The sequence below is a fragment of the Microbacterium sp. PRF11 genome, assembly GCF_031844085.1.
In the GTDB taxonomy this organism is placed as follows: Bacteria; Actinomycetota; Actinomycetes; order Actinomycetales; family Microbacteriaceae; genus Microbacterium.
Genome location: NZ_JAUZUP010000004.1, coordinates 1 through 114,094 on the forward strand (window position 1 = coordinate 1; position 114,094 = coordinate 114,094).

Sequence of the window (114,094 nt, forward strand, 5' to 3'; positions counted from 1 at the left end):
GCGGGGGAGCGCGTGTACCGGCGCTTCGCCATACCCGGGGCCGGGTATCCCGGGCGCAAGCACATGGCGGAAGTGGCGAACGCCGTCACACGCGCGGGGTCCGCGTCCCGTCCTGCCATCGCGGCCGCGAACGTCGTCCCGGCCGCCGGTAGGACACCTACGAAAACGCGCCGACCCCCACGTGGGGAGCCGGCGCGTTGCTGACGAGATTCTTCGCTCAGCCGGTGTTCTGCAGACCCGCGGCGACGCCGCTCACCGAGAGGAGCAGCAGGCGCTGGTGCTCGGCATCCGGAGTCGGGTTTTCGGCATCCGCGTCGCGGAGCGCGCGCAGGGCCCGCAGCTGCAGCAGCGAGAGAGCGTCCACGTAGGGGCTGCGCATCTTCACGGCGCGCTGCAAGATCGGCTTGTTGCCGAGCAGGTCCCCGCCGGTGATGCGCTCCACCCAGGTGCGAGTGAGGAGCATCTCGTCCATGACGAGCTGGGCGAGATCGTCGCGGTCGCCGAGCGCGAGGTACCGTCGGGCGATACGCTCGTCGGCCTTGGCCAGGCTCATCGCGACGTTGTCGATCATCGTGCGGAACAGCGGCCACTGCTCGTACGCGTCGCGCAGACGCTGCTCGTCGCCGACGGCATCCAGTGCGGTGCCGAGACCGAACCAGCCCGCGAGGTTGATGCGGGCCTGGGTCCAGGAGAAGACCCACGGGATCGCCCGGAGGTCTTCGAGCGACTCCACTGACAGACCGCGGCGCGCGGGACGCGAACCGAGGGCGAGGTGCCCGAGTTCCTCCATCGGGGTGACGGTGGCGAACCACGGTGCGAAGCCCGGCGCCTTCACGAGGGCGAAGAACCGCTCGCGCGAGGCGACGTCCATCGTCTCGGCGACGTCGGCGAACGCCTCGGCGGCACCGCGGTTGCGGCGCTCGATCGAGGGGGAGGATGCCGTGAGTACGGCGGCCGCAACCTGATCGATGTGTCGCATGGCGATGTCGGCGTCGCCGTAGCGGGCGAAGATGACCTCACCCTGCTCGGTCAGCTTGAACCGGCCGTCGACCGAGTGCGGGGGCTGCGCGAGGATCGCCGAGTTGGCCGGACCGCCGCCGCGGCCGAGCGCCCCGCCACGACCGTGGAAGAGCGTCAGCTCGATGCCCTCGGTCTCGGCCCACGTCGAGATCTTCGCCTGCGCCTCGTAGAGCGCGAGGTTCGCGGCGACGGGTCCGACGTCCTTCGAGGAATCGGAGTAGCCGAGCATCACCTCGAGACGGCGGCCCGTGGCATCCAATCGATCGACGAAGGACGGATGCGTCACGATCTCGGCGAGGATGCCGGGGGCGGCCTGCAGGTCGGCGAAAGTCTCGAACAGCGGGATGACGTCGAGCACGGGGAGCGCTTCGCCGGGGCCCATCGCGTAGGAGGCGAGCTCGTGCACGTTCGCGAGGTCTTCGGCCGACTGCGTGAACGACACGATGTAGCGTCCGGCCGCGCGGGGGCCGAAACGCTCCTGGACGTAGGCGATCGAGCGGAAGACCTCGAGCACCTCGTCGGTCTGCTCGCTGCGCTCGCCTCCGGCCCGCAGCTCGTCGAGCACCTTGCGGTGCACGGCCGAGTGCTGACGTACCTCGAGTTCGGTGAGATGGAAGCCGTAGGTCTCGACCTGCCACACGAGGCGCTGGAGGGCGCCGTACGCCTGGCGCGCGGCGCCCGCGGCGACCAGCGAATCCTGCACCGTGCGCAGGTCGGTCAGCAGGTGTTCGGGGTCGCGATACGCGAGATCGGCGTTGCGTGTGCGGGTCGCGGCGATCTTGCGCGCGAGCAGCAGCAGGATGCGACGGTGCGGCTCATCGGGCGAGCGCTCGGCGATCTCGGCCGCGGCGTCTTCGTCAGCGGCTCGCAGGCGGTGCCACAGGGCGACGAGTGCGTCGCTCGGCGGGGTGGTCTCGGCATCGAGGGTCAGGCCGCGCCCGACGCGCTGGGCCGTGCGCTCGAGGCCCAGCAGTACGTGCTCGCTCGCGATCGCGGCGGCCTTTCGAGTGACGGATGCCGTGACGAAGGGGTTCCCGTCCCGGTCGCCGCCGACCCAGGAGCCGACGCGCACGAACGGCCGGACGATCGGGGCGCGGGATCCTGCGTGCTCGCCCTGGAGGATGTCGTCGATACGGCGGTAGACGCGGGGGACGGCGGTGTACAGCGTCTCGTCGAAGACCGACATGACCGAGCGGACCTCGTCGACGGGAGAGGGCTTCTCCCGGCGCAGGGGCGCGGTGCGCCACAGCGTGTCGATCTCCTCGAGCATGCGGCGCTCGGCGCGGCGGCTCTCGGCGCCGCCCTCGGTCGCGTCGTCGTGCTCCGACAGCAGCTCCGACAGGCGCCGGATGCTCGTCGAGATGGCGCGGCGGCGGGCCTCGGTGGGGTGGGCGGTGAAGACCGGGTGGAAGCGGAGCGCCTGCAGGCGCGCGAGCGCCGTTTCCTCGCCGACCTCGCTCGCCAGGCGTTCGAACGCGCTGGCGATCGTGTCGGGGATGCCGTTGCGCGACGGCTGGTCGCCGCGCTCGCGCAGCACGCGCACGCGCTGGTGCTCCTCGACGAGGTTGACGAGATGGAAGTAGGCCGTGAAGGCCCGCGCCACCTCGTCGGCGCGCTCGATCGAGAAACCGTCGGCGATGGCCGCGGCCCGCTCGAACGCCTCGGGCGTCTCGTCGGTGTAGGCCTGGATCGTCGCCGAGCGCAGCCGCTCGACGTCGTCGTACAGTCCGGGGGAGCCGCTCTCCTGAAGCACACGTCCCAGGAGGGAGCCGAGCAGGCGCACGTCGGCACGCATCTGTTCGGGGAGCTCCTGGCCGGCTTCGAAGCGGCCCACGAGGTCGATGGCCTCGGTCGGGGTCAGTTCACGCACACGCCCCAGATTATCGGCGTCGCGGGCGGGCTGATTCACGTGTAACGCCGTGCGACGGCAGCCCCGGCGCGAACTCCGGAGTTTCTCCGGTCCCGGGGCGTGGTCGCCGCAGCAAATCGGGGCGGTGGGGGCGTGGCATCCGGAAATCTCCGGAGTTCGGCGGCAGTGCGGAGTTCGGGGGGGGGCAGTGGGGTCCGGGGCTTGACAGCAGGGAGTCCGGGGCTCGGCGGAGTTCGTGGGCTCGACGACGTCGAGCAGTCCGAGATTCTCCGGAGCTCGGCGACGGCGAGCACGCCGCCTCAGCGCGGAGCGCCGGCGACGGGCTCGCAGCCCGGCCGTTCCGGCAGACGACACGGAGCGTAAGACCCGGGCTTCGGCGCGGGCCGTCGCCGGGGACCCGGCCGGGGGATACTCGTCACGAGCGGTGCCGCCCGGCACGCGGAGGGAGAGACCGTGAGCGACGACGCCCTGCGGGAGGCAGCCGAGACCATGCGGGCGGTGCGCGAACGCTGCGCCTGGACGAAGACGATCGACCACCGCGACCTCGTGCCCTACCTGATGGAGGAGAGCGCCGAGGTCATCGACGCCGTCGAGACCGGCACGCGCGCCGACCTGCGGGAGGAGCTCGGCGACCTGCTGTGGCAGGTGCTGTTCCACGCCGAGATCGCCGCGGGCGATGCCGACGATCCCTTCGACATCGACGACGTCGCACGGGGGCTCACCGAGAAGATGGTGCGGCGTCATCCGCACGTGTTCGGTGACGCGGTGGCATCCACTCCCGAAGAGGTGCTCGTGCACTGGAACGCGGCGAAGGCCGCCGAGAAGAACACGCGCACGAGCGTGCTCGACGGGGTCAGCGACCACATGCCCGCTCTCGCGCTCGCGCAGAAGATCGTGGGCAAGGCCGCCCAGGTGGGGGTGCCGGCCCCCGCGCACCGGCTGGCCGATCCGGAGACCGAGGCCGAGCTCGGCGACGCGCTGCTGGCGCTCGTGCAGCTCGCGCGCGCACGGGGATGGGACGCCGAGCGGGCGCTCCGCGAGCGTCTGCGCGCCCTCCGCACTGAGGTCCGGGTGGTGGAGGAGCGCGCCCGCTCCGAGCGCGCCTGAGCTCGCGACCGACCGCCGTCGCGAGATCACCCGATCGGTGCGACCTCACACGCGCAGACGCCGCTCTTCCGCGTGATCTCGCGAGGAATGGGCGATTCCGCGCGGCCTGTGTGCACGGCTGCCCCGCCCGAGGCTGGAACAATGGACGGGTGGCATCCGTGAACCCGCCGCGCGGCATGCGCGACTTCCTCCCCGCCGACAAGGCCCGTCGCGAGCGCGTGCTCGCCGTCATCCGTCAGCGCTACCGCGCGCACGGCTTCGACGAGATCGAGACCCCGGTGATGGAGGAGTACTCGCGCCTGCACGCCGGTCTCGGCGGCGACAACGAGAAGCTGTCGTTCAGCATCCTGAAGCGGGGGATGGATGCCGAGGCCATCCGCGCCGCGGCCGACGACCCCGCCGCTCTGGCCGACCTCGGCCTCCGCTACGACCTCACGGTCCCGCTGGCGCGGTTCTACGCGACCAACCGGGCGCAGCTGCCCACGGTCTTCCGCGCGATCCAGATCGCCCCGGTCTGGCGGGCCGAGCGCCCTCAGAAGGGCCGGTACCGCCAGTTCGTGCAGTGCGACATCGACATCATCGGTGACGCCTCGGCGCGCGCCGAGGCCGAGCTCATGACCGCGAGTCTCGACGTGCTCGACGCACTCGGGCTCGAGGGCGGCTCGATCCGCGTCAACGACCGCCGCGTGCTCGACGCGATGCTCGACGTGTTCGGGTTCACCCCCGACGAGCGCCCGGGCGTGCTCATCACCATCGACAAGCTCGACAAGATCGGCCCGTCCGGTGTCGTCGTGGAGCTGCGAGAGCGCGGGGCGACCCCCGCCGCGGCCGATGCGTTCGCCGCGTACCTCGACCGCCCCGCGACGACGCCGGCGTTCGATGAGGAAGGGATCCGCGCGGCGCTGCCCACCGGCATCCCCGACGAGGTCATCGTGCACCTCGTCGCTCTCGGCGAGACGGTCGCCGCCGCGCGCGGTGCCGACGCACCGCTCGTCTTCGACCCGTTCCTCGTGCGCGGCATGGGGTACTACACCGGCACGATCTTCGAGCTGGCCCACCCGAGCGTCGACTACTCTCTCGGCGGGGGCGGGCGCTACGACGGCATGATCGGACGCTTCCTCGGCCAGCAGGTGCCTGCCGTGGGCTTCTCGATCGGCTTCGAGCGCATCGTCGACCTGCTGCAGGATGCCGCCGATTCGACCGACCGTGCGATCGTGCTCGTCCACGACCGCGACGTTCCGCTGGCGCAACTGCTCGGGCTCAAGGCGTCGCTCGTCGCCGACGGCGCTCGGGTACGCCTCGAGCAGCGCCCGAAGAACCTCAAGGCCCTGCTCGAGCGGGCGAGTGCCGACGGCTACACGGCGTTCGCGGCGGTCGGTGCCGACACCACCGCGGAGACGCTCGAGATCAAGCCGCTCGGCTGAGCGGAGGTCGCCTCACGCGACCGCGCTGATCAACGCCTCGCTCGGGCTCTCGGCGGCGAGGCGTTCCAGACGCGCCGCGGTCGCGGCATCGCGGGGAGAGAACCACACCACGCGCGAGCCCAGACCCTCGTCGATCCACAGGCTCGACATCTCGAGGTTCAGTTCGCCGACGCGGGCGTGCACGAGGTGCTTGCTCGCGTTGCGCTCGCCGCCGACGTCGCCCAGACGCCACAGTTCTGAGAAGCGCGGCGACATCGCCTCGAGCTCGCCGATGAAGCGCTGCCACGACGGCTCCTCGTGGTGGCGGCCGTACGCGGAGCGCAGACGCGCGGCGATCCGACGCTGGGCGTGGTCGAGGTCGACGTGCGCGCGCTGCCAGGCCGTGTCGGTGAAGAGCAGCACCGCGCAGTTCCGCCGGTCGGCGGGGAGGTCGTCGAGATCGTCGAAGAGGTAGCGGTAGGCCCGGTTGTACGCGCGGATGTCGAAGCGCGAGGTCTGCACCGCGGCGGGGTAGGGGAGGAGCTTCTCGAGCAGGTCGAGGTGAGTCTGGCCCACGCACATGCGCGCCTCGCGGTCGGGCACGGGCAGGTCGGCCAGGGCGAACAGGTGGTCGCGCTCGTCGTCGCTCAGGCGCAGGGCGCGGGCGATGGCCGCGATCACCTGAGCGGAGGCGGCGATCGGCCGACCCTGCTCGAGCCACGTGTACCAGGTGAGCCCGACGCCGGCGAGCTGCGCGACCTCCTCCCGGCGCAGACCGGCGACCCGCCGACGGGCGCCCTCCGGGAGGCCGACGTCGGCCGGGCGAAGACGGGCGCGGCGGCTGCGCAGAAAACCCGCGAACTCGGCGCGGACGTCGTCGGATCGAGTCATGGCATCCCTCCCTCGGGCGATCCTAGGACGCGCCCCGGACATCGACCCGGTCGGTGGCAGGTGCTCCCCGTACCAGGATGAAGGTACTCCTGGTACCAGGATGCCGTGCTCTCCATGCTGGGCACCATGACCACTTCCGCAGAGCCCGCGACCGGCAGCGCGCCCGTGCCGATCCGACCCGACGCCGTCGCCGACGTCCCCACCTGGCGATACCTCGGGTTCCTCCTCGGACCGGGTGTCGGCACCTTCGCCTTCAACGCGGTGACCGTGATCCTCCCGACGCTGCGCGAGCGCTTCGGCGCGAGCGACGTCGCCCTCGAGCTCGTGATCGCCGGCTACGGCATCCCCTTCGCCGTGCTGCTCATCCTGGGCGGCCGCCTCGGCGACCGGTTCGGACGCCATCGGCTCTACATGCTCGGCATGGGGCTGTTCCTCGTCTCGGCCATCGCGTGCGCCCTCGCCCCGTCGATCGAGATGCTCATCGCCGCCCGCATCGTTCAGGGAGTCGGCGCGGCGCTGTGCACCCCGCAGGTGCTCGGGACCATCCAGGCCACCTCGCGCGGCGCCGCCCGCACGCGGGCCATCGCCGCATTCGGCGCGAGCGGCGGCATCGGCGCGGCGGTCGGGCAGGTCGCCGGTGGGGCACTCGCCGCGCTGTCGTTCGGGCCCATCGACGGCTGGCGCGCGGTCTTCGTCGTCGTCGCGCTCGTCGCCCTCGCCGCGATCGTCCTCGCCCCTCTCGCACCGCGCTCGCGGGCGCACGAGGTGGTCGCGATCGACCTGGTGGGCACGGCGGCGCTGGCCGTCGGCATCCTGGCCGCCTCCGTCGCCCTGACCTTCGGGCCGGCGTGGAACTGGTCGTGGCCGGTGCTGATCGCGCTGGTGGTGGCGGCGATCGCCTTCGTGGGCATGTGGCGGCACCAGGACGCCATCGAGCGTTTCGGCCGCGTTCCGCTCCTTCCCCCGAGCGTGCTGCGGTTGCGTCCGCTGCAGCTCGGACTGCTCGCGGCGGGACTGTTCTTCGCCGGGTACTCCGCGCTGCTGTACGTGTTTCCGCGAGCCGTCGAGGCCGGCGGGCTGACGTCGCTGCAGGCGGGGCTGGCCCTGCTTCCGTTCGCGGTGGTGTTCGCCGGCATGTCGCTGGCGGTCGCCCGCATCCAGGCGCGGCTGGGAGACGCGACGCTCGTCCTCGGCGTCGCCGTGCAGATCGTCGCCCTCCTCGGCATGGTCGTCACTCTCGCGATCGGCTGGGGCAGCGATGTGGGACTCTGGCTGCAGCCCGCGCTCGTGCTGCTGGGCGCCGGACAGGCGCTGATCTTCTCACCGCTCACGCAGCTCGTCGTCCGCGAGGTGCCGGTCGAGGCCGCGGGACTGTCCGGCGGCATGTTCAGCACCGCGCAGCAGCTCGCCCTCTCGTTCGGCGTCATCGTCATCGGTGGTGCGGTGGGCGTCACGGGGGCGGCGGGCCGTGACGAGCTCCTCCTGGGGCTCGTGCTCGACATCGCCCTCGCCGTCGCGGTACTCGCCGTGGCACTCGTCCTGCGGGCGCGGGGAAGCCGGGTGCAGCGCTGAGCCCCCGGCATCCCGAACAGATGCGGGATGCCGAGAGGCCACCGTCGCCGCACCGTCAGGACACGGCCACCCGGCGTTCACCGCGGCCCGGTGTCATCAGAGGATGCGCACGCGTCGACCGGTGACCCTGACCGCGGCATCCCTGGTCGCCGTCGCCGGGGCCGGGGCGGTGGGGCTGCGCACTCTCATCGCCCGTCAGGCCGCTATCGCGCGTCGGCGCATCGGCAAGCCGCTCGGCGAGCAGGCGCTCGACGCCGACCGGGTGTGGCGGCGGAAGAAGCATCCGGGGGAGCCGGTCGAGCTGCTCGTGCTCGGCGACTCGATCGCCGCGGGGCTCGGGGCGGGCCATCGCCGCGACACGCTCGGCGCCCGTCTCGCCAAGGGCATCGCGCGGGAGGCGGGGCGGCCCGTGCGGCTGCGCACCGCCGCGGTCGTGGGGTCGGAGACCTCCGCCCTCGCGGGCCAGATCGCGGCGCTCCCGGCGGGGTACCGGCCGGATGCCGCGGTCATCGTCGTCGGCGGCAACGACGTGACGCACCGTATCCCGGCATCCCGCTCCGCGGAGCAGTTGGGGGAGGTCGTGCGCGACCTGCGGAGTCGCGGCGTGCCGGTCGTGGTCGGCACATGCCCCGACCTCGGCACCCTGCGCGCGATCCCGCAGCCGCTGCGCGCGCTCGCTGCGCGGTCGTCGCGGCAGCTCGCGTCGGCTCAGGCCGCGGCCGTGCATCGGGCGGGAGGACGGGTGGTGGCGCTCGCGCGGGCCGTGGGTCCGGTGTTCGCGAAGCGTCCCGATGAGATGTTCAGCGTCGACCGCTTCCACCCCAGCGCGCTCGGCTACCGGCGTACGGCCGAGGCGCTGCTGCCGGCCGTGCTGGCGGCGCTGGAGACGTCCGGCCGGCGCGGGGGAGACCCGGTACCCGGGTGACCTGCCTGTCGACACCCGACGCGTGCGGCCGGCGACGGTTCACGGGGTACGGCTCGCCGAACTCCTGAACGACCGTGCCGCCGACGCGCGCAGTCGGCGGCGCCCGGCTCGCGGAACTCCTGAACGACCGTGCCGCCGACGCGCGCACAGACGCCCTTCGGCCCGCCGATGCGCCGAAGGGCGGGCACCCCCGCGCGAGGATTCAGGAGTTGCGCGAGCACTCACCTGGCGCATAGCCGCCGGATCTACGTTTCTCGCACGCCTCTCGTCGATGTCTTCCTCAGCACCTGGCGCGCCGATCCGCTCACCCTCGGCGCGCTCTTCGCGGCATCCGTCGCCTACCTGCTCGGCGTGCGTCGGCTGCGACGCGGGGGCGGGACCTGGCCGCTGCGACGCACGATCGGATTCTTCGCGCTCGGCCTGGCGCCCTACGCGGTCATCGAGCTCGGCTTCCTCGGCGCCTCCTCGTCGCAGCTGCGCTGGGCCTTCTCGACCCGTGTCGCGCTGCTGCTCTTCGCGGTGCCGGCGGGGATCGCCGCGGGTCGCCCGCTCGACCTGATCCCGCAGGGGATTCGCGAACGGATCCTCGGGTCGCGCGTCACCCGCGTCTTCGGCAACGCCATGGTCGCCACCGTGGTGGTCGCCGCGGTCTTCTGCCTGTTCCTCACGCCGGTCGCCGGCATCCTGCGGGTGAATCCCGTCGCCGAGGCGTCGCTGGGGATCCTCGTGCCCCTCGTCGGGCTCGCGATGGTGCTGCCCATGATGGCGCTGGGCGCCGTGCACACGGGCACCTTCATCGCGATCGAGTTCCTGCTCGCGTTCGTCGAGCTGCTCATCGACTCCGTGCCGGGCCTCCTGCTGCGGCTCAACGACTCCGTACTGGACCTGATCCCGGATGCCGCGCAGGCGGTGTCGTGGTGGCCGTCGACGCTGCACGACCAGCACCTCGCGGGCGACATGACCTGGTTCATCGCCGAGTTCGCCGACGTGCCGATCCTGGTCATCCTGATGATCCGGTGGATGCGCAGCGACCGCGTCGAGGCGCGGGGATTCGACGATCTCTCGGACGAGGAGTACGACGAAATGACCCGCGCTCACCTGCGCGGAGAGCGTTGACCCGCCCGCCCCGCACCGACAGGCTGGGGGAGTGCCCACTCCCGAAGACGTCGACGCCTTCCTGACCGAGACCCTGGTCGGGTCCGACCCCGCGGGAGCGGCCGCGCTCGCGGCCCAGCACGACGCCGGTCTGCCGGCGATCGAGGTCGCCCCCGTGAACGCGAAGTTCCTGCACCTGCTCACGCGCATCGCCGGCGCTCGCCGGGTGCTCGAGATCGGCACCCTGGGCGGGTACTCCACCATCTGGTTCGCTCGCGCGGTGGGACCGGAGGGGACGGTCGTGACCGTCGAGGCCGAACCCGGGAACGCCGCGCTCGCCCGTCGCAACCTCGAGCACGCGGATCTCGCCGATCGGGTCGAGGTGCGCGTGGGACGCGGCGCCGAGGTTCTGCCGACGCTCGAGGGGCAGGAGCCGTTCGATCTGGTCTTCATCGACGCCGACAAGGAGTCGAACGAGCTGTACCTCGACTGGGCCGCACGCCTCGGCCGCCCCGGCACCGTGGTCGTGCTCGACAACGTGGTGCGGGGCGGAGAGGTCGCCGACGCTGAAACATCCGACAGCAAGGTCCTCGGCGCCCGTCGCGGCATCCTGATGCTCGGCGCCGATCCTCGGTTCGACGCCACCGCGTTGCAGACCCTCGACCGGAAGGGGTGGGACGGGGTGGCCGTGGCGATCGTGGTGGATGCCGGGGCGGGCCCCAAGGCCTGAAGGGGGCCTGAGCCTGGCGAGGTCCCTGAGCCTGTCGAAGAAACCGGAACCCGCGCGGGCCGGTGGCTGGGACGAGCTCGGCGACCTCTGGGGTCGCGCTCCGGCGTAACCCCGGCCCACGGCCGTCGACCGGGATCACTAGACTCGTCCACGGACCGACGACGCTCCGCCCTTCTTCACTCAGAACCAACGAGGAGTCCTTCGTGGCACTTATCGAGGCTGTCAACGCGCGCGAGATCCTGGATTCGCGCGGTAACCCGACCGTCGAGGTGGAGGTGCTCCTCGACGACGGCATCGTCCAGCGGGCGGCCGTCCCCTCCGGCGCGTCCACCGGCGCCTTCGAGGCCTACGAGCTGCGCGACGGCGACAAGAGCCGTTACAGCGGCAAGGGCGTGCTCAAGGCCGTCGCCGCGGTCGTCGACGAGCTCGGCCCCGCCATCGAGGGCGTCGAGGCGAGCGAGCAGCGCATCATCGACGAGATCCTCATCGAGACCGACGGCACCGAGAACAAGTCGCGCACCGGCGCCAACGCCATCCTCGGTGTCTCGCTCGCCGTGGCCAAGGCCGCCGCCGACAGCGCCGACCTGCCGCTGTTCCGCTACCTCGGCGGCCCGAACGCGCACCTGCTGCCCGTTCCGCTGTTCAACGTCATCAACGGCGGCGAGCACGCCGACAACGGCATCGACTTCCAGGAGTTCTTCCTCGCGCCCATCGGCGCCGAGACCTACGGCGAGTCGCTGCGCTGGGGCACCGAGGTCTACCACGTCCTCAAGGGCGAGCTGAAGTCCGCGGGCTACAACACCGGTCTCGGCGACGAGGGCGGCTTCGCCCCCGACCTGCCCAGCAACCGCGAGGGCCTCGACTTCCTCATCCGCGCGATCGAGAAGGCCGGCTTCACCCCCGGCAAGGAGATCGCCGTCGGCCTCGACGTCGCCGCCACCGAGTTCTACAAGGACGGCGTCTACACGGTCGAGGGCAAGGAGTGGAGCGTCGACACGCTCGTCGACTACTTCGCCGACCTCGTCGCGAACTTCCCGATCGTCACGATCGAGGACGCGCTCGCCGAAGACGACTGGGACGGCTGGAAGAAGCTGACGGATGCCATCGGCTCCAAGGTGCAGCTCGTCGGCGACGACCTGTTCGTCACCAACCCGAAGCGCCTGCAGCAGGGCATCGACCTCGGCGTCGCGAACTCGCTGCTCGTCAAGGTCAACCAGATCGGCACGCTGTCCGAGACCCTGGATGCCATCGCGCTGGCCACCCGCTCGGGCTACACCTCGATGCTGTCGCACCGCTCGGGCGAGACCGAGGACACCACGATCGCCGACCTCGCCGTCGCCGTGAACGCCGGCCAGATCAAGACCGGTGCTCCCGCGCGCAGCGAGCGCGTCGCGAAGTACAACCAGCTGCTCCGCATCGAGGAGGACCTCGGCGACGCCGCGGTCTTCGCCGGCCGCTCGGCGTTCCCCCGTTTCAAGGGCTGATCGTCCGACACGTGAGGAGGGGGAAGCCGTCGGGCTTCCCCCTCCTTCGTCGTTCCCACTCGTTTCGCTGAGCGGTCGCCGAGCGCCCGGCGCGTCCCCGGAGCCCCCTCACGTCGAGACGTAGACTCGCTCGCGGCCCGACAACCGGGTGGACGACGACGGAAGGGATGCCGTGGAGAGACCTACACTGCCTCCCCGCCGGCCGCTGGCATCCGAGGCTCCGAAGGCGGGCAGGAAGACGCCGAAGGCTCCGGCGCGGCCCGCTCGACCGACGCGTCGGCCGAACGCCTCCGAGCGTCGTGTCGATGTGCGGGAGTGGCTCGGTCGCGTGCGGATCTCGGGCTTCGTCGTCATCATGCTGGGTCTCGTCGTGCTGGGCGCGTTCGTCCTGGTGCCGACGGTGGGGACCTACATGGACCAGCGCCAGCAGATCCAGGCGCTGCGCAGCGCCGTCGAGCTGAGCCAGTCGCAGGTCGCCGATCTTCAGGCGCAGCGCGAGCGGTGGTCCGACCCCGCCTACATCCGCACGCAGGCGCGCGAACGCCTCGGGTACACCTTCCCGGGAGAGGTCGTGTACCTGATCGACAACGACCTGCCCGCGTCTGCGACGCCGCAGGAGCAGGATGCCGTCAGCGGAGACGTCGGCCAGACCCGCACCGACTGGATGGCCCAGCTCGTCCGGTCGGTCGCCGCCTCCGGCGCCGCCCAGGTCGCGGTGCCCGAGGTGACCGTCGGCGTTCCCGACCCGGCGCCGCCGACCGAGACCCCCGCGGGCTGAGGCTCCCCGCACGGACGGTCGTGAGCCCACGGCGGCTCGCTGTCCCGCCCGCGGGCCGGGGGAGACGGCGGGTACCCTGGAGGCGATGACTACCGCAGAGCTTCCTCCCGCCTCCGATGCCGACCTGGCCGTCCTGCAGGCCCAGCTCGGCCGTGTGCCGCGCGGGGTCGTGGGGATCGCGGCGCGCTGCGTGTGCGGCAACCCCACCGTGGTGGCCACCTCCCCGCGCCTCGACGACGGGAGCCCCTTCCCGACGTTCTACTACCTCACGCACCCGGGTGCCACGGCCGCGATGTCGCAGCTCGAGGCCGGACACGTCATGAAGGAATTCGCCGACGAGCTCGCGGAGGACGTCGACCTGCAGGCGCGATATCGGGCCGCGCACGAGGCGTACCTGCGCGACCGCGCGGTCTATGGGGAGCCCGAGGAGATCGCCGGCATCTCCGCCGGGGGCATGCCCACCCGTGTGAAGTGCCTCCACGCCCTGGCCGGCCACGCCCTGGCGGCGGGCCCCGGCGTGAACCCGATCGGTGACCGCGCCCTCGAGCGCGGCACCTGGTCGCCCGAGCGATGCGTGTGCGAGAGCCCCGGGGCCGGCGGATGAAGCGCGTCGTCGCCGCCGTGGCATCCGTCATCCTCGTGACGGTGTTGACCGGCGCGACGGCGGCCCCCACTGTGGCGCTTTCGAGCGCCGCACCTCAGACGGGCGCACCGCAGGCGCCCGCGAACCCGGTACCGGAAGATCCCACCGACTCGATCCGGGCGGCCGAGTATTGGCTCGGGCAGTACGGCGTGCGGGAGGCCTGGAAGACCACGCGCGGCGCCGGCCAGAAGATCGCGATCATCGACACCGGCATCGGACGCGGCCCGACCGAGTTCACCGGCGCCGTCGCCGGCGGCATCGATGTGTCGGGGGTCGGTTCGTCCGACGGGCGGAGCCCGGTCGGAGCGGTGGATGCCAATCACGGCAGCTGGGTCGCCTCGCTCGCGGCCGCCCGCGGCACCGGCAACGGTCGCGGGATGATCGGTGTCGCCCCCGAGGCGGAGCTGCTGTCCATCTCGGTGGGATTCGGGGCGACGACCTCCAAGCCCTTCACCGAGCAGATCGCCGAGGCGATGACGTGGGCGGTCGACAACGGCGCGACGGTCATCAATCTCTCGCTCACGACCAACACCCTCGACTGGGACACGAGCTGGGACACCGCCTTCGAGTACGCCTTCGACCACGACGTGGTCGTCGTCGTCGCTGCCGGTAACCGCGGCAGCGGCACCGACCGCGTCGGCGCGCCCGCCACGATTCCGGGCGTCCTGGCCGTCGGCGGAGTCAACCCCGCCGGCACGGCGAGCAACGACGCCTCGACGCAGGGCATCACGATCGGGATATCCGCGCCCAGTGAGCGCCTCATCGGCGTCTCGGCGGACGGCTCGCTCGTGCAGTGGAACGGCACGAGCGGCGCCGCGCCGATCGTCGCCGGGATCGCCGCGCTCGTGCGCGCCGCGCACCCCGATCTCGACGCGAACAACGTCCTCAACCGGCTGATCCGCACGGCGAAGCCCGCCGCGGGCGCCGCCTCAACCCCCGACAAGCTGTACGGGTACGGACTGGTGGATGCCGCCGGCGCGGTGTCGGCGCAGGTGCCGACCGTGACGGAGAATCCGCTCGGCAGCCTGAAGGAATGGATCCGCCTGTACCGCCGCGCGAATGCCGAGCCGACGCCCGAGCCCACCTCGACCCCGGTCGCGATCCCGCCGCTGCCGCCCGTCCCGCGCGCGCCGGAAGCCGGTTCGCCTCTGCTGCCGTCGCGCGATAGCGTGCTCTACGGGTCGCTGCCGCTCGGTGGGGCGACGCTGGCCGCTATAATGATTGCGCTCGGCGTCAGTGCAGCTGCCCGGCGAATCCGACAGGCACGCACCTTCCGCGAGCCGAGCCGCACCACAAACGAGGAGTCCCTCCCATCGTGAGCAACACCGTGCCTAGAATCCTCATCGTCGGTGGGGGTTACGCAGGCTTCTACACCGCTTGGAAGCTCGAGAAGCTCCTCGGCCGCAACGAGGCCGAGGTCACGCTCGTCGACCCGCTGCCGTACATGACGTACCAGCCGTTCCTCCCCGAGGTCGCGGCCGGTGAGATCGAGCCCCGCCACGTCGTCGTCGGGCTGCGTCGCCACCTCAAGCGCACCACCGTCATCGCCGGCAAGGTCACGGGCATCTCGCACGCCACCAAGACCGCCACGATCACCCCGATCGCGGGCGACGAGACCTTCGAGCAGGGCTACGACCAGATCGTCGTGACCGCCGGCGCCGTCTCGCGCACGTTCCCCATCCCGGGGATCGCCGACAACGCGATCGGCCTCAAGACCATCGAAGAAGCCGTCGCCATCCGCGACCGTCTGACGTCGAACTTCGACAAGGCGTCGGTGCTGCCCGCCGGTCCCGAGCGCGACCGCCTGCTCACCGTGGTGGTCGTCGGCGGTGGCTTCGCCGGTATCGAGGTCTTCGCCGAGCTGCGCGCCTACGCGTCGTCGCTGCTGAAGTTCTACCCGTCGCTGGCCTTCGAGGACACCCACTTCCACCTCATCGAGGCGATGGGTCGCATCATGCCCGAGGTCTCGCAGAAGACCAGCGAGTGGGTTCTGGCCGACCTCGCCAAGAAGGGTGCGTTCGTGCACCTCGACACGCAGGTCAAGGGCGCCGTTGACGGCGTCGTCGAGCTGTCGACCGGCGAGAACCTCCCGACCGACCTCATCATCTGGACCGCAGGCGTCATGGCCAACCCCACGGTGGTCCGCGGCAGCGACCTGCCCGTCGAAGAGCGCGGCCGTATCCGCACCCGCCCCGACTTGCGCGTCGGCACCGACGAGGAGATCGTCGAGGGCGCCTGGGCCGCCGGTGACGTCTCGGCGGTTCCCGACCTGTCGGGCGGCGGCGTGGGCGGCTTCTGCGTCCCCAACGCTCAGCACGCGGTGCGCCAGGGCAAGCTCATGGCCAAGAACCTCGTGGCCGTGCTCCGGGGCGAGAAGCCCAAGGAGTACAACCACAAGAACCTCGGTGCCGTCGCCGGTCTCGGTTTGTACAACGGTGCGTTCCAGTCGGGCAACATCGCCCTGACCGGTCTGATCGCCTGGTTCGCGCACCGCGGCTACCACGGTCTCGCCATGCCGACGTGGGAGCGCAAGTTCCGCGTCATCGGCGACTGGATGCAGAACTTCGTCCACGGTCGCGAGGTCGTCAACCTCGAGGCCGTCCAGAAGCCCCGCGCCGCATTCGAGGAGTTCGCCGCTCGCCCGCGTCCGGCCGCTCCGGCCGCCGACGCCCCGGCTCCGGCCGAGAAGAAGGCCGAGCCCGTCGCCGCCAAGTAGCGCTTCGCGATTCGAGACCCCCGCCCCCGTCAGGGTGCGGGGGTCTTCGCATGCACCCGCACCGAGCCTCGTGAGGGGACGGGACGCGCCCCGCGATACGGTGGAGGCACGGGCCCCCGTAGCCCAATGGCAGAGGCAGGCGACTTAAAATCGCTTCAGTGTGGGTTCGAGTCCCACCGGGGGTACCACCGCCGCACCGCATGCGCATCGCCTGGGAGTCGGTCCCGCCGCCCATGACGAGGATCGAGCCGCCGTTACACTGAAGGGCAACCTCTCGAACGGAGTGTGGGGACTTATGTGGGAGTGGCTCGTACCGGTCATCGTGATCGTCGGCATCCTGGTGATCGCGGGCATCTACCTGTGGGCCACCTACAACGCGCTGGTGGCGCTGAACGTGCGCGTCGACGAGGCATGGAGCGACATCACCGTGCAGCTCAAGCGACGTGCCGACCTGCTGCCCAACCTCATCGAGACGGTGAAGGGCTACGCGGCGCACGAGAAGGCCGTGTTCGAGAACGTCACGCGTGCGCGCGCCGAGACCCTCTCCGCGCAGAGCCCCGCGGAGGCGGGCGTCGCCGAGGGGCACATGCAGCAGGCGTTGAAGTCGCTGTTCGCGGTCGCCGAGGCGTACCCGCAGCTGCAGGCCAGCCAGAACTTCCTGCAGCTGCAGCACTCGATCGTCGACACCGAAGACAAGATCCAGGCGTCGCGCCGCTTCTACAACGGCGGTGTGCGCGAACTGAACACCAAGATCAAGGTGTTCCCCAACAACCTGTTCGCCCGCCAGCTCGGCTTCCACGAACGCGAGTTCTTCGAGGTCATCGACGGCGCCGCGATCTCCGAACCGCCTCGCGTGCAGTTCTGACCTCCCGCGCCCCCTCCGCTCCTGCGGAGGGGGCGCGCTTCAGTTGGCGCGACCATCGGGGTGGTCGTGGCGTTCGGCGCGCAGCGCGCCGGCGAGGTCTTCCGCCGCGTCGCCCCACCGCGACACCGTGACGCGGTCGAGACCCTGCCAGCGCGCTGCCGCGAGCACCTCCGCGGCGACGCGTTCAGCGGCATCCGTCGGCGCGCCCGGCTCCCACCACGCCGACTGCACGCGCAGGGCGCTGGAGGTGCGGTCGGCCTTCAGGTCGACCCGGCCCACCACATCGTCTCCGACGAGGAGGGGGAGCGAGTAGTAGCCGAAACGTCGCTGCGGTGCGGGCGTGTAGATCTCGATGCGGTAATCGAAGTCGAACAGGCGTTCCGCGCGGTCGCGGAACCACACGACCGGGTCGAACGGGGTGAGGAGGGCTGTGGCATCCACTTTTCGCGGGCGAGCCGCGTCGCGGTGCAGCCAGGCCTTCGCGGGGCGACCGGCCACGTGCCAGCCCTCGACCTCGACGGGAAGGAGCTCGCCGGTATCGATCAGACGATGGATGCCGGCCATCACCGCCGGGCGGTCGCGGATGCGCCAGTAGTCGGCGAGGTCGGCTGCCGTGGCGACGCCGTAGGCGACGGCGGCGCGACGGACGAGCTCGGCGATGGCCTCGGCGCGCGGGACCGTCGTCTCGAGCGCCGACGCGGGAAGCACCTGGGAAGCCAGCGCGTACCGCCGCTCGAAGCCGCGACGCCCCGCGATGGCGACCTCGCCGAACAGCCAGAGTCGCTCCAGGCCGTTCTTGACGTCGTCCCACCCCCACCACGGTCCCCGCGACCCCCTCCGGGCATCGTGGTCGATCTCGGCGGGGCGCAACGGGCCCCGGTCGGCCAGTTCGTCCCGAAGCCACTGCAGGAGGGGCTGGTTCGCCCGGGCCCACGCGTCGTCGCCGTACTTGGCGCGCAGGTCGTCGCGGCGGAACTGCAGCAGGGGCCAATCGTCGACGGAGACGAGGGATGCCACGTGCGCCCAGGACTCGACCCACGTGGGGCGTCGCGAGAAGGCGAGCCGGTCGAGGAGATCGGGGTCGTAGGCGCCGAGACGCGCGAAGAGCGGCATGTAGTGCGAGCGGGAGAAGACGTTGACCGAGTCGATCTGGAGGAGGCGCATGCGATTCAGCGCCGCCGTGATCTGCCGTGTGCCGACCGTCTCAGGACGCGGACGAGCGAAGCCCTGGGCGGCCAGCGCGACACGGCGAGCGTCGGCCCGGCGGAGCGTCGTGGTCATGCGTTTCACCGTACCGACCCCCTCCGACATCCGGCCGACGACGGGGAAGCGCGGCGGTAGGCTGGCGGGATGAGTGGAACCGATCCCGAACCCCGCGGATCGTTCCTCGACGCCCTCCGTCGACGCACGGTCTCGAGCGATCTCGAGCCGCCCGTCCCACCGGCGTTGCGTCAGGCCACGGCGTACGCGTGGCGGCTGCTCGTCATCGCCGCGGCGCTCGGGGTGGTCGTCTTCGTCGTCATCCAGCTGAAGCTGCTGGTCGTCCCGCTGCTGGTCGCGGTGCTGATCACGGCGCTGGTGTGGCCGGCGTTCTCGTTCCTGCTGAGGCACCGCTGGCCGCGCTGGCTGGCGATCGTCGTCACGGTGCTCGGCACCATCGCGATCATCTCCGGCCTGGTGTGGTTGGCGGTGTGGCAGATCTCCCGCGAATTCGGGTCGGTGCGCTCGCGCACGGTCGAGGCCGTCACGCAGTTCCGCGACTACCTGATCAGCGGACCCCTCCACCTCAGCGCCCAGCAGATCGACGACGGGCTGCGGCAGGCCGGTACCTTCCTCCAGCAGCAGGCCGAGGTGCTCTACACCGGGGCGTTGGCCATCGGCACGACGCTCGGCCACGTGGCCACCGGCGTCCTGCTCACGCTTTTCATCCTGCTGTGCCTCCTGGCCGACGGCGGCGGGATCTGGCGCTGGACGACCCGGCTGTTCCCGCGCGTCGCCCGGCCCGCGGTCGACGGTGCCGGCCGCGCCGGCTGGCGCACGGTCAAGAGCTACGCGCGTACCCAGCTGCTCGTCGCCACGATCGACGCGATCGGCATCGGGCTCGGCGCATTCCTGCTCGGGGTGCCGTTGTCGATCCCCATCGGCGTGCTGGTGTTCCTCGGTGCGTTCATCCCGTTCGTCGGCGCCGTCGCGACCGGAGCCCTCGCCGTCTTCATCGCCCTGGTGTACAACGGCCCCCTCATCGCGCTGTTCATGCTCATCGTGGTCCTCGGCGTGCAGCAGTTCGAGAGCCACGTGCTGCAGCCCATCCTCATGGGATCCGCGGTCAAGGTGCACCCGCTCGCCGTCGTCCTCGTGGTCGCCGGCGGCGCGATGATCGGCGGCATCGCCGGCGCGCTGTTCGCCGTGCCGCTCGCCGCCTTCGTCAACGTGGTCGCCGTCTACCTCAGCACGAAGGCGTGGAAGCACGATGGCGAGGCCTTGGCATCCCCGGATCTGATCTGGCGGACCGTCCCGCGCGAGCGCGGAAGGAGATCATGAACGACACTCCCACCCTGGCCGAGTTCGAGGATGCCGCGCAGAACCTGCGCGGCATCATCACGCGGACACCCCTCGACGAGTCGCTCCACCTCACCGAGCTGCTCGGCGTGCCGGTGAGCCTCAAGCTCGAGAACCTGCAGCGCACCGGGTCGTTCAAGATCCGCGGGGCGACGTACCGCCTCTCGCGCCTGACCGAGGAGGAGCGCGCGCGCGGAGTCGTCGCCGCCTCCGCCGGCAACCACGCGCAGGGCGTGGCCCTCGCCGCGCAGCAGCTCGGCATCGCGGCGACCATCTTCATGCCGCTCGGTGTCCCGGTGCCCAAGCTCCTCGCCACGCGCGGGTACGGCGCCGAGGTGATCCTCGAGGGCGCGACCGTCGAGACGCCGCTGCGCCTCGCGGCGGAGTTCGCCGAACGCACGGGGGCGGTTCTCATCCACCCGTTCGACCACCGCGACATCGTCGTGGGGCAAGGCACGCTCGGGCTCGAGCTCGTCGAGGACATGCCCGATCTCGAGACCGTGATCGTCGGCATCGGCGGGGGCGGGCTCGCCGCCGGCGTCGCCGCGGCCGTGAAGGCCCGTGCGGCCGCGGAGGGGCGCCGGGTGCGCGTCATCGGCGTGCAGGCGCACAACTCCGCGGCCTACCCCTCGTCGCTGGCCGCCGGCTACCCGATGCAGGTCGAGACCACCCCGACCATCGCCGACGGCATCGCCGTGGCCCGCCCCGGCGACCTGCCGTTCGAACTGATCCGCCAGTACGTCGACGAGGTCGTCACCGTCACCGAAGACGACATCGCGCGCGCGCTGCTCGTGCTCCTCGAGCGCGCCAAGCAGGTCGTCGAGCCGGCCGGCGCCGTGGGCGTCGCGGCCATCCTCGCCGGGAAGATCGAGGCGCACGGCCCGACGGTGACCATCCTCTCGGGCGGCAACATCGACCCGCTCCTGCTGCAGCGCGTCGTGGCGCACGGGCTGTCGGCATCCGGTCGCTACATGTCCCTACGGATCCCGTTGCCGGATCGCCCGGGGCAGCTCGCCCGGGTGTCCGAACTCCTCGCCGGGGTGGGCGCGAACGTCATCGAGGTGCTGCACACCCGCCACGGACAGGGGCTGCAGATCAGCGAGGTCATCCTCCAGCTCAGCGTCGAGACCCGCGGCGAGGAGCACCGAGCCCTGGTCATCCAGACCCTCGAGAGCGCGGGGTTCATCGCGACCGTCGTCCCGAACTGATGCCGGGTGCCTGGGCCCGCTCGGCGATTCGCAGAACGTCGGTCGACACGGCACCGTCCGGGCTGAGATCGCCGCGATCGCGATGGACGCCCGCGTGCCCGAACGCGACGACCGAGCCCCCGCGAAACGACGCGAGCCGCCCACCCCGGCGACGGGGGAGCGGCTCGCGGACGGAACGTGGGTCTACTGACCCGAGTAGGTCTCGACCTTGACGATCTCGACGGCGATCTCCTTGCCGTTCGGGGCCGTGTACGAGCCCTTGTCGCCCTCTTTCAGACCCAGGATGGCGGCACCGAGGGGAGAGGCCTCGCTGTAGACGTCGAGCTCGGAGTTGGCCGCGATCTCGCGGTTGCCGAGAAGGAACTTCTCTTCACCGCCCGCGACGACGGCGGTCACGACGGTGCCGGACTCGACGACGCCGTGGCTCTCGGGAGCTTCTCCGACCTTGGCGTCCTTCAGCAGCTGCTGGAGCGTGCGGATGCGGGCCTCCTGCTTGCCCTGCTCGTCTTTGGCCGCGTGGTAACCGCCGTTCTCTTTGAGGTCGCCCTCTTCGCGAGCGGCCTCGATGCGCTTCGCGATCTCTTCGCGGCCGGTGGTCGAGAGGTGCTCGAGCTCGGTGGCCAGGCGGTCGTAGGCGTCTTGCGTGAGGAACGTCACCTGAGCGTCGTTGGACACGGTTTCTCCTTCGTCGAGGCGCAGACGGCGTGGATCAGCGAGGCCGTCGGCGGGATATGTCGAACGCCCCGGCATTCGAGCCGGGGCGCGTCGTGACCTGCGAGTCTACGGGACCCAGCAAGCGTTGACAAAACCGGTCGTCGCCAGCGACAGCGTGGGGATCTGCTCCGTGAAGGCCCGCGTGTGGTCCTCGGATGCCGGGTACTCCACGACCCGCCACCCCACCGTGCCGTGCTCCTCGTCGCGGGCCTCGAGGGCGCACGCCACGGGTTCGCCGGTGGGGGCGGTGATCTGGAACGTCGTCGAGACCGACTTGTCGTCGATGACGGTGAAGCCGGTGTCGGTCGCCGTGACGGACCCGAGGCTGTTCGACACCGTCGTCCATGCGAGGAAGCCGATCGCACCGAGCGCCAACACCGCCACGACGGCCCATCCCGCGAAACGGCGCCGCGGGGAGCGCGTACGCCCGTAGCGGTCGTCGAGCTGGGCCTGCGTCGTCATGGTCTCCCCGGGGCTTTAGGCTGGACTTCCAGGCTACGCGCTTCCGCCCGGACCGAAGGACTCCATGCTCCCCGTGATCGTCGCCCTCGCGACCACACCCTCCCCGGCCGTCACCCCCGACGAGTCGATCGTCACGCCGGGCCCCCTCGGTTTCGCCGCGATCGCTTTCATCGGACTCGCCGTGTTCCTCCTCGTGTGGGACATGCTGCGCCGCATCCGCCGCGGACGCTACCGCGAAGAGGTCAATGCGCAGCTCGATGCCGAGGAGCAGGCGCGCGCGGCCGGCTCCGCCAGCGAGACCGACGACGAGGACATCGACCCCGGCGCTCCCCGCGGCTGATCGCCCGTTCGCGCGAGTCGCCAGAAATCGTCGCTTCGCGCGGGCCGGAAGCGACAATTCCTGGCGACTCGCGCGATGGCGGCGATCAGCCGCCGTGGTACGCGGGAGCGAGGGCGATCAGCAGGCACGCCGTCCAGTGGCACAGGAACGCCAGCACGGTGCACACGTGGAAGATCTCGTGGAAGCCGAAGTGTCCAGGCCACGGGTTCGGCTTCTTCAGGGCGTAGACGATCGCACCGCCGGTGTAGAGCAGGCCTCCGACGACCACCAGCACCATCATCGCCACGTTGGCCGCGAGCAGGTCGCCGAGGTACATCACCGCGGCCCAGCCGAGCGCGAGGTAGAGAGCGACGTACAGCCAGCGCGGCGCGTTGATCCAGAAGACGCGGAACAGGATGCCGAGGATCGCCCCGCCCCACACGATCGACAGCAGGAGCGTCGTCTTCGGCGTCGGCAGGGCGAGCACCGCGAGAGGCGTGTAGGTGCCCGCGATGAGAAGCAGGATGTTGGCGTGGTCGATGCGCTTGAGCACGGCGAGCGTCTTCGGCTTCCAATGGAAGCGGTGATACAGCGCGGAGTTGCCGAACAAGAGCATCGAGGTGGCCATGAACACCGCGGCCGCCCACTTGCCCGGGGCGCCCTGGGCGAGGGCGATCAGCACGATCCCCGCCGCGATGGCCACGGGGAACGTCCCGGCGTGGATCCACCCTCGCCACGTGGGCTTCAGATCGGCCTGCGCGCCCACGGCCCCCGCTTCGAGCAGAGGGAGCTGGGGCATCTCGGGGCCGTCGGCCGGGGTCGGGGGTGTCACGCTCTCGACCATACGTCCGCCCTCATGCCCGGGCGGGAACATGCCGCGATGCTCACCGATCCCTCAGCTGGGAACGGTCGGCCGGCGTGGTCGACACGCCCGGACGCGGTAGCGTAGGCGGGTGGCGCGCGTATGGAAGAACGAGGGGCGGGGTCCGCTCTATCGTCTGTACATCTCCCGCCTGAGGCGCCGGATGCCGGCGACGGTCCCGCACCACGTCGCGATGATGATCGACGGCAACCGCCGGTGGGCGCGGCAACTCGGTTACGACAGCGCTGCGCACGGCCACCGTGCCGGGGCGGCGAAGATGCACGAGTTCCTGCGCTGGTGCGACGACCTCGGCATCGAGGTGGTCTCGCTGTACCTGCTCTCGAACGACAACCTCGTCAAGCGCGACAGCCAGGAGCTGCAGGACCTGCTCGAGATCATCGCCGAGCTGGCCGCAGAGTTGTCCCATGAGCCGAACTGGCGGGTGAAGCATGTGGGGCGGGCCGAGGGGCTGCCCACCGAGCTCGCCGAGGTGCTGCACGAGGCGACCGAGCGCACGCGCGGCCACGACGGGCTGCACGTGAACCTCGCGGTCGGCTACGGCGGTCGCAGCGAGATCGTGGATGCCGTGCGCTCGATCATCGCGAAGCACGATCAGTCGGGCGGTTCTCTGGAGGAGCTCGCCGCGAGCCTCACGCCCGAGCAGATCGGCGAGCACCTGTACACCGGGGGACAGGCCGATCCCGACCTGGTGATCCGCACCTCGGGGGAGCAGCGCCTGAGCGACTTCCTGCTCTGGCAGTCGGCGCACTCCGAGTTCTACTTCGTGGAGGCCCTCGGCCCCGACCTGCGCGAGGTCGACTTCCTGCGGGCGATCCGCGATTTTGCGGCGCGAGACCGGCGGTTCGGTCAGTAAACGACCTCGACCGCGGGATCGGCGTGATGACCCTGTTCACGAACTCGTCATGTTCGCGGCGTGTTAACGACCCTCGGGGGTGCCGGCGGGCCGTACGGTGATCACATCGGACATGGAGTCCGGTCGAGTCGACCTTCGGATCGCGACTCGTGACCCACAGGTCGACTCGTGACAACCGGGTGTTCCACCCGGGTCGGGAGTGGGTTGTGACTGCAAGAGCACCGTACGACCAGCGTCACGTCGTCGAGAGCACCGAGTCCGAAGCGGGAGCCGATCAGGCCCTGCGCACATACGTCCTGGACACCTCCGTTCTGCTGAGCGATCCGCGAGCGTTCTTCCGCTTCGCGGAGAACTCCGTGGTGATCCCCGTCGTGGTGATCACCGAGTTGGAGGGCAAACGTCACGACCCCGAAATCGGGTACTTCGCCCGTCAGGCCCTGCGCCACCTCGATGAGCTGCGCATCGAGCACGGCCGCTTGGACTTCCCCGTCCCGGTCGGCGCCGACGGCACCCTCCGCGTCGAACTGAACAACACCGATCAGCAGGTGCTGCCGTCCGGCATGCGCACGGGCGGCAACGACAGCCGCATCCTGGCCGTCGCCATGAACCTCGCCCAGGATGGCGCCGAGGTGACGGTGGTGTCGAAGGATCTCCCGATGCGTGTGAAAGCGGCATCCCTGGGTCTGAGTACTGAGGAGTACCTCGCCGAGCAGGCCATGGATTCGGGCTGGACGGGCATCGCCACGATCGATCTCTCGGGCGACGAGATCTCCGACCTCTACGAGACCGAGGTGGGCGTCAGCGAAGCGGTGCAGGGCCTTCCGGTCAACACCGGGCTGGTCATCCACTCCGAGCGCGGATCGGCGCTGGGACGGGTGACCGGTAAGGGGGAATACCGCCTGGTGCGCGGCGACCGCGACGCCTTCGGCCTGCACGGCCGTTCCGCCGAGCAGCGCATCGCGCTCGACATGCTCCTCGACCCCGAGGTCGGCATCGTCTCTCTCGGCGGTCGAGCCGGTACCGGGAAGTCGGCTCTCGCGCTGTGCGCCGCTCTCGAGGCGGTGCTGGAGCGGCAGCAGCAGAAGAAGATCATCGTGTTCCGTCCGCTGTTCGCCGTCGGCGGGCAGGAGTTGGGGTATCTCCCCGGAGACCAGGCCGAGAAGATGGGCCCCTGGGGGCAGGCGGTCTTCGACACCCTGGGTTCGGTCGTGTCGAGCAACGTGCTCGAGGAGGTGCTGGCCCGCGGTCTGCTCGAGGTCCTCCCGCTCACGCACATCCGCGGACGGTCCCTGCACGACGCGTTCGTGATCGTCGACGAGGCCCAGTCGCTGGAACGCAACGTGCTGCTGACGGTGCTCAGCCGCATCGGTCAGAACTCGCGCGTCGTCCTCACGCACGACGTGGGTCAGCGCGACAACCTGCGCGTGGGCCGCCACGACGGCGTCGCGAGCGTCATCGAGACCTTGAAGGGCCATGCCCTCTTCGGTCACGTCACGCTCACCCGTTCCGAGCGTTCGGCGATCGCCGCCCTCGTCACTGAACTGCTGGAGGCCGGCGAGCTGTCCTGATCGTCGGCGAGGAGGGCCGGGATGCCGTGGCGTCCCGGCCCTTTTCGTGTCCCGTGTTCCGCGTGCTTCCGCCCGCGTCCGAACATGAGAGGTTTCTCATCTAAACCTCCGTCGCCTCTCACGAACAGCCGTCAGAGTTAGTGATGTCGACGAGGGAAACCTCGTCACCGCCTCGGCGGTTCCCCCTAGGAAACACACGAGAACGTCACGCGCAGGTCACCGCTCTTCGGGTGAGTCGGAAGACCACCGGGCGCCTCTCCCCAAACCCCCGGTCCCCCCACCGGGGGTTTTCGGGTGGTGCGGACGAAGGTGACGCGTGACAGCGGCGCGGTCAGCTCCGACGACGGTCTCACTCCCAGCGATAGCCCGCGCCGCGGACGGTGACGATGTGGGCGGGTCCGAGCTTCGCCCGCAAGTAGCGCACGTACACGTCGACGACGTTGGACGTGGGGTCGAAGTCCATGCCCCACACGCGACTGAGCAGCTGTTCGCGGCTCAGCACCTGTCCGGCGTGGCGGAGGAACTCCTCGGCGAGGGCGAACTCCCGGGCGCTCAGATCGACCTCGCGGCCGCCGACCGTCGCGCGGCGGGCGAGGACGTCGAGCGAGACGTCGCCGTGGCCGACGGTCATCGTCCCGACCGTCACCGGGTCGCGCAGTCGGGACCGGACCCGGGCGAGGAGTTCGTCGAACTTGAAGGGCTTCGCGACGTAGTCGTTGGCGCCGGCGTCGAGCCCGTCGACCGTGTCGCGCGTGCTGGTTCGCGCCGTGAGCATGATGACGGGGATCGACGAGCCTTGCCCGCGCAGACTGCGCAGGACCTCGAAGCCGTCGAGCGAGGGGAGGCCGACATCGAGCAGGACGAGGTCGATCTCGCCCGAAAGGGCGGTCTCGAGCGCCTCGGCCCCGTCGTCGACAACGAGGGTCTGATAGCCCGCGGACTCCAGTCCCTTCGCCACGAACGCCGAGATGCGCTCCTCGTCTTCCGCGATGAGGATGCGGGTCATCCGGTGGCCTCTCTCTGCATGACGACGTCGCCCGCTCGCACGGGCGTCGGAAGCTCGGCGGGTGACTGCGCCCCCGTGAGCGGGATGTGCAGCGTCACCGTGGCGCCGCCCCCCGGGGTGTCGCCGACGGAGCAGTGGCCGTCGTGCGCTTTCGCGATGGCATCGACGATCGACAGGCCGAGACCCGACCCTTCGACCCCGCGCCGGGTGGAGAGCCGGTCGAAGCGGCGGAAGACGCGGTGACGCGCGGCGGGCGGGATGCCGGGTCCGTGATCGCGCACCCAGAGGTGCGCCGAGGTGTCATCGGAGGTGCTGCCGATCTCGATCGGGCTTCCTTCGGGGGTGTATTTGGCCGCGTTGTCGGCCAGCTGCAGCCAAGCCTGCACGAGCCGGTCGCCGTCGCCGCGGATGCGCACGCGCGCCCGCTGCGACACGCTCCACGCATGACCGGGGATGGCTGCCGCCAGCTCGGCCACGCGGTCGGTGAGCGATCCCACGTCGATCACGGCGGCCTCGAGGGCGTTGGCTTCGACGTCGGCGAGGGTGTCGATGTCGTCGACGAGGCGCGACAAGCGGTCGAGCTCGGCGATGCCGAGCGCGCGCGTCTCGACGACGTCGTGCGGATCGGCGGGGTTCATCATCTCGAGGTGGCCCCGCACGATGGTGATGGGCGTCTTCAACTCGTGCCGCACGTCGTCGAGGAGCTGCCGCTGCGCGTCGACCGACATCGCGAGCCGGTCGAGCATGGAGTTCACCGACGTGGTGAGGTCCGAGATCTCGTCGTTGCCGTGTGCGCGCAGACGGGTTCCGAGATCGTCGATCGTGATCGCGTCCGTCGTGTCGCGCAGCAGGCGCAGGGGCGAGAACAGACGCCCCGTGACGAACCAGCCCGCCACACCGATCAGCACCAGCACGACGAGGGCGGTCACGCCGTAGGTGATCGTCGACAGGGTGACCAGCTCCATGCGCTGATCGATCGAGATGACCTGCACGACCGCCCCGCCGCGCAGCTCGACGGCCGCGAACAGGACGGGTCCGTGGGCGCTTGTGAGGCGGCCGGACAGTCGTCCGTCGGCGACGGCCTCGGACAGGGATGCCATGAGGCCGGCGTCGTCGACCAACGACAGGCCGGGGGGCGACGGGGTGGCGGCGAGCACGGTCGAGCCGTCGAGGGCGATCGTGCCGTCGGTGCGGCCCGGTATGGCGGACTCCACCAGTTCGGTGGCATCCGCCTCGCTGGCGGAGACGGTCGCGACGAAGCCGTCGAGCTGACGCTCGGCGTTGGCCGTAACGCGCTCGGTCTGCACGAGGAACGTGACGCCCCCGGCGAGGATCATGCCGAGAAGCACGACGCCGAGGATCGCGCCGAGGAGACGGGCACGCGTCGAGACGGGTCTCGTCGCGCGGCTCATCCTCCGATTATGGCGCGCCTCGGCGTCGTGTTCTGACGGGTGTGGACGGATCAGCCCGGGTGGGTCATCGACAGCAGGTCGAGCTTGGCGTCGAGCACGTCTTCGGTGATCTCGCCGCGCTCGACGTAGCCGAGGTCGATGACCGCCTCGCGCACCGTGATGCCCTTGGCGACGGAGTGCTTGGCGATCTTCGCCGCCGCCTCGTAGCCGATGACCTTGTTCAGCGGGGTCACGATCGAGGGCGACATGCCGGCGAACGCCTCGGCACGCGCGACGTTGGCCTCGAGACCGTCGATCGTCTTGTCGGCGAGCACGCGCATGGCGTTCGAGAGCAGGCGGATCGACTCCAGCAGAGCCGTTCCCATCACCGGGATGGCGACGTTGAGCTCGAAGGAGCCCGAGGCGCCGGCCCAGGCGACGGTCGCGTCGTTGCCGATCACGCGGGCGCACACCATGAGCGTGGCCTCGGGGACGACCGGATTGACCTTGCCCGGCATGATCGAGGACCCCGGCTGCAGGTCGGGGATGTGGAGTTCGCCGAGACCGGTGTTCGGGCCGGAGCCCATCCAGCGGATGTCGTTGTTGATCTTCGTCAGCGAGACGGCGATCGTGCGAAGGGCGCCGGATGCCTCGACGAGCCCGTCGCGGTTGGCCTGCGCCTCGAAGTGGTCCTTCGCCTCGGTGATCGGCAGCTCGGTCTCGGCCGCGAGGAGCTCGATGACCTTCTGGGGGAAGCCGAGGGGGGTGTTGATGCCGGTACCCACGGCGGTGCCGCCGAGGGGGACCTCGCCGACGCGGGGGAGCACGGCTTCGACGCGCTCGATGCCGAGGCGCATCTGACGGGCGTATCCGCCGAACTCCTGGCCGAGCGTGACGGGGGTGGCGTCCATGAGGTGCGTACGACCCGACTTGACGATGCCCTTCCATGCCTCGGCCTTCGTCTCGAGCGCCGTCGACAGGTGCTGGAGCGCCGGGATGAGGTCGGTGATGAGGGCCTGCGTGACGGCGATGTGCACCGAGGTCGGGAACACGTCGTTCGACGACTGCGAGGCGTTCACGTGATCGTTCGGGTGCACGGTCGAACCCAGGATGCCGGTCGCGAGCGTCGCCAGCACCTCGTTCATGTTCATGTTGGAGGAGGTGCCGCTACCGGTCTGGTACGTGTCGACCGGGAAGTGCGCGTCGTGCTGACCGGTGATCACCTGATCGGCCGCCTGGGCGATGGCATCCGCGATCTGGCCGTCGAGGGTGCCGAGCTCCTTGTTGGCGAGCGCGGCGGCCTTCTTGATGCGGGCGAGGGCGGCGATCTGGGTGGACTCCAGACCGGAGCCGGAGATCGGGAAGTTCTCGACGGCGCGCTGGGTCTGCGCGGCGTACAGGGCGTCCTTGGGTACCCGCACCTCACCCATGGTGTCGTGTTCGATGCGGTACTCGGTGTCGGTCACGTCGTCGTTCCTCCGGTTGTGGCGTGCGGTTGTCAGATGCGGGCGTCTTCGACGTCGCCCACGATGACGACGGGGAAGGCTTCTCCCTCGTCGAGTCGGTAGTTGGCGCCCACGACGGCCGTGCGCCCCTCGGCGACGGCCTCGCTGATGAGCTCGGACGCGCGTAGCAGCTCGGTCACGGTGTGACGCAGGTGCTCGCGACCGACCAGCTCGGGGTCGACGCGGGGGTTCGGGTGCCCGTCGACGGCGGTCTCGCGCTGGACGCGGCGCACGGCCGGCACGATCGGGGCGATCTGCCGCCAGATGTAGGCCGGGAGCGTCGGTGCGTCTGCGCCGGTGCTGTCGATCGCCGCGCCGACGGCGCCGCAGGCGTCGTGGGCCAGCACGACGATGAGCGGGACCTCGAGCACGCCCACGGCGTACTCCAGGCTGCCGATGACCGAGTCGGAGATGACCTGGCCGGCGTTGCGCACGACGAACAGGTCGCCGAGCCCCTCGTCGAAGATGATCTCGGCCGCCAGGCGGGAGTCCGAGCATCCGAACAGCGCCGCGCTCGGGTGCTGCGAGCTGGCCAGTTCGGTTCGGCGCTCGACGTCCTGACGGGGATGGGCGGGCTCACCCGCGATGAAGCGCTGATTGCCCTCCACCATCTGCTGCCACACCTGACGGGGGGTCATGCGCTCGCTCACGGGACCTCTCTCAATTGTTCGACCTGGGTGGTGACGGACGCGGCCGCGAGGGCCGCCGTTTCGGGTGCCGCGTCGCCGTAGACGAGCACGTAGTCGGGTCCCGCCGGGGTGGCCAGGGCGTAGTCGATGTTGCCCGTGCCGGACGGGTTGGAGGGGCGGTACACGTCCCAGGTGATGCCGTCGATCTCGATCGTCTCGGTGCTGCGGGTGCCGTCGAGGACCTGACCGACCCACGCCTCGCCGGTGTCGAAGCCCTGGGCGACGCGCAGGAAGCCCGATTCGCCGGAGCGCACGTAGACCATGGTCCACGCCTCGGTGCCGCCGACGCCCTCGGTACTGGCCTGGTTCACGCGCCATCCGTCTCCCAGGGAGGGCGACAGCACGGGTCGTCCGCGCTCGGCCGCGAGCTCGGATGCCAGCGCCGGAACGTCGGGAGCGGGGCGGGGCACCGGCTCGCCGCGCGGGACGGCGGCCACGACGACGAGCACCACCGCGACCGTGACGAGCATGGCCGCGATGAGGTTGCGGAACGTCTTGCTGGAGCGGTAGCGACGCGACGACTCGGCCTTGCGGTCGGCCGTCTCCTGCGGGGTCTCGGGGCGACCGAGGTGGGCGACGACGCGGGCCATCAGCTCTCTCCGTCTTCGCCGCGCGCGGCGTCGAGGCGACGCTTGGCCCCGAGGAGCCACTCCTCGCACCGGGCGTAGAGCTTTTCGCCGCGCTCCCAGAGGGCGAGCGATTCCTCGAGCGTCGGCGCACCCTGCTCGAGCTCGGCCACGACGCGCACGAGCTCGTCGCGAGCCTGCTCGAACGAGAGGGAGGCGACGTCGGCGGCGGAGCCGGGGGTCGTCGCGGTCATGGCATCCATTCTAGGCGGGCCCCGCCGACGCGCCGTCGCCGGTTGGCTCGTCGTCGAGAGGGTCGGACGTCGTGGCCGGCGGATCGATCTCGAGCGCCGTGCCGTGGGGAACGGCGTCGGGCGCCGCACCCTCGGAGAGCGCGGCGAGGGTCCCCTGCTCGACCGTGAGGGTGAGGGCCGTCCCGGCCGGCGCCTGGATCGCGTCGCGCACGATGGCCCCGTCCGGAAGCTGGGCGATCGCGTACCCGCGTGCGAGCGTCGCCATCGGCGAGAGCGCACGCAGCGCGGCACTCAGCTCGCGCGTGCGGCGCCGTTCGCTCTCGAGCCGCCGGTCGACGATGTCGCGGCCGCGGTTCGACAGCATCCACAGCTCCTGCGCCCGGGAGGTGAGCATGGCGTGCGGGGTGCGCAGCGCGGGCCGGGAGCGGATCTGCTCGAGCTGCGCGATGTCGTGCACGACCCGTTGGGTCAGCCGCCCCGTGAGGCGGGCGCGGAGCTGCCCGACGAGCGCGCGCTGCTCGCTGACGTCGGGCACGACGCGCTTGGCCGCATCCGTCGGCGTCGACGCGCGCACGTCGGCGACGTCGTCGAGCAGGGGGCGATCGTTCTCGTGACCGATCGCGCTCACGATCGGAGTGGATGCCGCCGCCACGGCGCGCAGCAGACGTTCGTCGCTGAAACCCAACAGCGTCTGCGGATCCCCACCGCCGCGGGCGATGACGATCACGTCGACCTCGGGGTCGGCATCCAGGATCTTGAGGGCGGCGAGGGTCTCGGGCACGCAGCGATCGCCCTGAACGGCGGCGTGCTGGGTTCGGAAGCGCACGCGCGGCCAACGCAGCTCGGCGTTGCGGTGCACGTCTTTCTCGGCGTCGGAGTTCTCGCCCGTGATGAGCCCGATGCAGTGGGGGAGGAACGGCAGCTTCTTCTTGCGGACGGGGTCGAACAGGCCCTCCGACCGCAACTGGACACGCAGGCGCTCGAGGCGCTCGAGTTGCTCGCCGAGGCCGACGTGGCGCATCGCCGAGACGGCGAAGGAGAAGTCGCCGGTGCGCGGGAAGTAGTCGGCCTTCACGCAGGCGACGACGTGGTCGCCGACTTTGAGATCTTTCGGGAGGCGGTTGAGCGTGCTCGACCAGATGCGGAAGGCCACGGTCGACTCGGAGCCGAGGTCCTTCAGGCGGCCGAACACGTTGCCGCCGCGGCGGTTGAACGAGGTGATCTCGCCCTCGACCCAGACCGAGCCCCACCGTTCGATGAACCCGCGGATGGTGTCGTTCAGACGCGAGACGGAGGTCGGGGCGTCGGTCCGCGACTCGCGCGGATGCACGGAGTCGGCGGGCGGGGCCTGCCCCGGGACGGTCTCGGGCTGAAAAGAGGTCATGGTATCCCTGCGGGTCGCGGTCGGGAGGTTCGGCCGGCGTCCAGGGGCGCCCCGGTAGAATCGAGGGGTGAGCTCACCTGCCGTCCACCTGCCCGTTCCCCGTATCCCGGGTCGACGCGGGCGGCTCCAGGATATCCCCGTCCAGGGCCGCAAGAAGGTGCTGTTGGCGGCTCCGCGCGGTTACTGCGCGGGCGTCGACCGTGCCGTGATCGCCGTCGAGAAGGCCCTCGAGCGCTACGGAGCGCCCGTGTACGTGCGCAAGCAGATCGTGCACAACATCCACGTGGTGACCGAGCTCGAGAAGAAGGGCGCGATCTTCGTCGAGGAGGTCGACGAGGTCCCCGCGGGAGCCCACGTCGTCTTCAGCGCGCACGGTGTGTCGCCGGCCGTGGTGTCCGCGGCATCCGATCGGGGTCTGCAGGCGATCGATGCGACCTGCCCGCTCGTGACGAAGGTGCACCGCGAGGCCGTGCGGTTCGCCCGCGACGACTTCGAGATCCTGCTGATCGGCCATGAAGGGCACGAAGAGGTCGAGGGCACTGCCGGTGAGGCTCCTGAGCACGTCACCGTGGTCAATTCGCCCGATCACGCCGACACCATCGAGGTTCGCGATCCCTCGAAGGTCGTCTGGCTGTCGCAGACCACGCTGTCGGTCGACGAGACCATGGAGACCGTGCGTCGCCTCCGCGAGCGTTTCCCCCAGCTACAGGATCCGCCCTCCGACGACATCTGCTACGCCACCCAGAACCGCCAGGTCGCGATCAAGAAGGTCGCCGTCGGTGCGGACCTCGTCATCGTCGTGGGCTCCGCCAACAGCTCCAACAGCGTCCGCCTGGTCGAGGTCGCCCTCGAGCATGGCGCGAAGGCCGCCTACCGCGTCGACTACGTCGACGAGGTCAAGCAGGAATGGCTCGAGGGCGTCGAGACGGTCGGCGTCACCAGCGGCGCGTCCGTTCCCGAGGTGCTCGTCACCGAGGTGCTCGAGGAGCTCGCCGGCGCCGGCTACCGCGACGTCGAAGAGGTGCGCACGGCCGAGGAAGACCTGATCTTCTCGCTCCCCAAGGAACTGCGGCAGGACGCCTCGGGCAAGCGCGACCAGCGCGCCCTGGGCGGCCGGGGTCGCGCGTGAGCGACGCGTCCGAGCGCCCCCGCCCGCAGTACGGCGAGTACGCCACGCCCGAGGAGCAGCGCGCCCGCATCCAGCGCCCCGAGGTGACGGAATCGCTCGACGCGGGCGTTGCGCCGCAACCCGTCGCCGAGCCGGCTCCGACTCCGGCGGCCCCTGCGAGCGGTCCGCGCGGACCCCTGTGGGACCGCGTCCTCACCTTCGGACTGCTCGTCTACGGTCTCGTCTCGACGATCTCGACGATCGTCCAATTGCTCGATTTCCCCGCCTACGCCGAGACGGCCGCGGGCATCCTGGGCGTCCCCGACGCGAGCTACACCAACCTCACCGCCGGTTACGTCTGGGGCGCCGCAGCGGCCCTGGTCTACGGCATCGGCTGGCTCGCCACGGCGCTGCTGACCTGGCGGCGGCTGCGCCGCGGGCGCATCGCGTTCTGGATCCCGCTCGTCGGTTTCGTCGTCACCGCGCTGATCGCGGGCATCTGCGTCACGATCGCCCTCGTGGGTGACCCGCAGTTCATGTCGTCGCTGATGAGCAGCGTCCCCAACTGAACCGAACCGCGCGGCATCCCGTGTCCCCAGTGAACGAGGGAGAGGGGATGCCGCGGTGCGAGACGAACATGCGCAGCTGACCGCGTTGTACGACGCGCACGCGACACCCGTCTGGCGGTACGTGGTGAGTCTCACCGGCGATCACGCCGGAGCGGACGACGTCGTGCAGGAGACCCTGTTGCGCGCCTGGCGCACGCCGCGCGTAATGAAGGACGACCCGGCGTCGCTGCGGTCGTGGATGTACACGGTCGCGCGCAACATCGTCATCGACGAGGCGCGCAGCGCCCGCCGGCGGCACGAGCAGCCCGTCGATGTGCTCCCCGAGACCGTCCGCGACGACGACACGGATGCCATGTTCGACGCGCTTCTCGTGGAGGAGGCGCTCGCGACCCTGACCCCTGATCACCGTGCCGTCATCGTCAGCGCCTACTACGGCGGCCGCAGCGTCGCCCAGACCGCCGAGGAGCTCGGCATCCCGTCCGGCACGGTCAAGTCTCGACTCCACTACGCGGTGCGGGCCCTGCGGCTCGCCCTGCAGGAAAGGGGGGTGACCCGGTGAGCACCGACCACGAGCGTCTGGCGACCTGGGACGGCGCCTACGTCCTCGGAGCCCTGTCGGCCACGGATCGGGCTGAGTTCGAAGCGCACCTCGCCGAGTGCGCGGCGTGCCGGGAGGCCGTCGCGGAGCTCGCACCGACCGCGGGACTTCTGTCGCGCCTGTCCGCAGAGCGGGCGCGGGCGATCAGCCCGGGCACCGGTCCCGTGCCGATCGCGGCGCCGGACCCGGCCCTGCGTGACCGGGTCGTGCATGCCGCCCGCCGTCGCCGCGCGCGACGGACCACGGCGTGGGTGCTGGCGGCATCCATAGCCCTGGTCGGGGTCGCCGTGCCGAGCGTGGTCGCCCTGACCGGTCTCGCGCAGCAATCCGCGGGAACGGTGTACGCGCTCGACGACGTCGCGGACGCACCCCTGGAGGCGTCGGTCAAGCTGACGTCGGCTCCGTGGGGGACGCGCATCGACCTCGTGTGCCAGTACACCGGCGAAGTGCTCGACGCTCCGCCGGGCGGATGGCCCTACGCGCTGGCGATCACCGACGACTCCGGGGCGACGAGCGTGCTGTCGACGTGGCGAGCCGGACCCGGATCGACGACGGAGCTGAGCGCAGGGACCGATCTGTCGGCCGCCGACATCGGCGCGGTCGAGATCCGCACCCTCGACGGCGACCGCGTCGTGATGCGACGGGACTTCGCGACGCCCTAGCATCGTCGCATGCCCCGTCTCGTCGCCGTCTGCGCCGTCCACAGCCTGCACCCGGATGCCGGATCTGTCGGTGTGACCGCGATCGACAAGCGTGCGGTCGAGGGCGCCGTCAGACTCGGTCCCCTCGGCGTCCGCGCCGACGTGCAGGCCAGCCGCAAGCACCACGGCGGTCCCGACAAGGCCGTCTACGCCTACGCGCAGGACGACGCCGCCTACTGGGAGCAGGAGCTCGGCCGCGAGCTGCACCCCGGGTGGTTCGGCGAGAACCTGCGGGTCGAGGGTCTCGACGTCAACGGTGCGCGCATCGGGGAGATCTGGCGCATCGGCGACACTGTCGAGGTCGAGGTGACCATGCCCCGCACGCCGTGCGCGACCTTCGCGCGGTGGGCGGGCGGCTCGGCTGCGCGCGGGTGGGTCAAGCGTTTTTCCGACGAGGGACGTCTCGGCGCGTACCTCCGTGTCCGCCGGGCGGGGGAGATACGCGCGGGGGATGCCATCGAGGTGCTGTCGTCGCCCGCGGGGGCGCAGACCGTGCTCGAGATGTATCGGAGCTGAGGTGCGCCGTCCGGGCGACGGGCGCCCGTACGGCCGTGAGCGATCCGCTCAGGCCTCGGCATCCGGAGACGACGAACGCCCCGGCCGGGGCCGGGGCGTTCGCGGAAGCGGAGTCGGTCAGCTCTTCGACTGGCCGTAGGAACCCAGCTGCTTGGTGGCGTCGACCACGCGCACGGCCATCGCCGACTCGGCGACCTTGCCCCAGGCGCGGGGGTCGTACTGCTTCTTGTTGCCGACCTCGCCGTCGAGCTTCAGCACGCCCTCGTAGTTCGAGAACATGTAGCCCGCGATCGACCGGGTGAACGCGTACTGCGTGTCGGTGTCGATGTTCATCTTCACGACGCCGTTGGCGACCGCGAGGGCGATCTCTTCATCGGTCGAGCCGCTTCCGCCGTGGAAGACCAGGTCGAGGGGCTTGGGGCCGGTGCCGAACTTCGCGGCGATGCCCTCCTGGATCTCACCGAGCAGCTCGGGGCGGAGCTTCACGCCGCCGGGCTTGTACACGCCGTGCACGTTGCCGAAGGTGAGGGCCGAGATGTAACGGCCGTTCTCGCCGAGACCGAGGCGCTCGACGGCCTTGGTCACGTCGGCGACGGTCGTGTAGAGGGCGTCGTTCGAGCCCTCGTGCTGCACGCCGTCTTCTTCGCCGCCGACCACGCCGACCTCGATCTCGAGGATCGCGTTGATGTTCTTCATGCGGGGGAGCAGCTCCGCCGCGATGTCGATGTTCTCGTCGAGGGGAACCGCCGAGCCGTCCCACATGTGCGACTGGAAGATGGGGTTGCGCCCCGCCTTGACCTCTTCTTCCGAGGCTTCGAGCAGCGGCAGGACGAAGCCGGGGAGGGCGTCCTTCGGGCAGTGGTCGGTGTGGAGGGCGACCGTGATGGGGTAGTTCTTCGCGACCTCGGTGACGTACTTGGCGAAGGCGAGGGCGCCGGTGGCGCGGGCCTTGACCGTGTGGCCGGCGAAGTAGTCGGCGCCACCGGTGGTGACCTGGAGGATGCCGTCGGAGCCGGCCTCGGTCAGGCCCTGGAGCACCGAGTTGATGGTCTGCGAGCTCGAGACGTTGATCGCGGGGTACGCGAAGCCGCCGGCCTTCGCGCGGTCCAGCATGTCGGCGTACTGCTCAGGGGAAGCGACGGGCATGGAGGTGCTCCTTGGTGTTGTCGGGACACCGTCACTCTAGCGAAGCCACCGGATCGTGACGGCGCGGGCGCGGCAGGAACCGGGCGGTTCTGCTGAACGGTTAAGAACGGCGATTCCTTCGTTGCACGTCCGGTCAAATCCGGCGATTGTCTCCGGATCGCTGGATACAGTGGCCCCATGGTGAGCCTGACTGCCGACATGAGCCCTCTGCACCCCGACCGCAACCTGGCGCTCGAGCTGGTGAGGGCGACCGAGGCGGCATCGATCCGTGCCGTGCCGTTCATCGGCCGCGGCGACAAGGAGGCCGCCGACGGAGCGGCCGTCGATGCGATGCGCGCCTTCTTCAGCACCGTCAACTTCGACGGCACGATCGTCATCGGCGAGGGCGAGAAGGACAACGCTCCCATGCTCTACAACGGCGAGCGTGTCGGCAGCGGCCGCGGACCGCAGTGCGACGTGGCCGTCGATCCGATCGACGGCACCTCGTTGACCGCCGCAGGTCGTCAGAACGCGCTCTCGGTGATCGCCGTGTCGGACCAGGGCACGATGCTCGACGCCTCCAGCGTCTTCTACATGGACAAGCTCGTCACGGGCCCCGCCGGCGTCGGCGTGGTCGACATCCGCCTGCCCATCGGCGAGAACATCCGCCTGTTGGCGAAAGCCCTGGGCAAGCCCGTCGACGAGATCGTCGTGTCGGTGCTGAACCGGCCCCGCCACGAGAAGCTGATCGCCGACATCCGCGAGGCCGGCGCCGGCACCCGTCTGATGAGCGACGGCGACGTCGCCGGCGGCATCAACGCCGCCCGTCACAACGCCCGCACCGACATGTGCGTCGGCATCGGCGGAAGCCCGGAGGGCATCGTGACCGCGTGCGCGATCAAGGCGCTCGGCGGCCACATCCAGGGTGTCCTGGCTCCGCGCACCGACGACGAGAAGAACAAGGGCCAGGATGCCGGTCTGAAGGTCGACGGCACGGTGTACGAGGCGGACGACCTCGTGAAGGGCAAGAACACGATCTTCGTCGCCACGGGCGTGACCGATGGTCAGCTCGTGCAGGGCGTGCGCCGCGAGGGCGACTTCCTCTACACCGAGAGCGTGGTGCTGCGCGGCGCGTCGGGGACGCTCCGCCGTATTTCGTCGGAGCACCTGACGTCGAAATGGCTGTGACCGTCCGGCGCTGAGGTGTGGCGGCGCCGGGTGGTTCTCCGGCGCGGGTGACGCGGTTTCGGGGCGCGGAAGATGGCCCCGGGGCGGCGGATGTGGCCCCGGGGCCACCGCGCGGCGGTTGCGCGATCGACCGACGCCCGGTCCCGCGCCGCGCAGGTACAGCCGGGCGTGTCGTGACGCAAGCGTGACCGGTCACCCGGAGGCTGTCTGGCAGAATCGTCAGCAGTGTCAACGGCGACGCTGTGTTCTTCCGAGACCCGAAGGGGGATCGTCCATGGCAGCTACGACGAATCACACGGCACCTCAGACAGGTGCCCACGCGGTGATCGCCGACGCCGTTGACCCCGCGCGCCGCCCTGATGTCCTGCTGCGTAAGCGCCGCGACGAAGGCCACGAGGTGAGCGCCTGGTGGATGGTCGCCGCCTTCGTCGGCGTCTCCGCCGCCGTCGTCAGCCTGTTGAGCTGGGTGCCCGGCGGGGCGTGAGCCCTCGCACCTCCCCGAGCTGAGTGGTCGGGCAGCCGGCGGTCTACGACGGCTCGTCGAAGAGACCCGCTCGTTGCCGGACGTCTCCGAGATCGGCGTTCGTCAGCCCTGCTGTGGGTTCCGGCCGGGCGGGCGGAGCGTCGCCAACCCCGTCGAGTGCCGCGATCATCTCCGGCGCCGTCCATCGACGCGTCGTCGCGTCGAGAGCGGCAGGGATCGCGACCGCGTCGAGCTTCGTTTCGTCGATGCCGGGGAACTTGCGAGCCGTGACGAGAACGCGCGTCTCGAGCGAACCGGCGAACTTGTTGTAGCTGTCGACGGTCTTCTCGATGGAGCGACGCAGCTCGCTCGCGTGGCCCGCGAGCACCCCGACGCGCTCGTAGAGCTCGGTGCCGAGCGCGAAGAGGGTGCGCGCCTCGTCGGAGACGTCTTGCTGCGTCCAGGTGAAGGCGACGGTCTTGAGCACCGCCCAGAGGTTGACGGGCGAGGCGAGGGCGACGCGCCGAGTGAAGGCGTAGTCGAGAAGCGCGGGGTCTTCGTCGAGAGCGGAGGCGAGGAGCGACTCGCTCGGGAGGAAGCAGACGACGAACTCGGGGCTCGTGGTGAGCCCCGCCCAGTAGGCCTTCTTCGCGAGGGCGTCGACGTGGGCGCGCACGGCGCGTGCGTGCTTCGTGAGCAGCGCGGAGCGCCGGGTTCCGTCGTCGCCCTGCGCGGTGACGGGGATGGCGCTCGCCTGCAGGTACGCATCGAGGGGGACCTTGGCATCCACCGCCAGAGACTTGCCACCGGGGAGCCGGACGACCATGTCGGGGCGACCGGCTCCGGCGTCGCTCGTGATCGCCGTCTGCAGGTCGAAGTCGACGTAGCGCGTGAGACCCGCGGCCTCGACGACCCGACGCAGCTGGGTCTCGCCCCAGACGCCGCGCGTCGCGCCGGACCGCATCGCGGACGCCAGGGATTCGGTGGTGGCACGCAGTGCTTCGTCGGCCTCGCGTGAAAGGCGAAGCTGCTCACCGAGAGCGGTGTACTGCTCGACGCGATCGCGCTCGAGCCCGTCGACCTTCCGCTGCATGGCGTCGAGCGTCTCGCGGACCGGGTCGAGGGCCCGGAGCACGGTCTGATCGCGACGATCTCGCTCCTCGCGAGCGGCCTGATCGGCGCGGGATTGCCCGACGAGTTCGCGGTACAACGCCACCTGATGGTCGAGCTGGGCCTGCAGTCCGGCGCGCGCGGCCTCGGCCGTTGCCGCCCGCGCGCCGAGGGCCTGCTGCTCGACGGCGGTGCGGGTCGCGAAGCGCGACGAGGCGGCGAACCACCCGCCCGCGACGCCGATGGCGAGGGCGAGGATCACGAGGAGGAGGGCGATGGCGTCCATGGGGTCAGTGTGCACCGAACCTCCGACATCGCCGGAAGGACGGGCCGGAACGACTCAGGCGACCGCGCGCTCGACGGGCTCTGCGGCGATCTGCGACACCCGGACGCCGAGGTGGGCGGCGAGGGCGTGCACGTCGTCGACACCGGCGCGGCGGGCGCAGTCGATCGTGATCTCCGCGCAGGCCACGGCATCGGCCAGGGCGTCGTGGTGCGCGAAGGGGGAGCACCCCGCCTCGGCCGCGACGAGCGGCAGGCGGTAGGAGTCGAGGGTGTACGTCTTGCGCGACATCTGCACACTGCACATGTAGCGGTAGGGCGGGCACTCGTCGCCGGTCGCGGCGCACGCGCGGCGCAGCACCGACATGTCGAAGCCCGCGTTGTGAGCGACGAGCACGTCGGCCCCCGCGAAGGCGGTCAGTCTCTCGAGCTGCGCCGACCACCCGAGCGCGTTCGCGACGTCGGACGGTTGGATGCCATGGATCCCGACGTTGATCGGAGCGAAGTGGTCGTGACCGGCCGGCGGTTTGATCAGCCACGCCGCGGTGGCGACCACTCGACCGTTGCGCACACGGGCCAGACCCACCGCGCATGCGGACGCACCGCTGGAATTCGCCGTTTCGAAGTCGATTGCGGTGAAGTCCAGAGCCACGATCCCACCCTCACCCGCGTCGGCACGGGGGAGGCGAGGCGCGCCGAGGTCGGCGGCATCCGGTGTGCGAAAGGGCGCGAGCGGCCCCGGAGGGTGACGACGGGTCGGCGTAGGGTCGGGGGCATGACCGATCGCGAGAAGTCGACCTCGTTCGGGCAGGCGGCTTCCGCCTACGAGTCCGGTCGTCCCGGGTATCCGGCCGAGGCCGTGGCGTGGATGCTCGAGCCCGTCCGGGAACCGGGGCGCGCCCTCCGCGTCGCCGATGTCGGTGCCGGAACGGGAAAGCTCACGCGCGCCATCGTCGAGCTCGGTGCCGACGTGGTGGCCGTCGACCCGGATGCCGACATGCTCGCCACCCTGCGGCAGAACACGCGGGGCGTGCCGACGTTCGTGGGCAGGGCCGAGAAGCTGCCCCTGCCCGACTCCGGCCTCGACGCCGTCGTCATGGGGCAGGCCTGGCACTGGGTCGACGTCGAGGCGGCATCCCTCGAGACGGCCCGTGTGCTGCGCAGCGGGGGAGTGCTCGGTCTGATCTGGAACATCCGCGACGATCGCGTCGACTGGGTGCGCCGACTCACCGCGGCGATGGGCGGATCGAATGCCGAGGTGCTCCTCGCCACGACCGGCCCACGGGTCGTGGAGCCGTTCGGCGAGCTGGAACATCGCGAGTGGCACGGGGAACGGCGCATCACCCTTCCGCAGCTGCGCGACCTCGTCGTCTCGCGCAGCGACATCATCACGGCGAGCCGCGAGAAGCGCGCGCGCATCGATGCCGCGGTCGACGGGGTCGTGGCATCCCTTCCCGACCTCGCCGACGGTGGGTCGACCGCGCTGCCCTACGTGACCCACGCGTTCCGCGTCCGCCGGCCCTGACGCGGTGACGGGCCGCTGGGCCGGGTAACCTGGACTCCCGTGGCTCTTACCATCGGAATCGTCGGCCTTCCCAACGTCGGAAAGTCGACCCTCTTCAACGCCCTGACCAAGAACTCGGTGCTCGCGGCGAACTACCCGTTCGCCACCATCGAGCCCAACGTCGGGGTCGTGAACCTTCCCGATGCGCGCCTCGACAAGCTCGCCGAGGTCTTCGGTTCGGAGCGCATCGTGCCGGCCGCGGTGTCGTTCGTCGACATCGCCGGCATCGTTCGCGGCGCCAGCGAGGGCGAGGGCCTCGGCAACCAGTTCCTCGCCAACATCCGTGAGGCGGATGCCATCGCGCAGGTCGTCCGCGGATTCGCCGACGACGACGTCGTGCACGTCGACGGCGCGGTGAACCCCGCGAGCGACATGGAGACGATCAACGCCGAGCTGCAGCTCGCCGACCTCCAGACGCTCGACAAGGCGATCACGCGCTACGAGAAGGAGGTCAAGGGCAAGAAGCTCGACCCCTCGGTGCTCGACGCCGCAAAGGCCGCGCAGGATGCTCTTCAGCGCGGCGTGCTGCTCTCGGCATCCGGAATCGACCTCTCGCCCATCCGCGAGCTGGGGCTGCTGACCGCGAAGCCCTTCATCTTCGTCTTCAACGTCGACGAGGCCGTGCTGACCGACCAGGCCAAGAAGGATGAACTCGCGGCGCTCGTCGCTCCCGCGAAGGCCGTCTTCCTGGATGCCAAGATCGAGTCGGAGCTCATTGACCTCGACCCCGAGGATGCCGCCGAACTCCTCGCTTCCACCGGTCAGGACGAGTCGGGTCTCGACCAGCTCGCCCGCATCGGTTTCGCCACGCTCGGGCTCCAGACCTACCTCACCGCGGGTCCCAAGGAAGCGCGCGCCTGGACCATCCCGCAGGGCGCGAAGGCGCCGCAGGCCGCCGGCGTCATCCACACCGACTTCGAGAAGGGCTTCATCAAAGCCGAGGTGATCTCGTTCGAGGACCTCGTCGAGCTCGGCTCCGTCGCCGAGGCCCGCTCGAAGGGCAAGGCCCGCCTCGAGGGCAAGGAGTACGTCATGCAGGACGGCGACGTGGTGGAGTTCCGTTTCAACAACTAGGTATTTGGCGAGCAATGATCGATCACGACCGAGCAACGCTGGCGATTTACAGCGAGTCGCGCACTGTCGCGGAGATTACCGCCTCGCTCCGGCTCGAACCCACTGAAGCTGCGAACATCGGTGAACAGACCCGATCCGGCCGAGCAGGACGAGCGTACAAGGCCGAGCATCTGACTTATCAACGGACGACCTGGCTTCTTGACGCGACCGCAAGTGCAACGGGCGGCGATGAAGGCGTCAACGCTCTGCGACGGCTTGTTCGTCTCGCACTACCTGCTGCTGCCGCACTCGAATCGCTGAGGGGCGACTGCGAGACGGTGATCTGGTGGTCAGGCGATTCGACTAACACCCAGGGGACGTTTGTCTTTCCCTCGAACTTGATCGTCGACCTTGCCGCCCTGGGATGTGAGGTTCGCGGGACCGTCTTTCTCAATGATCATGATGCAGGATGTGACGGAGCGGAGTTCCGCTTCAAGAACTAGCGATGACGGTTCTCACTATTACCTGCCGAGCGTGACTGCTGAGCAGCGTCTTGCGGTTAGCCGACGACAAGTTCTGAGACGCAAAGCCCGCGTTGGGCCCCGTCGCGCGCTCGTCTGACGCGCCCGTCGAGCAGCCGTTCGGCAATGGCGTTGGGGTGAGCTTCCGTCGCAGTCAGGCGAGCCAGCGGGTGATGTGAGAGGCGGATGCGAATTGCCCAGCTGAAACCGCGTACGCGCATCCGCACCTGCAAGGGCGCGGCCCAACGCCTCGACGGAGGGCCGACCGGGCCGATCACAGTTTCCCCCGGCGAGCCGAATCGCCGAGGTGTTCCATAGTGGCCGTGTAGACGTGGACGAACCCGACTGGGAGGAGGGGGACGATGAGTTCTGGCGCGACGATCATCGCCCGTTACGACGCGGCGAAACGCACGGCTGCCCAGCAGACCCTCCGTCGTCTCGTACGCACCCAGGGCGTCGCGCTTTTTCTCCTCGCTGCGCTGTTCTCCCTGATGGTGCTCCTTCCCCTCGGCTTTCTGGCAGCCGACATCGGACTGGATACGGCATTGCTGGCGGCTATGACGGCGGCGTTGATCCTTCCTGTGGCTGTCGGTGCGCTCGGCATTCGACAACTTCGACGACGAGTGATCTTGCCCGAGATCGACGTGATGATCACCCCAGAAGCGGTGAACTTTCCCGCCATCGACCGGCCTTCGGCGCTTGCAGCACGAATTCGTGCCGAGTCATGGCCGCGCGAGGCGACCAGCGCGCATCTCCTCCCCGCGTCCGGGCTGAGCGTCGCTCGGGTCGAGTTCACGCGGCACGACGGTGGCAGACGGCGGCGACGGTCGGTGGCTGCGAACAATCTCGACATCGACCCGGGCGTGATCGTCGACGCATTGAAAGCGCCCAGCATCTGAGGGCGACGGGCGGGCTCAGCTCCCCGCGAAGTCCGTCAGGAACTCCGGCCGCACCTCGGCGACCCCGTCGAGCTCGATCCGCAGTCGCGCGACGAGGGCGAGGCCCTCGTCCTCCCACCCGTCATCGACGGCGTCCTTCGTGCGCATCGACCAACGGGCGTTCCAGTCCCGCAGGTCCGCGCTCAGCTCAGGAGAGAGACCCAGAGCCGCGCCGCTCAGGTGATAGTCATCGCTGAAGTTCTCCCAGAGGGGCTCGCCGTCGATCCATTCGGGGAAGACGCGGATGACGCGCAACCCGTTCGGCAACACCAGCGGAACACCCCGCGTCGACCTCGACCTGAGGTAGCGGTCCTGCATCTGACGGCGCCGGCGCCACTCACGTGCCGAGCCGGGGGCGTCGTTGTAGTCCATGCCCGAGAGCCACAACAGGCCGGGGAGCCCCCGTTCGTCGCGCTCCACCAGCGCCAGCGACCACAGGAGCTCGTCGCCGCGCGACATCGCGTGCGCCGCCTCCAGGGCGTCCTCGACGGTGGCATCGGTCAGATCGAACGTCGTCACGGCGTTGTCGGGACCAGCGAAGATCCAGACCCGATAGCGCGCGTCGTCGCGCTCCCAGGTCGAATCGCGGTGGTCGGAGGGGGCGCCGTGCACGTCAGGCGCCGATCGCCGCCCGCGCCCGCCGCGCGAGGTCGTCGCCCCCGATGCCCGGCCAACCGTGCAGCCGCGTCGTATGGGAAGCGGGCAGAGCGTCCGCGCCCCACACCGCTCCGGCGAGCGAGCCCGCGATCGCCGCGACCGTGTCGGTGTCGTTGCCGCCGCGGACGGCGCGCTCGATCGCGTCGAGCGGGGTCGATGCTCCGGCGACGGCGGCGAGGGCACCCTGGAACGCCCGCACGATCCAGCCGTTCGCCTGCTCGAAGTCGCGGGGATGCCTGCCCTCGGTCGCCTCGATGAGATCCGCCCAGCGGTCACGCCGCTCGGCGGGCACGAGGTCGAGCTGCGCGCGCACGTCCAGCTCTCCGGTCAGGATGCCGTGTCGGATCGCCCCGCACCACAATGCGCACGCGTCGATGTTGTCGTCCTCCCAGTGGGTCAGCCGGGCGACGGCGCCTGCTGCCTCGGCCAGCTCCTCCCGCGGACGATCCAGGTAGCCGAGGGCCACGGGTCCCGTACGCATGAGGGAGCCGTTCCCGCCACTGCGACCCGTGGTGTCATGCACGGCACGGGATGCCGCTGTGATGGCATCCAGTCGTCCGTCGGCGGGGATGCGCGAGAGGACCTGGCGCGTCTGCGCCCCCACGTCGAGGGCGTCGCGCGCCCACTCCTTCCATCGGCGGACGATCGTCTCGAGCGAGGTGGCGTCTTCGAGCCGGTGACCGGCGGCGAGCTCGTCGAGGATCGGGACGGCCATGCTCGTGTCGTCGGTCCACTCGCGCTCGCCATGGCCGAAGCGCCCGCGGCCGAAGGCGGGTACGACGTCGTCGGCGAGGGCCGGGCCGAATTCGTACGCCGATCCGAGGGCGTCTCCCGCGGCGGACACGAGGACGGCGCCGACCGCGCGGTCGACCTGGACGGGGGAGAGGGCGGTCATGGAGCCCAGCCTAGGAGGGTCTCAGGATGCACGCCTCGACGGCTCGCGTCATCCGAGCAGCGCGGGATGGGTCAAACGCCACCACAACGACGGCTCCTCGATGGCGCCGGCGATCTTCACGCTGGACGTCGCCGTCTCGGGTCCGGCGGTCCAGGTCACCGTGCCGACCACCTCGCCGTCGGCGAAGCTCTGCGGGGTGGTGGTGTCGAGCGCCACGGCGACGGGTGTGTCGGACCAGGTGCGCAGCGACGCGTTCTTGGCGAGGACGAGCGTCGCGTCGGCCCCCCACGGTGTCGAGATGGTGCCGATCTCGTCACCCGCGGTGCCGAGAGGGAGGACGTGGAAGCCGTCTTTCACGCTCTGCAGGAACGAGAGCACGTCCTGGTCGGTGCTGTCATGGGTCTCGCCGCCCAGACGTGCGCCGGTGACCCGCAGCGGGGCGCCGATGCCGACGTCCAGCGACGCCGTGAAGAGCAGGTTGAAGGTGCCCTCGCCGAGGTTGCCGGTCTTCAGGCCCGAGATCCCGAGCGTGCCGATCAGATCGTTCGTGTTGGTGATGACCCCCGGACCTTCGATCACCGCGGACGGGGTGGCGACGATCGCGGCGATCACCGGGTTGGCGGCGGCGAGACGCCCGAGGGCGAGAAGATCGCTCGGCGTGCTGGTGTTGCGGGCGTCGATGCCGGTGGCATCCACGATCCGGGTGTCGTTCAGACCGTTCTCGCTCAGCCACGACCGGGCCGCCTGCACGTACGCGCTCTCGGAGCCGAAGCCCCAGCGGGCGATGGCGACCGCGTAGTTCGCGGCGGAGGGAAGCAGCATCGTCTCGAGGGAGTCGTGCAGCGACAAGCGGAGCCCGTCGGGCATTCGCGCGATGACGGCGCCCTGTACGTAGAACTGGTCGTACAGGTCGGTGTCGGCTTCCGTGTACGCGATGGTGGGTCCGGGATCGCCCGGGCCGTCCAGCGGGTGCGCGTCGAGGACGACCAGCGCGGTGATGAGCTTGGAGATGCTCGCGAGCGGCCTCGGATCGTCTCCTCCCGCGGAGGCGAAAGTGCCCGCGGCATCCGGGCCGAGGTAGTCCTGCCCGCCCTCGACGCTCACGAGCATCGACCCGCCCGACGGCAGGACGAGGGATGCCGCACCCCCGGCGTTCGCGGCCGGCGCCTGCGAGGTCACGGTGGGTGCGGGCAGCGGTGCGGCAGAGGCCCACCAGACGTATCCGCCCCCTCCGCCGAGGGTGAGCAGCATCAGGACCAGGAAGACGACGAGGGCGACACGACCGGCCCGGCCGCCTCGCGGGAGCTCGTCCGGGGCGTGCTCGAGGAGGTCGCCGAAATCAGCGAGCGTGCTCACGACAGTTCTTCCGGGGTGCCCACCTCTCGAACCTATTCGTATAACTGCCTCACCACGACCTGGATTTCAAGCCCCCCTTTCCCCTCAGGGTCGGCGACTTACCGTGTACGCACATCGGGAATTACCCGAAGACCACACGGGAGGAGCCGACTATGGGACTCGACGACAAGATCAAGAACGCCGCGGAGAACATCGCTGGCAAGGCGAAGGAAGCCGCAGGCAAGGCGACGAACAACGAGCGCCTCGAGGCCGAGGGTCAGGCCGACCAGACCAAGGCCCACACCAAGCAGGCCGGCGAGAACGTCAAGGACGCGTTCAAGTAAGTCGCCCTCCCCGAATTGCCCCGACCCGCACGGGTCGGGGCATTTCGTCTGTTCGGATGAAACCGCGATGTCGCGATAACCGGGTGCCGGTCCGGCGGCCGGGATAATGGCGACATGACCGCTGCCGTTCCCACCGAGACGCCCACGCTCGTCTCGGGCACCCCCGTCCTCCTCCGCGCCCACGGCTATAAAGCCGCGATCGCGAGCGTCGGCGCCTCCCTCCGCTCCCTCACCTTCGAGGGCCGCGACCTCGTCGTCCCCTTCGCGGCCGATGAACTGCGTCCCGCCTATCGCGGGACCACGCTCGCCCCGTGGCCGAACCGCGTCGTCGACGGCATCCATCGCTTCGACGGCGTCGAGCACCAGCTCCCGCTGACCGAGCCGAACCGCGGCCATGCGCTGCACGGGCTGCTGTCGTGGGCGGACTGGAACGTGTCCGACGCCTCCGACGACGCGGTCACGCTCAGCGCGACCGTGCCCGCGCAGGCGGGGTACCCCTGGTGGCTCGTCGTGTCGACGACGTACCGACTCGGCGCCGACGGCCTCACCCAGACCGTCCGCGCGACGAACCTGTCGGACACGCCCGCGCCCTGGGGGACCGGCCCGCACCCGTATCTGGTCGCCGGCCCCGCGACCCTCGACGAGTGGAGCCTGCACCTTCCGGCGGACACCGTGCTCGAGGTCACGCCCGACCGCCTGTCGCCGGTGGCATTGGCATCCGTCACCGCCGACGCCGACCGCTTCGACTACCGGGACCAGCGCGTCCTCGGCGCCGTCGAGATCGATCACGCCTACACCGGTCTGATCCGGGATGCCGACGGCCGCGCCACCGTGACCGTCGCCGATCCGACGGGGACGGGCGTCGCCATGAGCTGGGGGGTGGAGTGCTCCTGGGTGCAGATCCACACCGCCGACCTCCCCGCGGGCCCGGGGACGCCCGGGCACCGCGCCGGGCTCGCGGTCGAGCCGATGACCTGCGCCCCCGACGCGTTCAACGACGACCGGTACGACTTCGCCACCGGAGTGGTCTCGCTGGATCCCGGTGCCTCGCACGAGGCCGGCTGGACGATCTCGGCCCGCTGAGTCCCACACACGACAGAACCGCCCCGGATCGCTCCGGGGCGGTTCTGTCGTTCAGGGGCTCAGACGACCTGCGCGCCGCACATACCGCAGTCGCCACCGGCGGAGACCTCGACGAAGCAGTCGGGGCACATCGCGCGCGTGGGGCGGTCGGTCAGGGGCGTGACCTTGGGGCCGGTCGTGCGACGCTCCCTGGGAGCCGAGGCCGCACGGGCCTTGCGCGCCTCGAAGGTCGGGGCGGGCGGCGGGGGAGCGGCGGCCGGCTTGTGGGCCTCGCAGTAGAAGCGCACGAATCCGCCGTGGTGCTTGGGGTGGCGGTGCTTCACCGCCCATAGCTCGGTGCGGTCGTAGAGCGGTCCGTCGGTGCCGCAGGCGACGCAACGGGTGGGCTCGCCGGGAACGACGTCGGCGACGAGGACGGGGGCGTCGAAGCGGATGGCATCGCGCCAGTCCTGCGACGAAACGATCTTCATGGGGGACCCTTCTTCGGCGGTTCGGGCCGCCTCACCCTCAACGGTACGCTCCTCCCCACCCCCGCGGGGGCCGATCGTGCGTGCAGAGGGTGGACAGCGCCGCGGGGCCCCCCGTTAGGTTGGAGGAAGATCCGTACCGCCCCGGCGGTACCCGTCGAAGGAGAAGCATGGAACTCGCCGCCTTAGGAGCCGTCGGAGTCATCGTCGCGATCGTGGCGGTGGTCGCGATCGTCGTGATCGCCGTGCTCGCCCTGGTCATCCGCGGGTGGTACCGCGTCGCGAAGGCCGACGAAGCCCTGGTCATCGTCGGTAAGCGACAGAAGGGGGCCGACGGCGAGTCGTCGCGCATCACGGTCATCACCGGCGGCGGCGCGATCGTCAACCCGCTGACGCAGCGCGGCGAGATGATCTCGCTGCGGGCGCGCCAGATCAAGATGGAGCCGACGGCGCAGTCCTCCAACGGCGTCACTGTGAACGTCAGCGGCGTCGCCCTCGTCAAGATCGGTTCCGACCCCGAGTCGGTGCGTCGCGCGGCTGAGCGCTTCGCCTCGCAGGACAAGGCCATCGAACAGTTCACCACCGAGCAGCTCGAGGGTGCGCTGCGCGGCGTGGTCGCGACCCTGACGGTCGAAGAGCTCATGCGTGACCGCCAGCGCCTGTCCGATCAGATCGCCGAGGGCATCAAAGCGGATCTCTCCTCGCAGGGGCTCATCCTCGACTCCTTCCAGATCCAGGGCGTCACCGACACGAACGGCTACATCTCGGCGCTTGGCGCCACCGAGGTCGAGCGCGTCAAGCGCGAGGCCGAGGTCGCCCGCATCAACGCCGTTCGTGAGATCCGGGCACGTCAGATCGCGACGGACGAGGCCAACCTGATCGAGCAGACCAAGCTCGACAAGAACAGCGCCGCGGCCAAGGCCGAGGTCGGCCGCGCCAACGCCGAGGCCGAGCAGGCCGAGGCCCTCACGCGCGCCGAGCGCCGCCAGGCCGTTCTGCAGCAGGAAGCGCAGAACACGCAGGCGCGCCTGGAGTCCGAGGTCAACCGCGTCGCCGACGCCGACCTGTACCAGCGCCAGAAAGACGCCGACGCCGAGGCGTACGCGCAGATCAAGGCGGCCCAGGCGCGCGCCCAGATCGCCGAGCAGGAGGCGGCCGCCGTGCGCGTACGCGCCGAAGCCGACGCGCAGTCCGTGCGTCTCGCCGGTGAGGCCCGCGCCGAAGCAATCCGGGCGGAGGCCGAGGCCCTGTCGCAGAACCAGGAGGCACTCCTCGCCCAGCGCGCGCTCGAGGCTCTGGTGCCGATGATGGCCGAGTTCGCCAAGGGCTACGACCGCGTCGGCAACGTCACCGTGCTCGGCGGCGAGGGGGCGAGCGGTCACCTCGCCACCGAGTCGGCGACGGGCCTGCGCTCCTCGTTCGAAGCGGTGCGCGCAGCCACTGGGATCGACCTCACGCAGATCATCCAGGGTCGCGCCGTCGCCGACGCGTTCGCCGCGTCGGCGCGTCGCCCCTCGTCCACCGCGCCGACCGACGCGCCGACGTACCCGGCGCCCGCCACCGCGCCGACGACGACCGAGGACTGAGACCCACTCGCCGTGCCCGAAGTTCCGGAGGTCGAGGCGCTCGCGCTGTTCCTGCGCGAGCGCCTGACCGGTCACGTCGTGACCGGGACCGAGCTGGTGGAGGGACGGGCGCTGAAAACGCGGGGCCGCCCGCTCGATGAGCTCGTCTCGCGCGCGATCACCGCCGTGACCCGGTACGGCAAGCACATCGACCTCGACCTCGGTGGCGTGCACCTCTCGCTCGGTTTCGGGCGGGCGGGCTGGGCGACGTGGCGGGAGGCGGGCGCGCCAGAGGTCGCCGACGCCGCACCCCCGGCCCCGGTGATCGCGCAGATCGCTTTCGACGACGGCATCCTGGGCATCACCGATGCGGGCGACTGGCTGTCGGTGCAGCTGCACGTCGTCGACGCCGCGGACGAGGTGCCCGCGGTCGCCAAGCTGGGTCCGGATGCCGCGGACCCGGCGTTCTCGCGCGAGATGCTCGTGAGAGCGCTCGGCGGTCGCCGTAAGCAGCTCAAGGCGCTGCTCCAGGAGCAGGAGACCATCGCGGGGATCGGCAACGCCTACTCCGACGAGATCCTCTTCGCAGCGCGGCTCGACCCGACGGCGCACGCGGCGAGCCTCTCCGACGACGCGGTCACGCGCCTCTGGCGGGCGTTGCGCGACACCCTCGACGGGGCCGTGCGCGACCGCCGTGGAGTGCCGATCGCCGAGCAGAAGGCTGCGAAGGTGGCCGCGATGCGCGTGCACGGGCGCACGGGCGAACCGTGCCCCGGGTGCGAGGGCGTGATCGAGGACATCCCGGGGACGAAGAGCGGCGCTCAGTGGTGCCCCGCCTGCCAGGGCAGTTGAGGAGAGTCGGAGGTTGCTGCGTATAGCGGCGTACGTGACGCGGCGGACGCACGGGAAAGGCCCCGGACCGGAGTCCGGGGCCCTTCGTCGAGACGTGCTCAGGCGGTCTGGCCGGAGTGCTTGCCCTCGGCGACCTCCTCGACGAGCTTCGCGTTGAACGCGGGCAGGTCGTCGGGGTTGCGGCTCGAGACGAGTCCCTGGTCGACGTGGACTTCCTCGTCGACCCAGGTCGCGCCGGCGTTGCGCAGGTCGGTCTGCAGCGTCGGGTAGCTCGTGAGCGTGCGGCCCTCGAGGACATCGGCCTCGGTGAGGATCCACCCGCCGTGGCAGATGACGGCGACCGGCTTGTGCTGGTCGAAGAACGCACGCGTGAACGACACGGCATCCTTCACGATGCGGATGTCGTCGGCGTTCTGCACGCCGCCGGGGAGGACGAGGGCGTCGAAGTCACCGGCGGAGGCGCCCGAGACGGCCAGGTCCACGCTCTGCTCGTGCCCCTTCTCGCCGGTGATGCTGCCCTCGCTCGGCGAGACGAGAACCGCCTCCGCACCGGCCGAGGTGACGGCCTCCCACGGGCTGGTCAGCTCGCTGTCTTCGTATCCGTCGGTGGCCAGGAACGCGATGCGCTTGCCGGTGAGGTCGGTCATGGGAAGCCCTTCTTTCTCGATCGGGGATGCCTCCCACGCTAAGAACCCCTCGAGGACCCGCAACGGGGGTTGCGGATGCCGCGCCCCGGCGTTAGCGGGACGCCCCGGCCCGCGCACCCACGCGCGGGGGTAGCATGGAGCGCATGTCCGGTGACACCACGTCCGACACGATCTCCGCGTCGAAGCCGCTGATCACGCTGCTGAACGCCCCCGCCGTCGAGAACGAGACCGACGAGAAGCCCTCCGCGTCGCAGTGCTGCGGCGGCGGTTCCTGCTCGCTCTGACCTCGCCTCTGCGCGCGTCTCGTCGTGACGCCGCCGTCTCGTGACGCTCGGCGCCGATCGCGGTGACGCGCTCGGACCTCCGGTTCTGCGTGCGCGTCGACCGCGGTGACGCGCTCCGGGCTTCAGCCCGGCGTGCGCGCCACCCGCGGTCACGAGTTCCGGCCGCTCGCGGCCGCGTCCACGCCTACCGGGATCAGTGCGCGCCGACCGGCGCCTCGGCGTCGTCGACCTCGGCGGGCTTACGCACGAAGCACGCGAGGACCACGGCGGCGGTGGCGATCACCGCTCCGACGAGGAAGGACGCGTGGACGCCCGACGCGACGGAGGCGGCCTGGTCGGCGCCGCCGGCGAGCGCCATGCTCGAGAACACCGTCATGATCGCCACGAAACCGGCCGTGCCCGCCGCTCCCGCGACCTGCTGCGCGGTGCCGACCACGGCGCTGCCGTGGGAATACAGGCGGCGGGGAAGTGAGCCGAGCGCCGAGGTCATCAGTGGCGTGAAGACCAGGCCGAGCCCGAGGTTCAGGGCGAGGTACACCGTGACGATCCACCAGACGGGGGTGCCCTGTCCGAAGCTCAGCGCCATCGTCCACAGGACGGCGGCCGCGATCAACATGCCGGGGATGACGAGGGGCGTCGGACCGAAACGGTCGAAGAGGCGTCCGACGATGGGAGCCATGACGCCCATGAGCACGCCGCCCGGGAGCAGCATGAGGCCGACGGTGAGGCTGCTCAGGCCTAGCGCCTGCTGGAGGAAGATCGGCAGCAGGATGAGCGAGCCGAACAGCGCCGCCATCACGATCGCGACCAGCGGCACGGCGAGGCGGAACGACGAGCTCTGGAACACGCGGAGGTCGAGCAGCGCGGAATCGGAGCGCTGCAGGCGGAGCTGACGGACGACGAAGATGGTGACGAAGACCGCGCCGACGGCGAGGGGGATCCACACCGGCACAGAGGAGTGGCCGGATGCCGACTCCCCGATGGCGCTGAGACCGTAGACGAGTCCACCGAAGCCGATCGCCGACAGGACGACCGAGAGCACATCGAACCGTGCGTCGGGCCGGGTCTCGGTGACGTTGCGGACCCAGCGTGCGCCGAGAGCGATCGACACCAGGGCGATAGGCAGGATCAGCCAGAAGATCGCGTGCCAGGTGAGGGCCGACAGGATGAGTCCGGAGACCGTCGGGCCGACCGCAGGGGCGACGGCGATGACGATGGTGACGACGCCCATGACGCGCCCGCGCTTGTTCGCCGGGACGAGGTTGAGCACCGTGGTGAAGAGCAGGGGCATCATCACGCCCGTGCCCATCGCCTGGATGATGCGGCCCGCGAGGAGCACCCCGAACGCCGGAGCGAGCGCCGCGACGAGGGTGCCCAGGGCGAAGACGCCCATCGCGCTGAAGAACACGACGCGGATGGGGAAGCGCTCGAGGAGGAAGCCGGTCAGCGGGATGACGACGGCCATCGTCAGCAGGAACGCCGAGGTGAGCCACTGGCCGGTCGCGGCGCTGACGTCGAAGTCGGCCATGATCGCGGGCAGCGCGACCGACATGGTCGTCTCGTTGAGAATGACGACGAACGCGGCGACGACGAGCAGGGCGATCACCGGCCCGGGGCGGTGGACCGACGGGGACGGAGCGGACGCGACGGTTTCTCGGGAGACGGGGATGGTGCCGGTGGCGGCCATGACGAGGTCCTTTACGTGCGGGGGGCTTCGTGGCGCCACGGAGGGCGACTGCATCGGACCCAACCGGCGCGCGGCCCAGGGTATTCCGACATCGAGAGAACGGATGGAAGGTCATCCGCTAGCGACCCTACCGAGGGTCTCCGACATCGTCGCCCCGGGACTCGATGTCGGTGGACGGACGTAGGCTGACGAACATGAGCATGGGCGGTGTCGGCGGGAGCATGTTCCGCGGGGTGGATGCCGACTCGCAGCGCCGCCGCAACGCCGAGGCTCCGCGGGTGGCCGATCTCGGCCGTCGGGTGGTCGAGCTCTTCCGGCCGTACCGGTGGCGCATCGCTCTCACCGCGCTCCTGGTCGTCGTCGGCGCGGCCGTTGCGGTCATCCCGCCCCTTCTCGTGCAGCGCATCTTCGACGACGCCCTCTTCCCGGTAGACGGGTCGAGCCCCGATCTGCAACTGCTGGCGATGCTCGTGAGCGTGATGATCGGGCTGTTCCTGCTCTCGGCCGGACTCAACGTCGCGCAGACGTGGCTCACGGCGACCGTCGGCAACCGGGTCACGGGCGATCTCCGCACGCGACTGTTCGAGCACCTGCAGGCCATGGAGCTCGGCTTCTTCACGCGCACGAAGACCGGCGTCATCCAGTCGCGCCTGCAGAACGACGTCGGCGGCGTCTCGGGCGTCCTGACCAACACGGTCACCAGCATCCTCGGCAATGCCGTCACCGTCCTCGCCTCGCTCGTGGCGATGGTCCTCATCGACTGGCGGCTCACACTGATCGCCGTGGCGCTCATGCCGTTCCTCATCTTCGTGCAGCGACGCGTCGGGCAGGTCCGCGCGCGCATCGCCGGCGAGACGCAGGAATCGCTGTCGGAGCTGTCGGCGATCACGCAGGAGACCCTGAGCGTGTCCGGCATCCTGTTGTCGAAGTCCTTCAACCGTCAGCGCACCGAGTCGGCGCGCTTCGACGCCGAGAACGACAACCAGGTGCGCCTGCAGGTGCGCCGGGCCATGAGCGGCCAGGGCTTCTTCGCCGTGGTGCAGGTCATCATGTCGAGCGTTCCCGCGGTCATCTACCTCGTCGCCGGCTACTTGATCGGCGGCGGGGTCGGAGCGATCACGGCCGGGACGATCGTGGCGTTCACGACGGTGCAGGCCCGCCTGCTCATGCCGCTCATGGGGCTCATGCGCGTCGCCCTCGACCTGCAGACCTCGTCGGCCCTGTTCGCGCGAATTTTCGAGTACCTCGACCTCCGCCCGGCCATCGCCGACGCCCCCGACGCCCTCCCGGTCTCGGCCGCGCCCGGACCGCTGGGACGCATCGAGTTCCGCGACGTCGAATTCCGCTACCCCGACGCCCCGGCAGACGCCCGCCCGACCCTCGACGGCGTCTCGTTCACCGTCGAACCGGGCCAGCACGTCGCGTTCGTGGGGCCTTCGGGCGCGGGGAAGACCACGATCCTGTACCTCACGCCGCGCATGTACGAGGCGAGCGGGGGAGCGGTGATGTTCTCCGGCGCCGACGTGCGCGCCCTCGACCGGGCCTCGATCATCGACGAGATCGGCATCGTGTCGCAGGAGACGTACCTGTTCCATGCCACGGTGCGCGAGAACCTCCGTTATGCGCGTCCCGACGCCTCCGACGACGAGATCGAGGCCGCCTGCCGCGCGGCCAACATCCACCACGTCATCGCCGGCTTCGAGGCGGGGTACGACACGGTGGTGGGGGAGCGCGGGTACCGGCTCTCAGGGGGCGAGAAGCAGCGCATCGCGATCGCGCGCGTCCTGCTCAAAGACCCGCCGGTCCTCCTCCTCGACGAGGCGACGAGTGCGCTCGACACCGTGTCGGAGCGCATCGTGCAGGAAGCGCTCGAGACCGCCGCGCACGGCCGCACGACGCTGTCCATCGCGCATCGCCTGTCGACGGTGATCGGCGCCGACCGCATCCACGTGGTGGATGCCGGGCGCATCGTCGAATCGGGTACCCACACCGAGCTGTTGGCCGCGGGCGGGCTGTACGCGAGCCTCGCGGCGGAGCAACTGGCGGCCTCCTTCGTCCTCGCGGAGGAGCAGCACGACGCCGCGGGCCTCGCCCGCGCCGCGCTCCCCGGTCGTCGCGCCGACGAGGCGCCGGCCTGAGTCGCCTCGCCGCCGAAACGTCGCCGTCCCGCGACGGCCGAGCGATCGCTCAGGCCGGCAGCGACTCCAGGAACGCCTCCAGCGCGATGCGGTACGCCGCATCGGGGTGCGTCTCGGCGATGCGCAGCAACGGCGGCAGGTCGAGCGTGCGGATGAGGGCCGCGCGTTCGCGCACGGCCGCGTCCGCTCCCGCCGCCCGGAGAACGGCGATGCCCTCGCCGAGCGCCTCGAGGTAGTCGCGGAGCACCTCGGTCTCGGCGAGGCGCTGCGTGATCGAGCCTCCGTCACGGCGCTGGCGCCACTCGACGATCACGTCGGGGATGACGTCGAAGGTCTCCGCCCGCGTGTACATACGCTGCGCGAGCACCTGGTCCTCGTAGTAGCGCCCCTCGGGGAAGCGCAGGTCGTGGTCGTCCCAGAAAGAAGTGCGGCTCATCTTCGACCACGCGACGATGTTCCCGGATGCCGCGGGGTGCTGGGCGAGAGTCGTGCGCTCCCGTGGCGGGTCGGTGGCGGCGGCGACCCAGGGCTGCACCTCGCCCGCCGTGTAGCCGGGGGTGTCGGCATCCGGTCGCAGACGCACGTAGGCCCCGACGACGAAGCTGCTCCCGGTGCGGTCGAGCGTCTCGGCCAGGCGCGAGAGGGCGTCGGGTCGGAAGCGGTCGTCGGCGTCGAGGAACGCGGTGTAGGGGGTCCGGACGAGGCCGAGGCCGGTGTTGCGCGCGGCGCCGAGGCCGCGCTGCGTCTCGTGCCGGACGACGCGGAACCGCGGGTCCGCGGCCGCCGCGTCGGCGAAGAGGCGTCCCGTGTCGTCGGTGGAGGCGTCGTCCACGAGCACGGCCGACCAGTGCTCATGCGTCTGTGCGCGCAGGGAGTCCAGCGCTTCGTCGACGAACTCGGCGACGTCGAATCCCGGGACGATGACGGTGACCGCGGTGGAGCTCACCCGCGAGATCCTACGGCGGTCACGGCGGCAGCGACCGCATCCGCGACCGGATCGAGGGAGGCGGAGAGTCCGTGCGGCAGGGTGAAGCGCACGGCGGTGCGCGCCTCGTCGTGCGACACCCCGAGGGCGAGCAGGACGTGGGATGCCTCGTCGCTGCCTGCGGCGCACGCCGATCCGCTCGACGAGACGACCCCGCGGCGTTCGAGTTCGAGCAGGACGGTCTCGCCGTTCGTGCCGGGGAACACGAAGCTGGCCGTCGCCGGGAGGCGGCGTTCGGGGTGACCGGTGACTCGTGCCCCGGGGACGAGCGCCAGGACGCGAGCGATGAAGGCCGCGCACAGTGCCCCCACCCGGGTGCGCTCCGTCTCGCGCTCTGCCTCGGCGAGGGTGAGAGCCGTGGCGATGGCCACCGCACCGGCGACATCGGGCGTCCCCGAGCGGCGACCGCGTTCCTGACCGCCCCCGTGCAGGAGCGGTTCGAAGGGCAGGCGCCCGCGCACAGCCAGGATGCCGGTGCCCTTGGGCGCGCCGATCTTGTGTCCGGCGACGGTGATGGCATCCGCCCCGAGGCCGGCCAGCGGCAGCCACCCGGAGGCCTGCACGGCGTCCAGGTGCAGGGGGATGCCGCGATCGTGCGCGACGGCGGCGAGGGCGGGGGCATCCTGGACGGTGCCGACCTCGTTGTTGGCGTAGCCGATGCTGACGAGGGCCGTGTCGTGGCGCACCGTCTCGGACAGGGCCGCGGGCGTGAGCGTGCCGGTCTCGTCGACGGGCGCAAGGGTGACCTCAGCGTCGTGCAGGCGGGACAGGTAGTCGGCGGAGGCGAGCACCGACTCGTGCTCCATGGCCGTGGTGACCAGGTGGCGTTTTTTTGAACCGAGGACGATGCCCTTGATCGCCGCGTTGTTGGCCTCGGTGCCCCCGGAGGTGAACACCACGTCGCCCGTGCGCATCCCGAGCACCGCGGCGACGCGCGCGCGGGCGTCGTCGAGGGCGGATGCCGCGGCCGCGCCCACCTCGTGCTGACTCGAGGGGTTGCCGAACACACGCGTCAGGTACGGCGCCATCGCCTCGAGCACCTCGGGGCGCACGGGCGTGGTCGCGGCGTTGTCGAGATACAGGCTCACGCCGAGATCCGGATGTCGAGCCCCAGGTCGAGAGCGGATGCCGAATGGGTGAGGGCCCCGACCGAGATGACGTCGACGCCGGTCTCGGCGATCGCCCGCACCGTGTCGAGGTTCACTCCTCCCGACGCCTCGACCTGGGCCGCCCCGGCGATACGGGCGACACCGGCGCTCAGGTCGTCGAGCGAGAAGTTGTCGAGCATGATGGTGCCGACGCCGGCGCCGAGCACCGCGTCGATCTGGTCGAGCCGGTCGACCTCGACCTCGACGTGGGTGGTGTGCGGGAGCCGGGCGATCGCGCTTTCGAGCGCCTGCGTGATCGACAGCCCGCTCGCGGTCAGCACGGCGAGGTGGTTGTCCTTGGCCATGACCGCGTCGGACAGCGAGAAGCGGTGGTTGTGGCCGCCGCCGTCGCGGACGGCCTGCCGTTCCAGGGCGCGCAGGCCCGGGGTGGTCTTGCGCGTGTCGACGATACGCGCCCCGGTGTGGGCGACCTCGGCGACGTAGCGGGAGGTGAGGGTGGCAATCCCCGACATGCGCTGCACGAAGTTCAGACCGATGCGCTCGGCGGTGAGCACCGCCCGCGCGGGGCCCGAGACGACGGCGAGGGTGTCGCCGGGAGCGAACCGCTCGCCGTCGGCGACGCGCTGCTCCACCACGATCGACGCGTCGGTGAGGGTGAACGCTGCGGCGAACACGGCCGCACCGCTGAAGACGCCGTCGACGCGTGCGACGAGCTCGGCGCGCGCGGTCGCCGACGCGGGAATGAGCGCCTCGCTCGTGAGATCGCCCCAGGGGGCGTCCTCCTCGAGGGCGGCCGAGACGACGCGGTCGATCGTGGAGCGGTTCAGCATGCGAGGGCCTCTCGGGCGGGGGGAGCGGATGCCGCGACGGCGGCGAGCGGTGCCGACGTCGCCGTGCCGGTATCGGCGCGGAAGTGTGCGCCGACGGATGCCGTGCGGGAGCGCGCCGCGTCGACCACGTGCGCGGCGACGAGGAGCAGGTTGTCGTCCTCGATGCCGCGCGGTGCAGAGTCGGCACGCCACCCGGCGAGGATCCCGGCCGCGCGGTCGAGGCCCGCGGCATCCCGGACGAGACCCGCGTCGTCCCACATGAGCTGCTGGAGTCGCGCCCTCGAGAAGGCCGGGGCGTCGCCGACCGGCGCGGTGAGGACCGCGGGGGCCGCGGGGGCCAGCGGCCACTCGCGGTCGCGGGCGACGGCGTCGCCGGCCCGGGCGCCGAACACCGCACCTTCGAGGAGCGAATTGGATGCCAACCTGTTCGCGCCGTGCACACCCGTGCGCGCCGTCTCGCCCACCGCGTACAGTCCGGGCACCGTCGTGCGCCCGTCGAGGTCGGTGACGACGCCGCCCATGAGGTAGTGCGCCGCGGGGGTCACGGGGATCGGCTCGCGACCCCAGTCGAGGCCGCGCTCGCGCACCGCGGCGTCGATCGTCGGGAAGCGCTGGGCGAGCCGCTCGGGGCCGAGGGCGGTGGCGTCCAGGCGGACGGGTCGTCCCCCCTGCGCGGCCATCGCCCGGGCGTTCGCGCGGGCGACGACATCGCGAGGGGCGAGCTCGCCGTCGGGGTGGGAGTCGAAGGCGAAACGGCGACCGGTGTCGTCGATCAGCACGGCGCCCTCTCCGCGCACCGCCTCCGAAACAAGGAACGGCGCGCCCACGGCGAGCGCCGTCGGGTGGAACTGCACGAACTCGAGATCGGCGACGGCCGCGCCCGCTCGGATGGCGGCGGCGATACCGTCGGCCGTCGCCCCGAGGGGGTTGGTGGTGTGGGCGTAGAGCTGACCCGCGCCTCCGGTGGCGAGGATCACCGCGTCGGCGTCGAGGCGCTCGCCGTCCTCGAGCTCGATTCCCGTGACACGGCCCTCGGTGAGAGATAGGTCGCGCAGCAGCGCGTGCTCGCGCACCTCGATGCCCGCGGCCCGTACGGCGTCACCGAGCGCGGTCTGGATCGCCGCTCCGGTGGCGTCGCCGCCGGCGTGCAGCACGCGGGGGAGGGCGTGGGCGGCCTCGAGACCGCGGGCGAAGTCGCCGTCGGCGGCTCGGTCGAACGCGACCCCGCGGGCGACGAGCTCGGCGATGCGCTGCGGCCCCTCACCGACGAGCACGTCGACCGCGGCGGGGTCGTTGAGCCCCGCTCCGGCCGTGAACGTGTCGGCCGCGTGCGAGGCGACGGTGTCGGACGCCGAGGTCGCCGCGGCGATCCCGCCCTGCGCCCACCGGGTGTTGGTGTCGGGCAGAGCGCCCTTCGTGACGACCGTGACGCGGCATCCGTTCTCGGAAGCGTGCAGCGCCGCCGTGAGACCGGCGATGCCGCTGCCCACTACGACGACGGTGGTCATTTCACGGCGCCGTTCGGCTTGGCGGCGAGCATGCGCTCGAGCGCCGCGGTGGCGGGCTGGGCGACGTCGGCCGGAACCGTGATGCGGTTGACGACCTCGCCCGCGACGAGCGACTCCAGCACCCACGCGAGGTAGCCGGGGTGGATGCGGTACATCGTCGAGCAGGGGCACACGACCGGGTCGAGGCAGAAGATCTCGTGCTGCGGGTAGTGGGCGGCCAGGCGCTGCACGAGGTTGATCTCGGTGCCGATCGCGAAGGTCGTGGGCTCGGTCGCAGCGGCGATGGCCTTGCGGATGATGTCGGTCGACCCGGCCTCGTCCGCGGCATCCACGACCTCCATCGGGCACTCGGGGTGCACGATCACACGGACGCCGGGGTGCTCGGCGCGCGCCTTCTCGATCTGGTCGACGGTGAAACGGCGGTGCACCGAGCAGAAGCCGTGCCACAGGATGACGCGGCTGTCCTCGATGACCTCGGCCGTGGAACCGCCGAGCGGTCTGCGGGGGTTCCACATCGGCATCTGCTCCAGTGGGACGCCCATCGCCTTCGCGGTGTTGCGGCCCAGGTGCTGGTCGGGGAAGAACAACACCCGGCGGCCGCGCGCGAACGCCCACTCGAGCACCGTCCGTGCGTTCGACGAGGTGCAGACGATCCCGCCGTGTCGGCCGACGAAGCCCTTGATGGCGGCGCTGGAGTTCATGTACGTCACCGGGATCACGGGCACCAGGCCCTCGGCATCCGGAGTCTCGAGGTCGCCGAGCACGTCCTCGAGCTGCTCCCAGCACTCCTCGACCTGGTCGATGTCGGCCATGTCGGCCATCGAGCAGCCGGCGGCGAGGTTCGGGAGGATCACCGCCTGCTCGGGACGGGAGAGCAGGTCGGCGGTCTCGGCCATGAAGTGCACGCCGCAGAACACGATCGCCTCGGCCTGCGGGTGCTCGAGAGCGGCGTTCGCGAGCTGGAACGAGTCGCCGACGTAGTCGGCGTGACGAACGACCTCTTCGCGCTGGTAGAAGTGGCCGAGCACGACGACCCGATCGCCGAGCGTCTCCTTCGCGGCACGGATGCGCGCGTCGAGCTCGTCGTCGGAGGCGTCGCGGTACTGCTGCGGCAGCTCGCCCTGGCGCGGAGCCCCCGTGGGGATGACGTCGCCCATCGACGACCCGGGTCCGTACCCGGGGCGGGTGTCGAAGTCCCAGGGGCCGACCGCGAGGTCGGTGGTGCAGGTCGCGTCGGTGGAGGCGCCGGCGACGATGGCCTGGATCGCGTGGTCGACGCTCGGGTCGATCGCGGGACGGGGCTGCAGGGTGAGGGGTGTGGCGGACATGGGCGTTCCGATCAGTGACGGGAGGGGAGCGGGCCGCGATCGGCGAGCTCCACATCGCGGTTGTAGCGGTACAGGCGAGCGGGGCGGTGGCTTCCGGTGCGGAAGCGGTCGGTCGGGATGAGTGTGTCGGAGGTGTCGACCTGGCGGCGGAAGTTCGCCGGATCGAGGCGCTTGCCGAGGATCGACTCGGTCACCTCGCGCAGGTCGGCGAGGGTGAACTCGTCGGGCAGGAGCCCGTGCGCGATGCGGCTGTAGCCGACCTTGTTGCGCAGTCGCCACAGCGTGTACTCGACGATGTCGTTGTGGTCGAAGGCCAGAGCCGGCAGCTCGGTCGCGTCGAACCACTCGACGTTCTCGGGGGCGTCGCCCTCGCGGGCGTGGGCGGCGACCTGCGCGTCGACCTCATCGGAGCGCAGCAGCGCCCAGTACACGATCGACACGACGCGCGTGGGGGAGCGATCGACGGCGCCGAACGCGTAGAGCTGCTCGAGGTAGCTCGGGGTGAGGCCGGTCGTCTCGGCGAGGGTTCGGGATGCCGCGGTGTCGAGCCCCTCGCTCGCGTCGAGCCAGCCGCCGGGGAGCGCCCACCGTCCGTCGAAGGGGTCGCGGGTGCGACGCACCAGGGGCAGGGACAGCACGGGTTCGTCGTGCTCGTCGCGGCGGACGCTGAAGATGACGGTCGACACCGCGACGCGCACGTCGGCGTCGCGGGTTTCGGGCTCGGGGGTTCTTGTCATGGTGACCATATCTCCGCTGACGATCTTAGTGTCATGTGGACTCGAAGGGGCAACTTCGCGGGCGTCGCGGTGCGCGGGTGGCCCCGGGGCCACTTCCGACGCCCCGGGGCCACCGGCGGCCGGGGTTTGCGACGCTGAGGCGAGGTTCGAGCTGGGCGTATGACGAGGCCGCGTGCGCGGGGTGGCCCCGGGGCCACTTCCGACGCCCCGGGGCCACGGCGGCCGGGGTTTGCGACGCTGAGGCGGGGTTCGAGCTGGGCGTATGACGAGGCCGCGTGCGCGGGGTGGCCCCGGGGCCACTTGTGACGCCCCGGGGCCACCGACGGCCGACCGCGCCGCCGGCCCAGCGCGTCGAAAGGGTTCTCCCAGACGTGCGCCATAGCCTCGATGAGGACTCAGGAGGTTCGATTGCCGATCGTCGACATCGTTCTGATCGCCCTTCTGGCGATCGCGCTCATCGTGGGCCTCTCGCGCGGGTTCCTGGCCACGATCGGCTTCTTCGCCGGGCTCGCGGTCGGCGCCGTCGCGGCGTACTGGGTCGTCCCCTTCATCGGGCAGTGGGTCACGGCGCCCTCGTGGCGCGGGCCGGCGATGATCCTCGCCGGTGCCCTCCTTCTCCTCTTCGGCTCGGGCGTGGGCAGCGCCCTGGGCGGGTTCTTCCGGCGCGGCGCCGACCGCATTCGACTGCGCGTGCCCGAGCGACTGCTCGGCGGCGTGGTCAACGTCGCCGCCGCAGCCCTGGCGATCTCGTTCGCGGCCGGGTCGATCACCCCCGTCGGCGTCCCCGTCGTCTCCGCCGCGCTCGGTTCGTCCGGGGTCGTCCGCACCATCGACGACCTCACGCCGCCTCCGGTGCGCGGCGCCCTCGCCGACCTTCGAGGTACCGTGTTCGCCGACGGCATCCCGCGCTTGGGCGAGCTCATCCAGATCGGCCCGGTGCCCAGTGCTCCCGAGATCGCTCTGGACGACCCCGCGTTGACGCAGGCCGCCCAGTCGGTCGCCCGTATCTCCGGCACCGCCTACGCGTGCGGTGTGACCTCGAGCGGGTCCGGGTTCGTCGCCGCTCCCGGCCGGGTCGTGACGAATGCGCACGTCGTGGCCGGCGTCGACACCCCGCTCGTCGAACTGCCCGGACGCCCCGCTCGAGAGGGTCGTGTGGTGTACTTCGACCCGATCGACGACATCGCGGTGGTCTCCGTCGACGACATGGATGCCGCGGCCCTGCCCGTCGTGTCGACCCTGGGCGTCGGATCCGCCGCCGTCGTGCAGGGGTACCCCGGCGGGGGACCCTTCACCTCCGGCAGCGCGCAGGTGCTGCAGGAGGGTACCGTTCCGGTCCCCGACATCTACGACCAGTCCTCTACTCCGCGCGACATCTACGCGCTCGCCGCGGTCGTGCGCCCGGGCAACTCGGGCGGTCCGCTGCTCACCACCTCGGGCGAGGTCGCCGGCATCGTGTTCGCCCGCTCCGACACCGACGACAACGTCGGCTACGCCATGACCCCGGCCGAGCTCGACCCGGTGCTCGCCCAGATGGACCAGCTGTCGGCGCCCGTGGCATCCGGGAGCTGCACGCGGGGCTGATGCTCCGGGGGTGCGCTTCAACCGATGACCCGCGGGTGGCAGGGGATCACGCGATAGCGGCGGTGCGCTTCCTCGGCGGCGGCCAAGGAAACCGCAGCCGCTCGTTCGATGATTGTCAGTGGAAGGCCCTTGCTCAGCGTGAGGTGATGTACCGCTCGTTCACATTCACCCGGGTGAAGTTGTCCGCAGAACTGCTCGGGTAAGTGCGCACGACGGCTACTCTGCTGCGCATGGGGGACATTTCGATAACTGTGGACGAGGTGCGTCGCATGGCCGCGAAGATGGCCACCGTCGTGCCGGATCAGCCCCACCTCCTGGGGTTCTCTGTGACGGACCAGCCCGACCTGAATCTTGCCGTGGCCGAATTCACAGGGTGCATGAACGACTGCACCGCCGAGCGTCGCCGCGGAGTCGAGGCGCTCGTGACGGGGTTGCGCGAGGTGGCCGACATGTTCGACAGCATGGATGCCGGCGCACAGGCCGATCTGAGAGCACTGGGCGCCGTAGGAGGCTGGGTTCTCGAGTGACCGCCGAACTCGGCTCCACCCGAGATCCATCCGTTCTCATTCCCGGCGACGTCGGCGAGCTGCACCGCACCGCGGCCGTGTGGCGGGCGCACGCTCAGAGCGCGGAAGATGTGGGTTCCGCGCTGCGCTCGATGCGTACGGTTCCGGATTGGACCGGCGAAGCGGCCGATGCATACGAGACCCGCGCGGGCACGGTGGCATTACACCTACGGCTACGGCGCGCCTGCTCCCGATAGCGATCGAGGTGCGGACGCCCAGATCATCGCGGACTACTGGAAGTCTCTCGGCATGCAAGTACGCGTCGTCGATACCCCGGTCTATGTCGTTTACGCGTCCGGCGGCCCCCTGGCGGGCTTGTCCTTCTCGACCGCCCCCGGTGACTACTACATCGCCGGCACCTCCCTCTGCGTCCCCGGCGACGCGGCCGATCTCCGCGAACAGGACAACGGCTGAACATCTCACGCCACGCGCCGGTGCTCCGCTAGGCTGACCCCACAAGTCCACACCGGCCCCATGATCGATGCGGGAGAGCTCCGGCGCACGCAGCCGGGCACCGAAGGAGCAAGCCTCCCCGCCAATCTCTCAGGTACGCGTACCGCGTCGATCGGGCCACTCTGGAAAGAGACCCGGATGCACCGCCCCGGGTCCGCCGACGGTGAAAGCCCCGCGACCGCGGGGTGAAACTCTCAGGCCCATGACAGAGGGGGAGTTCTCAGGCGCCGACCGGCGTCTGTCCGTCATCGCGAACGGCAGAACTCATGACCGAAACCCCCGCTCCACCGCGCACGTCGCCGCTGCACGATCGGCACGAGGCCCTCGGCGCCTCCTTCACCGACTTCGGCGGCTGGAACATGCCCGTGCGCTACACCTCCGATCTCGCCGAGCACCGCGCCGTGCGCGAGGCCGCCGGCCTGTTCGACATCTCGCACATGGCCGAGTTCGAGGTCGATGGTCAGGACGCGGCCGAGTTCCTCGACTACGTGCTCGCCGGGCGCCTATCGACCATGAAGATCGGCAAGGCGAAGTACTCGCTCGTGCTCGCCGAAAGCGGCGGCATCGTCGACGACGTGATCGTCTACCGCCGGGGGGAGCAGAGCTTCCTCGTCATCTCGAATGCCGGCAACCGGGATGCCGTGGCCGCGGCGTTCGATCTGGCGCAGCGCACGTGGGCCCCCGTGTCGGACGCGGTCCCTGACGGCGCAACCGAGGTCCCTGAGCTCGTCGAAGGGACCGGAACCCCCGCGTCGGACGCTTCGACAGGCTCAGCGACCGACGCTCGCGGGACCCTCACCGTCGACGACGTCACCGACTCCTACGCCCTCATCGCCCTGCAGGGTCCCGAGGCGCGCGGCATCCTGAGCTCCACCCCGGGCGTCGCGATCACCGGCACCGCTCTCGACGACCTCGGCTACTACGCCTGGACCGAGGGCACCTTCGATGGGGCGCCGCTGTTCGTCGCCCGCACCGGGTACACCGGCGAAGACGGCTACGAGCTCATGATCCCCGTCGCGCACGCCGCTGCCCTGTGGGATGCCGCGCTCGCCGCGGGTGCCGACCGCAACCTCGTGCCGTGCGGTCTCGCCGCGCGCGACACCCTGCGCCTCGAGGCCGGCATGCCGCTGTACGGCCACGAACTGTCGCGCGACATCGTGCCCGCTCAAGCCGGACTCGGCCGGGTCGTGGCCGCCGACAAAGAGGCGTTCGTGGGCAAGGACGGATTGTCGTCCGGACCTGCCGACGCCCCCGTGCTCGTCGGGCTCGTCTCGGAGGGCCGCCGCGCAGGCCGTGCCGGCTACACCGTGCTGCACGGCGACGACGTCGTCGGCGAGATCACGAGCGGAGCGCTGAGCCCCACGCTCGGCCACCCCGTCGCGATGGCGTTCGTCGCCCCCGCGGCATCCGAACCCGGAACGGACCTGACCATCGACGTGCGCGGAACCCGCATCCCCGCGACCGTAACCGCCCTTCCCTTCTACCGGAGAAACGCATGACCGACCTCACCGCCCTCAGCTACACCTCCGAGCACGAGTGGATCGCCCTGGACGGCGACATCGCCACCGTGGGGATCACCGACTTCGCCGCCGACAAGCTCGGCGACGTCGTCTTCGTCGAGCTGCCCGGCGCCGACTCCGCGGTGACCGCGGGCGACGTCTGCGGCGAGATCGAGTCGACCAAGTCGGTCGGCGAGCTCTACGCCCCGCTCACCGGCACGGTCGTCGAGGTCAACGACGCCGTCGTCGACGATCCCTCCCTGGTCAACGCCGAGCCCTTCGCCGGCGGCTGGCTCATCAAGATCCGCGTCGAGGGCGACCTGCCCGGCGACCTGCTCGACCGCGCCGCCTACGAGGACCTCACCGCATGAGCACTCTCCTTCCTCCCCGCACGGATGCCGCGACCCCGGCCGTCTTCACGGACCGCCACATCGGCATCGGTCCCGACGCTCAGGCGCACATGCTCGAAGTCGTCGGGTACGACAGCGTCGAGGCGCTCGTCGAGACCGCCGTCCCGGCATCCATCCATGTCCAGCCCCGCGCGACCAGCTCGATCCCGCCGGCCGCGACGGAGGCCGAGGCGCTCGCGGAGCTTCGCGAGCTCGCCGCCGCCAACCGCACTGCCCGCCCGCTCATCGGACTCGGCTACTACGACACCTTCACGCCGTCGGTGATCGCGCGCAACGTCCTCGAGAACCCGTCCTGGTACACGGCCTACACGCCGTACCAGCCCGAGATCTCGCAGGGCCGGCTCGAGGCGCTCATCAACTTCCAGACGATGGTCACCGACCTGACGGGCCTCGCCACGGCGAACGCCTCGATGCTCGACGAGTCCACCGCCGTCGTCGAGGGCATGCTCGTCGCCCGTCGCGCGTCGAAGGCGAAGACCGACGTCTTCCTCGTCGACGTCGACGCCCTGCCCCAGACCAAGGCGCTGCTGCACCACCGCGCCGCGGCCGTCGGCATCCGGATCGAGGAGACCGCGTTCGACGGCGACCTGCCCGAGGCTTTCGGAGCATTCGTGCAGTACCCCGGAGCGACCGGCCGGGTGTGGGACTTCTCCGCCGTCGCCGAGGCGGTCCACGCCGCGGGCGGTCTCGTCGTCGCCGCGGCCGACCTGCTGGCGCTGACCCTGCTGCGCTCCCCGGGCGCGCTCGGCGCCGACATCGCGGTGGGCACCACCCAGCGCTTCGGCGTCCCGCTCGGCTTCGGCGGTCCCCACGCCGGCTACATGGCCGTGCGCGCGGGCCTCGAGCGCCAGCTTCCGGGTCGTCTCGTCGGTGTGTCCCAGGATGCCGTCGGCCACCCCGCCTACCGTCTGTCGCTGCAGACGCGCGAGCAGCACATCCGTCGTGAGAAGGCCACGTCGAACATCTGCACCGCCCAGGTGCTCCTGGCCGTCATGGCCGCGATGTACGCCGTGTACCACGGGCCCGACGGGCTCCGCGCGATCGCGACGCGGGTCGCGCAGAAGGCCGATGCCCTGGCATCCGCTCTGCGCTCGTACGACCTGATTCTCGCGAGCGACGCGTTCTTCGACACCGTGCGGGTGCACGTGCCGGGGCGCGCGCAAGACGTGGTCGACCGTGCCCGTGAGCGCGGCTACCAGCTGTTGTGGGTGGATGACGCGACGGTGGGCGTCTCGGTCGACGAAACCACGACGAATGCCGACATCGCCGCCGTGCTCGCGGCCTTCGGGCTGTCCGCTGAGGATCTGCCCGTCGGCGAAGCCCTGCGCGGCGTCGACGAGACGTTGGACCGCGACGACGAGTACCTCACCCACCCCGTCTTCCACGCGCACCGCAGCGAGACGGCGATGATGCGCTACCTCAAGACGCTCGCCGACCGGGACTACGCGCTCGATCGCGGCATGATCCCGTTGGGCTCGTGCACGATGAAGCTCAACGCGGCCACCGAGATGGCGGCGGTGTCGTGGCCGGAGTTCTCGCGCGTGCACCCGTTCGCGCCCGAGGCCGACGTGCACGGCTACCTCGAGATGATCGACCAGCTCGAGCGCTGGCTCGCCGAGGTGACCGGCTACGACGCGGTGTCGCTGCAGCCGAACGCCGGGTCCCAGGGCGAGCTCGCGGGACTCCTCGCGATCCGCGGCTACCACCTGGCGAACGGCGACACCGAGCGCACGGTGTGCCTCATCCCGTCGTCGGCGCACGGCACCAACGCCGCCTCCGCGATCCTCGCGGGTATGAAGGTCGTGGTCGTCGCGTGCGACGAGGCCGGCAACGTCGATCTCGACGATCTGCGCGCGAAGATCGCGCAGCACGCCGACGCTCTGTCGGCGCTGATGATCACGTACCCCTCGACCCACGGGGTGTACGAGCACGACGTGCTCGAGATCACGCAGGCCGTGCACGACGCCGGCGGGCAGGTCTACGTCGACGGCGCGAACCTCAATGCCCTGCTCGGCTTCGCCCGCTTCGGCGACCTGGGCGGCGACGTCTCGCACCTGAACCTGCACAAGACGTTCGCGATCCCGCACGGCGGCGGCGGCCCCGGTGTCGGTCCCGTCGCGGCCAAGGCGCATCTCGCGCCGTACCTGCCGTCGCACCCGTTCTCGCAGCGTGCCGACCACGCGGGAGGGACGTTCGATGGCGGACCGGTCTCGGCCGCCCCGCACGGCTCCGCCGGCATCCTGCCGATCTCGTGGGCGTACGTGCGCATGATGGGCGCCGAGGGCCTCCGGCAGGCGACGGCCGCGGCGGTGCTCTCGGCCAACTACATCGCCACGCGCCTGCGCGAGCACTACCCGGTGCTGTACGCCGGTGAGGGAGGCCTGGTGGCGCACGAGTGCATCCTCGACCTGCGTCCCCTCAAGGAGCAGACGGGCGTCACCGTGGACGACGTGGCCAAGCGCCTCATCGACTACGGGTTCCACGCGCCGACGATGTCGTTCCCGGTCGCCGGCACCCTGATGGTCGAGCCGACCGAGAGCGAGGACCTCGCCGAGCTCGATCGGTTCGTGGATGCCATGATCGCGATCAAGCACGAAGCGCTCGCCGTCGCGGCGGGGGAGTGGCCCGTCGACGACAACCCGCTCGTGAACGCCCCGCACACCGCCGAGACGGTCGTCGTGGGGGAGTGGGAGCACCCGTACTCGCGTGAGACCGCGGTGTACCCCGTGCGCTCGCTCATCCGCGGTAAGTACTGGCCCCCGGTGCGCCGCATCGATCAGGCCTACGGCGACCGCAACCTCGTCTGCTCGTGCCCGCCGCCGGAGGCTTTCGCCTAGACCGCGCTCGCTCCCGGGCGCACGTCCGTCGCGTCGCTGTGCGCCGTCCGTGCCGCGATGAACGCCCTCCCGAGTGAGACACGCCGCGACAGCGCGTGTCCCACTCGCGGGGGCGTTTATCGCGTCAGCGCGCACGCCGCGACAGCGCGTGTCCCGTCGCGGGGGCCTCAGCGCGCGCGGCGGGGACGCGCGCGCGACGCCCCGGGATCGCACAGGCGGCGTTTAGTACAGTTCCCCTGTGCACCACGGCCTGACGGATGATCCTCGACCGACTCGACGACGCGGTCGCCGCGCGCGTCTTCTCGCCCTCCTCGCGGCTGCGGGCGTCGTTCTCGCTGGCTGCTCCGCGCCCGAACCCGCGCCCGCCCCCCAGCAGGAAGCGCGCACGAGCCTGACCGTCGGCGTGGTGGGGTCGCTCACGAGCTTCAACGCGGCCAGCGCCACCGGCAGCACCCCCGCGAATCGTGCCGTCTCGGCGCTGCTCGACGAGAACCTCGGTTCGCTCGACGGCGACCTGCAGGTCGTCCCGAACAACGGTCTCGGCCGCATCACGCGTGTGCAGGGCGATCCCCTGAAGGTCAGCTACGAACTCTTCTCCGACCGCGTCTGGTCGGACGGTACGCCCGTCACCCTCGACGACCTGCTGTTCGGGTGGGCTGTCACCTCCCACTTCTTCGACGACGCCACGTACGACGCCGAGGGCAACGTCGTCTCGGGAACGCGCTACTTCGACACGGCTGCTCCCGCCGACCCCAACGCGCGCACGTCGCGCCCGATCCTCGACCGGGCCGACGACACCCTCACCCTGACCTACGACTCGCCGTTCGCCGACTGGAACCGGCAGTGGCTGCTCGACCGTCCCGTCCACGTGGTCGCGCAACGCGCCGGCGTCAGCGTCGAGGATCTGCTGACGGCTATCCTCACCGCGCCGGAGGGCGACCCGACGGCGCCCGTCGAACCGAATCCCGTGCTGGCCGCGGCCGCCACCGCGTGGAACACGGGGTTCGACATCGCGGCCGGATCGACGCCAGACCCCGCGAGCGTCGTCTCGGCCGGTCCGTGGACCGTCGCCGAGGCGACGGCCGACACGCTGCAGCTCGCCCGACGCGACAGCTATCAGGGCGCGCACTTCCCGGGCCTCGAAGGACTCACCGTGCGCTTCTTCCCCGACCGCGCCGCGCAGCTCTCGGCCCTCGAAGCCGGACAGGTCGACATCGCCAACGTCGGCGACGTCGACGTCGCCGAGCAGAAGACGCTCACCGACGCGGGACTGACCGTGCAGGTCGGCCCCACCACGCAGACGCTGCACCTCCGCTTCGGTGCGGGCACGGCATCCGATCTGCGTCAGGCGATGACGCTGGCGACCGACCGCGCGTCCCTGGTGAGCGAGGTGCTCGGCGCCGTGCGGCCCGACGCGCAACCCCTGCAGTCCTTCCTCTCCTCGCCCGCGACGGGTGAGCTCTATTCCTCGCTGATCTCGGGCAACGGTGCGCCGGGCACCGGTGCCGACGTCGACGGCGCCCGGAGAGCCCTCGGCGATCGCGCCGCGGTGCTGCGCGTCGCCTACGACGGCACCGACGACGTGTCCGCGATGGTCTTCTCCCGGCTGGTGTCGATGGGCGCTCGCGCGGGCATCGCCGTTCGCGCGGCGACTCCGGAGGACACACCGGATGCCACTCTGTCGTGGGTCGGGGAAGACGAGAGCCTCTACCGCTCGGCGCGGGACCGCCTGGCCGAGGGCATCGACGGCCCCAACACCGACGAGCTGTTCGACGAGCTCACCGTGCACACCGATCCGGTCGACGTGCTCGGCGAGGCGAGGGAGATCGATCGATCCCTGTTCTCGGTGTACGCGGGCGTCCCCCTGCTCGAGCGCACGGGTGCGGTCGCCACCGCCGCGGGCGTCGGGGGAGTGGGCTACACCTCCGAGCCCGACGGCATCCCGCCGGCGTTCTGGACCTGGTCGCCTCAGCCCTGATCTCCCGCCGGCGTCAGGAGGCCGGGGGCGCGAAGATGGCCGGCCACCAGGCGGCGGCGAGCGGATATCCCACGAAGGCGACGATGTCGATGATCGTGTGCGCGACGACGAGGGGCATCACGCGCCCCCACCGCTTGTAGCACCACCCGAAGACGAGCCCCATCACGACGTTGCCCAATGCCGACGGCCATCCCTGATACAGGTGGTAGCTGCCGCGCAGCAGCGCCGTCGAGGCGATGATGCCCGTCCACGACCAGCCGAGGCGCCGCAGGCGGTCGAAGAGGAACCCGAGGAAGATGACCTCCTCGGTGAGTCCGGCCCGGAGGGCCGCCAGGATCAGCAGCGCGATGACCCACCACGACGAGTCCAGGGGAGCGGGGACGACGGTGATGCTCTGTCCGATCGCGCGTCCGATCGCGTAGACCCCGATGCCGGGAGCGCCGATGAGGACGACCAGGGCGACGCCCTTCGCGACGTCCGAACCGAAGCGACGGAAATCCAGCCCGATGCGTCGTAGCGCATTGTTCGCGGGCTCCCACAGCAGATAGACCGCGAGGGCCACGAGAGCGAGCGAGAAGAAGATGTCGAGGAATTGGTAGATCGCATCCCACAACGGCTCGGCGCTGCGTGAGGGATTGAGCTGCGTCTGCTGCTGCGAGATGGGCGCCCGCGTCGTCGCGCGCACGAACGAGACGACGGAGTAGATGGCCGACTGACCCACGCTGACGAGCAGGACGAGGGCGATCTCCCACCACGGGCGGGTGCGGGAGAACCGGTCCGAGCGGTCGAGGATCGGAGGATATGTCCAGTCCGCGAGGCGGGTTGCGCGCAGCGACTTGTCAGATTGCCACATCCGGAGCCTTTCGAGTAAATCCTCTGTAACGTTTTTGCGAGAAGTTTGGGGCACCTGGGTAAACGTGCCTAGTGTGTTCTCATCCTGCCCGAACGGATTGTCACGAGCCTCGTGCTGCGTGGAAACTCGGCACGGGCGACGATCATCCCTTCCCTGGAGGAACTGTGAAGCGCAACAAGATTGCCCTCTCCGGTCTCGCCCTGCTGGGAGCTGTCGGGCTCATGCTCGCCGGCTGCTCGGGCGGCGGAGACAACGGCAGCGGCTCGTCATCGGGCGGCGACGCCTCGGCGATCATCCGGACGAACGGCTCCGAGCCGCAGAACCCGCTGATCCCCACCAACACCAACGAGGTCGGTGGCGGCAAGATCCTCGACTCGATCTTCGCGGGTCTGGTCTACTACGACGCCGATGGCGCCCCCGTGAACGACATGGCCGAGTCCATCGTCACCAACGACCCGCAGAACCTCACGGTCACCCTCAAGCAGGGCCAGAAGTTCACCGACGGCACCGAGGTCAAGGCCGACAACTTCATCAAGGCGTGGAACTACGGCGCCCAGCTGTCGAACAACCAGCTCAACAGCTACTTCTTCGAGGACATCGTCGGCTTCAGCTACGAAGCCGACTCCGAGCTGACCGGTCTGAAGAAGGTCGACGACTACACCTTCACGATCGAGCTCTCCAAGCCCGCTGCCGACTTCGCGCTGCGCCTGGGCTACTCGGCGTTCTTCCCGCTGCCCGACTCGGCCTTCGACGACATGGCCGCCTTCGGCGAGAACCCCGTCGGCAACGGCCCGTACAAGCTCGCCAGCGACGGCGCGTGGCAGCACAACGTGCAGATCGACCTCGTCAAGAACGACGACTACCAGGGCGGTCGCACCGTCGCCAACGGTGGTCTGACGGTCGTCTTCTACGCCACGCAGGACGCCGCGTACGCCGACCTCCTGGGCGGCAACGTCGACGTGATCGACGCGATCCCCTCGGCCTCGCAGGCCACCTTCGAGTCGGACCTGGGTGACCGCGCGGTCAACCAGCCCGCCGCCGTGTTCCAGTCGTTCACGATCCCGGGCCGTCTCGCTCACTTCGGTGGCGAAGAGGGTCAGCTGCGCCGCCAGGCGCTGTCGATGGCCATCAACCGCGACGAGATCACGCAGACGATCTTCCAGAACACCCGCACCCCGGCCAGCGACTTCACCTCGCCGGTCATCGACGGCTGGTCCGACTCGCTCGCCGGCGCCGACGTGCTCAAGTACGACGCCGACAAGGCGAAGGAGCTGTGGGCTCAGGCCGACGCCATCTCGCCCTGGAGCGGCACGTTCCAGATCGCGTACAACGCCGACGGCGGACACCAGGTCTGGGTCGACGCGGTGACCAACTCGATCAAGAACGTCCTGGGCATCGACGCGTCCGGCGCGCCGTACCCGACCTTCAAGGAAGCGCGCACGGCCATCACCGACCGCAGCATCCAGACGGCGTTCCGCACCGGTTGGCAGGCCGACTACCCCGGTCTGTACAACTTCCTCGGCCCGCTCTACGCGACCGACGCCTCCTCGAACGACGGCGACTACTCGAGCCCCGAGTTCGACCAGCTGCTGGCCGCCGGTATCGCCGAGACCGAGGTCGACGCGCAGAACGCCGACTTCCAGAAGGCTCAGGAGGTCCTGCTCAAGGACCTGCCGGCCATCCCGCTCTGGTACTCCAACGTCACCGGCGGCTACGCCGAGGGCGTGAACAACGTCCAGTTCGGCTGGAACTCGGTTCCGCTGTACTACGAGATCACGAAGTAACCCTTCCGATCTCAAGCCGCGAGGCGGTGACGGACTCGTCACCGCCTCGCGGTCTGCCAGCCAGGCCTCATCACGACGTGTGATAGAACGGCACGGGCCCTTTCGGGGTCCGGCCCCCAGAAACGTCGGATGAGGCGTTTCCCACGTTCGAAAAGAGAGCGGATGCTCGGCTACATCCTCAGACGTCTGCTGCAAGTGCTCCCCGTGTTCTTCGGAGCCACGCTGCTGATCTACTTCATGGTCTTCGCCATGCCGGGAGACCCGATCCTCGGGCTCTTCGGCGACAAGACCCCCGCCCCGCAGGTCGTCGAAGCCCTGCGTGCGCAGTACCACCTGGACCAGCCCTTCATCGTCCAGTACTTCCTCTACATCGCGGGCATCTTCCAGGGCGACCTCGGCACCACGTTCTCGGGCCAGTCCGTGAACGAGGTGCTCGCCCGCACGCTGCCCGTGACCGGTCGCCTGGCCGTGATGGCCCTCGCGATCGAGCTCGTGCTCGCCGTCGTCATCGGCACCATCTCGGCGATCCGCAAGGGCAAGCTGTTCGACAACGTCGCGCTCATCGTCGCGCTGCTGTTCGTCGCACTGCCGATCTTCGTGGCCTGCTTCCTGGCGCAGTACTTCCTCGCGATCCAACTCGGCTGGTTCCGGCCGACGGTGGGCGCGCAGAACGACTGGGGCGACCTGTGGCTCCCGGCCATCGTTCTCGGCTTCAGTCTCTTCGCCACGAGCATGCGCTTGATGCGCGGTTCGGTCATCGACACGCTGAACCAGGACTGGGTCCGCACCGCCTACAGCAAGGGCCTGTCGCGTCGTCGTGTCATCCCCGTGCACGTGCTGCGCAACTCGCTCATCCCGGTCATCACCAACTCCGCGACGAACTTCGGCGTGCTGCTGGTCGGTGCGACCGTCACCGAGGGCATCTTCAACATCCCCGGTGTCGGCAACACTCTGTACCAGGCCACCATTCGCGGCGAGGGCCCCACGGTCGTCTCGTTCGTGACCGTCTTCGTCATCATCTACGTGCTGGTCAACCTCGTCGTCGACCTCCTGTACGGCCTCCTGGACCCGAGGATCCGCTATGTCAAGTAGTCACTTCCCGGCGCCGCACTACGTCGCCCCCATCAAGACCGAGACCATCTCGGTCGACGCCGTGCGCGTCGCCGCCCGCAAGAGCAACCTGTGGCTCGACGCCTGGCGCGACCTGCGTCGCCGCCCGACCTTCTGGATCGCGCTGGCGGTCATGGCCGTCGTCATCCTCATGGCGGTGTGGCCCACGCTGTTCACGCAGGTGCCTCCGAACAACGACTGCCAGCTGTCGAACAGCAACGGCGGCCCGCAGCCCGGGCACATCCTCGGCTTCACGTTCCAGGGGTGCGACACGTTCTCGCGCATCGTGTGGGGTGCCCGCACGTCGCTGTCGGTGGGTCTGCTCGCCACGGCGATCGGCACGATCATCGGTCTCGTGATGGGCTCGCTGTCGGGCTTCTACGGGGGATGGATCGACGCCGTCATCTCGCGCGTCGGCGACATCTTCTTCTCGATCCCCTACATCCTCGCGGCGATCGTCGTGATGAGCGTGTTCTCGCAGTACCGCAACGTCCTCACGCTGGCGTTCGCGATCGGCGGTTTCGCGTGGGCCTCCACCGCCCGCGTGGTGCGCGCCGAGGTCCTGCGCGTGCGACAGGCCGACTACGTCTCGGCGTCGCAGGCGCTGGGACAGTCGCGCTTCAAGACGCTGCTGACGCACGTCATCCCGAACGCCATCGCGCCGCTGCTCGTGGTCACCACGATCAGCCTGGCGGCGGCCATCGTCGCGGAGGCGACGCTGTCGTTCCTCGGCGTCGGTCTGGGCGGTGACACGATGTCGTGGGGCAATGACATCAGCCAGGCGCAGCAGTCGCTGCGCGTCTCGCCCGCGGCCCTGATCTGGCCGTCGGTCGCGCTGACCGTCACGGTGCTGGCCTTCATCCTGCTGGGCGAGCTCATCCGAGACGCCATCGACCCGAGAGCGAGGGCCCGCCGATGAGCGACGCCACCATGACGCCGCTGCTGTCCGTGCGCGACCTGAAGGTCGCGTTCCAGGGAGAGGGCGGTACGCGCGAGGTCCTGCACGGGGTGAGCCTCGACGTCTACCCCGGCCAGACGGTCGCGATCGTGGGCGAGTCCGGCTCGGGCAAGTCGACCACGGCATCCGCCGTGATCGGTCTGCTCCCCGGCACCGGTCACGTCACCGCCGGCAGCATCACGCTCGACGGGCGCGAACTCACCGATCTGACGGCGACGCAGTTCGAGTCCGTTCGCGGCAAAGACATCGGCTACGTCCCGCAGGACCCGATGTCGAACCTCAACCCGGTGTGGAGCATCGGCTTCCAGGTGAAGGAGGCGATCCGTGCGAACGGCATCGCCACCGGTCGCAAGGAGGTCGAGAAGCGCGCCATCGAGGTGCTGAAGCAGGCTGGTCTGGCCGACGCGGAGCGTCGCCTGCACCAGTACCCGCACCAGTTCTCCGGCGGTATGCGCCAGCGAGCCCTGATCGGCATCGGCCTCGCGGCCGACCCGAAGCTGCTGATCGCCGACGAGCCGACCTCGGCCCTCGACGTCACCGTGCAGCGCGTGATCCTCGACCACATGGCATCCCTCACGCGCGAGCGGGGCACCTCGGTGCTGCTCATCACGCACGACCTGGGTCTGGCCGCCGAGCGTGCCGACACCATCGTGGTGATGAACCAGGGCGAGATCGTGGAGTCGGGACCGAGCCGCGAGATCCTCGAGAACCCGCAGCACCCGTACACGCAGCGTCTGGTCGCGGCGGCGCCGAGCATCGCGTCGCAGCGCATCCAGGCCAAGGTCGAGGACCGCGGCATCCTTCGCGAGTCCGACATCGATGCTCCGGCGACGGTCAAGGTGACCAATCTCGTCAAGGAGTACAAGATCCGCCAGGGCGGGTTCCGAAGCGAGCAGTTCCGTGCCGTCGACGACGTGTCGTTCGAGATCCCCCGGGGCAAGACGCTCGCGCTGGTGGGGGAGTCGGGCTCCGGCAAGTCGACGATCGCGAAGATGGTCCTCAAGCTCGAGGCGCCCACCTCGGGTTCGATCGAGGTCGACGGGGTGAACACCGGCACGCTGAGCGCGAAGGACACCTTCAACCTCCGTCGTCGCATGCAGCCGGTGTTCCAGGACCCCTACGGCTCGCTCGACCCGCTCCGCAGCATCGGCAACCTGATCGCCGAGCCGTTGAACATCCACAAGGTGGGCGACAACGCCTCGCGCCGTGCACGCGTGGAGGAACTGCTCGAGCAGGTCGCGCTGCCGCAGGAGCTGGCATCCCGCTATCCGAACGAGTTGTCCGGTGGCCAGCGTCAGCGCGTCGCGATCGCGCGCGCGCTCGCGCTCAAGCCCGACATCCTCGTGCTCGACGAGGCCGTCTCGGCTCTCGACGTGCTGGTGCAGGCGCAGATCCTCCAGCTGCTGGCGGAGCTGCAGTCCGAGCTCGGGCTGACGTACCTGTTCATCACGCACGACCTCGCCGTGGTGCGCGTCGCCGCCGACCTGGTGTGCGTCATGGAGCGCGGCAAGCTCGTGGAGCAGGGCACGGTCGACGAGATCTTCGCCCAGCCCTCGCAGGAGTACACGCGCCGACTGCTCGACGCCATTCCCGGCGCCTCCCTCTCGCTGGGCGGCGCGTGACGCGCGACGAGCGCTTCCGGGGCGCGGATCACCCGAGGGTGTTCCGCGCCCCGTCGTCGATCATCGGGCTGATCGTCGGTGCGCTGCTCGCGGTCGTCCTCCTGGGGGATGCCGCGCTCCGCGCCGGCGTGGCCGAGATGCTCCTTCTCGCACCGTGGATCCTGTTGGCCCTGTGGGCGGTGTACGCGCTGCTGTTCGCCCCGCACGTGCGCATCGACGCCGACGGCATCCGCATCCACAATCCGTTGCGGGTCGTCGAGATCGCGTGGGGCCGGGTGACCGACATCGACATGCGGTGGCAGCTCGAGGTGCGCACCGATGAACCCCGCACCTACAAGGCGTTCGGCGGGCCGGTGGCCGGTCGTCCGGGCCGCCCGCCCCTGCGCTCCGGAGGGGACCGTGCGCGGCGCGAGCCGCCCGCGATCCGTGACCTGACGGTCATCCAGGACGCGTGGGAGTCGGCCCGTGCGACGGCTCCGACGGACGGGGCGGTCCGTCGCTTTTGGGACATTCCCTCAGCGATTTCCCTGCTCGTCCTGGTCGTCTGGGTTATCATCGCTTTGTTCATTTCCGGCGGTGTCCGCTGAGCGCAGTGCTGCTCTCGACGTAACCGTTCGTGACAAAGCGCCACGTAAGGGCTTTGTTACGGTCGTGAAAAGTGTGTTCCCCCGGCACGCCGTTCGCGCAGGAGCCGACGTAGGGTCTTCTCAGATCCTTAGCCAGGCGAACGAATAGGCGGGGGTCTCGACGGCGAGAGGACCACCATGACGCTTCACCCCGGCACTCTGCGGACGGGCTCGCGCTCGTCATGACGCTGTACGTTCTGCGACGGTTCCTGAACTACGCCGTCCTGAGCCTGCTGGCGACGTGCCTGGCCTACGTGCTGGGCAGCGCGCTGCTGCGGCCGCAGGATCGCTTCTACGGCATGAACCCGCGTCCGCCGGAGGAGTCGATCATCGCGAGCCTGGACGCTCTCGGTGCCAATCCCGACGTGCCGATCATCGTGCGCCTGTGGAACTGGCTGGTGAACCTGTTCACCCGGTTCTCCCTGGGCTCCACGATCGGCGGACAGGACGTGATGTCGGAGATCGCGGTGCGCGCGGGCACGAGCCTGCGCCTGCTGCTGATCGGGTCGATCCTCGGTGCCATCCTCGGCGTGCTGATCGGCGTGCTCGGCGCCGTGCGGCAGTATCGCGCGAGCGATCAGATCACGACGTACTCGTCGTACCTCATCTTCGCGACGCCCACCTTCGTCATCGGCGTGCTGCTGATGATCGGGGCGACGTCGTTCAACAACGCGCTGGGCACGCAGGTGATCCGCTTCACCGGCGAGTACACCGCGGGGATCGAGGGGTTCTGGCCCGTGCTGGTGGACCGAGCCGTGCACCTGCTGCTCCCGACCATCGCGCTCGTGCTCGTCAGCGCGGCATCCTTCTCGCGATACCAGCGCAGCATGATGCTCGACGTGCTCGGTGCCGACTACATCCGCACCGCCCGCGCGAAGGGGCTGCCCCGCACGCGCGCGCTCTTCCGCCACGGTGTGCGCATCGCGCTCATCCCGATGTCGACCTTCTTCGCCTACAGCTTCGGCACGCTGATCGCGGGTTCGGCCATGCTCGAGATCGTCTTCTCGTGGCGCGGGATGGGCCAGTTCCAGCTGCAGGCCGTCACACAGCAGGACATCAACGCGGTCGCGGGGTCGACCCTTTTCGTCGCCGTTCTCGTCCTCATCTCTTCGACCCTGTCGGAGATCCTCTACGCCACTCTCGACCCGAGAGTGAGGAGCTGACATGACCATGCAGGAAGAGGCTCTCGACGGCACGCTGGTCGCCACCAGCCCCGTCACCCGGGAGCGCAAGCCGTTGTCGCGCGGAGCGCTCGTGCGTGCGCGTCTGAAGAAGATGCCGCGATTCTGGGTGGGTGGCGGCATCCTCGTCTTCATCGTGCTGTGGGCCTTCATCGGTCCGCTGCTGTACCCGTACGACGCGACGCAGCGCGACTTCCTCAACGTCGGCCTCGGTCCCACCCAGCTGCACTGGTTCGGGACGAACGGCATCGGGCAGGACATCTACGCCCAGACGCTCGTCGGCCTGCAGAAGTCGCTCATCATCGGCGCTCTCGCGGGGATCGGTGCGACGCTGATCGCCGCCGCGGTCGGCTCGGTCGCGGGCTACCTCGGAGGGAAGGTCGACGCGGTCATCGGGTGGGTCATCCACCTGCTGCTGGTCGTCCCGTCCTTCTTCATCCTGGTGCTGCTGAGCCCGCTCACCCGCGGACTGTCGTGGCTCGCACTGACCTTCTTCCTGGCCGTCTTCAGCTGGATGATCCTCGCGCAGGTCGTGCGCAACCAGACGCGGTCGCTGCGTAATCGCGACTTCGTGCGCGCCGCCCGCTACATGGGCATGCCCACGCGGAAGATCCTCGCGCGCCACATCATCCCCAACATCGCATCGCTGCTGATCATCGACGCCACTCTCGGCATCGTGGCGGCGATCATGGCCGAGACCTCGCTCAGCTACTTCGGCTTCGGCGTGCAGGCCCCCGACGTCTCGCTGGGAACACTGCTCGCTGCCGGCACCTCGGCCGCCGTCACCCGCCCCTGGCTGTTCGTGTACCCCGCCGGCGTGCTCATCGCGCTGCTGTTGGCCATCAGCCTCATCGGCGACGCCCTGCGCGACGCCATCGACCCCACCTCGGGAGCGAACCGTGACTGACACCCGATCCGCCACTCTGCTGTCCTCGAGCGCCCGCACGCCTCTGCTGTCGGTCCGCGACCTCAGCGTCACCTTCCCGCAGCGCGACGGCGCCGACGTGCGAGCCGTGCGCGGCATCTCGTACGACGTGCACGAGGGCGAGTTCCTCGGCATCGTCGGCGAGTCCGGTTCGGGCAAGAGCGTCTCGTCGCTCGCCGTCATGGGATTGCTGCCCTCCACCGCGCGCGTCGAGGGCGACATCGTCTACGACGGCCGGTCGCTGCTGACGATGAACGACGCCCGGTTGTCGAAGATCCGCGGAGCCGAGCTCGCCATGGTCTTCCAGGACCCGCTGTCGGCACTGACCCCCGTCTACACCGTGGGCGACCAGATCTCGGAGGGGCTGCGTCTTCACGACCGTGCCCTCAGCGCCCAGGCCGCGCATGCCCGCTCCGTCGAGCTGTTGAAGCTCGTCGGCATCCCGGATGCCGAGCGCCGGGCCCGCGCGTACCCGCACGAGTTCTCCGGCGGTATGCGCCAGCGCGCGATGATCGCGATGGCGATCGCGAACGACCCGCGCGTCATCATCGCGGACGAGCCGACCACCGCGCTCGACGTGACGATCCAGGCGCAGATCCTCGAGGTGCTGCAGAAGGCGCGCGAGGTCACCGGCGCGGCCGTCGTCCTCATCACGCACGACCTCGGGGTGGTCGCCGGCCACGCGGACCGCGTCGCGGTCATGTACGCGGGCAAGCTCGTCGAGCGCGGCAGCGTCGACGAGATCTTCCACGATCCGCACATGCCCTACACCGTTGGCCTGCTGCGCTCGGTGCCCAACATGCGCACCGCCGGTTCCCACCGTCTCGTGCCGCTCGAGGGGCGACCGCCGTCCCTCGCCGCACTCCCGAAGGGGTGCCCGTTCGCGGCTCGCTGCCCGATCGCGATCGATGCCTGCCACGACGTCGAGCCGGAGCTGGTCGGACACGGCCCCGCCCCCGACCACGTCGCCGCGTGCATCCGGGCGGACGAGATCGCGTCGGGCAGCCTCGCGCGGCCCGACATCTTCCCGCGTCCCGAGGCGCTCGGCGAGGTGCCGCCGCCCCGCCCCGACGTGACGCCCGCTGTCGAGGTCACCGACCTCGTCAAGCACTTCCCGCTGATGAAGGGGGCCGTCTTCCCGCGGCGGATCGGCACGGTCCGCGCCGTCGACGGCATCTCGTTCTCCATCCAGCCCGGACGCACGATGGGTCTGGTGGGGGAGTCGGGATGCGGCAAGACCACGACCATCCTCGAGATCATGGAGATGGTCGCCCCGCAGTCCGGATCCATCCGCATCAACGGAACGGACGTGGCCACCGCGGGTCGCAAGGACAAGGCGACCCTGCGCAAGGGCATCCAGATCGTGTTCCAGGACCCGATGGGCGCGATCGACCCGCGCCTGCCGGTCGGCGAGGTCATCACCGAACCACTGCTCGTCCAGGGCGTGCCCCGCGCCGAACGCGACCGCAAGATGACCGAGCTCCTCGAGCTCGTGGGTCTGGACCCGAACATGTCGGACCGCTACCCGCACGAGTTCTCGGGCGGTCAGCGCCAGCGCATCGGCATCGCCCGGGCGCTCGCGACCGACCCCGCGGTCGTTGTCCTCGACGAGCCGGTGTCGGCGCTCGACGTGTCGATCCAGGCCGGTGTCATCAACCTCCTCGAAGACCTCAAGGAGCGGCTCGGTCTGTCGTTCCTCTTCGTCGCGCACGACCTCGCGGTGGTCCGGCAGATCGCCGACGACGTCTCGGTGATGTACCTCGGTCGCATCGTCGAGCAGGGCCCGGTCGACGCGGTGTTCGACGACCCGCGGCATCCGTACACCAAGGCCCTCATTTCGGCCGCGCCCATCCCCGACCCGCGGGTCGAGCGCGGGCGCACCCGCATCCTGCTCGACGGCGACCTGCCGAGCCCGACGCAGGAGATCTCGGGATGCCGATTCCGCACGCGGTGCCCGCTGTACCGCCTGCTGCCCGACGCCGACCGGCGCCGGTGCGACTCCGACGACCCGGGTCTGCGCCCCCAGGCGCATTCCCGGGTGGCGTGTCACCACGCCGAACGGTCCGACCTCGTCTTCGAGCGGGCGTCGGCCGCATCCCCCCGAACGTCTCCGACCGACGGCACCACGTCGCCGGGGGCCCTCACCGATCACCAACGAGAGGAATGATCACATGATCCGCAAAGCGAAGGGCCTGGGCGCACTCGCGCTGCTGGGCGCCGCCGCCCTGGCGATCGCCGGTTGCGCGCCGGGCAACACCGCACCTCCCTCGGCCAATCCCGAGGACCAGAACTCTCTGCCCTCCACCGCGTGGCAGCGCGCCGACGCCGCCGACGTGCAGGACGGCGGCGACCTGACGCTCGCCGTCGACTCGCTGCCCGTCAACTGGAACAACTTCCACATCGACGGCAACGAAGCCAACACGAATGACATCGTCGCCGCGATGCAGGGCGGTCCCATCAAGATCGACGAGTCGGGCAAGCCCGTCGTCGACGAGAACTACGCCTCCTCGGTCGAGCTGACCAACGAGAGCCCCCAGACGGTCGAGATCAAGCTGAACCCGGATGCCAAGTGGGAGGACGGCACGCCCATCACGGTCGCCGACTATCAGGCGACCTGGAAGGCCAACAACGGCACGAACCCCGACTACGTGGTCATCTCCACCACCGGATGGGACCAGATCTCCTCCGTCGAGCAGGGCGAGAACGAGTTCGACGTCGTCATGACCTTCTCGTCGGTCTACGCCGACTGGCAGGGCCTGCTGAGCCAGGTGCTCCCGGCCAGCGTGGGCAACGACCCCACCGCCTTCAACACCGGCTACCTGACCACGGCGTTGCCCTCGTCGGGACCGTTCAAGCTCGCGTCGCTCGACACCACCGCGGGCATCGCGACGCTCGACCGGAACCCGAACTGGTGGGGCCAGACCCCCAAGCTCGACACCGTCGTCTTCCGCGCCGTGAGCCAGGACCAGCAGGGCACGTCCTTCAGCAACGGCGAAATCGACGCCCTGAACATCTCGGCCAACGCCGACCTGTACCAGACCGCTCAGAACGTCCAGGGCGCTCAGATCCAGGCATCCAACGGTCTGACCTGGACGCACATCACGATGCGCGCCTCGGACGGCCCGCTCGCCGACGTCAACGTGCGCAAGGCCGTGGCATCCATCGTCAACCGCGAGCAGATCGCCACCACAGCGAACTCGCCCGTCGGCGTTCCCGCGATCACGCAGGGCAGCTACGTCTTCATGCCCGGTCAGGACGGCTACACCGATGAGGCGCTGCCGTACGACATCGACGCCGGCGCGCAGTACCTCGAGGACGCCGGCTACACCAAGGACGGCGACTCCTGGGTCAAGGACGGCACGCCCCTGAGCTTCTCGGTCACGGTGCCGGCCGACACCGCCACCAACATCCAGCGCGCCGAGCAGATCCAGGCCGACCTCGGCGAGTTCGGCATCCCCGTGGAGCTGAACGCCGTGCCCGTCGGCGGCTACTTCAGCGAGTACATCATCCCCGGTGACTTCGAGATGGTGACGTTCTCGTGGCGCGGCACCGCGTACCCGATCTCGTCGAGCGAGTCGCTCTTCTCGCCGGTCGACTCGGCGCAGAACTACACTGGCATCACCGACGACCGCCTCGCGGGCCTGTGGGAAGAGGCCAACACCGAGCTCGACCCCGACGCCCGTCTGCAGACGGCCGAGGAGATCGACAAGGTGCTGTGGGAGTACGTGCCGATCATCCCGATCGCGCCGCTGCCCGAGGTCTACGCCGTCTCCGAGGGCCTCGTGAACTGGGGCGCTCGTCAGTTCGAGACGATCGACTGGACGATCGTGGGCTTCGCGAACGCGTAAGCCCCGTACGAGAAGGGCGGGATCCTGCGGGGTCCCGCCCTTTTTCCGTTCCTGAACGCCACCTGCCGGGAGTGTCGTGGGCGCCCGGTAGACTGTGACGGCCCGATTCCGGGCGCAACCCCGAATTTTCCTGGAGACCCTCCATGGCGCACGCCCTCCGTCCTGACCTCCGCAACGTCGCGATCGTCGCGCACGTCGACCACGGCAAGACGACCCTCGTCGACGCCATGCTCCGCCAGACCGGCTCGTTCGGCGACCACGCGCACGTCGAGGAGCGCGCGATGGACTCGAACGACCTCGAGCGCGAGAAGGGCATCACGATCCTCGCCAAGAACACGGCGATCGAGTACAACGGCGTCCACACCGAGGTCCCGGTGACGATCAACGTCATCGACACCCCGGGCCACGCCGACTTCGGCGGCGAGGTCGAGCGCGGCCTGTCGATGGTCGACGGCGTCGTCCTGCTCGTCGACGCGTCCGAGGGCCCGCTGCCCCAGACCCGCTTCGTGCTGCGCAAGGCGCTCGAGGCGAAGCTCCCCGTCATCCTGCTGGTCAACAAGACCGACCGCCCCGACGCCCGCATCGCCGAGGTCGAAGAAGAGGCGCACGACCTGCTGTTGGGTCTCGCGTCCGACCTCGTCGACGACGTGCCCGACCTCGACGTCGATGCTCTGCTCGACGTGCCGGTGGTCTACGCCTCCGGCCGTGCGGGCGCGGCATCCATGAACCGTCCCGACAACGGCGCGCTGCCCGACAACGACGACCTCGAGCCGCTGTTCGGTGCGATCCTCGAGCACGTCCCGGCTCCCGCCTACGACGACGAGGCGCCGCTGCAGGCGTGGGTCACCAACCTCGACTCCTCGCCGTTCCTCGGTCGACTTGCCCTGCTGCGCGTCTTCAACGGAACGCTGAAGAAGGGCCAGACCGTGGCCTGGGTGCGCGCCGACGGCACGACCAGCAACGCCCGAGTCACCGAGCTGCTCAAGACCCGTGCCCTCGAGCGTTTCCCCGCCGAGTCGGCCGGCCCCGGCGACATCGTCGCGATCGCCGGTTTCCCCGACATCACGATCGGCGAGACGATCGCCGACCCCGAAGACGTGCGGCCGCTCAAGGCGATCACGGTCGACGACCCGGCCATCTCGATGACCATCGGCACCAACACCTCGCCGCTCATGGGCAAGGTCAAGGGCCACAAGCTCACCGCGCGCATGGTGAAGGACCGCCTCGACCGCGAGCTCATCGGCAACGTCTCGCTCAAGGTCGTCGACATCGGACGCCCCGACGCGTGGGAGGTCCAGGGTCGCGGCGAGCTCGCCCTGGCGATCCTCGTCGAGAACATGCGTCGCGAGGGCTTCGAGCTCACCGTCGGAAAGCCCCAGGTGGTCACCAAGCGCGGCGAGGACGGCAAGCTCAAGGAGCCCTTCGAGCACCTCACGATCGACGCCCCCGAGGAGCACCTCGGCGCGATCACGCAGCTCATGGCCGCCCGTAAGGGCCGCATGGACAACATGACCAACCACGGCACGGGCTGGGTCCGCATGGAGTTCGTCGTGCCCTCGCGCGGTCTCATCGGCTTCCGCAGCGAGTTCCTCACCATCACCCGCGGCACCGGCATCGCCAACGCGATCTCGCACGGCTACGACGACTGGGCGGGATCCATCACGACCCGTCAGAACGGTTCGATCGTCGCCGACCGCATGGGCGTCGTCACCCCCTTCGCGATGATCGCGCTGCAGGAGCGCATGAGCTTCTTCGTGCAGCCCACCGAGGAGGTCTACGAGGGCATGGTCATCGGCGAGAACTCGCGCGCCGACGACATGGACGTCAACATCACCAAGGAGAAGAAGCTCACGAACATGCGTTCGTCGACCTCCGACTCCTTCGAGTCGATGACGCCCCCGCGCGTGCTCACGCTCGAGGAGTCGCTCGAGTTCGCCCGCGACGACGAATGCGTCGAGGTCACGCCCGAGAAGGTGCGCATCCGCAAGGTCGTGCTCGACGCGACCGAGCGTGGCCGCGCCGCCTCGCGCCTGAAGCGTCAGGATGCCAACGCGTAAGCGTTCCCGTCCGCGAACGGCCCCGCCCAGCCTCGTGCTGAGCGGGGCCGTTCGCCGTCTCCGCTCGGCGGTTCTGCCCCGTCGAGTGTCCAGAACACCCGGGCGTTCGTGAGATCTCTCCGGGTGTCCTGGACGCTCAACGCGCGCGCGTCGGCGCATCCGCCGTCGAGTGTCCGCGACACGCCGTCGCGCGGCGCGACCACGCGGCGTGTTCCGGACATTCGAGACCGGATGCCGTGACCCCGGCCCGACGCGAGGTCGTCAGCGTGACTCGACGACGCAGACGGCGCTCATGCCGGGCGTCAACGCCTCGAACACGTGCGGGGCGTCGCCCGCGTAGGAGAGGTAGTCGCCCGGGGAGAGCTCGTAGGGGTCGTCGGCCGGTCCCGCGAGTCCGCGTCCCGACACCATGACGAGGTGTTCGATCGTGCCGCGGGGATGGGGGTCGGATCGGCGGGGTGCGCCGGGTTCGGCGGACAGCAGGTAGATGTCGCGACGCGCGTGCGGAGGGCTGGCCGAGAGCAGGACGGCGATGTAGTCGGATGCCGAGGATGCCACGGCCGTGCCGGCCTCGCCCGCACGGATGAGCGTGGGGGAGTGGGCGCCCTCATCGACGAAGTCCGCGAAGGGGATCTCGAGGGTCGTCGCCAGCGCCCACAGCGTCTCGACGCTCGGGTTGCCGCCGCCGTTCTCCAGCTGCGAGATCGTGGCCTTGGCCACGCCCGCACGTCGGGCCAATTCTGAGACGCTCAGGTCACGGCGTTCTCGCTCGCGGCGCAGGGTGGAGGCGATGCGCTCGCCGAGATCCGTCATGCGTTCATTATGCTCGCCGATCGTTCGACTTGACGAACGATGCCGCGTCGTTCACGATGATGTTCATGCGTTCGTTCTACCGAACACCGGCGGGTGTCGCGACGCGGCAGGGACTCGCCGTTGCTCTGGCGACGAGCGCCTACGGCATCTCCTTCGGCGCCCTCTCGGTGTCGTCCGGGCTCGACCTCTGGCAGACCTGCGTGTTGAGCCTGCTGATGTTCACCGGCGGCTCGCAGTTCGCCTTCGTCGGCGTCATCGCCGCCGGAGGGCTGGCGGCGGCGCCCGCCGCGATCGCCTCCTCGGCGCTCCTCGGTGTCCGCAACGCCGCCTACGCGATGCGCATGGCCCCGGTCGTCGCCGGCGGGTTCTGGCGGAAAGCGCTGGCCACGCATTTCACGATCGACGAGTCCGCCGCGGTCGCTCTCGCGCAGGGGGAGTCGCGCGCACGCCAGACGGGGTTCTGGGTCACCGGCGTCGCCATCTGGGTCGGATGGAACCTGTCGACCCTGCTCGGCGCGCTCCTGGGCGACGTCCTCGGCGACCCCCGCGCGTACGGCCTCGACGCCGCCGCGGCGGCGGCGTTCCTCGCTCTCCTCTGGCCGCGCCTGCGCGGGCGGCAGCCGCTCGCAGTCGCCGCCGGGGCCGCCGTCGTCGCCGCGCTGCTGACCCCCGTGCTCATGCCGGGGATCCCCGTCATCGCCGCCGCCGGCGTCGCCGTCGCGGCGGGACTGTTCGACCCGCGCTCCCGCGCATCCACGCGAGAGAAGCGGATGCCATGACCCTCTGGACCGCGGTGCTCGTGGCATCCATTCTCTGCGTCGCACTCAAGGCGGTGGGCTACCTGGTGCCGGCCCGCTGGATCGAGGCGCCTCGGCCGGCCCGCATCGCCGACCTGTTGACCGTGGCGCTGTTGTCGGCGCTCGTCGTGGTGCAGACGCTCGCGGTGGGCTCGTCGATCGTCGTCGACGCGCGCGTACCGGCGGTCGGTGTCGCGGCCGCGCTGCTGTGGGTGCGGGCACCCTTCCTCCTGGTGGTCGCGGCGGCCGCGGCCACCGCGGCTCTGCTGCGCTTGTGGGGGTGGGCGGCCTGACGGGCGCTCCCAGCCGGGCCATCGGCGACGCTTCTAGACTCGGCGGGTGAGTTCCACGATTCTGCGCATCGTCGGTTGGGTCGTCGCCTTCCTCGTCGGCGCCTTCTACGGCGCCGCCGGCACGGTCGGTCAGGCCTTCCTCATCGGCCCGCTCCCGGTCGGGCTCCTGCTCGCGACCATCGGCAGCGCGGCGCTCCTCGTGGCGCTGCGCACCCTCACCGGCGACCGCGTGAACGCCCTCGCCGGCGGCCTGGGCCTCACCGCCGCGACGTACCTGTTCTCGCAGGTGGGCCCGGGAGGCTCGGCCATCGTGGCCGCACCCACCGCGGGAACGGAGTGGGTCCCGCTCGTGTGGACCGTCGTCGGACCGGCGCTGATGGTCCTCGTCGCGCTCTGGCCCGACTTCTCGAAGCTGAGCGACTCCTCGCGTCCGGCCGAATCTTAAGCTCCGCGTCACGCGGCGGGGCTCCCGCCTCGCGCGCGGCTAGACTGGGCCTGTGACTTACGTGATCGCCCTCCCGTGCGTCGATGTCAAAGACCGCGCCTGCATCGACGAGTGTCCGGTCGACTGCATCTACGAAGGCGAGCGGTCGCTCTACATCCACCCCGACGAATGCGTCGACTGCGGTGCATGCGAGCCGGTCTGCCCCGTCGAGGCGATCTACTACGAAGACGACCTGCCCGAAGAGTGGTCCGACTACTACAAGGCCAACGTCGAGTTCTTCGACGACATCGGTTCCCCCGGTGGTGCGGCGAAGGTCGGCGTCATCGCGAAGGACCACCCCGTCATCACCGCGCTGCCCCCGCAGAGCCACTGACCCGTGGGCGTCGCCGATCTCGCCGACTACCCCTGGGACGCCGTCGCTCCCTACGCGGAACGCGCGCGGCGCCACCCCGACGGGATCGTCGACCTCTCGATCGGCTCGCCCGTCGATCCGACCCCCGCGGTCATCGCCGAGGCTCTGGCCGACGCCACCGATGCGCACGCCTATCCGCAGACCGCGGGAACCCCGGCCCTGCGTGAGGGGATCGCCGAGTGGTACCACCGCCGTCGCGGCGTGCCCGACCTGAGCGCGGAGAACGTCCTGCCCACGGTCGGCTCGAAAGAGCTCGTGGCCCTGCTGCCGCTGCTCCTGGGCCTCGGCCCCGGCGACGCCGTCGTGCACCCGCGGGCCGCGTACCCCACCTACGCGGTCGGTGCGCGTCTCGTGGGCGCCGAGGCCGTGGCATCCGATGATCCCGCCGACTGGCCCGTGCATACCCGGCTGGTCTGGATCAACTCCCCGGGCAACCCCGACGGCCGCGTCCTCTCGGTGGGCGAGCTGCGGGATGCCGTGACCCGGGCCCGTGAGATCGGTGCGGTCCTCGCGTCCGACGAGTGCTACGCCGAGCTCGGCTGGGACGCCCCGTGGGACCTCGAGCGCGTCCCGAGCGTGCTCGACCCGGCCGTCGTGGAGGGCGATCTCACCGACGTGCTCTCGGTGTATTCGCTGAGCAAGCAGTCGAACCTGGCCGGCTATCGCGCGGCGTTCCTCGCCGGCGACCCGCGTCTCGTCTCGCGTCTGCTCACCGGTCGCAAGCATCTGGGGCTCATGCCTCCCGCGCCCGTGCAGCGGGCGATGGCCGTCGCCCTCGGCGACGACGCGCACGTCGCCGAGCAGCGCGAGCGCTACGCCCGCCGACGCGCGCAGCTGAAGCCCGCCGTCGAGGCGGCCGGGTTCACCGTCGACCGCAGCGAGGGCGGCCTGTACCTCTGGGCGACCGAGGGTCGCGACGCGTGGGAGAGCGTCGGACGCCTCGCCGACCTCGGCATCCTGGTGGGTCCGGGGCACTTCTACGGCACGCATTACCCCGACCACGTGCGCTTCTCGCTGACGGCCACGGATGAGCGGATCGCCGCCGCGGCGGACCGCCTGAGGGGCTGACCAGGAGGATCCCTCCATTCGATGGGGTCATCCTTTAGCGGTGTCATCTGTACGTCGGAGTGACTACTAGGCTGTAAAGGCAGGTCGCGCGGGGTCATCCTCCGTGCGCCCCGCCGACCCGGATGCCATTCCCGTGGCATCCACCGGTCGAGAAGATCGCGGGGCTCCGCAACCCCCCGCGTTCGACCACACGGGCGACCAGAAATCGCAAGGAGGCGCGGTGAGCGACGCGGGCACGCAGCAGGACAAGGCCACTCTCACGGTAGGGGGCACCACCGCCGAATTCCCGGTCCTGCGCGGCACCGACGGCGCCCCGAGCATCGACATCGCGTCGCTGACCAAGCAGACCGGGCACACCACGCTCGACTACGGCTTCGTCAACACCGCGTCGACGAAGTCCGACATCACCTTCATCGACGGTGATCAGGGCATCCTCCGCTACCGCGGCTATCCGATCGAGCAGCTGGCCAAGAACAGCACGTACCTCGAGGTCGCGTGGCTCCTCATCTACGGCGAGCTGCCCTCCGCCGACGAACTGGCGTCGTTCGACGAGCGCATCCGCCGTCACACGCTCCTGCACGAAGACCTCAAGCGCTTCTTCTCGTCGCTGCCGCCGACCGCGCACCCCATGTCGGTGCTCTCGGCCGCCACGGCGGCGCTGTCGACCTACTACGAGGCCGAGTCCGACCCGCACAACCCCGAGCACGTCGAGCTCAACACCGTCCGCATGCTCGCGAAGCTCCCCGTGATCGCGGCGTACGCGCACAAGAAGAGCATCGGTCAGGCGTTCCTGTACCCCGACAACTCGCTGTCGTTCGTCGACAATTTCCTCAAGCTCAACTTCGGCGTGCTGAGCGAGATCTATCAGGTCAACCCGGTCATGACGAAGGCCCTCGACCTGCTGCTCATGCTGCACGCCGACCACGAGCAGAACGCCTCCACGTCGACGGTGCGCCTGGTCGGCTCGACCGGCGCCAACCAGTTCGCGTCGATCTCCGCCGGCATCCAGGCCCTTTCCGGCCCCCTGCACGGCGGTGCCAACGAGGCCGTGCTGCAGATGCTCGGTCGCATCCGCGACTCCGGCGAGAGCGTCGAGCGTTTCGTGGAGCGCGTCAAGAACAAGGAAGACGGCGTGAAGCTCATGGGCTTCGGTCACCGCGTCTACAAGAACTACGACCCGCGCGCGAAGCTTGTGAAAGAGGCGGCCGACGAGGTGCTCGAGGCACTCGGCGTCAGCGACCCGCTGCTCGACCTCGCCAAGGAGCTCGAGCAGATCGCCCTCGAGGACGACTACTTCAAGGAGCGTCGCCTGTACCCGAACGTCGACTTCTACACCGGCGTCATCTATAAGGCGATGGGCTTCCCGACGCGCATGTTCACGGTGCTGTTCGCGATCGGCCGCCTGCCCGGCTGGCTCGCGCAGTGGCGCGAGGCCATCACCGACCCGCAGACCAAGATCGGCCGCCCGCAGCAGCTGTACACGGGTGCCGCCGAGCGCCAGTACCCCGGCGTCTGAGTCGCGTCGAACGCCCCGTCCCTCTCGCGAGGGGCGGGGCGTTGTGCGTGTATCGGGGTGCGTGGCGGTGGGGTCGGGCTGTCGGGCGTCCGGACGAGTGTCGCGCGGGCGTGTGTCGGGCCGGGTGCCGGGGGTGTGTCCCGAATTGTGCGGTCGGCGGGCGGCGCTGCCGGGGGTGTGTCCCGAATTGTGCGGCTGGCGGGCGGGGCTGCCGGGGCCGTGTCCCGTTTTGTGCGGTTTGGCGGGTCGCTGGGCAGCCGCAAATGGGACACGGTCCGCACAAAGTGGGACATCGTCTGCGCGGAGCGGGACGCGCCCGCGCGCGCGGGGGAGAAAGCCCACGCGCGCGGGGGAGAAAGGATGCCGAGCGGCCGGCGCTGATCCCGCGACGGCGCCCAGTAGGGTCGGGGCATGTCGCGCCTGTTCGTCCGCCGCCCCTCGCCGCTGCTCGCCGACGGTGAGCTGACCCACCTCGACCGTGTGCCGGTCGACCCCGACCTCGCGCTGAGCCAGTGGCAGGCGTACGTCGAGGCCTTCCGCTCGCGCGGCTGGGACATCGTCGAGATCGCCCCGGCCGACGATCAGCCCGACGGCGTCTTCGTCGAGGACGCCGTGGTCGTGTTCGGCGACGTCGCGGTGCTCTGCCGCGCGGGCGCAGCCTCGCGACGCGGCGAGGCGGAGAGCGTGCGCGCCGGGGTGGCGGCATCCGGGATCGAGCTCGTCGAGATCGTCGAGCCCGGAACGCTCGACGGCGGCGACGTGCTCAAGGTCGGCCGGATCGTCTACGTGGGCGCCTCCTCGCGCACGAATGCGGCGGGGATCGCGCAGCTGCGCGAGCTGCTCGAGCCGCGCGGGTGGGAGGTGCTCGAGATCCCGGTCACGAAGGTGCTGCACCTGAAGTCGGGCGTGACGGCGCTGCCGGACGGCACAGTGGTCGGGTACGAGCCGTTGGTCGACGACTCCACGCTGTTCCCCGTCTTCGCGGGGGTGCCCGAGGAGCACGGCACGGCCGTGGTGGTGCTCGACGAGGGCACGGTGCTCATGTCGGCGGACGCTCCGGCCACCGCCGAGGAGCACCGGTTCCGCGGGCTCGATGTGGTGACCGTCGACGTGAGCGAGTTCGAGAAGCTCGAAGGCTGCGTCACCTGCCTATCGGTGCGCCTGCGGGACTGACGTGGGCGGGTGAGCCTCGACGAGAAACGCTCCCCGCACTGAGGAACGCGCGCAGACGGCGTTTCTCGGTGCAGGGAGCGTCTATAGCGCGAGATCAGGCGTGCAACGCCTCGTTCAGGGTCACACCCACGCCCGCCCGGGCCGACGCCTCGACCGCGCCGGTCAGGGAGTTGCGACGGAAGAGGATGCCGTCGCGGCCCGACAGCTCACCGGCCTTTACCGTCTCGTCACCGACGCGCACCTTGGTGCCGGCCGTGACGTACAGGCCGGCCTCGACGACGCAGTCGTCGCCGAGGGAGATGCCGATGCCGGCGTTGGCGCCGAGCAGCGTGCGCGCGCCGATCGAGACGCGGTGCGTCCCGCCGCCCGAGAGGGTGCCCATGATCGACGCGCCGCCGCCGATGTCGGTGCCGTCGCCGATGACCACGCCCTGCGAGACCCGGCCCTCGATCATGGAGGCGCCGAGGGTGCCGGCGTTGAAGTTGACGAAGCCCTCGTGCATCACGGTGGTCCCGGGGGAGAGGTGGGCGCCGAGGCGCACGCGCGAGGCGTCGGCGATGCGCACACCCACGGGGAGCACGTAGTCGGTCAGACGCGGGAACTTGTCGAGCCCCTGCAGCTGGATGCCGTGGCGCTTGAGCTGCGGCAGCAGACGTGCGGCGTCGTCGGGGTGCACCGGACCGGCGTTGGTCCACGCGACGTTGGGGAGGTGGCCGAAGATCCCGTCGAGGTTGATCTCGTTGGGGCGGACGAGCAGGTGCGACAGCGCGTGCAGACGCAGGTAGGCGTCGACGGTCGAGGCGGGCGGCTCGTCGGCGTCGATCGTGAGCGAGATCGTCTCGACGACGACACCGCGGCGCTCGTCGGGGCCGGCCGTCGACTCGAGCGCCGCGCGGGCGGCATCCAGATCGCCCGATGCGCCCAGGACGGGCTCCGGGAACCAGGCGTCGAGCACCGTTCCCTCGGTGGTCCGCGTGGACAGGCCGGCAGCGCTGATGCGTCGTTCGTCACTCACGGTTCCAGGCTACCGGCGGGAGCCCGTGTGGAATGATCGGACGCATGGCCGCGCTCGACCTCACCTCCTCCTCCGTCGCCCTCACACGGGCGATTTGCGACATCCACAGCGAGTCCGACGACGAGACGGCGCTCGCGGATGCCATCGAGGCCGCCGTCTCGGCCTACGCCCATCTCGAGGTCATCCGCGACGGCGACACCGTCGTCGCCCGCACGAACCTCGGGCGCGACCGGCGGGTCGTGATCGCCGGGCACATCGACACCGTTCCGATCAACCGCAACCTGCCCGTCGAGGACCGCGAGATCGACGGCGAGGCGTTCCTGTGGGGCCGGGGCACGGTCGACATGAAGGCGGGCGTCGCCGTGCAGCTCAAGCTCGCGGCCGAACTCACCGATCCCTCGGTCGACATCACCTGGATGTGGTACGACCACGAAGAGGTCGACTCCGCCCTGAACGGATTGGGCCGTCTCGCCCGCAACCGGCCCGACCTGTTCGCCGGCGACTTCGCCATCCTCGGCGAACCGAGCAACGGCGAGGTCGAGGGCGGCTGCAACGGCACCCTGCGCGCGCTCATCCGCACCGAGGGCGTGCGCGCGCACAGCGCCCGGTCGTGGATCGGAGAGAACGCGATCCACAAGGCGGCGCCGATCCTCTCGCGCCTGGCCGAGTACCGTGCCCGCGAGATCGAGGTCGACGGCCTCGTGTACCGCGAGGGACTGAACGCCGTGAGCATCTCGGGCGGGGTCGCCGGCAACGTCATCCCCGACGCGTGCGAGGTCGAGGTCAACTACCGCTTCGCGCCCAGCCGCGACGCCGCGGCCGCTTCCCGCGTCGTGCACGACGTCTTCACGGGCTTCGAGATCGAGATCGTCGACGTCGCCGAGGGTGCGCGCCCGGGCCTCGACGCCGAGGTGGCGAAGGACTTCGTGGATGCCGTCGGCGCGACGCCCAAACCCAAGTACGGCTGGACCGACGTGGCGCGGTTCTCGGCGCTCGGCATCCCGGCGGTCAACTACGGTCCGGGCGACCCGCACCTCGCGCACCACGACGAGGAGCGGGTGCCCGTGGCGCAGATCGATGCCGTCGAGCGCGGACTGCGTGCCTGGCTGAGCCGGTCGTGACCGCCGCGGCCACGGCATCCGCCCCCGTCCGCGGGTGGACCCGTCTCCCTGTCGCGGCCCGCATCGCGATCGTCTACGTGGCCGCCCGCCTGGTGACGACGGGGTTCTTCCTCCTGGCCGCCGCGATGTCGGGACCGGGGTCCAGGTTCGGGGTGGCGCCGTCGCTGGCCGAGTTGTCGATCGGGTGGGACGCGCAGTGGTACTGGCTGGTGGCGGTGTCGGGCTACCCGACCGAGCTCCCGCTGGCCGCCGGCGGTCACGTCGCCGAGAACGCCTGGGCATTCATGCCGCTGTACCCGTTCCTCGCCAACGCCCTCGGTTTCGTGATGGGCTCGTGGGGCGCCGGCGCCGTCACGATCTCGCTGGCGGCGGGCTACGGCGCGTGCCTCGCGCTGCACGCGATGCTGCGCGAGCGCATCGGGGCGTCGGCGGCGATGTGGAGCGTCGTGTTCTTCGCCTGCGGCCCGCTCGCGGCGCTGTTCCAGGTGGGGTACGCCGAATCCCTGTTCCTGTTCGTGCTCTTCCTCGCCCTCTGGTGCGTGCAGCGTCGACGGTTCGCGTGGCTGTACCTGCTCGTCCCCGTCATGGGCTTCACCCGTCCCGGCATCCTGGCCTTCGCCCTGTTCCTCGGGCTGTACGGCATCCACCGCTTCCTCCGTCGCCGCGTCGATCCGCTGCCGCTCCGTGACGTCGTGCACATCCTCGCTCTCGGCGGCGTTTCGGTGATCGTCGGTTTCGCGTGGCAGACGGTCGCCGCGATCGTCACCGGCGACTCGGGGGCGTACCTGGCGACCGAGCTCGCGTGGCGACGCAACTGGACCGGGGAGAGCGACGGCGGCTTCGTCCCCGTCGACGGGTGGGCGCGGGCGGTCGGATTCTGGTTCACGCAGTGGGGGCTGGGCGCGGTCGCCGGTTACGTGTTCCTCGTGCTGTTGATCGGCGGCGTCACCGCGGCGCTGCTGTGGCTGCCCGAGGTGAAGAAGCTCGGCGTGGAGGTGCGCCTGTGGTCGGCGAGCTACCTCGTGTACCTGCTGCTGGTGTTCTTCCCGCAGTCGAGCGTTTTCCGTCTGCTCGTCCCGATCTCGCCCCTGTGGGGCGCGTTCGCGGTGCCGCAGAACCGGGTGTGGCGGGCGGGTGTGCTCGCCGCGGCACTGCTCGGACAGTGGTGGTGGATCTACAACATGTACGCCCTCGGCAACCAGTACTGGCAGATTCCGTGACGCCCGCGGGCGGGCATGATCACGGGTCCGCGCGGTGACCGACTAAACTACCTCTCAGACCAACGACGAAAAGGGGGCCGCGATGGCAGCCATGAAGCCGCGTACCGGCGACGGACCGATGGAGGCCGTGAAGGAGGGCCGGTTGATCATCGTGCGCGTGCCGCTCGAGGGTGGCGGGCGACTCGTCGTCTCGGTGAACGACGCCGAGGCGAAAGAGCTCTACGACGTTCTCGGTGGCGTCGTCTCCGCCTGACGACAGCGCTGAATCGCGAAGGCCGGCCCCCTCGGGGGCCGGCCTTCATCGTTGCCGGATCAGGCGTCGACCGGGCGCGTGGTCAACTGCAGCAGACCCTCGCCGGTGGTGGAGAGAGCGCCGATGACGGCCGGGGAGGACTGCACCTCCTGGATCAGCGAGCGGTAGGCGGTGGTCACGGGGTCGCGACGGACCGGGTCGGCGACGGCGCCGCCCGCCAGGACCCGCGGGATCAGCACGGTTCCGCCGGCGCGCACCAGGCGCAGACCGTACTCGACGTACTCGATGACGCCCTCGGGGTCGGCGTCGATGAAGACGATGTCGTACGAGGCCTCGTTCATGCGCGGCAGCACGTTCGACGCGCGGCCGGTGATGAATCGGGCGCGGGCCGCAGGGATCCGCGCGTCGGCGAAGGCCGCACGGGCCGCGCCGAGGTGCTCGGGTTCGCTGTCGATCGTGGTGATCGTGGCACGCGGGGAGCCGTGCAGCAGCCAGAGCCCGGAGACGCCGCCGCCGGTGCCGACCTCGACGATGTTGAGGGCACGGGATGCCGCGGCGATCACGGCGGCCTGCGCGCCGACGGCCGCGCTGATGGGGGCGGCACCGAGTTCGAGCGCGTGCGCCCGGGCGCGAGCGATGTGCTCGGGCTCGACCGTCGACTCCTGCACGAACCGTTCGTTCGCCTGTTGACCGCTCACGTGGACCTCCTCGACTCAGGCTAGACGGCCGCGCCGGTCTGACGCCCCAGGCGCGGCCGGTAATCTGGAGGCATGTTCTTCGGCCTCACGTTCGAGAAGCTGCTGCTGATCGGCGTGATCGCGGCGGTGCTCATCGGCCCCGAGCGGCTGCCGCGTTATGCGGAGGCGCTGGCGAAGTTCACCAAGCGGGCGAAGGAAACCCTGCAGGGTGCACGCACGCGCATGCGCGACGAGATGGGCCCCGAATTCGACGACGTCGACTGGAAGAAGCTCGACCCCCGTCAGTACGACCCGCGGCGCATCATCCGCGAGGCGCTGCTCGATGACACGCCCACGGCCACCATGCGCGCCGCGGGGGCGGCCGCTCTCGCCTCGCGGGAGAAGCCCGCCACGATGCCGTTCGTCGCCGGAGAGCGTCCTCCGTTCGACGACGAGGCCACCTGACCCGTTCGTTCCTGCGTCACCGGGACAAGGGATGCTTCGGGAACGGGCCGCTTCGCCCAGGAAGCGTCTGTTCTCGCGACGGTGGGGCGTCGCGCCGACTCAGAGGCCGAGACGCAGCGGCTTACCCGCCAGGCCGCGGGGGCGCGTCGCCAACGCCGTGGCGGCCTCGACGATCGCCCGAGCGGCGGGATCGTCGGGGGCCGAGAGCACGACCGGCCGGCCGTCGTCGCCGCCCGTGCGCAGCGCCGGGCTGAGAGGGACGGATGCCAACAGCGGCACCGCCGCGTCGTCGCTCGAGAGGGCACGGGCCACCTCGGCCCCGCCCCCGGCGCCGAAGAGGTCGAGCACCGTCCCGTCGGGGAGGGTCATCGCCGCCATGTTCTCGATCACGCCGATCGGGCGCTGACCCGTCTGGCGTGCGACGAGGCCCGAGCGCACCGCGACCTCGGCAGCGGCCGCCTGCGGAGTGGTGACGACCAGCACCTCGGCGTGGGGGAGCAGCTGCCCCACGGAGATCGCGACGTCACCCGTGCCGGGCGGCATGTCGAGCAGCAGCACGTCGAGGTCGCCGAAGAACACGTCGGTGAGGAACTGCTGCACGGTGCGGTGCAGCATCGGCCCGCGCCAGGCGACGGCGCCCGCGGCATCCTCTCCCGGACGACGCAGGAACATGCCGATCGAGATGACCTTCACGCCGTAGGCGACGGGCGGGAGGATGAGGTCGTCGAGCCTGGTCGGGGCCGGGGGGAGCCCGTCGGCGTCGACGAGACCGAGAAGCCCCGGGATCGAGAAGCCGTGCACGTCGGCGTCGATCAGACCGACACGCAGCCCCTGGGCGGCGAGAGCCACGGCGAGGTTCGCGGTGACGGTCGACTTGCCGACGCCGCCCTTGCCGCTGGTCACGGCGATCACACGCGTGAGCGAGTCGGGCCCGAAGGGCATCTCGCGCTTCGCGCGTCCGCCGCGCAGCTTCTCGGTCAACGCTGTGCGCTCAGCGGGCGACATGACGCCGACCCGCACGTCGACCGCATCGATCCCGGCGACCGCGGCCGCGGCATCCCGGACGTCGCGCTCGATGCGGTCGGCGGCGGGGCATCCCACGATCGTGAGGGCGATCCCGACCTCGGCGACGCCGTCGCGCACGGCGATGTCGCGCACCATGTCGAGCTCACCGAGGGGGCGACGCAGCTCGGGGTCGGTGACCGCGGCCACGGCGGCGCGCACCCTCGCGGCGACATCGACGCTCACGAGCCGGACCGCGGCGGGTCGTCGTGCTCGTCGAGGCGTTCGAGGACGGCCTTCAGCTCGGTGCGCAGCGTGTCCTTCGTGATGACCTCGTCGGTCAGGTCGCGCACGGCCATGCGCAGGGCCACGATCTCGCGCGCGAGGTACTCGGTGTCGGCGAGGTTGCGCTCCGCGCGCTGGCGGTCCTGCTCGATCTGCACGCGGTCGCGGTCGTCCTGACGGTTCTGCGCGAGCAGGATCAGCGGGGCCGCGTACGAGGCCTGCAGGGAGAGCACGAGCGTCAGGGCCGTGAAGCCGATGTCGGCCGAGTCGAAGCGCAGCTCGTCGGGCATGAGCGAGTTCCACCCCATCCACACCACGCAGAACAGCGTGAGCGAGAGGAGGAACGTGGGCGTGCCCATCGCGCGCGCCACCCACTCGGTGAAGCGCCCGAAGCGGTCGCGTGAGGGCTGCGGGGTGCGCGGGGCGAGCACGCCGGTGCGCCCGCGGGGCGCATCGAGGGCCGGCTGCTTGTTGTTGCGTGCCATCAGCGCCTCCTCGGGGTCTGCGGGATCTGGGGGATGCTCTGGGTCGTCAGCGGTCTGACGCTCGTCTTCGGTCTCGGATCGTCGGTGTCGTGCGTGCGCCAGTCGTCGGGCAGCAGATAATCGAGGACGTCGTCGACGCTCACGCAGCCCACGAGACGGTGCGCTTGGTCGACGACGGGCAACGACACGAGGTTGTAGCTGGCGAGCAGACGCGCGACCTCGGCGGCGGTCGCGTCGGAGGGCACCGGCTCGAGCGTGTCGTCGATGATCGCGCCGAGACGCTCGTGCGGCGGATAGCGCAGCATGCGCTGGAAGTGGACCGTCCCGAGCAGCCGCCCCGTGGGCGTCTCGTACGGGGGCAGGGTGATGAACACGGATGCCGCGAGGGCGGGGTGCAGCTCGTGCCGGCGGATGAGGGCTAGGGCTTCGGCGACCGTCGCGTCGGCCGAGAGCACGATGGGCTCGGGCGTCATGAGACCACCGGCGGTGTCGGGGCCGTACTGCAGGAGCGCGCGGACGTCGTCGGCCTCCTCCGGCTCCATCAGGTCGAGCAGCTGCTCGGAGCGCGACTCGGGGAGCTGACCGAGGAGGTCGGCCGCGTCGTCGGGCTCCATGGCATCCAGGATGTCGGCGGCGCGCTCGTCGCCCAGCTGCTCGAGGATGTGCACCTGCTCGTCCTCGGGCATCTCCTCGAGGGCGTCGGCCAGGCGGTCGTCGCTCAGCTCTTCGGCGACCTCGATGAGGCGCTCCTCCGGGAGGTCGAGCAGGGTGTTCGCCAGGTCGGCGGGCTTGAGCTCGGAGTAGGTCGCGACCAGCTGCTCGGCGGACTGCGCCTCGCCGGGGACCTGGTTCTCTCGCACCTCGCCCCAGGCGGCGAAGGTCGTCGCGCCCTTGGCGAACGGTGACGCGCTCGTGCGCGGACGCCGCAGGAATAGCTGACCGACGTCCCACTCGCCGAGACGGTTGCGCTCGATCGCGACGTCTTCGATGACGGCGGTTCCCGAGCCGTCGACGAGGCTCACGCGCCGGCCCAGCATCTCGGCCATGACGCGCACCTCGCCGCCGCGCTGCTGGAACCGGCGCACGTTGATGAGGCCGGTCGTGATGACCTGGCCGGACTGGATGGAGGTGACGCGTCCGATGGACACGAACACATGTCGTCGTCCGGGGATCTCGACGACGAGCCCCACGACGCGCGGTGCGGCGGACGCGCGGTAGATCACCACGACGTCGCGCACCTTACCCAGACGGTCTCCCGCCGGGTCGAACACCGTGCAGCCCGCCAAGCGGGCGACGAAAACCCTTTGCGTGCTCACCGGTCCAGCGTAGTCCGCGCCTCCTCTGCAACACCTCGGGAACGGTCAGGCGCGCGTGACAGGATGGTGAAATGAGTATGTTCGCGCAGCGTCCGGGTGCCGGTCGCGACGAGGTCGGCGAGAAGATCGCCTCGTTCCCGACGTATGAACAGGCGCAGAAGGCCGTCTCGTCCCTCATCGCCGGCGAGGTGCCCGCGCGCGACATCGCGATCGTGGGTTCGGGTCTGCGCTCGATCGAGTGCATCACCGGAAAGCTCGGCTACGCCACCGCTGCCCGCTCGGGTGCGCTGAACGGCCTCATGCTCGGTCTGCTCTTCGCCTTCATCTTCGTCCTCGGGATGCCGACCGTGCAGATCTCCGCCTTCATCGGCGTGCTGCTGGTCGGTATGGCGCTCGGCATGATCCTGAGCCTCGGCACGTACTCGATCGTCCGCCGTCGCCGCGACTTCGCCTCCGTCATGCAGGTCGCCGCCGATCACTACGACGTGTGCGTCGCGGCCACCAGCGTCCACAAGGCCCGCGGCATCGTGGGCCCGAGCGGCACGGCCGCGCGCACGGTCGTCTCGCGCCCGGCCACCTCCGACACCGCCCCGCCGCAGTACGGCGAGCGTCGCACGCCGGGGGCCCCGGGGCCCCAGGGTGAGCGCCCCGCGACGGAGAGCCGGCGGCCGGCGCCGTCCGCGCCGCAGTACGGCGAGCGCGTGACACCGGGTACCCCCGCGCCCGTCGCGCCCCCGCGCCCGCCGGCGCCCACTCCCGAGCCGGCGAACAACGACGACGATCGGCCCCGATACGGCGAGCGGGTTCCGCCGCCCAGCGATGACTCGTCGAACAAGGCCGACCGCGGTCAGTGAGCGCGCGTCCCGTCCGCATCCCGGTCGTGCTGCCAACCGGGTCGACGGAGGTGTCAGGGCTCTGGTCGCCCGCCGGTGACACGACCGTCGCCCTCGCGCACGGCGCCGGTGCCGGAATGGAGCACCCGTTCCTCGCGGGGCTGGCCGACGCTCTCGCCGCGGACGGTGTCTCGGTGCTGCGCTTCGTCTTCCCCTACGTCGAGGCGGGGCGGCGCATGCCCGGACCGGCGACGCACGCCGTGGCGACCTGGGCGGGCGTCGAAGCCTGGCTCGCCGATGCCGCCCCCGGGCCGTTCACGGCGGTGGGCAAGTCGTACGGCGGGCGCATGGCATCCGTCGCCACCGCGGAGGGCGTGATCGCCCCCGCCCGGTTGATCTACCTCGGGTATCCGCTGCACCCGCCGGGCCGGCCCGACAAAGCGCGCCGCGAGCACCTGCCCGCCATCGCGGTGCCGCAGCTGTTCGTCGAGGGCGAGAACGACCCGTTCATCGACCCGCGGGAGCAGTTCGACGAGGTGCTCGCCTCGTGCCAGGACGCCCGGGAGCATTGGATCGCGGGCGGCAACCACTCGTTCGAGGTGAAGGGCGCGCGGCGCCCGGCCGACGAGATCGGCGCGGGGCTTGCTCGCGTGGTCGCGGAGTTCGCGCGTGGGCGGTAGGCGTCAGCGCCCCGCGGCGTAGCCCTGCGCCCCGCGCGGGTTGGCAGCCGCCCACAGCACGCCGTCCGCGCCGCACCCGACCGCGGTGACCCGGCCCAGCGCCCAGTCGCCCGCGCGGCGCACCCGGTGGCCGCGCGCCTCGAGCGCCGCGACGACATCGTCGCTCAGCCGGTCCTCGACGACGACCCCGGCGGGCGACCAGGTCCGCGGCCAGAACGAGTCGATCAGGGCCGTGGTGTGCAGGCTCGGGGCGTCGATCGCCTGCTGCGGCGAGTAGCCGCCGACGATCATCCGCAGCAGCACGGGTAGCTGCCACATGTCCTGCTGGTCGCCGCCGGGTGAGCCGATCGCGATGACCTCGTCTCCCCGCGTGAGCAGCGTCGGAGTGAGGGTCGTGCGCGGACGTCGCCCCGGAGTGAGGGATGCCGGGTGCCCCGGGATCAGCCAGGTCGCCTGCAGGCGCGTGCCCAGGCAGAACCCCAGCGACGGCACCGTCGGGGAGGACTGCAGCCACCCGCCCGACGGCGTCGCCGACACGGCGTTGCCCCAGCGGTCGATGACGTCGACGTGGCAGGTGTCGCCGCGGGTCTGCCCCGAGCGGTCGACCGTCGGCTCGCCCGTCGACCCGTCGGCGACGACGGCGTCCGTGCGCAGCGGCGGCAGCACGGGCGTGCGTCCGTCGGGGGAGCCGGGGCGCAGCTCGCTCGACGCGGTCGGGCCGATCAGGTCCCGCCGCGCGGCGACGTAGTCGTCGGCGAGGAGCGCGGCGACGTCGACCGCGCCGTCGGCGTCGCCGAACCACGCGTCGCGGTCGGCGTAGGCGAGCTTCTGCGCCTCGAGCAGTCGGTGCGCGCCGTCCGGCGACGCGGGGTCGAGGTCGGCGGCGTCCTCGAGCAGGCGCAGCGTGTGCAGGAGAGCGGGCCCCTGCGACCACGCGCCCGCCTTGAAGACGTCCCACCCGCGGAACGACGTCGACACCGCGGGTTCGAAGGACGCGCGCCACGACGCCAGGTCGGTGGCATCCAGGATGCCGGGATGATCGGCTCCGTCCGCGTGCCGGTGCGGCTGCTCGAGGAAACGCGCGGCCTCCGGCAGCACCACCGTCATCCACCGTTCGCGCGCCGCATCGATCCGCGCGATCCGGTCGGCACCGCCCGCCGCGGACAGGTCGTCGAGCACGTCGGCCCACGCCGGGTTGCGCACGAGCGTGTCGGGCGCGGGCGGCGAGCCGGTCGGCATCCACCGCTCTGCCGACGACGGCCAGTGGTCGCGGAACAGCTCCGCCACGCGGGCGATCGTGGCGGCGGCGCCCGCGACGAGCGGATGGCCGTCCCGCGCGTAGCCGATCGCGTAGGCGAGCACGTCGGCCAGCTCCCACGTGCCGTGGTCGCGCACGAGCAGCAGCCAGGCGTCCACCGCGCCGGGGACGGCCGCGGCCATCCCTCCCGCGCCGGGGACGAGGTCGAGCCCGCGCGCGCGGAAGCGCTCGATGCTCGCGCCCGCCGGGGCAGGACCCTGGCCCATGAGCACGACCGGGGCCTCGGCGCCGGCGGGCCGGACGAGCGCGACGAGGTCGCCCCCGGGGCCGTTCAGATGCGGTTCGACGACGTGCAGGACGAAGGCGGCGGCCGCGGCCGCGTCGAACGCGTTGCCGCCGCGCTCCAGCACCGACTGCGCGGTCGCCGTGGCGGTCCAGTGCGTCGACGCGGCCATGCCGAACGTGCCCCGCAGGGTGGGGCGGGTGGTGAACGGCTCCGGGGGAGTGAACGTCATCGCGAGAGGCGCGCGATCCACTCCTCGACCTCGTCGGCGGTACGCGGGATCCCGGCCGAGAGGCTGACCGGGCCGTCCGCCGTCATGACGATGTCGTCCTCGATGCGTGCACCGATGCCGCGGTACTCCTCGGGGACGGTGAGGTCGTCGATCTGGAAGTAGAGCCCGGGCTCGATCGTGAACGCCATGCCGGGTTCCAGCAGACCGTCGTAGTACATGTCGCGACGGGCCTGCGCGCAGTCGTGCACGTCGATGCCGAGGTGGTGGCTCGTGCCGTGCACCATGTAGCGGCGGTGCTGACCGCCCTTGTCGGCGTCGAGCGCCTCCTCGGCCGTGACGGGGAGCAGGCCCCACTCGGCGACGCGTGCGGCGATGACCTCCATCGCGGCCTCGTGCAGGCGGCGGAACGGCACCCCCACCTTCGCGGCGGCGAACGAGGCGTCGGCGGCCTCGCGGACCGTCTCGTAGATGCGGCGCTGGATGTCGGTGAACGTGCCCGAGACCGGGAGCGTCCGCGTGATGTCGGCGGTGTAGAGACTGTCGACCTCGACACCGGCGTCGACGAGGATCAGGTCGCCGGGCGTGACCGCGCCGTCGTTGCGGGTCCAGTGCAGGTAGCAGGCGTGGGGACCGGATGCCGCGATGGTGTCGTAGCCGACGCTGTTGCCGTCGGAGCGGGCCCGCTGATGGAACACGCCCTCGACCACGCGCTCCCCGCGCGGGTGCTCGATGATGCGGGGGAGCTGGGCGACGATGTCATCGAAGCCGCGGCCGGTGACCTCGACGGCGAGGGCGAGCTGCGCCAGCTCGTAGTCGTCCTTGACGAGACGAAGCTCGGAGACGAACCGGGTGACCTCGTCGTCGGCGCCGACCGTACGGTCGTGCTCGCCGGGCTGGAAGTCCTCGAGGTGGGCGGTGGCCAGGGCCAGGTCGGCGGCGACGCCGTCGAGGGCGGGGCGGGGACCGATCCAGAACTCGCCGACCGTGGCATCCGAATAGAACTCGGCGGTGGTGCGGTCGGCCCGCTCGCGGAAGTAGAGCACGGCTTCGTGCCCCTCGTCGCGGGGTTCCAGCACGAGGACGGCGTCGGGCTCGGCGTCGCTGCCCCAGCCGGTCAGGTGCGCGAACGCGGAGTGCGCGCGGAAGGGATAGTCGGTGTCGTTGCTGCGCTGCTTCAGGCCGCCGGCGGGCACGACGACGCGCTGGCCGGGGAAGGCCTCCGACAGGCGCTCGCGTCGCTTCGCGGCCCACGCCGCCTGTTCGCGCGCCTCGGGCAGTATCACCGGGTGCTCGGCCCACCCGGTCGAGATCGTGTCGAGGAAGCCTCGCGGGAACGGCGCCTTGCGGTTGCTGGGGGCGTCGAGCTTCGCCTCCTCGGCCTGGGGCTCGGCGGTCTGTGCGGTCGTGTCGCTGGTGGAGGGGGCGTCCATCGTTCCAGTCTCGCACCGGATCGTGTGCGGCGCACGGATGCCGGGATGCTCCGGCGTTCGTGAACTCGCCCGTGGGTGCCGCGCGGGTCGTGCCGGGCTCCGGAACCTCTTCGCGCCGTCGACGGGTTCCGGCGCGTCCCGGCCTCGTTTCCGGAGGCCGGCACACGCGGACGCGGCTCAGCCGCCGGTGCGCTCGAGCTGCACGACGATGGGGCGGTGGTCGCTGCCGGAGCCGTCGAGCGAACGCATGACGACCGAGCCCGACACCGTCCAGTCCGGCGTCGCCATGACGTGGTCGATGGGTGCGCCGAGCAGCGCCGGCGCATCCGTCGGCCAGGTGCCGACCCCGCCGTTGCCGCTCGCCGACGCGGCGTCGTGGCAGCGTCCGAGGGTGCCGCCGTCGACGCCCATGCCGGTCATGTGGTCGAGGGTGGCGTTGAAGTCTCCGGCGAGGATCACGTTGTCGCTCGCGCACTGGTCGGCGAGCCACTGCAGGTCGCTGCGCCACTGCGTCATGTACTCCTGCCGCGGGGCGACGGCATGGGCGGCCACGATGATGGGCCCGTCGCCCGACACGGGCATGGCCACGGCGCTGGGGACGGTCGAGGTGTTGCTGGAGCCGTCGAGCGAGGACTGGATGACGGAGTAGTCGCCGAGCTCGGGCCGGATCAGGACGGTGGTGGAAGTGGCATCCCATCCGGTGATGCCGTACTCGCCGTACTCGGCGTGGTGCGCCCACATCGGGCGACCCATCTCGCGCATCATCTCGGCGACGTCGGCGCCCGTCTCGATCGTCGTCTCGGGCAGGGTGACCACGTCGGCCTGCATGCCGACCGCGAAACGCGCGATCTCCGCCGACGAGGTCGCCTCGCCGGCCGTGTTCCACGTCATGACGCGCAGGCTCGTGTCGGTCTTGTCGGGCAGGCCCTCGGTGCCGAGGCCGCGCTGCGACAGCAAAGCGACGTTGACGCCGCCGGAGACCCCGAAGACGAGAGCGAGCACGAGGGCGAGCGCACGGATCGGGCGCAGCAGCGCGAACAGCAGCATCAGCACGGCCGCGGCCAGGAACGCCGCCGCCACGGGGGCGCGGAACGAGATGACCTGCGCCAGCGGGAACGACCGCTCGAGCCCGAACGCCGACGGCCACGTGAGCACGGCGGCACCCGCCGCGAAGACGAGCGCGACGAGGAAACCCAGCAGTCGACGCACGAACCCGACCCTAGGCGAGCCGACTGGGAGAACCACGGATGCCGCCTCGGCATGCCCTCCGCATCGGCACCGCCGTCCGCGACCGGCGCGGAGCGCTACGCTCGACGGGTGCCGCAGGATCGTCGTTTCACCGGACCGAGCGATCTGCACCTGCACTCGTCGCACTCCGACGGCACGGAGGCGCCCGCCGCCGTCATGGCCGCGGCGCACCGGCACGGCCTGCACACTGCAGCCCTTACCGACCACGACACGACGTCGGGATGGGCGGAGGCGGCCGAGGCAGCGACCTCGCTCGGCATGACGTTCGTGCCCGGCATGGAGCTGTCCGCCCGGCACCGCTGGCGCAGCGTCCACCTGCTGGCCTACCTCGTCGACCCCGACGATGCGGCGCTTCGGGCCATGACCAATCGCATCCGCTCGTCGCGGCTCGACCGGGCGCAGATCATGGCCGAGCGCATCTCGCACGACTACGACATCGGCTGGGACGACATCGTCGCCCAGACCACCGACGGCGCGACCGTCGGTCGACCGCACATCGCCGATGCACTCGTCGCCCGCGGCATCGTCGCGGACCGGACCGAGGCCTTCGCCGGCATCCTGCACCCTTCGGGCGACTACTACGTGGCGCTGTTCGCCCCCGATCCGGTCACCGCCGTCGAGCTGGTCGTCGGCGCCGGAGGGGTGCCGATCGTGGCGCATCCGGCCGGTCGCGCCCTGCTCCCCGATGGGGTGCTCAGTGCCATGCTCAGCGCGGGCCTCGCCGGCTTCGAGCTCGCGCACCGCGAGAACCTCCCCGAGCCCACGGCTGTGCTGGCCGCCCTCGCCGCGGAGCGCGACCTCATCGTGACCGGCTCGAGCGACTACCACGGGCTCGGCAAGCCGAACGTTCCCGGCGAGAACACGACGGCCGACGACATGGTGGCGCGCATCTTCGCCCGGGGCCGCGGGACGGCACCGGTCTTCCCCTGACGGCGGGTCGGCGCGGGTCTTCTTGACGGCGGGTCGGCGCGGGTCTTCTTGACGGCGGGTCGGCGCGGGCGGTGGCGGCGGTCCGCTGCTGCTGCGGCCCTAACTCGGCTGCGAGAAACGCTGGGGGCAGTGAGAAACGCCGTCCGGCAGCGTTTCCCGCTCCAGGAAGCGTTTATCGCGGGGAAGGTGCGGCCTCGCGCTTCGGCTCGGGTTGCGGATGCCGGCACCCCGACGTCGCGTGAGGCGGCGCAGACCCCGCGATAAACGCTGGGGGCAGTGAGAGACGCCCGACAGCGTTTCCCGCTCCAGGAAGCGTTTATCGCGTGGAAGGTGCGGCCCCCGCGCTTGGGGCGTGCAGTTCCGGATGCCGGCACCCCGACGTCACGCGAAACGGCGCCGACCCCGCCGGGTCGGCGCCGTCTCAACGTGAAGGCGTCAGGCGACAGGAGCCGTCGGCGTGCCCGAGCTGCCGCTGCCGCGACGACGGCGGCGACGACGCGGGGCCGCGTTGCCGTCGTGGTGCTCCTTGCCGGCGCCGTCGTGGGTGCCGGCGCCGCCCTCTTCGCGCGGCGCGGCGTCACCGGCGGGGGCGCCACCCTCGGCCGACGACGATCCGCCGCGGCGGCGGCGACGCGGAGGGCGGGTGCCCCCGGCATCCTGGCCCTCGCTCTTCTTCTCAGCGCGGGGCGCGACGGCCTTCGGAGCTGTCACAAGACGACCCTTGGTGCCCTCGGGGATGTTCAGGTCGGTGTACAGGTGCGGGCTCGACGAGTAGGTCTCGGTCGGCTCGGGCTGGCCGAACTCGAGGGCGCGGTTGATGAGCGCCCACTTGTGCACGTCGTCCCAGTCGACGAAGGTCACCGCGATACCGGTGCGACCGGCGCGACCCGTGCGGCCCGCGCGGTGCAGGTACGTCTTCTCGTCGTCGGGGATCGTGTGGTTGATGACGTGGGTGACGTCGTTGACGTCGATACCGCGCGCGGCGACGTCGGTGGCGATCAGGACGTCCTTCTTGCCGGCCTTGAACGCGGCCATCGAGCGCTCGCGCGCCTCCTGGCTCATGTCTCCGTGCACCGCTGCGGCGTTGAAGCCGCGGTCGCCGAGCTCGTCGACCAACTTCTGGGCGGCGCGCTTGGTGCGCGTGAAGATGACGGCCTTCTCGCGACCTTCCGCCTGCAGGATGCGGGCGATGACCTCGTCCTTGTCGAGCGAGTGCGCGCGGTAGACGAGGTGCTTGATGTTGGCCTGCGTGAGACCCTCGTCGGGGTCGTTGGCGCGCATGTGGATCGGGTTCGACATGAAGCGGCGCGCGAGAGCGACGATGGGGCCGGGCATGGTCGCCGAGAACAGCTGCGTGTGACGCACCGCGGGCACCTTCGAGAAGATCTTCTCGATGTCGGCGAGGAAGCCGAGGTCGAGCATCTTGTCGGCCTCGTCGAGGACGACCTCGGTCGCGTGCGACAGGTCGAGCAGGCGCTGGTTCGCGAGGTCGATGAGGCGACCCGGCGTGCCGACGACGATCTGCGCGCCGGCCTTGAGCTGGTCGATCTGCCCCTCGTACGCCTTGCCGCCGTAGATGGCGACGACGCTGGTGGGGCGGTTCGACGTCAGCATGTCCATGTCTTCGTAGACCTGCACGGCGAGCTCGCGCGTCGGGACCACGATCAGCGCTTTGACGCCCGGCTCGGGGTTGAGCCCCAGGCGCTGGACCACGGGGATGCCGAAGCCGAAGGTCTTACCGGTACCGGTCTTGGCCTGGCCGATGATGTCCTGGCCGGGAAGACCGAGGGGGATCGTCTGCTCCTGGATGGGGAAGGCATTGTGGATGCCCTTGGATGCCAGGGCATCGACGATGTCCTGGTCGATGCCGAGCTCGGCGAATGTCGTCATGAGCGTGCCTGTTTCCGGCGGCGAGAGACCGCCTGGGGAGTCGTATCCACGCCTCACTCGTCCACAGGCGCGGGGCCCCGATCCGACGCCGGGGCGGTCCCACTCTACCCGGCGTGTCTCCGGAGCCCCCGACGCCTAGGCTGTGATCTGTGTTCGAGTGGTTCCGTCGTCGTCAGCGCCCGGTGGGCCGCACGCTGCAGTTGCGTTCGCGCGGAGACCTCGGTGAGGCCATGCGGGTCGACTTCGCGGAGCTCGCCCCCGAGGTCGAGACGTTCCTCGGTCAGGCGGCCTATCTGCAGCTCGGCTTCTTCGAGACGCTCAGCGAACTGATCGCCCTGACGCCCGAGCTCGCCGAGAAGGAGTCGCTCTCGCGCGCGGCCGGCGCGGCGCTCATCAAGCACCAGGAACTGGTCGCGCTCATCCGCGAGCGCGGGGCCGACCCGACGCAGCTCATGCTGCCGTTCCGCGAGTCGCTCGACGCTTTCCGGCGCAACACCCACGGCGTGCGTCCGCAGGAGACCATGCTCACGGTGCACATCACCGCGGGTCTTCTCGACGACTTCTACCTCGCCCTCTCGTCGAGCTACGGCGACACCGGACGCCGGGTCGCGCGCATCCTGCAGGCCGACGACGACCGTCAGGCGATCGTCGACATCCTCGCCGCGACCATCGAGAGCGACGAGGAGTGGCGGTGGCTGCTCGCACTGTGGGGGCGGCGGCTCGTCGGCGACACGCTGCTGGTCGCGCGTGCCGCCCTGCGCCACGGACACCTCGATCGCGCCGAAGAGGCGAAGGTCGAGCCGGTCTTCAGCGAGCTGATGGGCGCTCACGCCCGTCGAATGGATGCCATGGGGCTGGCGGCGTAACGAGCCTGCGCCGAGGCCGGGCCGCCGCTCCGCGACAGAGCCCGCAGCCGAGGCGAACGTCGGTCGTTGCGCGATGCGACGGTCGCTCGCGGGGGCGCCCGTCAGTTGCGGGCGATGCGACGCCCGTTGACGAAGCGACCCTCAGCCGTGGCACGGTCCGACGACCAATGCCGGAGCGACCACCAGCCGTTGCACGGTCCGACGACCATTGCCGGAGCGACCACCAGCCGTCGACGCCCGTCGGCCGTCAGACGCCGAGCCGGAGGCGATCCGCCTCGTCGCGTGCCAGGCGCGTGCGCGTGAGGAACGGCACGAGCGCGAACGTCGTGACGGCGGGCGCGAGGATTGCGACGATCCACAGGATCGGGGAGTCGACGCCGAGACCCATCCAGGTCATCGCCGTCCACACCACGGCCGCGGAGGCCGCCCCGGCGAGCGGAGCCAGGGCGGCGCCGCGAAGCTGTCGCTGCGGCAGCGAGAAGTGCGCGGCGAGCCCGACGACGGCCCCGATGATCAGTCCGAGCAGGATCTGCACGGCGGTGGAGATCAGGCGACGAAGCCGACGCGACGCGCCTCTTCGGTACCGAGTTCGATGAACGCGAGGTTGGCGGTCGGGACGATGTAGGAGTTGCCCTTCACGTCGGTGAAGGTGACGTGGCTGGCCGAGCTGTCGAGGGCGCCCGCGACGGCGGACTTGACGGCGTCGGAGCTGTCGTTGGTCTCGAAGTTGAGTTCCCGGCCGGTGTTGGTGATGCCGATGCGGATCTCCACAATGCGTCCTTTCCCCGCGGGCCGCGGTCGGCCCGGCGCGTATTCCGACTCTAGGGCAGGCCTCGGACACGACGACCCGGCGAGGGCGCCGCTTCGCGGACGGCGAACGCCGCGGCTCGATCTCTCCCGCGCACACCGCCCGTGTGCCCGGGAGGGCGATGTCGGAGGTCCGGTTTAGCGTGGAGATATGCAGATCCCGGATGCCGCCGCCCCCGGTGCGCCGACGCGCTCGGGCGCGCTCCTCGACGCCGAGCAGAGTGCGGTGGTCGGCTGGGGTCCCGAAGTCAGCGGCGTCGTGGTGGGTGCACCCGGATCGGGGAAGACCACGACCCTGCTCGCCCGGGTGCGCGAGCTCGTGGCATCCGGGGTCGACCCCGACCACCTTCTGGTGCTGACCCCCACTCGTCCGGCGGCGACGGCGCTGCGCGACCCGCTCGCCCTGGCGGTGGGGCAGGCCACCTCGGGTGCTCTCGCGCGCTCCGTCGCGTCGTTCGCGTTCCAGCTGGTCCGCGGCGCCGAGGTGCGCCGCGGCGCCGAGCCGCCGCAGCTGCTCACGGGCGGCGACGAAGACCAGATCATCCGCGATCTCCTCGACGGAGATGCGCTCGACGAACTCGAGGGGGCGTCGCGATGGCCCGAGTGGCTCAGTTCCGCCATCCGCGCGACGCGGGGTTTCCGCGGCGATCTGCGCGCCTTCCTCGCCGAGTGCACCGATCTCGGCATCGATTCCGCTGACCTCCTCGCCCTGGCCGAGCGGCACGAGGTGCCGGTGTGGGCGGCCCTGGCCTCGTTCTCCGACGAGTACCGAGCCGTCCGCGCGTCGATGCGCGGAGCTCACCGTGATGCGGCCGATCTCGCGCGCGAGGCGGTCGCGGTGCTCGACGAGGCGCTCATCGACCGCGGCCTGCTCGGACGCTTCGAGACGCTGAGGTGCGTCCTCGTCGACGACGCTCAAGAACTCACGGCGGGCGGTGTCGATCTGCTGCGCGCCTGCCGGGCCCTCGGGATCGGCGTCGTCGCGTACGGCGACCCCGACGTGGGGTCCGGGGCGTTCCGCGGGGCCACGCCCGAGAACTTCGCCCGTCTGGCGCGCGAGCTCGGGACGACAGCTTCGCTCGGCACACCGCACCGGGGAACGCCCGAGCAGATCGACCTGGTCCGGCAGGTGGCCTCGCGGATCGGGGCCGCGGGCGTCGTCGCCCACCGTCGGGCGCCGGTCGGCGCCGCGCCGCAGGGGTCGGTGCGCACGTACCTGCTGCGTTCGCCCGCCGAAGAGGCCGACGCGATCGCGCGGCTCCTGCGCGAACGCCACGTGCTCGAGGGCGTCCCCTGGGCGCAGTGCGCGGTGATCGCACACGACTCACGCCAGGTGGCCACGCTCGAGGCCGAGCTCGCGGCACGCGAGGTGCCGGCGCGCGCCAGCGGCCCCGGCCTCGCGCTCGGCGTGCAGCGACCGGTGCGCGATCTGGTCCGCCTCGTCGAGCTCGGCATGACCGCCCCCGACGACTGGGCGCACGACGACGTCGTCGATGCGCTGCTGGGCACGTTCGGCGGGCTCGATCCGATCGAGCTGCGGCGCCTGCGCACGGCTCTGCGGCACGATGAGGTCGCGGGTGGGGGGTCTCGCTCCGCGACCGAGCTGCTGGTGTCGGGCGTGCGGTTCCCCCTCGAGTTCGAGACCATCGACTCCCGCGAGGCCCGCCGCGCCGCCCGCCTCGGCGAGACCCTCGCGGCGTTACGCGCGCAGACGCTCTCTCGCGCGACCGCCCACGAACTGCTGTGGACCGCGTGGGAGCGCAGCGCCCTCGCGCGCACCTGGCGTGAGGCCTCGCGCGGGCACGGACCGCTCGCCGAGCAGGCCGACCGCGACCTCGACGCCGTCGTCGCGCTCTTCCAGGCGGCGAAGCGGTACACGGAGCGCGAGCCCGACGGCGAGGCGTCGACGTTCTTGCGCGCGGTCCTCGACAGCGACGTCGCGGAAGACCGCATCGAGCAGCCCGCCGTGGTCGATACCGTCCGCGTACTCACCCCCGCAGCGGCCGCGGGCACGTCGTTCGACACGGTGATCATCGCGGGCGTGCAAGAGGGCGTGTGGCCCAACACGAGGCTGCGTGGCGGTCTGCTCGAGACGTGGCGCCTCGCCGATGCCGTGCACACCCCCGACCTCCCCGCCGCAGGCATGCTCGATCGTCGCCGCGCCGCGATGCACGACGAACTGCGCCTGTTCGTCCGGGCGATCAGCCGCGCGGGCGCCCTGCTCGTCGTCACGGCGGTCGACGACGACGACACCGGGCCGAGCGTGCTGTTCGAGATGCTCCCCGCGGCGGAGCCGGCGGCATCCATTCCCGAGCACCCGCTGTCACTGCGGGGCCTGGTGGC

The 114,094-nt window shown here is 70.7% G+C and carries 108 protein-coding genes, 1 tRNA gene and 1 riboswitch (1 of these 110 cut by a window edge); of the genes, 68 read left to right on the top strand and 41 right to left on the bottom strand.

Annotation, left to right across the window (positions count from 1 at the left end; all coding sequences use genetic code 11):
* Positions 1-217 precede the first annotated feature (217 nt).
* Positions 218-2,890, bottom strand: coding sequence for a phosphoenolpyruvate carboxylase (locus Q9R20_RS11415; protein ID WP_311249461.1), 2,673 nt, complete (start codon positions 2,888-2,890; stop codon positions 218-220).
* Between the two features lie 489 nt (positions 2,891-3,379).
* Here Q9R20_RS11415 and Q9R20_RS11420 point away from each other — a divergent pair, with 489 nt between their 5' ends.
* Positions 3,380-3,997, top strand: coding sequence for a MazG family protein (locus Q9R20_RS11420; RefSeq protein ID WP_311249838.1), 618 nt, complete (start codon positions 3,380-3,382; stop codon positions 3,995-3,997).
* Between the two features lie 176 nt (positions 3,998-4,173).
* Complete coding sequence (gene hisS, locus Q9R20_RS11425; RefSeq protein WP_311249839.1) at positions 4,174-5,421, top strand: histidine--tRNA ligase; 1,248 nt, start codon at positions 4,174-4,176, stop codon at positions 5,419-5,421.
* 12 nt (positions 5,422-5,433) lie between these two features.
* On the opposite strand, the gene Q9R20_RS11430 is transcribed toward hisS, so the two are convergent.
* Positions 5,434-6,291, bottom strand: a complete 858-nt coding sequence (locus tag Q9R20_RS11430) for a helix-turn-helix transcriptional regulator (RefSeq protein WP_311249462.1) — start codon at positions 6,289-6,291, stop codon at positions 5,434-5,436.
* Positions 6,292-6,417: 126 nt separating this feature from the next.
* On the opposite strand from Q9R20_RS11430, the gene Q9R20_RS11435 reads away from it, so the two are divergent.
* From Q9R20_RS11435 to Q9R20_RS11485, 11 genes are all read left to right on the top strand, one after another.
* On the top strand, positions 6,418-7,863 hold the full coding sequence (locus Q9R20_RS11435) for an MFS transporter (RefSeq protein ID WP_311249463.1): 1,446 nt from the start codon (positions 6,418-6,420) through the stop codon (positions 7,861-7,863).
* A gap of 103 nt (positions 7,864-7,966) precedes the next feature.
* The gene (locus tag Q9R20_RS11440; RefSeq protein WP_311249464.1) at positions 7,967-8,788 is read left to right on the top strand and encodes an SGNH/GDSL hydrolase family protein; all 822 of its coding nucleotides are present in this window, start codon (positions 7,967-7,969) and stop codon (positions 8,786-8,788) included.
* 168 nt (positions 8,789-8,956) lie between these two features.
* Positions 8,957-9,904, top strand: coding sequence for a cytochrome c oxidase assembly protein (locus tag Q9R20_RS11445; RefSeq protein ID WP_311249465.1), 948 nt, complete (start codon positions 8,957-8,959; stop codon positions 9,902-9,904).
* A gap of 31 nt (positions 9,905-9,935) precedes the next feature.
* A complete protein-coding gene (locus tag Q9R20_RS11450; protein ID WP_311249466.1) occupies positions 9,936-10,613 on the top strand; it encodes an O-methyltransferase in 678 nt (225 codons plus the stop codon).
* 203 nt (positions 10,614-10,816) lie between these two features.
* Entirely contained in the window at positions 10,817-12,097 is a 1,281-nt protein-coding gene (gene eno, locus Q9R20_RS11455) for a phosphopyruvate hydratase (protein ID WP_295840353.1), read from the top strand.
* 307 nt (positions 12,098-12,404) lie between these two features.
* Positions 12,405-12,875 carry a septum formation initiator family protein gene (locus Q9R20_RS11460; protein ID WP_311249467.1) on the top strand — a complete coding sequence of 157 codons (471 nt, stop codon included), beginning with the start codon at positions 12,405-12,407 and terminating at the stop codon, positions 12,873-12,875.
* 85 nt (positions 12,876-12,960) lie between these two features.
* Complete coding sequence (locus Q9R20_RS11465) at positions 12,961-13,479, top strand: DUF501 domain-containing protein (protein ID WP_311249468.1); 519 nt, start codon at positions 12,961-12,963, stop codon at positions 13,477-13,479.
* On the top strand, positions 13,476-14,837 hold the full coding sequence (locus Q9R20_RS11470) for a S8 family serine peptidase (RefSeq protein ID WP_311249469.1): 1,362 nt from the start codon (positions 13,476-13,478) through the stop codon (positions 14,835-14,837). Before Q9R20_RS11465 ends, Q9R20_RS11470 begins: the two co-directional genes overlap by 4 nt.
* The gene (locus Q9R20_RS11475; RefSeq protein WP_311249470.1) at positions 14,834-16,234 is read left to right on the top strand and encodes an FAD-dependent oxidoreductase; all 1,401 of its coding nucleotides are present in this window, start codon (positions 14,834-14,836) and stop codon (positions 16,232-16,234) included. The genes Q9R20_RS11470 and Q9R20_RS11475 overlap by 4 nt, the downstream gene beginning before the upstream one ends.
* A gap of 112 nt (positions 16,235-16,346) precedes the next feature.
* A tRNA-Leu gene (locus tag Q9R20_RS11480) sits at positions 16,347-16,422 on the top strand.
* Positions 16,423-16,529: 107 nt separating this feature from the next.
* Positions 16,530-17,099 carry a LemA family protein gene (locus Q9R20_RS11485; RefSeq protein WP_295840364.1) on the top strand — a complete coding sequence of 190 codons (570 nt, stop codon included), beginning with the start codon at positions 16,530-16,532 and terminating at the stop codon, positions 17,097-17,099.
* A 39-nt stretch (positions 17,100-17,138) separates the two neighbouring features.
* On the opposite strand, the gene Q9R20_RS11490 is transcribed toward Q9R20_RS11485, so the two are convergent.
* Complete coding sequence (locus Q9R20_RS11490; RefSeq protein WP_311249471.1) at positions 17,139-18,380, bottom strand: DNA glycosylase AlkZ-like family protein; 1,242 nt, start codon at positions 18,378-18,380, stop codon at positions 17,139-17,141.
* 69 nt (positions 18,381-18,449) lie between these two features.
* Between Q9R20_RS11490 and Q9R20_RS11495 the strand changes: the two genes are divergently transcribed.
* Both Q9R20_RS11495 and ilvA read left to right on the top strand, forming a co-directional pair.
* Positions 18,450-19,640: an AI-2E family transporter gene (locus Q9R20_RS11495; RefSeq protein WP_311249472.1), complete on the top strand. Its 1,191-nt coding sequence runs from the start codon at positions 18,450-18,452 to the stop codon at positions 19,638-19,640.
* Entirely contained in the window at positions 19,637-20,866 is a 1,230-nt protein-coding gene (gene ilvA, locus Q9R20_RS11500) for a threonine ammonia-lyase (protein ID WP_295840369.1), read from the top strand. Before Q9R20_RS11495 ends, ilvA begins: the two co-directional genes overlap by 4 nt.
* Before the next feature lie 183 nt (positions 20,867-21,049).
* Here the strand turns inward: ilvA and greA are convergent, their stop codons facing one another.
* Entirely contained in the window at positions 21,050-21,541 is a 492-nt protein-coding gene (greA, locus tag Q9R20_RS11505; RefSeq protein WP_311249473.1) for a transcription elongation factor GreA, read from the bottom strand.
* Positions 21,542-21,646: 105 nt separating this feature from the next.
* Positions 21,647-22,042 (bottom strand): DUF4307 domain-containing protein, encoded by a 396-nt coding sequence (locus Q9R20_RS11510; RefSeq protein WP_311249474.1) that lies wholly within the window; start codon positions 22,040-22,042, stop codon positions 21,647-21,649.
* Between the two features lie 64 nt (positions 22,043-22,106).
* Here Q9R20_RS11510 and Q9R20_RS11515 point away from each other — a divergent pair, with 64 nt between their 5' ends.
* Complete coding sequence (locus tag Q9R20_RS11515) at positions 22,107-22,382, top strand: hypothetical protein (protein WP_311249475.1); 276 nt, start codon at positions 22,107-22,109, stop codon at positions 22,380-22,382.
* An 85-nt stretch (positions 22,383-22,467) separates the two neighbouring features.
* Here the strand turns inward: Q9R20_RS11515 and Q9R20_RS11520 are convergent, their stop codons facing one another.
* Positions 22,468-23,160 carry a hemolysin III family protein gene (locus tag Q9R20_RS11520; RefSeq protein WP_311249840.1) on the bottom strand — a complete coding sequence of 231 codons (693 nt, stop codon included), beginning with the start codon at positions 23,158-23,160 and terminating at the stop codon, positions 22,468-22,470.
* Between the two features lie 154 nt (positions 23,161-23,314).
* On the opposite strand from Q9R20_RS11520, the gene Q9R20_RS11525 reads away from it, so the two are divergent.
* Positions 23,315-24,097, top strand: coding sequence for an isoprenyl transferase (locus tag Q9R20_RS11525; RefSeq protein ID WP_311249476.1), 783 nt, complete (start codon positions 23,315-23,317; stop codon positions 24,095-24,097).
* 206 nt (positions 24,098-24,303) lie between these two features.
* Positions 24,304-25,665: a PhoH family protein gene (locus Q9R20_RS11530; protein WP_311249477.1), complete on the top strand. Its 1,362-nt coding sequence runs from the start codon at positions 24,304-24,306 to the stop codon at positions 25,663-25,665.
* A 349-nt stretch (positions 25,666-26,014) separates the two neighbouring features.
* Here Q9R20_RS11530 and Q9R20_RS11535 read toward each other — a convergent pair whose 3' ends face one another.
* From Q9R20_RS11535 to xseA, 7 genes are read right to left on the bottom strand one after another with little or no spacing between them, the layout of a single operon-like run.
* Positions 26,015-26,671 carry a response regulator transcription factor gene (locus Q9R20_RS11535; protein ID WP_311249478.1) on the bottom strand — a complete coding sequence of 219 codons (657 nt, stop codon included), beginning with the start codon at positions 26,669-26,671 and terminating at the stop codon, positions 26,015-26,017.
* Positions 26,668-28,083: a HAMP domain-containing sensor histidine kinase gene (locus Q9R20_RS11540; RefSeq protein ID WP_311249479.1), complete on the bottom strand. Its 1,416-nt coding sequence runs from the start codon at positions 28,081-28,083 to the stop codon at positions 26,668-26,670. Before Q9R20_RS11540 ends, Q9R20_RS11535 begins: the two co-directional genes overlap by 4 nt.
* 50 nt (positions 28,084-28,133) lie before the next feature.
* Positions 28,134-29,528, bottom strand: a complete 1,395-nt coding sequence (locus tag Q9R20_RS11545; protein ID WP_311249480.1) for a class II fumarate hydratase — start codon at positions 29,526-29,528, stop codon at positions 28,134-28,136.
* A 32-nt stretch (positions 29,529-29,560) separates the two neighbouring features.
* Positions 29,561-30,217: a carbonic anhydrase gene (locus Q9R20_RS11550; RefSeq protein ID WP_396653685.1), complete on the bottom strand. Its 657-nt coding sequence runs from the start codon at positions 30,215-30,217 to the stop codon at positions 29,561-29,563.
* Complete coding sequence (locus tag Q9R20_RS11555) at positions 30,214-30,846, bottom strand: DUF4245 family protein (protein WP_311249481.1); 633 nt, start codon at positions 30,844-30,846, stop codon at positions 30,214-30,216. The genes Q9R20_RS11550 and Q9R20_RS11555 overlap by 4 nt, the downstream gene beginning before the upstream one ends.
* A complete protein-coding gene (locus Q9R20_RS11560; protein ID WP_396653686.1) occupies positions 30,846-31,085 on the bottom strand; it encodes an exodeoxyribonuclease VII small subunit in 240 nt (79 codons plus the stop codon). Before Q9R20_RS11560 ends, Q9R20_RS11555 begins: the two co-directional genes overlap by 1 nt.
* A gap of 1 nt (position 31,086) precedes the next feature.
* On the bottom strand, positions 31,087-32,460 hold the full coding sequence (gene xseA, locus Q9R20_RS11565; RefSeq protein WP_311249482.1) for an exodeoxyribonuclease VII large subunit: 1,374 nt from the start codon (positions 32,458-32,460) through the stop codon (positions 31,087-31,089).
* A 67-nt stretch (positions 32,461-32,527) separates the two neighbouring features.
* On the opposite strand from xseA, the gene Q9R20_RS11570 reads away from it, so the two are divergent.
* Genes Q9R20_RS11570 through Q9R20_RS11590 form a run of 5 tightly spaced genes read left to right on the top strand, consistent with a single transcriptional unit; the run spans position 32,528 to position 35,952 of the window.
* Positions 32,528-33,589 carry a 4-hydroxy-3-methylbut-2-enyl diphosphate reductase gene (locus tag Q9R20_RS11570; RefSeq protein ID WP_311249483.1) on the top strand — a complete coding sequence of 354 codons (1,062 nt, stop codon included), beginning with the start codon at positions 32,528-32,530 and terminating at the stop codon, positions 33,587-33,589.
* Positions 33,586-34,137, top strand: coding sequence for a DUF6264 family protein (locus Q9R20_RS11575; RefSeq protein WP_311249484.1), 552 nt, complete (start codon positions 33,586-33,588; stop codon positions 34,135-34,137). Before Q9R20_RS11570 ends, Q9R20_RS11575 begins: the two co-directional genes overlap by 4 nt.
* A 55-nt stretch (positions 34,138-34,192) precedes the next feature.
* The gene (locus tag Q9R20_RS11580) at positions 34,193-34,696 is read left to right on the top strand and encodes a sigma-70 family RNA polymerase sigma factor (protein ID WP_295840396.1); all 504 of its coding nucleotides are present in this window, start codon (positions 34,193-34,195) and stop codon (positions 34,694-34,696) included.
* Positions 34,693-35,397 (top strand): zf-HC2 domain-containing protein, encoded by a 705-nt coding sequence (locus Q9R20_RS11585; RefSeq protein WP_311249485.1) that lies wholly within the window; start codon positions 34,693-34,695, stop codon positions 35,395-35,397. The genes Q9R20_RS11580 and Q9R20_RS11585 overlap by 4 nt, the downstream gene beginning before the upstream one ends.
* A gap of 9 nt (positions 35,398-35,406) precedes the next feature.
* Positions 35,407-35,952, top strand: a complete 546-nt coding sequence (locus Q9R20_RS11590; protein ID WP_311249486.1) for an MOSC domain-containing protein — start codon at positions 35,407-35,409, stop codon at positions 35,950-35,952.
* 117 nt (positions 35,953-36,069) lie between these two features.
* On the opposite strand, the gene fbaA is transcribed toward Q9R20_RS11590, so the two are convergent.
* On the bottom strand, positions 36,070-37,098 hold the full coding sequence (fbaA, locus tag Q9R20_RS11595; protein WP_295840402.1) for a class II fructose-bisphosphate aldolase: 1,029 nt from the start codon (positions 37,096-37,098) through the stop codon (positions 36,070-36,072).
* 177 nt (positions 37,099-37,275) lie between these two features.
* Between fbaA and glpX the strand changes: the two genes are divergently transcribed.
* Positions 37,276-38,265, top strand: a complete 990-nt coding sequence (glpX, locus tag Q9R20_RS11600) for a class II fructose-bisphosphatase (protein WP_295789077.1) — start codon at positions 37,276-37,278, stop codon at positions 38,263-38,265.
* 274 nt (positions 38,266-38,539) lie between these two features.
* Positions 38,540-38,749, top strand: a complete 210-nt coding sequence (locus Q9R20_RS11605; protein ID WP_295840406.1) for a UDP-N-acetylmuramyl pentapeptide phosphotransferase — start codon at positions 38,540-38,542, stop codon at positions 38,747-38,749.
* A 43-nt stretch (positions 38,750-38,792) separates the two neighbouring features.
* Here the strand turns inward: Q9R20_RS11605 and Q9R20_RS11610 are convergent, their stop codons facing one another.
* On the bottom strand, positions 38,793-40,124 hold the full coding sequence (locus Q9R20_RS11610) for a DNA recombination protein RmuC (protein WP_311249487.1): 1,332 nt from the start codon (positions 40,122-40,124) through the stop codon (positions 38,793-38,795).
* Between the two features lie 54 nt (positions 40,125-40,178).
* Positions 40,179-40,772, bottom strand: coding sequence for a 3'-5' exonuclease (locus Q9R20_RS11615; protein WP_150957856.1), 594 nt, complete (start codon positions 40,770-40,772; stop codon positions 40,179-40,181).
* Positions 40,773-40,895: 123 nt separating this feature from the next.
* Between Q9R20_RS11615 and Q9R20_RS11620 the strand changes: the two genes are divergently transcribed.
* From Q9R20_RS11620 to Q9R20_RS11635, 4 genes are all read left to right on the top strand, one after another.
* Complete coding sequence (locus tag Q9R20_RS11620) at positions 40,896-41,645, top strand: methyltransferase domain-containing protein (protein ID WP_311249488.1); 750 nt, start codon at positions 40,896-40,898, stop codon at positions 41,643-41,645.
* Between the two features lie 39 nt (positions 41,646-41,684).
* Positions 41,685-42,758: a redox-regulated ATPase YchF gene (gene ychF / locus Q9R20_RS11625; protein ID WP_311249489.1), complete on the top strand. Its 1,074-nt coding sequence runs from the start codon at positions 41,685-41,687 to the stop codon at positions 42,756-42,758.
* Between the two features lie 14 nt (positions 42,759-42,772).
* A complete protein-coding gene (locus Q9R20_RS11630) occupies positions 42,773-43,240 on the top strand; it encodes a hypothetical protein (protein WP_311249490.1) in 468 nt (155 codons plus the stop codon).
* Between the two features lie 380 nt (positions 43,241-43,620).
* Positions 43,621-44,157 carry a hypothetical protein gene (locus tag Q9R20_RS11635; protein WP_311249491.1) on the top strand — a complete coding sequence of 179 codons (537 nt, stop codon included), beginning with the start codon at positions 43,621-43,623 and terminating at the stop codon, positions 44,155-44,157.
* Positions 44,158-44,172: 15 nt separating this feature from the next.
* On the opposite strand, the gene Q9R20_RS11640 is transcribed toward Q9R20_RS11635, so the two are convergent.
* Genes Q9R20_RS11640 through Q9R20_RS11650 form a run of 3 tightly spaced genes read right to left on the bottom strand, consistent with a single transcriptional unit; the run spans position 44,173 to position 47,104 of the window.
* Positions 44,173-44,808: a hypothetical protein gene (locus tag Q9R20_RS11640; RefSeq protein WP_311249492.1), complete on the bottom strand. Its 636-nt coding sequence runs from the start codon at positions 44,806-44,808 to the stop codon at positions 44,173-44,175.
* Between the two features lies 1 nt (position 44,809).
* Positions 44,810-45,748 (bottom strand): ADP-ribosylglycohydrolase family protein, encoded by a 939-nt coding sequence (locus Q9R20_RS11645; protein ID WP_311249493.1) that lies wholly within the window; start codon positions 45,746-45,748, stop codon positions 44,810-44,812.
* Positions 45,749-45,796: 48 nt separating this feature from the next.
* Positions 45,797-47,104, bottom strand: coding sequence for a D-alanyl-D-alanine carboxypeptidase (locus Q9R20_RS11650; RefSeq protein WP_311249494.1), 1,308 nt, complete (start codon positions 47,102-47,104; stop codon positions 45,797-45,799).
* A 152-nt stretch (positions 47,105-47,256) separates the two neighbouring features.
* On the opposite strand from Q9R20_RS11650, the gene Q9R20_RS11655 reads away from it, so the two are divergent.
* Positions 47,257-47,427: a CsbD family protein gene (locus tag Q9R20_RS11655; RefSeq protein ID WP_116538591.1), complete on the top strand. Its 171-nt coding sequence runs from the start codon at positions 47,257-47,259 to the stop codon at positions 47,425-47,427.
* Positions 47,428-47,541: 114 nt separating this feature from the next.
* A complete protein-coding gene (locus tag Q9R20_RS11660) occupies positions 47,542-48,510 on the top strand; it encodes an aldose 1-epimerase family protein (RefSeq protein WP_311249495.1) in 969 nt (322 codons plus the stop codon).
* A gap of 59 nt (positions 48,511-48,569) precedes the next feature.
* On the opposite strand, the gene Q9R20_RS11665 is transcribed toward Q9R20_RS11660, so the two are convergent.
* Positions 48,570-48,980, bottom strand: a complete 411-nt coding sequence (locus tag Q9R20_RS11665) for a glucose-6-phosphate dehydrogenase (protein ID WP_311249496.1) — start codon at positions 48,978-48,980, stop codon at positions 48,570-48,572.
* A gap of 167 nt (positions 48,981-49,147) precedes the next feature.
* Here Q9R20_RS11665 and Q9R20_RS11670 point away from each other — a divergent pair, with 167 nt between their 5' ends.
* Positions 49,148-50,563 carry a flotillin family protein gene (locus Q9R20_RS11670; RefSeq protein WP_311249497.1) on the top strand — a complete coding sequence of 472 codons (1,416 nt, stop codon included), beginning with the start codon at positions 49,148-49,150 and terminating at the stop codon, positions 50,561-50,563.
* A gap of 12 nt (positions 50,564-50,575) precedes the next feature.
* Complete coding sequence (locus tag Q9R20_RS11675; RefSeq protein ID WP_311249498.1) at positions 50,576-51,394, top strand: DNA-formamidopyrimidine glycosylase family protein; 819 nt, start codon at positions 50,576-50,578, stop codon at positions 51,392-51,394.
* Positions 51,395-51,492: 98 nt separating this feature from the next.
* Here the strand turns inward: Q9R20_RS11675 and Q9R20_RS11680 are convergent, their stop codons facing one another.
* Positions 51,493-52,041: a type 1 glutamine amidotransferase domain-containing protein gene (locus tag Q9R20_RS11680; protein ID WP_311249499.1), complete on the bottom strand. Its 549-nt coding sequence runs from the start codon at positions 52,039-52,041 to the stop codon at positions 51,493-51,495.
* A gap of 143 nt (positions 52,042-52,184) precedes the next feature.
* Here Q9R20_RS11680 and Q9R20_RS11685 point away from each other — a divergent pair, with 143 nt between their 5' ends.
* Entirely contained in the window at positions 52,185-52,325 is a 141-nt protein-coding gene (locus Q9R20_RS11685; protein ID WP_311249500.1) for a hypothetical protein, read from the top strand.
* 193 nt (positions 52,326-52,518) lie between these two features.
* Here the strand turns inward: Q9R20_RS11685 and Q9R20_RS11690 are convergent, their stop codons facing one another.
* The gene (locus tag Q9R20_RS11690; RefSeq protein WP_311249501.1) at positions 52,519-54,012 is read right to left on the bottom strand and encodes an MDR family MFS transporter; all 1,494 of its coding nucleotides are present in this window, start codon (positions 54,010-54,012) and stop codon (positions 52,519-52,521) included.
* Positions 54,013-54,212: 200 nt separating this feature from the next.
* On the opposite strand from Q9R20_RS11690, the gene Q9R20_RS11695 reads away from it, so the two are divergent.
* Positions 54,213-56,150, top strand: coding sequence for an ABC transporter ATP-binding protein (locus Q9R20_RS11695; RefSeq protein WP_311249842.1), 1,938 nt, complete (start codon positions 54,213-54,215; stop codon positions 56,148-56,150).
* A 49-nt stretch (positions 56,151-56,199) separates the two neighbouring features.
* On the opposite strand, the gene Q9R20_RS11700 is transcribed toward Q9R20_RS11695, so the two are convergent.
* From Q9R20_RS11700 to Q9R20_RS11725, 6 genes are read right to left on the bottom strand one after another with little or no spacing between them, the layout of a single operon-like run.
* Entirely contained in the window at positions 56,200-57,096 is an 897-nt protein-coding gene (locus Q9R20_RS11700; protein ID WP_311249502.1) for a glycosyltransferase family 2 protein, read from the bottom strand.
* A complete protein-coding gene (locus Q9R20_RS11705) occupies positions 57,093-58,223 on the bottom strand; it encodes a cysteine desulfurase family protein (RefSeq protein ID WP_311249503.1) in 1,131 nt (376 codons plus the stop codon). The genes Q9R20_RS11700 and Q9R20_RS11705 overlap by 4 nt, the downstream gene beginning before the upstream one ends.
* Positions 58,220-59,074 (bottom strand): carboxylating nicotinate-nucleotide diphosphorylase, encoded by an 855-nt coding sequence (gene nadC / locus Q9R20_RS11710; RefSeq protein ID WP_311249504.1) that lies wholly within the window; start codon positions 59,072-59,074, stop codon positions 58,220-58,222. The genes Q9R20_RS11705 and nadC overlap by 4 nt, the downstream gene beginning before the upstream one ends.
* Positions 59,068-60,582: an L-aspartate oxidase gene (gene nadB / locus Q9R20_RS11715; protein ID WP_311249505.1), complete on the bottom strand. Its 1,515-nt coding sequence runs from the start codon at positions 60,580-60,582 to the stop codon at positions 59,068-59,070. Before nadB ends, nadC begins: the two co-directional genes overlap by 7 nt.
* Positions 60,579-61,910, bottom strand: a complete 1,332-nt coding sequence (gene nadA / locus Q9R20_RS11720; protein ID WP_311249506.1) for a quinolinate synthase NadA — start codon at positions 61,908-61,910, stop codon at positions 60,579-60,581. Before nadA ends, nadB begins: the two co-directional genes overlap by 4 nt.
* Positions 61,911-61,921: 11 nt before the next feature.
* Entirely contained in the window at positions 61,922-62,647 is a 726-nt protein-coding gene (locus tag Q9R20_RS11725) for an NrtR DNA-binding winged helix domain-containing protein (RefSeq protein WP_396653687.1), read from the bottom strand.
* A gap of 408 nt (positions 62,648-63,055) precedes the next feature.
* Between Q9R20_RS11725 and Q9R20_RS11730 the strand changes: the two genes are divergently transcribed.
* The 7 genes from Q9R20_RS11730 (at position 63,056) to Q9R20_RS11760 (ending at position 71,974) form a co-directional block, all read left to right on the top strand.
* Positions 63,056-64,231, top strand: coding sequence for a MarP family serine protease (locus Q9R20_RS11730; RefSeq protein WP_311249508.1), 1,176 nt, complete (start codon positions 63,056-63,058; stop codon positions 64,229-64,231).
* Positions 64,232-64,604: 373 nt separating this feature from the next.
* Positions 64,605-64,994 (top strand): WXG100 family type VII secretion target, encoded by a 390-nt coding sequence (locus tag Q9R20_RS15960; RefSeq protein WP_396653688.1) that lies wholly within the window; start codon positions 64,605-64,607, stop codon positions 64,992-64,994.
* Complete coding sequence (locus Q9R20_RS11740) at positions 64,927-65,211, top strand: hypothetical protein (protein ID WP_311249510.1); 285 nt, start codon at positions 64,927-64,929, stop codon at positions 65,209-65,211. Before Q9R20_RS15960 ends, Q9R20_RS11740 begins: the two co-directional genes overlap by 68 nt.
* A gap of 60 nt (positions 65,212-65,271) precedes the next feature.
* Positions 65,272-65,366: riboswitch (glycine riboswitch) on the top strand.
* 150 nt (positions 65,367-65,516) lie between these two features.
* Positions 65,517-66,749, top strand: a complete 1,233-nt coding sequence (locus tag Q9R20_RS11745) for a glycine cleavage system aminomethyltransferase GcvT (protein WP_311249511.1) — start codon at positions 65,517-65,519, stop codon at positions 66,747-66,749.
* Complete coding sequence (gcvH, locus tag Q9R20_RS11750) at positions 66,746-67,120, top strand: glycine cleavage system protein GcvH (protein ID WP_311249512.1); 375 nt, start codon at positions 66,746-66,748, stop codon at positions 67,118-67,120. Before Q9R20_RS11745 ends, gcvH begins: the two co-directional genes overlap by 4 nt.
* Positions 67,117-69,996: an aminomethyl-transferring glycine dehydrogenase gene (gene gcvP / locus Q9R20_RS11755; protein ID WP_311249513.1), complete on the top strand. Its 2,880-nt coding sequence runs from the start codon at positions 67,117-67,119 to the stop codon at positions 69,994-69,996. Before gcvH ends, gcvP begins: the two co-directional genes overlap by 4 nt.
* A 238-nt stretch (positions 69,997-70,234) precedes the next feature.
* The gene (locus Q9R20_RS11760; RefSeq protein WP_311249514.1) at positions 70,235-71,974 is read left to right on the top strand and encodes an ABC transporter substrate-binding protein; all 1,740 of its coding nucleotides are present in this window, start codon (positions 70,235-70,237) and stop codon (positions 71,972-71,974) included.
* A 13-nt stretch (positions 71,975-71,987) separates the two neighbouring features.
* Here Q9R20_RS11760 and Q9R20_RS11765 read toward each other — a convergent pair whose 3' ends face one another.
* Positions 71,988-72,827 (bottom strand): type II CAAX endopeptidase family protein, encoded by an 840-nt coding sequence (locus Q9R20_RS11765; RefSeq protein ID WP_311249515.1) that lies wholly within the window; start codon positions 72,825-72,827, stop codon positions 71,988-71,990.
* Positions 72,828-72,991: 164 nt separating this feature from the next.
* On the opposite strand from Q9R20_RS11765, the gene Q9R20_RS11770 reads away from it, so the two are divergent.
* From Q9R20_RS11770 to typA, 10 genes are all read left to right on the top strand, one after another.
* A complete protein-coding gene (locus Q9R20_RS11770; protein WP_311249516.1) occupies positions 72,992-74,611 on the top strand; it encodes an ABC transporter substrate-binding protein in 1,620 nt (539 codons plus the stop codon).
* A 162-nt stretch (positions 74,612-74,773) separates the two neighbouring features.
* Positions 74,774-75,703 carry an ABC transporter permease gene (locus Q9R20_RS11775; protein ID WP_311249517.1) on the top strand — a complete coding sequence of 310 codons (930 nt, stop codon included), beginning with the start codon at positions 74,774-74,776 and terminating at the stop codon, positions 75,701-75,703.
* A complete protein-coding gene (locus tag Q9R20_RS11780) occupies positions 75,693-76,640 on the top strand; it encodes an ABC transporter permease (protein WP_311249518.1) in 948 nt (315 codons plus the stop codon). The genes Q9R20_RS11775 and Q9R20_RS11780 overlap by 11 nt, the downstream gene beginning before the upstream one ends.
* Positions 76,637-78,301 carry an ABC transporter ATP-binding protein gene (locus Q9R20_RS11785; protein ID WP_311249519.1) on the top strand — a complete coding sequence of 555 codons (1,665 nt, stop codon included), beginning with the start codon at positions 76,637-76,639 and terminating at the stop codon, positions 78,299-78,301. The genes Q9R20_RS11780 and Q9R20_RS11785 overlap by 4 nt, the downstream gene beginning before the upstream one ends.
* Before the next feature lie 38 nt (positions 78,302-78,339).
* On the top strand, positions 78,340-78,888 hold the full coding sequence (locus tag Q9R20_RS11790; protein WP_311249520.1) for a PH domain-containing protein: 549 nt from the start codon (positions 78,340-78,342) through the stop codon (positions 78,886-78,888).
* Positions 78,889-79,109: 221 nt separating this feature from the next.
* Positions 79,110-80,090 carry an ABC transporter permease gene (locus tag Q9R20_RS11795; protein ID WP_311249521.1) on the top strand — a complete coding sequence of 327 codons (981 nt, stop codon included), beginning with the start codon at positions 79,110-79,112 and terminating at the stop codon, positions 80,088-80,090.
* Position 80,091: 1 nt separating this feature from the next.
* Positions 80,092-81,015 (top strand): ABC transporter permease, encoded by a 924-nt coding sequence (locus Q9R20_RS11800; RefSeq protein WP_295840434.1) that lies wholly within the window; start codon positions 80,092-80,094, stop codon positions 81,013-81,015.
* A complete protein-coding gene (locus Q9R20_RS11805; protein WP_311249522.1) occupies positions 81,008-83,200 on the top strand; it encodes an ABC transporter ATP-binding protein in 2,193 nt (730 codons plus the stop codon). The genes Q9R20_RS11800 and Q9R20_RS11805 overlap by 8 nt, the downstream gene beginning before the upstream one ends.
* A 4-nt stretch (positions 83,201-83,204) precedes the next feature.
* A complete protein-coding gene (locus Q9R20_RS11810) occupies positions 83,205-84,881 on the top strand; it encodes an ABC transporter family substrate-binding protein (RefSeq protein WP_311249523.1) in 1,677 nt (558 codons plus the stop codon).
* Between the two features lie 143 nt (positions 84,882-85,024).
* Positions 85,025-86,938, top strand: a complete 1,914-nt coding sequence (typA, locus tag Q9R20_RS11815; RefSeq protein WP_311249524.1) for a translational GTPase TypA — start codon at positions 85,025-85,027, stop codon at positions 86,936-86,938.
* Positions 86,939-87,199: 261 nt separating this feature from the next.
* On the opposite strand, the gene Q9R20_RS11820 is transcribed toward typA, so the two are convergent.
* Entirely contained in the window at positions 87,200-87,751 is a 552-nt protein-coding gene (locus tag Q9R20_RS11820; RefSeq protein ID WP_311249525.1) for an XRE family transcriptional regulator, read from the bottom strand.
* Positions 87,752-87,816: 65 nt separating this feature from the next.
* Here Q9R20_RS11820 and Q9R20_RS11825 point away from each other — a divergent pair, with 65 nt between their 5' ends.
* The 7 genes from Q9R20_RS11825 to ddaH all read left to right on the top strand — a co-directional run bounded on the left by Q9R20_RS11825 (position 87,817) and on the right by ddaH (position 93,455).
* The gene (locus tag Q9R20_RS11825; protein WP_311249843.1) at positions 87,817-88,530 is read left to right on the top strand and encodes an AzlC family ABC transporter permease; all 714 of its coding nucleotides are present in this window, start codon (positions 87,817-87,819) and stop codon (positions 88,528-88,530) included.
* Positions 88,527-88,841 (top strand): AzlD domain-containing protein, encoded by a 315-nt coding sequence (locus Q9R20_RS11830; protein WP_311249526.1) that lies wholly within the window; start codon positions 88,527-88,529, stop codon positions 88,839-88,841. Before Q9R20_RS11825 ends, Q9R20_RS11830 begins: the two co-directional genes overlap by 4 nt.
* Before the next feature lie 46 nt (positions 88,842-88,887).
* Positions 88,888-89,286 carry a DUF6113 family protein gene (locus tag Q9R20_RS11835; RefSeq protein ID WP_311249527.1) on the top strand — a complete coding sequence of 133 codons (399 nt, stop codon included), beginning with the start codon at positions 88,888-88,890 and terminating at the stop codon, positions 89,284-89,286.
* Between the two features lie 52 nt (positions 89,287-89,338).
* On the top strand, positions 89,339-89,659 hold the full coding sequence (gene fdxA / locus Q9R20_RS11840) for a ferredoxin (RefSeq protein WP_013586172.1): 321 nt from the start codon (positions 89,339-89,341) through the stop codon (positions 89,657-89,659).
* 3 nt (positions 89,660-89,662) lie between these two features.
* Positions 89,663-90,766, top strand: coding sequence for a succinyldiaminopimelate transaminase (gene dapC, locus Q9R20_RS11845; protein ID WP_311249529.1), 1,104 nt, complete (start codon positions 89,663-89,665; stop codon positions 90,764-90,766).
* 220 nt (positions 90,767-90,986) lie between these two features.
* A complete protein-coding gene (locus Q9R20_RS11850) occupies positions 90,987-92,282 on the top strand; it encodes a citrate synthase (RefSeq protein ID WP_311249530.1) in 1,296 nt (431 codons plus the stop codon).
* A gap of 411 nt (positions 92,283-92,693) precedes the next feature.
* Positions 92,694-93,455, top strand: a complete 762-nt coding sequence (ddaH, locus tag Q9R20_RS11855) for a dimethylargininase (RefSeq protein WP_311249531.1) — start codon at positions 92,694-92,696, stop codon at positions 93,453-93,455.
* 94 nt (positions 93,456-93,549) lie between these two features.
* Here ddaH and dapD read toward each other — a convergent pair whose 3' ends face one another.
* The gene (dapD, locus tag Q9R20_RS11860; protein WP_311249532.1) at positions 93,550-94,470 is read right to left on the bottom strand and encodes a 2,3,4,5-tetrahydropyridine-2,6-dicarboxylate N-succinyltransferase; all 921 of its coding nucleotides are present in this window, start codon (positions 94,468-94,470) and stop codon (positions 93,550-93,552) included.
* A 44-nt stretch (positions 94,471-94,514) separates the two neighbouring features.
* On the opposite strand from dapD, the gene dapE reads away from it, so the two are divergent.
* The 3 genes from dapE to Q9R20_RS11875 all read left to right on the top strand — a co-directional run bounded on the left by dapE (position 94,515) and on the right by Q9R20_RS11875 (position 97,064).
* On the top strand, positions 94,515-95,591 hold the full coding sequence (dapE, locus tag Q9R20_RS11865; protein ID WP_311249533.1) for a succinyl-diaminopimelate desuccinylase: 1,077 nt from the start codon (positions 94,515-94,517) through the stop codon (positions 95,589-95,591).
* Complete coding sequence (locus tag Q9R20_RS11870; protein WP_311249534.1) at positions 95,588-96,811, top strand: hypothetical protein; 1,224 nt, start codon at positions 95,588-95,590, stop codon at positions 96,809-96,811. Before dapE ends, Q9R20_RS11870 begins: the two co-directional genes overlap by 4 nt.
* A gap of 82 nt (positions 96,812-96,893) precedes the next feature.
* A complete protein-coding gene (locus tag Q9R20_RS11875; RefSeq protein ID WP_144835152.1) occupies positions 96,894-97,064 on the top strand; it encodes a DUF3117 domain-containing protein in 171 nt (56 codons plus the stop codon).
* A 59-nt stretch (positions 97,065-97,123) separates the two neighbouring features.
* On the opposite strand, the gene Q9R20_RS11880 is transcribed toward Q9R20_RS11875, so the two are convergent.
* A complete protein-coding gene (locus Q9R20_RS11880) occupies positions 97,124-97,762 on the bottom strand; it encodes a class I SAM-dependent methyltransferase (protein WP_311249535.1) in 639 nt (212 codons plus the stop codon).
* A gap of 72 nt (positions 97,763-97,834) precedes the next feature.
* On the opposite strand from Q9R20_RS11880, the gene Q9R20_RS11885 reads away from it, so the two are divergent.
* Positions 97,835-98,206, top strand: a complete 372-nt coding sequence (locus tag Q9R20_RS11885; RefSeq protein WP_311249536.1) for a Sec-independent protein translocase TatB — start codon at positions 97,835-97,837, stop codon at positions 98,204-98,206.
* A 99-nt stretch (positions 98,207-98,305) separates the two neighbouring features.
* Here the strand turns inward: Q9R20_RS11885 and Q9R20_RS11890 are convergent, their stop codons facing one another.
* Genes Q9R20_RS11890 through Q9R20_RS11900 form a run of 3 tightly spaced genes read right to left on the bottom strand, consistent with a single transcriptional unit; the run spans position 98,306 to position 101,294 of the window.
* The gene (locus Q9R20_RS11890; RefSeq protein ID WP_311249537.1) at positions 98,306-99,454 is read right to left on the bottom strand and encodes an Mrp/NBP35 family ATP-binding protein; all 1,149 of its coding nucleotides are present in this window, start codon (positions 99,452-99,454) and stop codon (positions 98,306-98,308) included.
* Positions 99,451-99,978 (bottom strand): DUF1003 domain-containing protein, encoded by a 528-nt coding sequence (locus tag Q9R20_RS11895; protein ID WP_295835890.1) that lies wholly within the window; start codon positions 99,976-99,978, stop codon positions 99,451-99,453. Before Q9R20_RS11895 ends, Q9R20_RS11890 begins: the two co-directional genes overlap by 4 nt.
* Complete coding sequence (locus Q9R20_RS11900; RefSeq protein WP_295835887.1) at positions 99,978-101,294, bottom strand: magnesium transporter MgtE N-terminal domain-containing protein; 1,317 nt, start codon at positions 101,292-101,294, stop codon at positions 99,978-99,980. Before Q9R20_RS11900 ends, Q9R20_RS11895 begins: the two co-directional genes overlap by 1 nt.
* A 71-nt stretch (positions 101,295-101,365) precedes the next feature.
* Here Q9R20_RS11900 and Q9R20_RS11905 point away from each other — a divergent pair, with 71 nt between their 5' ends.
* Both Q9R20_RS11905 and Q9R20_RS11910 read left to right on the top strand, forming a co-directional pair.
* Complete coding sequence (locus Q9R20_RS11905) at positions 101,366-102,148, top strand: YrzE family protein (protein ID WP_311249538.1); 783 nt, start codon at positions 101,366-101,368, stop codon at positions 102,146-102,148.
* Positions 102,145-102,807: an alpha/beta family hydrolase gene (locus Q9R20_RS11910; RefSeq protein ID WP_396653689.1), complete on the top strand. Its 663-nt coding sequence runs from the start codon at positions 102,145-102,147 to the stop codon at positions 102,805-102,807. Before Q9R20_RS11905 ends, Q9R20_RS11910 begins: the two co-directional genes overlap by 4 nt.
* Positions 102,808-102,810: 3 nt before the next feature.
* On the opposite strand, the gene Q9R20_RS11915 is transcribed toward Q9R20_RS11910, so the two are convergent.
* From Q9R20_RS11915 to Q9R20_RS11925, 3 genes are all read right to left on the bottom strand, one after another.
* A complete protein-coding gene (locus tag Q9R20_RS11915) occupies positions 102,811-104,580 on the bottom strand; it encodes a gamma-glutamyltransferase (protein ID WP_311249539.1) in 1,770 nt (589 codons plus the stop codon).
* A complete protein-coding gene (locus tag Q9R20_RS11920; RefSeq protein WP_311249540.1) occupies positions 104,577-106,010 on the bottom strand; it encodes a Xaa-Pro aminopeptidase in 1,434 nt (477 codons plus the stop codon). Before Q9R20_RS11920 ends, Q9R20_RS11915 begins: the two co-directional genes overlap by 4 nt.
* A 177-nt stretch (positions 106,011-106,187) precedes the next feature.
* Entirely contained in the window at positions 106,188-107,219 is a 1,032-nt protein-coding gene (locus Q9R20_RS11925) for an endonuclease/exonuclease/phosphatase family protein (protein ID WP_311249541.1), read from the bottom strand.
* A gap of 108 nt (positions 107,220-107,327) precedes the next feature.
* Here Q9R20_RS11925 and Q9R20_RS11930 point away from each other — a divergent pair, with 108 nt between their 5' ends.
* Positions 107,328-108,188, top strand: a complete 861-nt coding sequence (locus Q9R20_RS11930; protein WP_311249542.1) for a PHP domain-containing protein — start codon at positions 107,328-107,330, stop codon at positions 108,186-108,188.
* Positions 108,189-108,623: 435 nt separating this feature from the next.
* Here the strand turns inward: Q9R20_RS11930 and Q9R20_RS11935 are convergent, their stop codons facing one another.
* Positions 108,624-110,078, bottom strand: a complete 1,455-nt coding sequence (locus tag Q9R20_RS11935; protein ID WP_311249543.1) for a DEAD/DEAH box helicase — start codon at positions 110,076-110,078, stop codon at positions 108,624-108,626.
* Between the two features lie 149 nt (positions 110,079-110,227).
* Between Q9R20_RS11935 and Q9R20_RS11940 the strand changes: the two genes are divergently transcribed.
* Positions 110,228-110,944 (top strand): ferritin-like fold-containing protein, encoded by a 717-nt coding sequence (locus tag Q9R20_RS11940; protein WP_311249544.1) that lies wholly within the window; start codon positions 110,228-110,230, stop codon positions 110,942-110,944.
* Positions 110,945-111,191: 247 nt separating this feature from the next.
* Here Q9R20_RS11940 and Q9R20_RS11945 read toward each other — a convergent pair whose 3' ends face one another.
* Both Q9R20_RS11945 and Q9R20_RS11950 read right to left on the bottom strand, forming a co-directional pair.
* On the bottom strand, positions 111,192-111,479 hold the full coding sequence (locus Q9R20_RS11945; RefSeq protein ID WP_311249545.1) for a hypothetical protein: 288 nt from the start codon (positions 111,477-111,479) through the stop codon (positions 111,192-111,194).
* Positions 111,480-111,490: 11 nt separating this feature from the next.
* On the bottom strand, positions 111,491-111,715 hold the full coding sequence (locus tag Q9R20_RS11950; protein WP_295835859.1) for a DUF3107 domain-containing protein: 225 nt from the start codon (positions 111,713-111,715) through the stop codon (positions 111,491-111,493).
* A 187-nt stretch (positions 111,716-111,902) separates the two neighbouring features.
* Between Q9R20_RS11950 and Q9R20_RS11955 the strand changes: the two genes are divergently transcribed.
* On the top strand, positions 111,903-114,094 hold the 5' portion of the coding sequence (locus Q9R20_RS11955; protein ID WP_311249546.1) for an ATP-dependent DNA helicase. The gene runs 955 nt beyond the window's last position; 2,192 of the gene's 3,147 nt are visible here — the first part of the coding sequence; the start codon lies at positions 111,903-111,905; the stop codon falls past the right edge of the window.

Bases quoted from the DNA above. Each gene is read 5' to 3' on its own strand.
- Q9R20_RS11685 (WP_311249500.1), top strand. From the start codon at position 52,185: ATGTCCGGTGACACCACGTCCGACACGATCTCCGCGTCGAAGCCGCTG.
- Q9R20_RS11660 (WP_311249495.1), top strand. From the start codon at position 47,542: ATGACCGCTGCCGTTCCCACCGAGACGCCCACGCTCGTCTCGGGCACC.
- Q9R20_RS11590 (WP_311249486.1), top strand. From the start codon at position 35,407: ATGCCCCGTCTCGTCGCCGTCTGCGCCGTCCACAGCCTGCACCCGGAT.
- nadC (WP_311249504.1), bottom strand. From the start codon at position 59,074: ATGCTGAACCGCTCCACGATCGACCGCGTCGTCTCGGCCGCCCTCGAG.
- Q9R20_RS11765 (WP_311249515.1), bottom strand. From the start codon at position 72,827: ATGTGGCAATCTGACAAGTCGCTGCGCGCAACCCGCCTCGCGGACTGG.
- Q9R20_RS11515 (WP_311249475.1), top strand. From the start codon at position 22,107: ATGCTCCCCGTGATCGTCGCCCTCGCGACCACACCCTCCCCGGCCGTC.
- Q9R20_RS11485 (WP_295840364.1), top strand. From the start codon at position 16,530: ATGTGGGAGTGGCTCGTACCGGTCATCGTGATCGTCGGCATCCTGGTG.
- Q9R20_RS11780 (WP_311249518.1), top strand. From the start codon at position 75,693: ATGTCAAGTAGTCACTTCCCGGCGCCGCACTACGTCGCCCCCATCAAG.
- Q9R20_RS11690 (WP_311249501.1), bottom strand. From the start codon at position 54,012: ATGGCCGCCACCGGCACCATCCCCGTCTCCCGAGAAACCGTCGCGTCC.
- Q9R20_RS11875 (WP_144835152.1), top strand. From the start codon at position 96,894: ATGGCAGCCATGAAGCCGCGTACCGGCGACGGACCGATGGAGGCCGTG.
- dapE (WP_311249533.1), top strand. From the start codon at position 94,515: ATGGCCGCGCTCGACCTCACCTCCTCCTCCGTCGCCCTCACACGGGCG.
- Q9R20_RS11510 (WP_311249474.1), bottom strand. From the start codon at position 22,042: ATGACGACGCAGGCCCAGCTCGACGACCGCTACGGGCGTACGCGCTCC.
- gcvH (WP_311249512.1), top strand. From the start codon at position 66,746: ATGACCGACCTCACCGCCCTCAGCTACACCTCCGAGCACGAGTGGATC.
- Q9R20_RS11785 (WP_311249519.1), top strand. From the start codon at position 76,637: ATGAGCGACGCCACCATGACGCCGCTGCTGTCCGTGCGCGACCTGAAG.
- Q9R20_RS11645 (WP_311249493.1), bottom strand. From the start codon at position 45,748: ATGACCGCCCTCTCCCCCGTCCAGGTCGACCGCGCGGTCGGCGCCGTC.
- Q9R20_RS11435 (WP_311249463.1), top strand. From the start codon at position 6,418: ATGACCACTTCCGCAGAGCCCGCGACCGGCAGCGCGCCCGTGCCGATC.
- Q9R20_RS11490 (WP_311249471.1), bottom strand. From the start codon at position 18,380: ATGACCACGACGCTCCGCCGGGCCGACGCTCGCCGTGTCGCGCTGGCC.
- Q9R20_RS11820 (WP_311249525.1), bottom strand. From the start codon at position 87,751: ATGACGGATCTCGGCGAGCGCATCGCCTCCACCCTGCGCCGCGAGCGA.
- Q9R20_RS11655 (WP_116538591.1), top strand. From the start codon at position 47,257: ATGGGACTCGACGACAAGATCAAGAACGCCGCGGAGAACATCGCTGGC.
- Q9R20_RS11430 (WP_311249462.1), bottom strand. From the start codon at position 6,291: ATGACTCGATCCGACGACGTCCGCGCCGAGTTCGCGGGTTTTCTGCGC.
- Q9R20_RS11610 (WP_311249487.1), bottom strand. From the start codon at position 40,124: ATGGACGCCATCGCCCTCCTCCTCGTGATCCTCGCCCTCGCCATCGGC.
- Q9R20_RS11465 (WP_311249468.1), top strand. From the start codon at position 12,961: ATGACTACCGCAGAGCTTCCTCCCGCCTCCGATGCCGACCTGGCCGTC.
- Q9R20_RS11420 (WP_311249838.1), top strand. From the start codon at position 3,380: ATGCGGGCGGTGCGCGAACGCTGCGCCTGGACGAAGACGATCGACCAC.
- Q9R20_RS11885 (WP_311249536.1), top strand. From the start codon at position 97,835: ATGTTCTTCGGCCTCACGTTCGAGAAGCTGCTGCTGATCGGCGTGATC.
- Q9R20_RS11905 (WP_311249538.1), top strand. From the start codon at position 101,366: ATGAGTATGTTCGCGCAGCGTCCGGGTGCCGGTCGCGACGAGGTCGGC.
- glpX (WP_295789077.1), top strand. From the start codon at position 37,276: ATGGTGAGCCTGACTGCCGACATGAGCCCTCTGCACCCCGACCGCAAC.
- Q9R20_RS11795 (WP_311249521.1), top strand. From the start codon at position 79,110: ATGACGCTGTACGTTCTGCGACGGTTCCTGAACTACGCCGTCCTGAGC.
- Q9R20_RS11920 (WP_311249540.1), bottom strand. From the start codon at position 106,010: ATGGACGCCCCCTCCACCAGCGACACGACCGCACAGACCGCCGAGCCC.
- Q9R20_RS11935 (WP_311249543.1), bottom strand. From the start codon at position 110,078: ATGACGACATTCGCCGAGCTCGGCATCGACCAGGACATCGTCGATGCC.
- Q9R20_RS11665 (WP_311249496.1), bottom strand. From the start codon at position 48,980: ATGAAGATCGTTTCGTCGCAGGACTGGCGCGATGCCATCCGCTTCGAC.
- Q9R20_RS11725 (WP_396653687.1), bottom strand. From the start codon at position 62,647: ATGACAAGAACCCCCGAGCCCGAAACCCGCGACGCCGACGTGCGCGTC.
- Q9R20_RS11605 (WP_295840406.1), top strand. From the start codon at position 38,540: ATGGCAGCTACGACGAATCACACGGCACCTCAGACAGGTGCCCACGCG.
- gcvP (WP_311249513.1), top strand. From the start codon at position 67,117: ATGAGCACTCTCCTTCCTCCCCGCACGGATGCCGCGACCCCGGCCGTC.
- Q9R20_RS11740 (WP_311249510.1), top strand. From the start codon at position 64,927: ATGCATACGAGACCCGCGCGGGCACGGTGGCATTACACCTACGGCTAC.
- Q9R20_RS11775 (WP_311249517.1), top strand. From the start codon at position 74,774: ATGCTCGGCTACATCCTCAGACGTCTGCTGCAAGTGCTCCCCGTGTTC.
- Q9R20_RS11745 (WP_311249511.1), top strand. From the start codon at position 65,517: ATGACCGAAACCCCCGCTCCACCGCGCACGTCGCCGCTGCACGATCGG.
- Q9R20_RS11620 (WP_311249488.1), top strand. From the start codon at position 40,896: ATGACCGATCGCGAGAAGTCGACCTCGTTCGGGCAGGCGGCTTCCGCC.
- typA (WP_311249524.1), top strand. From the start codon at position 85,025: ATGGCGCACGCCCTCCGTCCTGACCTCCGCAACGTCGCGATCGTCGCG.
- fbaA (WP_295840402.1), bottom strand. From the start codon at position 37,098: ATGCCCGTCGCTTCCCCTGAGCAGTACGCCGACATGCTGGACCGCGCG.
- xseA (WP_311249482.1), bottom strand. From the start codon at position 32,460: ATGACCTCTTTTCAGCCCGAGACCGTCCCGGGGCAGGCCCCGCCCGCC.
- Q9R20_RS11560 (WP_396653686.1), bottom strand. From the start codon at position 31,085: ATGGATGCCATGACCGCGACGACCCCCGGCTCCGCCGCCGACGTCGCC.
- Q9R20_RS11670 (WP_311249497.1), top strand. From the start codon at position 49,148: ATGGAACTCGCCGCCTTAGGAGCCGTCGGAGTCATCGTCGCGATCGTG.
- Q9R20_RS11695 (WP_311249842.1), top strand. From the start codon at position 54,213: ATGGGCGGTGTCGGCGGGAGCATGTTCCGCGGGGTGGATGCCGACTCG.
- Q9R20_RS11445 (WP_311249465.1), top strand. From the start codon at position 8,957: ATGCGCCGAAGGGCGGGCACCCCCGCGCGAGGATTCAGGAGTTGCGCG.
- Q9R20_RS11535 (WP_311249478.1), bottom strand. From the start codon at position 26,671: ATGACCCGCATCCTCATCGCGGAAGACGAGGAGCGCATCTCGGCGTTC.
- Q9R20_RS11630 (WP_311249490.1), top strand. From the start codon at position 42,773: ATGATCGATCACGACCGAGCAACGCTGGCGATTTACAGCGAGTCGCGC.
- Q9R20_RS11635 (WP_311249491.1), top strand. From the start codon at position 43,621: ATGAGTTCTGGCGCGACGATCATCGCCCGTTACGACGCGGCGAAACGC.
- hisS (WP_311249839.1), top strand. From the start codon at position 4,174: ATGCGCGACTTCCTCCCCGCCGACAAGGCCCGTCGCGAGCGCGTGCTC.
- ddaH (WP_311249531.1), top strand. From the start codon at position 92,694: ATGTCGCGCCTGTTCGTCCGCCGCCCCTCGCCGCTGCTCGCCGACGGT.
- Q9R20_RS11555 (WP_311249481.1), bottom strand. From the start codon at position 30,846: ATGGCCCGCGTCGTCGCCCACCTCGGTCGCCCCGAGACCCCGCAGGAG.
- Q9R20_RS11830 (WP_311249526.1), top strand. From the start codon at position 88,527: ATGACCCTCTGGACCGCGGTGCTCGTGGCATCCATTCTCTGCGTCGCA.
- Q9R20_RS11915 (WP_311249539.1), bottom strand. From the start codon at position 104,580: ATGACGTTCACTCCCCCGGAGCCGTTCACCACCCGCCCCACCCTGCGG.
- Q9R20_RS11520 (WP_311249840.1), bottom strand. From the start codon at position 23,160: ATGCCCCAGCTCCCTCTGCTCGAAGCGGGGGCCGTGGGCGCGCAGGCC.
- ilvA (WP_295840369.1), top strand. From the start codon at position 19,637: ATGAACGACACTCCCACCCTGGCCGAGTTCGAGGATGCCGCGCAGAAC.
- Q9R20_RS11810 (WP_311249523.1), top strand. From the start codon at position 83,205: ATGATCCGCAAAGCGAAGGGCCTGGGCGCACTCGCGCTGCTGGGCGCC.
- Q9R20_RS11895 (WP_295835890.1), bottom strand. From the start codon at position 99,978: ATGGCACGCAACAACAAGCAGCCGGCCCTCGATGCGCCCCGCGGGCGC.
- Q9R20_RS11825 (WP_311249843.1), top strand. From the start codon at position 87,817: ATGCGTTCGTTCTACCGAACACCGGCGGGTGTCGCGACGCGGCAGGGA.
- nadB (WP_311249505.1), bottom strand. From the start codon at position 60,582: ATGACCACCGTCGTCGTAGTGGGCAGCGGCATCGCCGGTCTCACGGCG.
- Q9R20_RS11470 (WP_311249469.1), top strand. From the start codon at position 13,476: ATGAAGCGCGTCGTCGCCGCCGTGGCATCCGTCATCCTCGTGACGGTG.
- nadA (WP_311249506.1), bottom strand. From the start codon at position 61,910: ATGTCCGCCACACCCCTCACCCTGCAGCCCCGTCCCGCGATCGACCCG.
- Q9R20_RS11680 (WP_311249499.1), bottom strand. From the start codon at position 52,041: ATGACCGACCTCACCGGCAAGCGCATCGCGTTCCTGGCCACCGACGGA.
- Q9R20_RS11800 (WP_295840434.1), top strand. From the start codon at position 80,092: ATGACCATGCAGGAAGAGGCTCTCGACGGCACGCTGGTCGCCACCAGC.
- Q9R20_RS11440 (WP_311249464.1), top strand. From the start codon at position 7,967: ATGCGCACGCGTCGACCGGTGACCCTGACCGCGGCATCCCTGGTCGCC.
- Q9R20_RS11540 (WP_311249479.1), bottom strand. From the start codon at position 28,083: ATGAGCCGCGCGACGAGACCCGTCTCGACGCGTGCCCGTCTCCTCGGC.
- Q9R20_RS11495 (WP_311249472.1), top strand. From the start codon at position 18,450: ATGAGTGGAACCGATCCCGAACCCCGCGGATCGTTCCTCGACGCCCTC.